The following is a 95,425-nucleotide window of genomic DNA, read 5'->3' on the forward strand; positions in this document are numbered from 1 at the left end:
AGCTACGGAACCACCAATATATCGAGGTGGCGTCATGGGGCGCTTCTTTTTTCAATGCTCTATTTCGCGGCAAAAAAAATGAAATTCACCTGAACTTCCGGTAAAAAAGCATGAGTTTCAAGCTCGATATTCAGAGAACGATAGAAAACCGTCAAAAACTGTTGAACAACAGGAATCTCCTCTATTGGTATCAGATTCTCTTTGAAACTCAATTCAAAGCGATAATGAATTTCAGCAATCTGAATGTCATTGAAATCGGCAGCGGAACATCTCCCGTTAAAAACTTTTATCCATCTGTTATCACGACGGATATATTACCTATGGATCATCTCGACCATGTATTCGATTGCCATGACATCGATCGATTCGAAAAGATACAGGATGAAAGTATCGATATTATCACCATGACAAATGTGATGCATCACCTGGGAAAACCCGTTGATTTTCTGCTAAAAGCCTCAAAAAAGCTTAAAAATGACGGGGTAATATTCATCACCGAGCCCTATATGTCGTTTTTTTCGTATATTCTTTACAAACTCCTGCACCGTGAGCCCATTGACTATTCGATCACCAAGCCCGAATTATCCGGAATCCGAGGCCCCCTTTCAAGCGCAAATATCGCCCTCTCATACAAATTGTTTTTTTCACGGAAAGACTGGATACTGCCTCTCCATGAAAAGTACAGTATCGATTCACGGGAAATTCGGTATTATACGTTCCTTTCATATTTCCTGACCGGTGGAATTTCCAGCAGGGTTCCGATACCATATGGGATATATAAGCTTCTGTTTAAAATAGATTTGTATATTTCACACCTGTTGCCGCGTGTGTGCGCCTCTTTTTTCACGATTAAACTGAAAAAGAATGCCGATGAAACCCGATAAAACACGCCGATTGAATAATGAAATGAGGCATGGGGAATATCTTGTTAAACACGATCCCGGAAATATCTGGAACTGGGAATCTCCGGCCGGGAAGGTACGCTGGAATCGCAGAGTACGAATGCTTATATCACACATCACCGCGGAAATGAACGTTCTCGAGATCGGATGCGGCACCGGCTGCCTGACCCTTGAACTGGAAAGAACCGGCGCCGCAATAACCGCAGTCGATATTTCACGGGACCTTCTCGAACGAGCCCGGCTCCGGATAACCTCGCCGCGTGTCACTTTCCTCGAAGAGGATTGCTGCCATTCCCGTTTCCCGGACGATACATTCGATACCATCATCGGGAGCTCCGTTCTTCACCACCTCGATATCGATGCTGCATTACACGAGATATACCGGCTCCTGAAGCCGGGGGGCAGCATTTTTTTTACCGAGCCGAATATGCTGAATCCGCAGATAGCCCTTCAGAAAAACATACCATACCTGAAACGAAAATTAGGTGATTCTCCCGATGAGACCGCTTTCATACGATGGTCGTTGAAGAATAAAATGCTCAAAGAAGGTTTCAGCGCTATAAAAATAGTGCCGTTCGACTTTTTGCATCCGGGAATTCCACGGTCGCTCATATCCATTGTTCAGCCGTTGTGCTCATGGGCCGAAAAGATACCCATGGTGTCCGAAATAGCCGGCTCTCTCTATATCCGTGCGGTGAAAGCGGGGGATGAATGAGCCGGATTCAATCGATAAAGATCAAAACATCGGACGATTGCCTGTTTTAACTTTTTATACTGCTTTGTGGGTCCACGATGACGCGAAACACAAAAAAAATGATTGTCAGTATAGTGCTTGTCATGCTGACGATGTGTGTTTACCTGCAGGTTCGGGGTCATGAATTCCTCCAGCTCGATGACGATACCTATATATACGAGAACCATCATGTCCAGCGAGGATTGTCATTGGAAGGATTGAAATGGGCGTTCAGTTTCAATGAAATCGCTTACTGGCATCCGCTGACATGGCTGTCGCTCATGCTCGATGCTCAATTCTTCGGTAAAAATCCCGCCGGTTATCACCTCGAAAACATGATAATTCATATTCTCAATGCGCTTCTTGTATTCTTTGTTTTCGAACGCATGACGAAATCGCTCTGGTCAAGCGCTTTTATTGCAGCGCTTTTTGCCCTTCATCCCATCAATATCGAATCCGTTGCCTGGGCGACAGAGCGTAAAAGTGTGCTCAGCACCCTTTTCTGGATGGCGACGATGTTCGTTTATGTGCTCTATACTGAACGACCGTCTGTCAAACGGTATCTTCCCGTTCTTCTCTTTTTGATCATGGGTCTCCTGTCAAAACCCGTTCTGGCAACACTGCCGGCTGTTTTATGCCTCGTCGATTTCTGGCCTCTCGAACGGTTCGCCAGTCTTGGGGTCAAACAACGCCGGAAAAACAAGCCATCGCGCGGAAATGCTCATGGATATGGCAACCGCCTGCTCTTTTATGAAAAAATCCCCCTGTTTTTATTATCCGCATCTGCCGTTTTCATATCGTTTCTCTCGTCCCGCGCTTTTCCGAGTTTTACGAGATCGATTCCGCTGGCCCAGAAAATCTCCACATCGCTTATCGGTTATGCGTTATACATAAAGAAATTTCTGTGGCCCGACAGTTTCGCTGTGTATTATCCCTATCCTTCCTCTGTGTCGCCTTTGCATATTGCGGTTTCTGTCGCGCTGCTTGCCGTAATAACCGTATTCGTCATCAGATATGTCCGCTCAGCACCGTATCTCATAACCGGCTGGCTGTGGTATCTCATTACGCTTTTCCCGGTAATCGGTATCGTACAGGCGGGATTATGGCCTCTGATCGCCGACAGGTTTGCGTATGTGCCGTTTATCGGTCTTTTCGTCATGGCATCATGGGGATTGCCACAAGTATTCAGGGCGTGGAGCATTAAGAGAGAAATTCTCGTCGTGATGGCGGCAGCTTCGATTCTTGCGTGCGCGGTCATTGCCCGGATCAACGTACGGTACTGGAAAGACAGCGTTACACTGTATCGGCATGCCCTTGCGGTAACCGATAACAATGCCGAGATACAGTGGAGGCTCGGGCTCGTTTTCCTACAGCTGGACAAATATGACGAGGCATACGCGGCGTGCGGGCAGTCGCTGAAGATGTATCCGTATATACCGCAGGCATATAATATCATGGGATTGTCTCTGGTCAAGAGAAACAGGTATGATGAAGCCATCGCACATTATAAAAAAGCATTGCAGATGAAAGCCGATTATGTTGAGGTATATGATAATCTGGGATCGGCGCTTGCTGACAGGAATATGCCGGATGAGGCGATCAGACAGTATAATGAAGCGCTGCGGATAGATCCGGATTTTGCGAAGGCCCATAACAACCTGGGATCGGTTCTTGCCGAGCTTGGCAGAACCGACGAGGCCATCGGGCATTACAAAAAGGCGCTCGCGATAAATCCCGATTATGCCGAAGCGCACAACAATCTGGGGGTCGAGCTCGAAGGAATCGGGAAAATAGACGAGGCATTCAGGGAGTATTCCGAAGCGATCCGCTTGAAACCAGATTATGCCGATGCGCATGTCAATCTTGGAAATGTGTACTTTCACAAGGGTGATTACGCCAGAGCCGAAGAACAGTATCGACAGGCGCTGCTCATCAATGCGCACCATGCGGTTGCGGAACAGAATCTGGCAATCATCCGGTCACTGCGGAAACAGTAACGACTGAAAGGCGATTCGGATACCATGTCAATTAATGTTATCGACATTTCCGTTATTCTGGTGTATTTCGCCGCACTCATGGCAATAGGATTTTTGAAAGGGCGGGGGAAACGGGTCAATTCCGGTGAATATTTCATTTCAAAGGGAACACTGCCATGGTGGGTAATTGCCATGGCGTTCGTTGCCACCGGCATGAATACCGAACAGTTGATCGGTCAGAATGGTATGGGATACACCATTGGCCTCACCATGGTCAACTGGTACATAATAGTGTTTTTTGTCTATTCGATGCTGGTTCTTGTTTTCCTTCCCGTATACCTCCGTAACGGCATCGTGACCATGCCTGAATTTCTGGGAAAACGGTTCGACGAGCGAAGCCGGAACGTATTCACCGTGCTCCTTCTGGTGAGTTATGTCCTCCTGAATCTCGCTGTAGTGTTCTATGGCGGCGCGAAGCTGCTCGAAGTCGTCATGGGCCTCAATATATGGTGGGGAGTTTTCATCCTGGGCGCTGTAGCAGGTATCTACACCATGTACGGCGGAATGGCATCGGCATCGTATACGGCGGTTCTCCAGTTCGCCCTTATTTTCATATCCGGTTTTTTTGTGTTTTTTATCGGATATGCCAAGCTTCCGCACGGATGGAGCGATGTCGTTGCACATGCTCCCGGTGGTTTTCACCTTATCCAGCCGATGAATTATCCTGTTATCCCCTGGCACGCAATACCCCTGACCATTCTGGGTCTGCACCTATACTATTCCTGCATCAACCAGGCTCTGGTCCAGAAAAGCTTCGGCGCAAAAACGGAGTGGGACGCCCGTATGGCGATCGTTGTCGCCGGTATGTTCGTGTTTCTCAGGCCGTTTGTTGAGATTTTCCCCGGTATGATCTGCAGGGCGCTCGCCGTTTTCGATCCGCGTTTCGATCTCGGCGATCAGCCGGTCGATAACGTTTTTCCGCTCCTGATACGCGAGCTCATCCCTCAGGGACTTCGCGGACTCATACTGGTCGGTATTCTCTCGTCGGTCATGTCGACCATTTCGGCGTTTCTCAATTCAATTTCCACACTCTTCACTCTCGATGTCTATAAAAAATGGATCGAACCCGGTGCTGACGAGAAAAAACTCGTTCGCGTTGGAATTATCGCCACCCTGTTTCTCATGATTTTCAGCGTTGTATATTCTCCTTTTATCGGTATAATAGGCGGCGGCATCTTTCATTATTTTCAGATGATTGCATCATATCTTGCTGTCCCCATAGCGACAGTATTTCTTGTCGGGATACTCTGGAAACGGGCCACACCTGATTCAGCATTTGTTGTACTCATTGCCGGTATCCCCATTGGTCTTTGTATCAACTGGCTTATCCCTCATCTCTTTCGACCGGAGACAGTTGCGGCATACAGTTTAAGTAATTTCTTCATCATCAGCGGAATGACCCAGGCGGTCTGTGTGCTTCTCATGCTCGCCATCAGCATGTTCACACAACCGAAGCCCGTCGAATCCATTTCCTCGCTGCTTTTTACGAAAGAATCACTCATGCTCCCCGCAAACGAGCCGAAACGTCCCTTTTATCAATCGTTCTGGGTCTGGTGGTTTTTGTTTGTGGCGATGTACGTAATTCTGTATATAATGTTCTGGTAGGATGTATGGTGGTTAAAGGGATTACCTGAGAACACGGAAGGTTTTGCGCATATGAATGTTATCGGATCGGACCTCGGCGGAACGAAACTCTCATCGGCTCTTTTTGCTCCCGAGGGGACGATACTGTATAAAATTTCGGACATCCTCGATGGGAGAGAAGGAAAGGATGTCTGCCGCCTGATACATGATCACATACGGAATCTGCTCTCGGAAAGCGATACTCCGGTCAGTTCGATCGGTATTTCCGTGCCCGGCATATACCGTGAAAAAACCGGGAGCGTATGGGCGCCGAATATTCCCGGTTGGACCGATTATCCGCTCCGTGACGATCTGATCGACCTTATCGGAGATACATCGATACGGATAACCATCGACAGCGACAGGTCATGTTATATACTCGGCGAAACATGGAAGGGCGCGGCACGCGGCTGCTCCGATGTCGTTTTTATTGCTGTCGGCACCGGTATCGGCGCGGGAGTGATGGTCAACGGCGCTGTCGTGCGGGGAAATTCCGGGTGCGCCGGCTCGATCGGATGGTTTGCCCTCGACCGGCCGTATAAAAACGACTATGAAAGAAGCGGTTCATTCGAATACCATACCTCCGGCGAAGGGATAGCCGGGAAAGTACGATCCCTCCTTTCAAGCGATACCGCATATACGGGAATCCTCCGGGAAAAAGACTATGCCGCGATAACGACCCGTGACGTTTTCGACGCCTACGCTAGTCACGATCCCCTGGCGGTTATGGTTCTCGATGAAAGCGTGGAATTATGGGGAATGGCCGCGGCGAACATGATAAGCCTGCTGAATCCGGAAATGATCGTTTTCGGCGGCGGTGTTTTCGGGCCTGCGGGGCAGTTTATCGATAGAATCAGGGATGAGGCCCGGAAATGGGCACAGCCGGTAGGATGCTGCGATGTCAGATTTACCGTTTCGAAGCTCGGACCCGATGCCGGTCTTTATGGCGCCGGAAGGCTGGCACTTTTGAAGGAGGGAGAATACTAAAAATTTTTTCAATCATACCTTAACTGAACGAAACACACGAAAGGAAAAAAGATGTTAGCGAAAGAATGGCTCAATAACGCCCGTGACGTCATGGACAAGATCGAAAAAACACAAATGAAGTCGATACAGAAGGCAGCGGAGATCATGGCGGAGAGTATCGCCGCCGGAAGGTGGGTTCACACGTTTGGCTGCGGTCATGCGACGCTGCCTATCGAGGAGATGTACCCGCGCATCGGAGGATTTGTGGGTTTCCATCCGATGATCGAGCTTCCTCTTTCATTTTTCACCCATATCGTCGGCGAGATGGGGGTTCATCAATTCGTGTTTCTCGAACGCGTGGAAGGGTACGGGAATGAAATTATGAAGAGTTATACCTTCGATCCCCGTGATACCATGTGGTTTTTTTCACATTCGGGAATCAACAACGTCAACATAGATGTCGCGCTCGAAGCGAAACGTCTCGGCATGAAAATTGTTGTTACAGGCTCGGCCGAGGCATATAAAGACATCCCGACCCGTCACTCCTCGGGAAAAAAGCTGTTTGAAATCGCTGATGTCGTCGTGGATTCGTGTGCTACCGCCCAGGATGCATCGGTCGCGCTGAAAAATCACAAGGACAAGATAGGGCCCGTTTCCACAATCTCTTTTGTCACATGCGTCTGGATGATGATAACGACAGTCGCGGAAATTCTTGCGGATAAGGGAGTCAAGGTCTATATACATCCATCGCATAATGTTCCCGGCGACACAACCGCAAAAGACCGTCTCACTGAAGCGCTGAATGAATACAAGAGAAGAATTGCCGGAGTATAACAAAAAGAGTATTTATTTGCCCGGAATTCATCATTAATGGTATTGTCGCGTAAGCTTACAGCATAAGATAATCTTGCGCTATACGGAAAATCGCATATAAAAACAGCCCCTGGTTCACAAGGGGCTGTTTTTATATGATTAACATGGATTATGGTTAGCGGTATAATCCTGCATTCATCAGCGTTTGACCGCTTCCAGGCAGTCCGGCAGATAGTGACACATGAATGTTCTTCCCCAGCGCTGCGATGGTTTGAACGCTTCGGCCATTCTTACTCCGGCCTGGAGACCGCGGAATTGCGCCGGGATTTCAAGAAACGCATCGAGCTCGTAACCGAACAGATCCTTCATCCATGCGTTCTGGCTGGCGTGTTTTTTAACCATTTCGACTTTCGTCTGGAACGTACCGGTAATATCGACATAGATTTCCGGCTCGAAATTCACCCCGGCGGGAGTATCCATGTGGTATACATGGGGAATTTTACCGTTCGTCGGCGGCATGGTGGTTTTAATATTCGGTACGCCCGCCATATGGATACATTCGTCCACGATATATCCCGAAAGCGAGTGATCCGGGTTGTAATCCTGGCGCCAGTGACAGAACACCACATCGGGATCGGCGATTCTGAACGCATTGATGAACGCAAGCCGTGTCTCACGGGTGTCGAAGAGGAACTCATCATCGAAACCGAGCCAGATAAGCTCTGCGCCGAGCACCGAAGCGCCGTTGAGGGCTTCCTCGTGACGGATTGCCGCGATCTTTTCCGGCGGGATGGTCGATGAACCGACATTGCCGTTCGTGGCAACACAGAAAAACAGCTTGTCGCCTCTCGCTTTATAGCGCGCCGCGGTTCCCCCGCAGAATGTTTCGATATCGTCCGGATGGGCGCCGACAAAAAGGACATTCATAGTACCTCCTGCATACATTTACAGCCCGATCTGCTAAAAAAATAAATAGAACGCGGATTTACGCTGATTGGGCGGATAAACGCGGATTTGAAATTGTATACATATCTCTATTCAGATGTGAACGATTAATAATTTTACTAAAGATAAGATAAACAATCGATTATGGATTATATCAAGAATTCCAGATGCGTATGGTGGAGAGAGTTCAATCAGCTCATGAACACGAATGTATTATAGACGGTTGTCATTCCCAAGAACGAAGTGAATTGGGAATCCAGTATTCTTCTCATTATGTCATGAGCATGAAATACTGGATTCCCACCTCGATTTCTGTAACCGGAGAATACTATCTACTTTTTGAGATTCTCAAGGTAATTGATGAATGTCTCCATATTTCTGATATACGTTGCCGTATTGATCCCCATGAATTCCTTGCGCGGGTTGTGGATAAGATCGATGAAATCGGGCTCGTTCAGTTTTTCGACCCATGCTCCGCGGGCATCCATCGATGATATAAGTTTGCCAACCGTTGCGGGATCGATCTTCCTGACTCTCGGGGGCGCCTGACGTTTCGCCTGGTATTCTGCCTGAGCCTCGGCGGGTGTCAGGGCATTGACACGATCGTATTCTTTCCTGACAGCATCGACATCTATCCGTGTCTGCGCGCCGTAATGTTCGAGGAAATCTTTCGGCTCGTAATCGATCCAGTAACTGCCCTGTTCGATGCTCGTTCCCTTACGGTGGGCATAGAGGGGCTTGTTCGTTCCCAGTTCATAGAATATGGCATGGGTGACCCTGTCGTTCATCCTGTTATGATTCGCCGGTAGAACTGAATTTGCAAGCCACTCGATGGCATCGGGTATTCCCCTGAGATACTTCTTATCCCCGGTGATCATGTAGTATTCTTCCAGATCCTCGATGCATGTCACTGTCTGGCCGGGCATGACCGATGCCGGCTCATATGACCGCGCGGCGGCGGATTTCATGTCCATGTCGTACTGCTGGCCCCAGCCGGCCTGCGGCTTTGCAAGCTGGGATATGATGACAAAATCCATGCCGCGATATGCCGCTTTACGGTATTCTTCGTTCCCGAGTTTTTCAAAAGCTTCGATAAGGAGATGAATATTCCCCTGAATGACATCGTCATTGAACGTGTAGTACGGCGTATAATCGGGATGCCCGTCATGAGGGAAATCGTCCCGTATCGGGTAACGCTGCGGCCATGCGCCGTTCGGATACTGGGATTGAAGCACAAAATCGAGCGCCTTGAGCAAGGGAACACGGTATTTCGGATCGAGCGTCGTCATGTAGAGGTTCATGAGAAACCGGGTCGCGCCCGATGTGACATCGTCATCGTACGTGCAGTTGCCGTAATAATGGTAGTATTCTTCCCATCCCCAGCACTTCGATGCAACATCATCATACCATTTCCGTATGCCGGGCATATCGAAATCGATGAGATAATGCCAGCCGCCGGATGGATGCTGACCCCAGATAAGCGCGTCCGCCACCCGTTCGGCATACCGGAGGTACTGCGTGTCTCCGGTCGCTTTATACGCATCGAGAAGCATTTCGCCGACCCCTACAGTCCCGGGGTCCTGTACCCATATCATGGATTTACGGGCGGGAATCTCACCCCATTGATCGGAAAGGTCCGAGGTGTATTTCCAGACAAATCCTCCGTGGTTGGAAACGGTGTTCATCATGAAGTCCGTGGCTTTCTGCATACTGTCGAGAACATCTTTCTCACGGGACTGAGCAGCTGCAGGACAGGAGATTCCGAAACAGAGACCTGCCAGCATGATGAGAACACGCGTGTGAAGAAGAAAACGCCGCATTGTAAACCTCCGTCAATAAAAAGGGTTATGGAGTTGCATCGATGAGTTCCTGACATTCTGAATAAAATACACCCCGGAAGGCAAATCACCAAGCGAAACATGGAAGTTATGACAGTAAAACGTGAAGGAAGTATGGTTTTTACTGCAAAACAACTTTACAAAAAATAAAATACTGTATTATAATCCGAAACTGTTTGAATCCTGTTCATACGCATTATATTACAAAGAGAAAACCTTTACAACCAGGAAACACGCAGGGAGATTCGCATATGTATGTACTGGGATATGATGTCGGGAGCTCCTCGATAAAGGCTTCGCTGCTCGATACCGGGACCGGGGATATCGTTGCATCGGCTTCTTCACCTGACAAGGAACTCGATATATTGGCCATTAAACCCGGCTGGGCCGAACAGCATCCCGAAACATGGTGGGAGCACCTGAAAAACGCAACTGCCCGGATGCTTTCGAGAGTGCATGTAAACACCCGTGATATCCGCGCTGTCGGAATATCATATCAGATGCACGGCCTCGTCGTGGTCGATAAAAATCACCGTGTGCTCCGGCCCTCGATAATATGGTGTGACAGCCGGGCGGTCGAAACAGGGGAGAGGGCATTCGAGGATATCGGAAAGGAAACCTGCCTCAGGCATTTTCTCAATTCACCCGGGAATTTTACCGCATCGAAGCTCAAATGGGTAAAGGAAAACGAACCGGAGATATATTCCCGGATACACAAGGCAATGCTTCCGGGAGACTACATTGCCATGAAAATGTCCGGGGAGATAAAAACGACGCCATCCGGCCTTTCCGAAGGCATCATGTGGGACTTCGTAAAGGAAGGCCCGGCTGATATCGTTCTTGATTATTATGGCATCTCAAAGGAGATTATCTCCGATCCGGTTCCGACATTTTCCATGCAGGGTGAGATGACATCAGACGCCGCATCAGAACTGGGGCTACATCCCGGAACGGTTATTTCATACAGAGCTGGAGATCAGCCGAATAACGCATTGTCGCTCAATGTGTTAAATCCTGGAGAAGTTGCCGCGACCGCAGGCACTTCCGGTGTCGTATACGGTGTTACCGACAAGGCCCGTTACGATCCCCGCTCGCGGGTCAATACGTTCGTACATGTCAATTATGCGCCCGAGACTCCCCGTTACGGCGTTCTCCTGTGTATAAACGGCACGGGGATTCTCAACAGCTGGCTCAGGCATAATGTCATGGGAGAATCATCCTATGAGGAGATGAACGATCTCGCATCGCAGGCCGAACCGGGCGCTACGGGCCTGTTCATTCTCCCGTACGGCAACGGCGCAGAGCGGACGCTCGAAAACAGGGACATCGGCGCTGTTTTCACGGGGCTTAAGTTCAATACGCACAACCGCAGCCACTATCTCCGCGCGGCGCAGGAGGGGATTGTGTTTGCCATGCGGTACGGTCTCGATATCACCCGCACCATGGGTGTCGAGGTGAACAAGGTCAGGGCAGGTCATGCCAACATGTTTCTGAGCCCTCTTTTCCGGGAAGTTTTTGCCGCGGTCACCGAATCGACGGTCGAGCTGTACAATACGGACGGTTCCCAGGGCGCGGCTCGTGGCGCCGGGATCGGAGCGGGAATTTTCAGGAATCCGTCCGATGCCTTTGCCGGTCTGAAAACAGCCGAAGTGATCGAGCCCCGCAGCGAGCTGATCGAACGGTACCGCGATATATATCAACAATGGCGTTCCTGTCTGGAAAGATATATTCACAAGATTTAACAGAACACGGATTTTCGCGTTTTTATCTTTTTTTGATCCGGATGGTTTATTCTTACTGAATGTACTATTAATGGCGATATATTTATACCGGAGTAATTCCGGTGGATGGGCAACAACAGGAGGTTGCCCCAACGTACGCGAACGATCATTTCGTCATGAATAATATTCTTTGTGATTTTGTGCCGTCGTGGTGAATTATTTTCATGAATAACCATCATGACCATATATGATCACATCGAAGGATGAAAACGTAATTTCAGATATAACATATTATTACATGAATTATCTTTCTCCGTGTCTCCTTGGTGAAATTTGTTATGATATTTTCAGATAAATCCGGGGCAATGACTGTTCGTGCATGTTTTCTAAATGTTGGGGCAACCCCCCGTGGTTGCCCACTGTAAGTAATCCCCGGGGATTACCCCGGTATAAAATATTTCGTCATGTATACTATTCTTTGTGTCTTTGTGACTTCTTGGTTAAATATTTTCATAAATGATCCATACCAGCAAGGAGGTAATTATAATGTCCGAACATACATCGTTCCACAGTATCTGCCGGTGGACATTCAATCCGGGAAAGGGAGGCTTTGTTCCCGCAGACATGCGGCCAGAATGGGCTTCTGACAAATTCGGCACGGTGGACATGATTCGCCTTGTCAAAGGCAGAATAAAGCCGCGGCTTCCGGAGTATATCGGGCTCGGCCTGGAGGTTCATTACGACAACGAGATCAACGAAAACACCGTGAAGGAAATTTCCGACGCCCTCGTGGATACGGGTATGTACCTTGCCATGATCACACCCGGCGCCCACGGCCACTGGGGATACGGCGGTATTGCCTCGCTCGACCCGAAAGAACGGTCGACCGCCGAGGAATTCGGGCAGAGAACGGTAGATCTCGCTTACGGAGTCCTGAAAAAGGCATGGCACCCCGAGGCGGGTAAAGCGCCCTCGCTCATTCTCTGGAACGGCTCGTTCGGGTATGATTTAGCCACCATCGGCATCCGGTCCATGTACCGTAATCTCAAGGAGAGCGTAGCGAAACTCTGCGCCTACGAAGCCCGTAAAGGCGGGGAACTGTACATCGGATTCGAGCCCAAACCGAATGAGGGACATCCGGCCATGCTCATTCCCACCGTGGCGAGCGCACTCGTTTTCTGGAATCGGCTTGCGGTTGAATATGGCGTCTCCACGGCGAAAAAGGGAGTCAACAAGGAATTCGGTCACTCGGAGATGATCGGCCTCGATCATGTGTACGATACGGTCGAGGAGCTCGACAACAATGCGATGGTTCACATGCACCTCAACAGCCAGGGGTATAACGACGGCATCATTCTCGGCGGACCGGGGAAATTCGACATCGATCACGGCGCCCGTGTGAACGGCATGAATATCGCCATAGCGGGTCTCATACAGGAAGCGGGATTCAACCGCTGGAAAGGCCATGACATGCAGACACGCGCTTATGACAACACGGAGCAGGGGATCGACCGTGTCATCAGGAGTGTCCTGAGCTGGGAGGCATGCGAACAGACTGCCCGTAATCTTGATACGACCGGTCTGCTCCGTTTTCTTTCACAGCGCGAAACCGCGAAAGCCGAGGATATGATGAGAGCCGCCCTTGTCGATGCGCAGAAATTCTTCGATGAGATGTATGGAGGATAATCCGACAGTTACGTTGGAAAAATTTAAATCGACCGCGGATTTACACGGATTGGGCGGATTTTAAGGGATTTGTTTTTATTATAACTTTTTTAATATTAACGATTGATAATTGGTATAGTTAATATAAATAATGTGTTATGTCTATTTGTGCCTTTGTGTCTTTGTGGTAAAATATTTTCATGAATAATCCAGATTAAATACATAAAAAATCCTTTATATATCAAAAAAAGGCGCAACCGGTATTTCGTGGCTGCGCCTTTTCATTTCATGGTACGTTATTATTCTTATAGATCGTAGTACATGGCAAATTCCCACGGATGGGGACGGAGCCGCAGGGCATTGACCTCGTGTTCCATCTTGTACCATATCCACGTTTTGATGACATCCTCGGTAAATACATCGCCTTTGAGCAGGAACTCGTAATCGTTTTCGAGCTCTTTCAGCGCCTCTTCGAGCGATCCGGGCATGACCGGCACACCGACAAGCTCTTCCGGCGAAAGGTCATAGATATCCTTGTCGAGTGGGTCTCCGGGATCGATCCTGTTCTGGATGCCGTCGAGACCGGCCATGAGGAGCGCCGAAAAGGCGAGATAGGGATTGCAGCTGCAGTCGGGATACCTGATCTCGGCGCGTTTCGCTTTCGGGCTCATCGAATACATGGGGAACCTTATCGAGGCCGAACGGTTGCGCTGTGAATAGGCGAGGTTCACCGGCGCTTCGAAGCCCGGCACGAGCCTCCGGTACGAATTGGTCGTCGGGTTGGTGATACCCGCAAGCGCCCGTGAATGTTTGAGAATGCCGCCGACAAAATACATCGCCATCTCGCTCATGCCGGCATAACCGGAGCCAGCGAACAGCGGCGTGGAACCCTTCCAGAGCGACAGGTGGGTATGCATACCCGTCCCGTTGTCACCGAATATCGGTTTGGGCATGAATGTGAGCGTTTTGCCGTTTCTGTGCGCGACATTTTTCAGTATATACTTGTAAAGATTGGTGCTGTCGCCCATACGGACGAGGCTGTCGAAGCGGAGGTCGATTTCGCCCTGGCCGCCGGTCGCAACCTCGTGGTGCTGGGCTTCGACCTCGAGACCGCATGCGGTAAGAACCTGCACCATCTCCTCGCGGAGGTCCTGCTGAGAGTCGGTCGGCGGAACGGGGAAGTAGCCTTCCTTGTACCGCGGCTTGTAGCCGAGGTTGGGGGATTCCTCACGGCCGGTGTTCCAGTGTCCCTCGATGCTGTCCACATAGTAATATCCGGCATGGGAATTCTGGTCGAAACGGATATCGTCGAAAATGAAAAACTCAAGCTCCGGGCCGACAAAAGCGGTGTCTGCAATACCGGTGGACTTGAGATACAGCTCCGCCTTTTTTGCGACATTCCTCGGGCACCGTGTGTAACGCTCACGGGTGATGGGATCGACAATATCACAGATCATGCTGATGGTTTTATATTTCGTAAAAGGATCGATGAAGACAGTTGTCGGGTCCGGCACAACGAGCATATCGGATTCATTGATCGACCGCCATCCGCGTATGGAAGAACCATCGAAGCCGAAGCCGTTCTCGAACGAATCGAGATCGAGCTGTTTGACCGGCACCGAAAAGTGCTGCCACATTCCCGGAAAATCCATGAATTTGAGGTCAACGGAAAGAACGTTCTCTTTTTTTACCATATCGAGAACATCATGGGGAGTATGACTCATTATTGCCTCCTGAAAATTACGGTGAATTTTATTTTTTCTTTGCTGAACAGTACCAAGAGAAAGCTATTACGGTGCCAAAAGCGTAAATAATGCTTAATAATTTGATAATATTATACTTATGCTGATATATATACAAACGGGAAAAAGTGTGTTTTGTTCAAATAATGCAATTGATGTTCAATTTCTGATCATTATCATGACACCCTCATTGACACACAGGTGTAATTCTTTTATATTACATACTTAATTAATTTTACACGCATATCAGATGGCTGTTCAGGGAATCCCTTTTGAAACCACTCATATACCAAGTGCAAGACAGGAGAAATTACGGTCATGTTACGGAAACATAAAAAACTGACGAAAAAAGAACTCAAGCAGGATCCGCTCGTGATATTTACCGCACAGTTCCTCGATTATATCCAGGGAGAATGGATGAAAATCGGGGGTACAATTCTTGCTGTTTTACTTATTATATTTGTTTCGATGTTTATTGTCAAAGGGAAACATGCATCCGAGAACAAGGCCTATGATGCGGCATTGATCGCGCTCCAGACCAATGCTCCCGAAGCTCCCGATCTTTTGAAAACCGTTGTTGAAAAGCATGGCGGTTCCCAGAGCGCGGCAATGGCATTGATTCAACTGGGCAACATGTATTTTCAGAAGAAGGATTACGACCAGGCAGAAAAATATTTTACACGGTATATCGATAAATTTTCAGGTGATGTTCTTACCGATTTTAATGCATATAACGGGCTGGGGTCTGTTCTTGAAGAGAAAAACGAGCCGGCCAAGGCAGCCGCGATATATGAGAAATTTATTTCAAAACATGCTAACAGCCCGTTCACATCCATGATGTGTATTAATACCGCCAAAGCTTTCTGGCTTGCCGGTAATAAAGAACAGGCGAAAACATATTTTTTAAAGGTTGTGGATAATCCTTACGATTCAAATGAAAAGCAGGAAGCTCAATACTATCTTGAAACCTTGCAGATTCAATGATTAAAGGCTGTGTAATGAATCCGGGATATGTTGATTTATCGGAGCAGGGTATACTTGATAAAAGAGTCAGCATCCTTGCCGAATATTACAGAGAATGCACGCTGTGTCCTCACATGTGCAAAGCAAACCGAATCAGGAGTAACAAAGGGGTATGCCGGTCCGGGAGCCATGCCGTCGTCGCCAGCCACAACACGCATAACGGTGAGGAACCGCCCATTAGCGGATATGCAGGTTCGGGAACGATTTTTTTCTCAGGTTGCAGCGGACGGTGCCTTTTCTGCCAGAATTATCCCATCAGCCAGCTAAATACCGGAACCCCCGTGAGCGATAAGCGTTTGGCATTCATGATGCTCGATCTCCAGAAGCGGGGATGCCACAATATCAATCTGGTAACGCCGACACATTTTCTTCCATCCATTGTCCATGCGATTTCAATTGCGGTAAAATCGGGATTGCGGCTCCCGATTGTATATAATACAAGCGGATATGAGCGTGTTGAGATTCTGGAACTCCTGAACGGTATCGTCGATATCTATCTTCCGGATTGCAAATATGCCGATGATAATGCCGCATCAGTTTTATCCGGTTTCGATGACTATGTCGCCCACAATCGATCGGCGCTCAAAGAAATGTTCAGACAGGTGGGGAATCTTCGCATTGTCAACGGCATAGCTACCAAAGGCCTGTTAGTCCGTCACCTGATTCTCCCCGACAACCTGTCGGGCACTGAAACAGTGCTGAAATTTCTTGCCCGGGAAATATCGCGGAATCTGTATGTCAGCCTTATGGATCAGTATTTTCCCGCATACCGTGCGACGAATCATGCTGTTTTATCACGGCGTATCAATACCGAGGAATATAACGAGTCACTGGAATTCTTTACTGCATGCGGTCTGCATAACGGCTGGATACAGGAGCATCTGATTAATTGAGATTTTTTTCAATATTTATATAGAAAACATCGTTCGTATTGTATATACTTTATACGGAGGCAACAAGGAGGCGATTGAAACACATATTTAAAAATTTATAATCGGTATTTCACATATAATTTTTTGTTTTTTTAATTTAAGGAGGCGTACATGGCAGTTGAACAAAAACCACAATTGACTGAAGAAGAAAAAATCGCAAAGAAAGCCAGATTATTTCGTATAATCTCGAATATTCTTATCGGTGTAGCAGTAGTTGTTATTACCATTTTTATCATTTTTGCCGTCGGCACAAAAAAGAACATTAATACCCAGACAGCCATGGATACGCAGGAACTCAGAAGCAAGCTAAAACAAATTGTAGCGCTCGAGAAAAAATATCATGAAGAACATGGCGAATATGTAAAAATCAACTTTCTTCAATTGAGTAAAGACCTTCCGATTTTCGATCCAAACCCGATGGGTAACTTCAGATATAAATTCGATCCTGAAACGGCGACTGCAACCGGTATGGAAAAAGACGCATCGAGTGATGTCAATGGTGATAGCGATGGGAAAGACGGGTTGACTCTCAACGTCAAATGGGAACCGGGCAAGACAGATGGAAGCGATTTCTTCTGGACCGATGAGGATATTGCGGATTTCCAAAAACGCGCTGCGGAAAAATGATGACGATCATCTGTGTGTGATTGGCAACGGGGTTTTTTCTCAAGTAAAGAAAAACCCCGTTTTTTATTGTTTTTTATCATCAGTCGTTCCTGAAAATTAATGTAATAAATTGTTAATAAAGTAATTGTAATATATTTATTAGGTAGTAAACGCCATGTACATGGAGTCATTTCATGAACTCATCAGTTCGCATCCATGTATTTCTTTCGCTTTTACTGCTCGCGTTTCTGCTTGCCTGCAGTAATAGTGAAGACAGCCCGATCGGACCCGGTGAAGTAAATGTCATTTCCGGCATGACGTTTGTTTCGATCCCTAGCGGGACTTTCCGGATGGGGGATGAGGATGGCTATCTTTCGGATGAGTGTCGCCCTGTCCATACCGTGACGGTATCGTCATTCGAGATGAGTGTATATGAAGTGACGAACGCCCAGTATGCGTCATACCTGAATGAGGCGCTGTCGTCGGGCATTATCAAGGTATCGGAGAATGTTGTCTTGGGCAAAGGTGGTGAGTACGATGATCAGCCGTATATTGACATGTATTATCCGTACGATGCGGACAATACATGTTGGATCGGTTATAGTTCCGGCGTATTCGGTGTGTCGAGTGGTAAAGAGAACTGGCCGGTAGTGAACGTGACGTGGTATGGAGCGAAAGCTTTTGCACAGTACTTAGGTTTTGTGTGTGTCCTGCCCGGGAGTATCGAGGCATCTAATACCCGGTGCAACAGATTTCGTGTAGGGCGGTACTCCTGAAGGTTGATCTGGCTGCTAATGCTAAAGACTTTTTCAGGGACAACTCATTAAGATGCAGGACAGATCATTTGCTGAAAGACTTTTATGAGAGAACTGCTGAAATATCTCATAATCGCCCTGATAGTCGGGGGAGCGGTTCCGTTGATATTATCATATCTGACCAGAAAACCGCCATCGAAAGGGAAGTAAGTCAACGATCCTTTGCGGCTGATTTGACCGCTGAAACGAGTTCAGGATTCAACTGAATCCGACGCGCTTCTGCTTCTTTAACATACCTGAGCGCCGCCTCATAATCCCCATCCATGAATGTTGCCACGGCCAGGTTGTTCAGGATCATATATATATTTCCCTTTTTTTCCATTGCAATTAAAAGATAGTGAATGGCCTCCTTGTACTCCTGCTTGGCAATTTTGACCGTTCCCAGTTCCTGGAAAGGCAGGGGAGTATTCGGATTGAGCCTGATCGAGGTCTTCAGCTCATCTTCCGCTTCGTTATATCTTCCCAGCTTTTCCAGTACGGTGCCATAGTCATAACGTGCGCGTGAATTATCCGGACTGAACTGTGCAGCCTGTGCATAGAAGCGTGAAGACTCCTCATAACGTTTTTGATCATAGAGGCTTCTTCCGAGACCAAGCAGTGCTCCATCATATTTTGGGTATATTTCAAGAGCCTTTCGGTAATAATCCTCTGGCGTACCCATGTTATCGCGAAATCCCGACAGATACCCCATGTTACAGAGCACTTTCGCGCTTTTCGACCCGTTGCGGAGCTCGGCGCCAAACAAACTGAAATCATCGTGCCATTCGCGGTTTCGGGAAACGGTCCTGTACGCGTAAACGCCTGTAACAAGAATAAAAAGGATGGTGGCGGGATAACGCCATCGCCGTATCAAACGTAAAAATACAAGACCTCCGCAAAGCGCAATACCAACTGATGGGAGATACATGAGTCGTTCTCCCATGATTGTTCCTATGGGAAAGATAATATTTGAAATAAGCAGATACGGAATAAAGAAAAAGAGAAAACCGACCAGGTACAGGAGATCATATTTGCGGCAATAAAGGGCAGAAGCCGTACTGCCCACAATGAACAGTAAACCGGTTATGGGAATTAGGTGAAGCATCGATGTGTAGAGCGGCAGCTGGTTGTATGAATAATCCGCATATAATTTTACGGGAAACACCAGTACGAGAACATACCGTACGAGCACACCAAGCGCTGTGGCAATTCTTTCAACCATTGGTGCGACGGCGATGGGATTGTCCACAAATCCTGGTTGGAATCCCAGTAAAACGTTTTTAAGCACCGCCCAGCGTATAAAAACATAAACGATGACACAGAGAGTCAAAACAGCATATTCGATAATCTTCTTTTTTGTGGTGAACGGTCTTTTAAGAGCAATGTCCAATACAAGTACCAGTACAGGGAAAACAACCGCGGTTTCCTTTGAAAGGAGCGCGCAAAAAAGAAATAACGCAGCTGCGGCCAATCCGAGTATGCCTTTCATGCTGTATTCAATACATAACCACGATAAAAGCATGAAAAATACACAGAGTATTTCCGGTCTGCCGGCATTATTTGCCACAGCTTCGGTATGAACAGGAGCTACAGAGAAAAGGAGCACACTCAGAAAAGAAAGCGGTATCGAATCCGTCAGAGACTTCAACAGTAAAAAAAGGCATAGCGCGTTACATGCATTGAGCGTAACATTAACCGCATGATAATAGAAAGGATTCAGTTTATCGCCGAACTTGTTCAACACGAATGAAAGGACAGTGAGCGGCCGATATAAGCTGTCTCCGGTAAATCCGGAACCTGCGCGGTAATTGGAGACGAATATATCTTTGAGGGAATAAGAATCGGTGACCATTTTGTTTTCGACAATCAGGCTTTTATCATCAAATGCAAATTTGCCAACGAGTGTATTTGCATAGATAAGAAAATTGGCGCAGAGAAGAACAATCGATAAGATGATGATATTCTTGGTATTAGCTTTAAAATAGGTCATAAGTGCCGCCGCAATGTTTACGCATAATATATCTTATGTAAACTTATATATCTGCCGTTAGTATGTATTCCCCGTTTATCGAGCTGTTATGGACACATCCTGTCCCTGGGCCGTGGAAACGATATTTTCCCTCATATATGTCTTATCCCTCATAGTCATTCAACTGTTCTTTCTATTTGGAGACAAAAAACTTAAACCATCATAAATAAAGATACCATCGAAAAGTATCGGAATCAAGATTATGATGCTGTACTTTTTTAAAAATGATTCACATAATCATCATCACTTTATCCTCCACCGATTACTTCTCAATATCCTTCCGTGTCACGGCATAATACTCACCATCCGGACATTTGTGATTTAAAAGACTTACATTTTGAATGATAACGATAAAAATTAAATGATAACATCGTCTCTCATTGACAAAAAATCATTCTCTCTTTATAAGCAAAATAATGTATTTCTAAAAAATCAATAGCGTCATCATAGAGATTTACGGAAATAATACGGTTATTATTTTCAATTAGTTTTAAATATCTCTATCAAGAAATTCAACTTCTAATGTGAATGATCTTATGAATTCTGTAACTATCTGAATCCCATATGATTAAGAATACTCTGCATTATATTGTACAGTCTCAGACGCTACTATCCAGATTTCCGTCATATGACGTCTTATTTATTGACTTTTTTAAACATAACATCGGACAAAATGAATAAACCTCCCCGTACGCTATTGATCTAAGATCGTCATATAATTGACTTATTTGCGTCAGTTAAGCATATATTAAAAGTATTCAATTTCCAATAGTGTCGTGTTTATGTCGTACGATATTGAAAAAAGTAGCTGAGATACTATTTACATAAATCTCATAAATAACAACAATATTACATTTATTCTATTGAAAATCACTCAGTCTTAATAATAGCGACATGTCGTAATAAATGCAACAATATATGACGATTGTCGAGTAGTGATAAAACGCCATGTCCCTTTGGTGATACAGGGCAATTATCCTCATATTCATGTAAGATACAGAGATCACTTATACCAATATCGTAAGCATATTGATCCGATTATAGCGTCATACGACGCCAACAAATATTACGGATGATTCAAGAGTAATTTTATTTGTAAATGTAAATATATCACCGGTAACGTCGCCTTTGAATACAACCCATTGAATAACACCTGTACCGGATCGCACTTCAACGAAAATGATTTTACCGCTTTAACAGACATTCGTAACCCTTTCTTTTATACCGACAGCTTCGCCGTCACTTGATGTAATATCTCGAATGCAACCATGCGGTATTTGAGAACGATAGTGTTGTCAGACAACCTGTGTTATCGTAAAGTATTATTGTTACCATATTAACGATTAATATATTGTCAGAAAAGGAGTTATTGCAATGACAGGGAAATTCCTCGCATGTATGAAACAAAATTATAATTCATTATATATATTATAAACAACATACTAATATATCGTGCGTCATATTGTATCATATATTATATAGCACTAAAATAAATATGATATATAATATAATCATACTACAACAATATTATTCCAAAATTACGAATGTGAAAAACCTTTAGTAACGACACGAACTTTCGCTTTAACGCTTCATTGTAACGCATCCGAAAAAAACATAATCAAAATATATTTGTCACTTTATTTATTCTGATATACTTAATGCTCTATTTTATAAAACGACATGTCGCAATATCGGCAAAATTACGCTTATGATTTTTCAGTATCAGGGGCAGCGTTCGTCTCTTACGTTTCACCGATACGAAATATAAAATAATCCGTTTATTAAGTGGGGCATGGCGAAGCCGAGGGGGATCAATCATATCAGTTGATTTAACTGGATATCCTGATAAAAATTCAAGCTTTTCTGACGAATAAAAAAAGGAGCGATAAAAAATCTTCGCTCCCCTGCTCCATTATACTGATGTCATACAGTTTATTTATACGGGTTGTTTTTCCTTGAGAACGGCCTTACGGCTGCATTTGATTTTTCCCTGGTCATCAATACCGATAACTTTAACTTCGACTACATCTCCAAGGTTAACGATATCTTCGACTTTTTTAACCCGCTTTTCATCAAGCTCCGAGATATGGACAAGACCTTCCTTTCCGGGAAGGATTTCGACAAAGGCACCAAAAGTAGCGATCCTCTTGACCGTTCCTTTATAGTTCTTGCCTATTTCCGGATCCTCGACAATTGCAAAAACCATGTCGTATGCAGCCTGACCCGCAGCCATATCGACAGCGGCGATAATTACCGTGCCGTCATCTTCGATATTGATCGTTGCGCCGGTCTGCTCCTGGATGCCTTTGATAATTTTGCCTCCGGGTCCGATTACCGCGCCGATCTTATCGACTTTGATTTTCATGGTAATGATGCTCGGAGCATATTTTGAAAGACTTTCACGCGGTGCTGAAATCGTCTCGTTCATGATTTTCAGAATATGCTCACGGCCGTCTCGTGCCTGTGCGAGGGCTTTCGACATGATCTCTGTGGTTATACCGTCGATTTTTATATCCATCTGTATTCCGGTAATACCCACGGAGGTTCCTGCAACCTTGAAATCCATATCGCCGAGATGGTCTTCATCCCCGAGAATGTCGGACAATACCACATACCTGTCACCATCGGATATCAGACCCATTGCAATGCCCGCAACAGCGGTTTTTACCGGTACACCGGCATCCATGAGACATAATGACCCCGAACATACCGTAGCCATGGACGATGATCCGTTTGATTCGAGAATATCGGATACGATCCGTATGGTGTACGGAAATATCTCTTCCTGTGGAATAACCGGAGCAATCGATGTTTCGGCAAGATGACCGTGCCCGGTCTCACGGCGCGAGGTGCCGCGCATCTGCTTGACCTCGCCGGTACTGAACGGCAGGAAATTGTAATCGAGCATATAGCTCTTGTAACTGGTTCCTTCAAGATCGTCGATCATTCTTTCATCGAGCTTCGTGCCCAATGTCAGCACACCGAGAGATTGGGTCTGTCCGCGGGTAAACAGCGCTGAACCGTGTGAGCGGGGTAATACGCCGACTTCGCATGTAATGGGGCGAATTTCCGTATATGAGCGTCCATCAAGACGAATCTGGTCATCAAGTATCATGGAACGCATCAACTGTTTTTCGATTTCGCCGAACGCAAGTTTAAGGAGCAATTCGCTTTCAGGATATTTCTCGCTGAAGTGCTCCAGCACTTTTTCCTTCAGTTTATCGAGCGCGTTATTACGTTCCGATCTCTCTTTCATTCTGGTTATGGTTCGGAATTCTTCGAGAAATTCGTTTTTCATATCGGCGATCATTTCTTCTGTCGGAGCAACCGCCGTATAGTCCATGACAGGAGCGGAAATACCCTCGATAAATTCGCGCTGAAGGTCGCAAATCTCTTTTATATACTTCTTTGAAAACTCAATTGCCCCGGCCAGGACTTCTTCGGTAACTTCGAAACAACTGCCTTCAACCATGAGAATATCGTTATCGGAACCCGCAACAACGATGTTCAGGTCACTTTCCTCAAGCTGCGTATAAGTCGGATTTACGATGTATTCGTTTCCAATATGACCGACATGGACCGCGCCGAGTATCTTCTGAAGCGGTACAGGCGACAGCATGCAGGAGGCAGAAGCTCCAATCAGCCCCAGAACATCGATTTCATTCTCCTGGTCTGATGACAGCACGGTGACAATAATCTGGATTTCATTGCAGAAACCCTTGGGGAAAAGAGGCCTCAGCGGTCGATCGATCTGACGGGCGCTCAGAATTTCATTGGTGTTCGGCCGTCCCTCGCGGCGGAAGAAATTTCCGGGAATTTTACCTATGGCATAGGATTTTTCCCTGTATTCCACGGTGAGCGGTAAAAAATCTTTGTCGCCGCTCGGTTTTTTGTCAACGCATACCGTCGCCAGCAGCATTGACTCCCCATAAGTAACCAGAACAGCGCCGTCTGCCTGTTTGGCTAAACGTCCTGTTTCCAGTCCGAGGATGTTGTTTCCTATTTGCTTTGTCGTTTTTCTGTACATGAATAAATAAACTCCGATTTTTAAATTATTTACGAATGCTCAGGTCTTTGATAAGCGAACGGTATGAATTGATATCCGTACGCTCGAGATAATCGAGGAGCTGACGTCTCTTTCCGACCAGTTTCATGAGTCCGCGCCGGGTATGATGGTCTTTTGTGTTGACCTTGAGATGTCCGGTCAGATCATTGATTCGATGAGTCAGAATTGCAATCTGCACTTTTGCATTGCCGGTATCCTGAGCGGTTTTACCAAATTTTGTCGCATACTCCAGTTTGTGTTCCTTTGTGATTGCCATTTTGTTTTTCTCTCCTTTTGTCATGACAATATATTTTTTTAGTTGTCTCAATGTCGCTGTTGATTTGCCGTAGAAGGTCCTGCTGATCATTGAATTTTACTATGTTTCTCAGTTTTTGTGTAAACCCTATTCGTATGTCTTTACCGTATAAATCACCTTGAAAATCGATGATATGTGTCTCGATGGCGTCACAGTGAATATTGAAGGTCGGTCGGCTCCCCATATTGATAACGGCGGTTTTTCGTATTCCGTCTATTTCCGCCCAGCCGGCATATGCTCCCTTTCCCGGTAAAATCTTGTCGGAACTCCCGGGCTCGATGTTAGCGGTCGGAATTCCGATTTTTTTCCCCCGTCCGTCACCCCGGATTACTTTCCCCTGTAATGAATAATCCTCACCGATGAGCTCAGCCGCCTTTTCAACGTTTCCTTTGGCCAGAAGCGTCCGAATCAATGAGCTTTTAACCGTTAAACCATCAAATTCTACAGAATTAACCGTCCTGAGGGTAAAATTGAGCGCCTCGGCTAATTTCTGAAATGTCTCCGGTGATTTTTCACTCCGTTTTCCAAACCCGTGATCATATCCTATAAACAATGTATTCATTTTGAGGCGTTTTATCAGATAATCCCTCGTAAACTGTTCAGTGGTCAGATTGGCAATATCCCGTGTAAATGTCAGTACACAGGTTATATCGATCCCCAGTTTTTCAAACAGAAAAAGTTTTTCTTCCTGCGTTGTCAACAGTTTCGGCGTGGAATCCGGTTTCAGCACCGACATCGGGTGACGGTCAAAGGTGACGACAAGAGCTTTATCACCGGTCGCCCGTGAGTTTTTGATAAGCTCCTGCAGGATATACCGGTGCCCGATATGAACCCCGTCGAATGTACCAACAGTTATCGATGTGTTATAGTCCCAGTCCGGTGCTGCATCAAGAATATCTTCCAACAGTATCATGGTATCTTTGGCATAAGAGGAACAGGCCTGACCAAACGCAGTATTTCGTCACGACCATGAAATTGTGTAATCGCAAGAAAATCAACGGCATCATCAATAGTATAACGCCCCGATGCGATTCGCTTCAGCGCCGACAGGTGGGACGGACACCCGGATTTTTCTCCGATTTGATGTGCAATAACCCGGATATAAGTCCCTTTTGAACACACGATATCGAGCACTATCTTCGGGTAGAGCGACATATCCGTTTGAATCGATTCTATATTGATTGTCCGCGGTTTCCGCTCGACCGTTTCACCTTTGCGGGCAATCTGATACAGTTTTTTGCCGTTTACTTTTACCGCTGAATACATGGGGGGTATCTGTTCCGATTCGCCCGTAAAACCCGCGATGATTTCTGCCAGATTTTTTCGATCGACCTTTTCTGGATTCCCGGTCGCCGTGGTTACACCGTCACAGTCATGGGTATCGGTGGCCAGTCCGAATGTTATCTCTGCGCGATATCGTTTCCGGTCATCGGCAAAGAGATATGCGCTTTTTGTTGCCGCACCGATAAGAAGCACAAGAACGCCGGTCGCATTCGGATCAAGAGTGCCGGTATGTCCTACTTTCACGCCTCCCAGTAAATTACGGGTTTTTTGTACAACATCATGCGAAGTCCAGCCTTGCGGCTTGTCTACAACAAGTATTCCATTTATATCAATCACTGTTTGTTTTTGGCCTGCTCGATAAGTTTATCCATCTTCATTCCGTCTATCAGCGATGAATCATACCGGAATGTCAGCTCGGGAAGATATTTTAAAATTACCCGTGTTCCGAGAGACATACGGATAAATCCCGCAGCATCGTTAAGGGCATCGAGAGACGACTGTACGGCTTCGGTATCACCGAGAACGCTCACATATACGTTCGCATGCCTGAGGTCCTTGCTGACATCCACACTCGTTACCGTCACCATTCCGATACGGTGATCTTTCATTTCACGGTCGATAATGATGGATACTTCACGGTGAATGAGCTGCGATACTCTGTCGGTTCTGTTAAATCGTTTCACAGGGAACGTCTGCTTTCAATAATAATCGATTCGTGAATCAATAACCTCGACCCGGTGATCGCCGTATACGAGATCAAGGGCCTTTCTCAGAACACTCTCGGTAAATGTCGCATCGTTCGATACCGCGGCAACACCAATGGAAGCCCGCTGCCATTTATCGGTATTATCTACTTCAGCTACCGAAATATTGTACCGGCTCCGCAACCTGTCCTTGATGCTTTTAATGGCAAATCGCTTCGTTTTCAGGGAGCCGCTTTCCGGTATAAAGAGTTCGATTCGTAAAACGCCGATGACCACGGAGCATTATTCCCCTATATTTTTCTCGACTCTTCGAGAATCTCGATTATCTCGAGGTTATCACCGACCTTAAGGTCATTGTAACCGTCGATGCCGATGCCGCATTCATAACCCTGGGAAACCTCGGACACATCGTCCTTGAAGCGCTTGAGCGAAGATATGGATCCTTTAAAGATTTCGATACTGTCGCGGATAAGCCGTACTTTTGCATTGCGTTTGATAATCCCGTTGGTAACATAACAGCCGGCAATATATCCTACGCGGGGCAGTTTGAATACATCGCGAATTTCCGCGCTTCCCGTAATCTTTTCCGTAATGGTGGGTTTTAAAAGCCCGCTCAGCGCTTTCCTGACATCATCGATAACCTCATAAATGATCTCATAGAGTTTGATTTCAACATCTTCGCTCTCGGCGAGTGAGCGTGCAGCTGCCGAGGGACGGACATGGAAACCGATGATGATCGCTCCCGAAGCGGCGGCAAGCAGCACGTCATTTTCGTTGATTCCGCCTACAGCCTGATGAATTACCCTTACACGAACCTCGGGATGGGAAATCTGTGTAAGCGAATCTGAAAGCGCTTCCATCGATCCATCGACATCCGCCTTGATAATGAGATTGAGCTCACCCATCTCCCCGTCTTTGATCTTATCATATATATCCGACAGGGTCACACGTTTGAGACGTCTGAAATCCTGCTCGCGTTTCATCATGCGGCGTTTCTGGGCGATGTTTTTTGCCTCGATTTCGTTGTCGAAGGTATACAATTTATCGCCTGCCCGCGGAACGCCATCCATTCCGAATATCTGGACCGGGATTGATGGGCTGACGCTGGTGAGACGTTCCCCATACTCGTCGAGCATTGCCCGGACACGGCCGGTAACCATACCGGCAATAAACGGTTCGCCGATCCTCAGGGTGCCGGATTGAATAAGCACTGTTGCAAGAGGCCCTCTTCCGCGATCGAGCTTCGAGTCTATCACGACACCGGTTGCTCTCTTCGACGCAACGGCTTTCAGCTCGAGCATCTCGGCTTCGAGCAATACTTTATCAAGCAGTTTATCGATATTTTTACCTTTTTTCGCCGAAATTTCCTGGCATTGAAATTTTCCGCCCCAATCCTCGACAAGGATATTTTGACGGGAAAGATCGGACCTGATTTTTTCCGGATCCGCATTTGGCAGATCGATTTTATTGATGGCGATCACAATGGGAACACCGGCCGCCTTTGCATGATCGATTGCTTCTATCGTCTGCGGCATGACACTGTCATCGGCCGCCACAACGAGAATGACTATGTCGGTAACCTGCGCACCACGGGCGCGCATGGCGGTAAATGCATGATGGCCGGGTGTATCGATAAACGTGATCTTCTGCCCGCTGGGAATTATAACGGAGTAAGCGCCAATATGCTGGGTAATCCCTCCGGATTCACCTGCGGCAACATTCGATTTCCGTATATAATCGAGCAGCGATGTTTTGCCGTGGTCAACATGACCCATAACCGTAACAACAGGCGGTCTCGGTACTTTCTTGCTTTTCTTCGATTCCTCGATTTCACGGGCTTTGAGTATATCTTCGGCATATTCCCCGAGCTGTTGAACGACAAAACCGAATTCTTCCGCCAGGAGCTCGATCGTATCCATATCGATTCGCTGGTTGAGCGAAACCATCATCCCCATCTCCATGCACTTCGAGATGAGCGCGCTCACGGGTATCCCCATTTGCGTCGCAAGCTCGGAAATCGATACAAATTCGCTCACCTTTACCGTATTACGGTCTTCCTGGATTTCTTCCTTGGTGGCCTGTTTGGAACGGGGCTTCTTGGATTTTGACCGTGTATCGGTGCTCATGCTCGCCATTGTTTTCTTGAAACTGTCCTGTACGGCGGCCATGTCGACTTTTTTACGGCGTTTTCGGGCTTTACGTGATTTCTTTTCCTCGGTACGCTCTTTTTTCTTTTCAGCTGATTTTTCTGCAGAGGGAGTTTCGGGAGTTTTCTTCTGTTCGGTTTTATGCGGTTTTTTTCTCTTTTTCCTGCGTCGCGGTGCAACGGGAGCTTCTTCTTCACCTGGTGCTTTTTTCGTTATCGCCTCACTTATTTCCTGCTTCTTCTGGATATCTTTCAATGCAGCATCATGTTGTTTTTCAAATTGTTTCTTTATATTTTCATACATTTTTTCTTCAATAATACTCATATGGCTCTTTATTTCGAATTTCATATCACGAAGCATCATCATGAGGGCTTCGGAGGAGATATGAAATTCCTTTGCAACCTGATACACTCGTTTTTTCTCCATATTCTCCTCCCAGTATATTTAAAAGGTAATTCTTAACATGTTTCCGCCGGATTTGTCATGATTACAGCATGGTTTGACTCCGCTCCGGTTCGTAACAGATATCCGGTTTATTCTCCGTCTTCTTTCGCGGCTTCAACATTTTTCATTTTCCCGTCACGATTGACAAAATACTCTTTCGCCAGTGCAATAAGTTTTTCGGCGGTTTTTGGACCCACACCGGGAATCTGAACAATAAAGTTTACATCCGCATCCGCGAGATCCCTGACAGTATTGATATTATGACCGTTCAGTTTATAGACCAGTTTTTCTCCGATACCTTTCAAATCGATAAGAAGTCCCGCTGCCCGTGTCTTGTCGGCTTCGCTCTGGACAAATTCCGACTGGCTGATAATATCCACATTCAAACCAGTCAGGTTACTCGCGAGCTCGGCATTTAAACCGTTCTTTCCTATCGCAAGGGAAAGCTGATCGTCATTAACGATCGCCGTCAGTTTGCCCTGCGCCCTGTCGATATCGACCCTGAGCACGGGTGCCGGGCTCAGCGCCCTGGCCAGATACGATGCTATATCATCACTGTACTGGATGATATCGATACGCTCATTGTTCAATTCTTTGACGATTCCCTGGACACGGGACCCTTTGATTCCAACACAGGCGCCTACGGCATCGATACGGGGGTCGGATGACATGACTGCGATTTTGGAACGTTCACCCGGCCTGCGCGCTACACCTTTTATTTCGACGATCCCTTCATAGATTTCAGGAACCTCTATCTCAAAGAGCCGCGCAAGGAACTTGGGATCGGTACGGGATAAAATAATCTGAGGACCTTTTGCATCCCGTTTTACATCAATAATCAGCGCCCTGATGGTGTTTCCCTGGTGGTAACGCTCTCTCCGTATCTGATTCTTATGGGGTAGAATCGCTTCCGCTCTGCCCAGGTTGATATAAATGTCGCCGTGCAAAACCTGTTGAACGGAGCCGGTCACAATTTCATTGATCCGCTGACGGTAATCGTCATAAACCTTATCGCGCTCCGCCTCGCGAACTTTCTGAATAAGGCTCTGTTTTGCCGAATGTATCGCGTGACGTCCAAAATCCTCGAATTTCAACGGTTCACGGACTTTTGCGCCGATTTTCACTTTCGGCTGAATCTCGCGTGCCCGTTCGAGGTCAATTTCATTCAACGGATTCTCAACTTCTTTTACAACATTCCATTCTGCTTCCATGGTGATAACTCCCGTGTTCAAATCGACATCCACGGTAATATTATCGGTATCACCAAAACGTTTTTTGGCAGCACTTAACAGACCGGCCTTTATTGTTTCAACAACCAGTTCGCGGTTGACATTCTTCTCCCGGGCTATCTGGTTGATGGCCTCAAGAATATCGTATCGTTGAGTTATTCCGGTGTCACTCATATAATGATCTCCGACTACCTGTTTTTTTGCAAAACAGTAATTTATTAACCAGATTCACAACAGAAAATGAAGTATATAATTAAAAGAGTGAGCCACCGATACAGCCCACTCTGCCCTAGAAAATATAATATATATCATTTAAGTAATGATATGCAACGATTTTTTGCTAAATTCTGGAAAATATTCTTTATATGTCATCAGTTGGAACTATAAACCGTTATATCTTTTGTTCATGTCTCCCCGATAAATCATGCAGTGAAATTTTCAGAGAGCAGTCTTCATTATGCTTTTGCGGTATATCAGCGTTTTTTCAGCTTTTTTATATTGTCAATAATTTCTTTTATAGACCCGGCGCTCAGTTTAAAGACAATGCCGCGGATACCCTGTATTGCGGGAATTTCCATCGTTTCATCGGGATTTTCGGAATAGACGAGAACCGGTATGCGGACACGATACACGAATTGCTGTATTAATTCATTTTTTTTATCGTAATTCTGTTTCTCACGGGAAACGTATTTAACAAGTGCATAATCCGCTTCATCATGAATTATATAATTATCGGTGGAATCGAACGTTTCTGTATACCCGATCAGCATTCCCGGGCCGGCAACCGTACGATATCTGTCGGGCGATATATCCGAAGTATCGATGTGAATTCCGTCCGCATCGAGCATTAACGCGCAATCGAGACGATCGCATATCAGTACCGGGATGTTATTTTCTTTACAGAGTACCACGAGGGGTGACGCATGCTCCATAAATACTCCGTCACTGGAGTTATTGTCGCTGTATGCTATGATATCCACGCCTGCATCAATCGTTGCCAATGCGCATTCAGCCGCGTCATTATCATATAGAGCATCGTGGTCAATAACGACAAATACTTTAAGATTGTCGTTATTGAATACACGGATTTTATGGATATGGATTGCGAAGGTCTGTTCGATGTCATACATGCGGAACCGGATGGTTTTAAAGTGATGAGACAGGTGCGGGAAAAGAAGTTTGCTGTACTCCTCGAGCGTTCGGAGCGCCTCCTCAGTCCTGCCGGCATTTGCCTTCACGATGGAAAGGATATCGTCGCGCGTGCGTTCCGACCGGGTTTCTCCGCTCCGTAAAACATCTGAGTCCGACCCGCGGGATGCAAGGAGAAGGCTGTCGAGGCTCTTTTCGGATTTTACCACCTGGGCGAGTTCGTGCCGTATATCCTTGACGGCTCGTGTCAATGCCTCATCGTCGAACAGCATACGGGCGGTATCTTCAAGCACTCGTATGCCTTCCGCAGCCCGGTTAAGGCTGGCATCGATCAGGCGCAGTATGCTTTTTTGCAAAGGTTTCATGGCCTGTTTCAATCGGGTAATTTGGAGGGATTTTCCTGTTTCAGAAGTTAAAAAAAGCTCCCGGGTGAAGGAGCTTATGATTCATTCGTTTGAAAGGTCTTTGTAATTGAGTTTCACATGACCTTCGCCCTGCTCCTGAACGATTTTAACTATCCACCCCTTTACTTCTTCACCGTTGATTTTAATTACCTTCGGTTTTTTTTCAAGCACTTTTGTTTTCGGATTCAGTCCAGAACATTTGCCTTTGATATCACGGCAAAAAATCCACTCTGTTCCCGGGTCGGTATTCTTTTGAGACATCATGACACCCCATATATAAAGTATCTTGTTGTGTAACAGAGAAATAATAAGGACATATTAACGGTTTTCGAAAAACCTGTTGTAACGTCTTTCCACCTTCTTTCTGCTCATATATCCTTTTACCAGTTCCATATAAATGCCGATATCCCTGTCCATGTCGACGTTCACGCCATCATAATAGAATACCCTGCAGGGGATATTGTTGTGATCCTTTGAGAAGGACGGATAAACCGCTTCGGTAACAATGCCGTTCATACAGGAAAAGGGGCTGATATCGACAATTCCGTCAACGCCCTTTGCATAATAATACCCTGATTTCCCTATACTTATCGCCATCTCGCCAAGAGCCCCCGAAGGCGGGAGATAGGATTCCGCCAGATTCATCACTTCCGAAACATCCGATGGCTCCTCATATCCGACGAAATCATCATGGAAAAGTTCGAGAAGTTTATGTTCATCCTTTTTCATCACACTCTTTTTTATCTGGACAAGCGCCATATCGACCGAAAACCGTTTGTTCTGTTTTATCAGATTATCCATACGGGTCCAGTCAGTATAGAATACCCATTCACTGAGGTCGGCGATCCATGTCTCGGCGCCGTTTTCTTCAAGTTTTCTGATCATGTTGTCATTGGCAAACCTGTTGTGACGGCAGTATATTTCGCCGACTATGGCCAGAAGCGGCTTCCCCTTTTTATAATCGGCGTCGATTGCCCTGAATCTGTCTCTTGCCCTGACGAGAGTTTCCTTTACCAGCGCGACAGAACGGCTGTACGACAAATCGGTTCTCTCCAGCGCCTTTTCCTGTTCCACAAGCGATCGTTCGTAGACATCATCGGCAGTTCCTTTGGTTTTTTCATACGGTCTTGTCTTAAAAAGCATTTTCCGCAGAATATCCGAGGCAACCACCGCTATCCAGGCTTTCTTGAAAAATGTAATACTCCCGATGCCGCCATATCCATTTGAGGAAGTTGGAGATAAAACGATGACATCGTTCAGGTTGAGGTCTGCCAATACTTTTTCAAGCAGATGACAGTACTGGCCGAAACGGCAGGGACCATTGGCAGTCAGCATCATGAATGCCGTTTTTTTAGGATCGAATCCTTCCGCTTCAGTAATTTTTAAAAAGTCGCCGAGTGTTATCTTTTCGGGGAAACATTCTTCACCCGATGAATACATCGCTCCGAGTTCGAGGGTCCGTGCATCGGAAGGCGGGGTGATACGGGCTTCGATTCCCTGTGAGCGGAAAACGGCGGCAAGCAGTCTGGCGCCTGCCTGTGTCATCGGGGGAATATAGACTGTTCTTCCCTTGAGTGTCTGCGCGCCATCGACTTTCATGTTTTTGTTCCCTCCCAGGTGCTGAGAAAGCCTTTGGAATCGAGATAGGCCTCGCACCGTGTCATCATCCCGGCATCATTGGAATGGCCGTCGAACTGGAGCACCAGATATGGACGTCCCAGCGCCTTCCTGATATACTGCTTGATAAATGAATCCGGACCGCATTTGAAGTTGGTGATATAGATTATATCGAACTGCTTTTCCTGCGAAAGCTTGATTGCCGTCTGTATAATCTTTTTACCGTAATTCCAGTACATGTTCCGGTGATATCCGGAAATATCGGTTCCCTCGAAATCGAGGAAATCCATGGGAATGACATTAATCCCGTATATTCCCGCGAGTTTGGCGGCGACAGAGAGATTAATCGCCCGGTCATAAATGTTATACGGTCGCCCGACCAGTACGATAGCTTTTTCTCCGGCTGTCTTTACCTGTTCGACCGCATGACGTCCCGCTTTTTTGAGGCTGCTCCTGAATTCCTGTTGCGCTTTGACCGCCTTATCGAATGCCCGTTCGGAAACAGCCCGTGATATGCCGTACTTTTTGAAATACTCCGTCAGCTCATTCCTGACCATCTTATCGCCGTCGCGGAAATGGAGGGTCGGCTTGAGGATTTTATCACGGTGCGGATGAAAAACCGGAGCATGTTCGGCCACAAACGGGAGTGTCATCCCCCAGACACAGACAAAGGATTCATATTCGGGGGTTTCCGTTTCGGCATTGATGATATTCGGGAGCCAGACATAATCCACACCTTTATCAAAAAGATGCCGTATATGCCCATGCGCGACAATCAGGGGATAACACGGTTCGGCCACAACGCTTTCTATGCCCATGTTTGAAATGGTTGTATTTGTCGCATCCGAAAGAACCGTGCAGAAGCCGCATTCGGAAAGATAGACGTTGTAGAAGGGCAGCCTGTCATACGTATACATCGTCAGGGGTATGCCGACCTTGGGGCCGATCATTCCATTTTCAATATAACTGCCGAACAGCAGTTCCTCGCGTTTTTTATAGAGATCCTCGATTACCGCCGACTTCGAGACTTTTTTACGTTTCCTGTAGCGTTCGGAGCACTTGTCACCCCAGTAGGTTTTTTCTCCGTCCACCGTGAATTCCTGCACGGTGCAGAAATTACTGCATCCCTTGCAGGTAAACTCACGTAATTCAAAGTGGACTTTGGTCAGATCGAATCCCTTGAATGTCGAGTCGAGGTTGATCGCTTCCATTTTACGTTTTGCAAGCAGGGCCGCCCCTATTGCGCCCATCACGCCGTTATGGGGAGGCACGATGATCTCTTTTCCGGTGACCCGAGCAAAAGCAGCGGCCACAGCATCGTTGTATGCCGTTCCGCCCTGGAAGAATATGGTGTTGCCGATTTTCCTGTCCCGCACCACCCTGTTGAGGTAGTTATAGACCACCGAATAGGCCAGACCGGCGATTAAATCCGCCTTTGGCGCTCCGCGCTGGAGGTATGAATAGAGGTCTCTGCCCATGAAAACCGTGCATCGCTCACCGAGCCGTATCGGGTGTTCCGAGGAAAGCGCGATTCTCGCGAACTCGTTGATAATGCTGATGCTGAGGTCCTCTGCCTGTTCTTCGAGAAACGATCCGGTTCCCGCGGCGCATGCATCGTTCATGGTGAAATCGACCACGATGCCGTCTTCGATGGATATGTATTTCGAGTCCTGGCCCCCGATTTCAAATATGGTATCGACTTCTTTCCCGAGCATTTTTCTGCTGATATGGAGAGCGCCGGTCTTGTGAGCGGTTATCTCGTCATTGATCGTGTCGGCGCCGATGAGAATACCGATGAGCTCACGGCCCGACCCGGTTGTGGCGACGCCTTTTATTTGTATCCGGTCGCCGATTTCACGGCCGATTTCATTGAGGCCTTCGCTGACAACCTCGATGGGACGGGCTTTTGTCTGGGTATAGATTTCCTTGATGACATTGCCATGAGCATCGATTACAACGAGATTGGTACTGACCGAACCGATATCGACGCCAAGGTATGCGGGAATGGGTTCCTTCGTATCAGGGAAAGTAAAGGGTATTACGTGTTCGCGGAGTAATCTGACATGATCGAGGGTCAGTTTATCATATGAAGGGAATACGGAACTCTTGGTTTGAGTCCTCGCAGACTGAATCATCACCGGCGCCTGGTCGAGCGACTTGATCGCGCATCCGAGGGCTCCGAGCCAGTTCATGGTCTGCGGAGTATATATATCGTTATCGTCAAGGTCGAAAATCTGCCGTATCGACTGGAGCATCCCCGAATTCATAGCCACACCGCCGATAAACAGTACCGGCGGCGTTACTTTCTTGCTGCGGCAGATTACGCTCTTGAAATTACGTGAAACGGCATTGCAGAGACCCTTGAGCACTTCATCGGGCTGATACCCGCGCTGCTGGGCGTGTATCATGTCCGATTTTGCAAAAACCGAGCACCTTCCCGCAATCTGAGCGGCTTTGGATGCCTTTTCCACAACCGTGCCGATTTCCTCTATGCGGAACTTGAGCCTCGATGCCTGCTGGTCTACAAACGCTCCCGTTCCCGCCGCACAGTCGCCGTTGTTGCCGTAATCGATAATGTTGAGAGTACCGTTGGAGGTATCTTTCCCTAGAAGGATATACCGTGATGTTTCTCCCCCCATTTCGAAAATGGTCCGGACATCCGGGTGGAAATGGTTCACAGCTTCGACAATGGCGGCAAATTCATTGATAACGGGGACATTGTAATATGTTCCCGCAAGCTTGCCGCCTGAGCCGGTTACCGTGAGATGCAGTTCGCCGCCGTCCAGAAATTCCATGATGGAATCAAGAATAGTCTGGGCCGCAACAAGGGGCTGTCCCTTGATCCGCTGGTATCGTGACAGAACGACTGCAAACGCTGCATTATCCTGTTCCGTGTCGAAGGAGAAAAACTCTTTGTGAGACGCCATTTTCCGTAATACGGCTTTATCCTCTTTATTCACGATAACCGCAGCTTTTATACTTACCGAACCGATATCGATGCCTATTCCGACCTTCATAATGACCTTTACTCACAGTGTGATTGACGTAATAATCAAGAACTTATGATGTGCTGTCGATTTTCGATATGGTGATATTCTGTTGAGCCTGATATTTCCCCTTCTTGTCTGCGTACGAGATATCACATGGACCATCTCCGCCCAAAAAGAGCACCTGGGCTATACCTTCATGCGCATAAATCCGGACGGGATGACTGTTGGTGTTGATAATCGAGATGGTGACAAATCCCTCCCATTCCGGCTCGAAGGGTGTGACATTGACAACAACTCCGCAGCGGGCGTATGTCGATTTCCCGAACGTAATGGTGATCACATCGCGCGGAATCCTGAAATACTCAACCGACTGGCCGAGCGCGGTCGACCCGGGCTCCATTTCGAGAATGTCACAGATAATGTCGCTGAACATCGCGTGTGTCAATATTTTCGGATCGATGGCGCCGGTGCCGGAAAATATCTTGAATGTATCGGAAACACGCATATCGTATCCGTATGAGGAGAGCCCGTACGAGATTTTCCCCGGCCGTGTTTCACCCTCCGCAAATGGTTCGATCATGCCGTGTTCCAGCGACATCCTGCGTATCCATGAATCGGGTTTTACCATGTTATGAATCCCTTTTATTGAGAACCGATGCCGAAGCGTCCAGAACACGGGTAACGACTGCATCGAGCGTACCGTTCATGCTTGCCCCGGCAGCTTTGGGATGTCCGCCTCCTCCGAGGAGAGACGCGATTTCGTTTGCCGGAATCGAATCGGCCGTACGGAAGCTCGCTTTAAACAGGTCGGTCCCTTCCTGGATTACGAGAAAAGCTATCTTGATATCCCGGATGATACGCAACTGTTCGATTATACCTTCCGTATGCTCGCGGCTGGCGCCTGCCTGTTCGAACATTTCACGGGTAATTACCGAGTATACTATTCTCCTGCATGGTGTTATGCGAATCTCTGAAAGTGTCAGTCCAAGCAGTTTCTGACGGCAGAACAGTTGTCCCGATTCCATATGCCGTCGTATATTCGGAACGTTTATGTTATATTCGTAGAGCTCCGATGCTATCCGGTGAGTCGTTGCCGTGGTATTGCTGTACCGGAAAAATCCGGTGTCGCTTACGATCGCAGTAATGAGCGCTTCTGCTATCTGCTTGTTTATAATCGATCTGTCAATATGACACAGCAGATCGTAGACAAGGGAGCCGGTCGAACACGCACGGGTATTGAGGGCGAGAATGTCAGCCTCGATCTGTTCGGGCTGATGATGGTCAATTACTGCTTTTATCGCGTCATTGTCGATAAGGAATTCTCTGATATGCCCCAGCCGCGCGTAATTTCCGAGATCGAGAACAACGACAAGGTCGCCTTTAACCGGGCTGTTTTCCGGTAATCTGGTCAGTCCGTATGATTCGATGATGCCATGAGGGTCGAGAAACCGGTACAGATCGGGTGTGGATGATTCGTTGATAATCCGGATTTTTTTTCCCATTCCTTTCAGGAAAACGGCAAACGCCATCACGCTGCCGACCGCATCACCGTCAGGATTGACATGGGTTGAAAGAAATATCCTGTCCGAATCATGTATCGCTGTGGCGATTGCCGTCCATTGGTTTTCGTTTTCAGGGTAAAATGCGGACATGGTCATAGTTTCTCATACCAGTTTTTCATCAGTAAGGCATCTTTTTCGAGCGACGGGCTCTCACACACAAGAAATCCACACACGCCGTTGTCTTTCAATACTCTGAGCAGATCGCGATAATTCAGGTCCGACTCATCGAGGTTGAGGTGTTTCTTCTCCCCTTTTGCGCCGAATTCGATGCCCGAAATATGCATATGCATACGTTTGAGCTCGTGATCGCCGAGCACAGATCGGATAGTGTCGATCACCGTTTGAAATTCCCGCGCGGTATTGAATTCACCGCTCCGGGCAAAAAGATGCGCCCAGTCGATACAGGGATGTATTCCATCGAGCTCTTTCGAAAGAGACAGAATCTCATCGAGAGAACCGAATTGTGTCGGTTTACCGGTCAATTCGGGACGAATATCTATCGATTCATCAAAGGAGCGGACAGCATCACAAAGCCCTTCGAGCTCCTTTCGTATCGTTCCATACACCGTTTCAGGCGTCTGTTTGAGCATGAAGCCCGCATGAAACGTAATACTCTCTGCGCCGCTCAACCCGCCGAAGCGGGCTGTGTTGATGATACGTCTCCTCGATGCTTCGAGCTTTTCCGGCTCGACTGCGTTGAGGTTGATAAAATAAGGGCCGTGCGCGGAAAGACGTATGCCGTTCTCACGGGCGGCGGCGGCAATTTCACGGGCTTTGTCTTCACCCGGAAAGGTTCCGCGAACGTACTCGAGCTCCATGCAGTCGAGTCCGAGTTCACGCAGACGCTTACAGGCAGTCACCGAATCACGGGGTTGTGCCGATTCCGGTGTTCCCGCTGTTCCGAACAACAGACGGTCGACCGGTCTCATCGGGCACCTTTCCGGATATACACGCTGATTTCGCCGTTTTTCTCGGACATGCCGAGAAATTCATTACCGGTCATCGCACACCAGCTCGGCATATCGTTTTTTATGCCTTCGTCATCGGAGATAACGGTCAGGGTCTCCCCTGCCATCATTTCCTTGAGCCTGTTGGATGTTTCGATGATCGGCACCGGGCAGAATTTACCGACAGTATCGATGGTATAATCGGTTTCCATGAAACATTCTCCTGTAAGATATATAATATGGTTAAGAAATCATTCAAAATCAACGATTTTGTTGAAATGCTCACCGGTTTGCCGTATTATATAAAATGGACAATTTTTAATAATACCATACGAAAACGTAAAGTTTTGAAAAATTATAAGATATTATTTATATTGTTTTTATAAATTTACAATAATTCATATTACCTGGCCCGGTGAAAAGGTTCTCCATGGAATTTTTCGATATTCTCGATGATGAAGGAAATATAACCGGCTGCGCTTCCCGTCAGGAATGTCACAGCGGAACACGCTATCTGCACCGGGTCGTTCATGTGCTCGTATTCGACACATGCGGGAGGCTGTACCTTCAGAAACGCTCGCAGGACAAGGATATAGAGCCCGGGAAATGGGATACATCGGTCGGAGGCCATATCATGTCCGGGGAGATGCCCGAAGACGCTCTCATTCGTGAAGCCGAAGAGGAACTGGGAATCACCGGAACCGCTTTTGAGTGCCTGTACACATATATAATGGAGACCGATATCGAACGTGAGCTTGTCTTTACCTTCCGGTGTACATGGGAAGGGACGGTCAGATTCCACGGACAGGAAATCGAGGAAGTGTGCCCGTTTGATGTAGCCACCATCGGGTCATTGCTCGGCAGCGGCTGTTTCACGCCTCATTTCGAGGAGGAATGGAGGCGATACAGTCAATGGACGGATCAAAACGGGGAATAGCAGGCATTACACGATTTTTTCCGTATCGACAACCATCACGATACGGTTGGTATCCTGCAGAGGAGCATAACCCGCGACCGGAGGCTGTTCCGTCGCGGATGTGATGGTGCCGTGCGGGAGTACTCTGATACCGATAACACTATCGACACGGGTGCCGGTGATGCGATTCTTCCCCGTGAGCACGATTATGCGCTCTTTCAGCGGTTCCCGTGGGCGTTTCGCGGCGCGTGATCCCGGTTTTTTCGCGATATCGACAAGGTGAATGACTGTCTCGCCGTACCGGAGGACGTTTGCGGGAAGCTTGTCCGTGCCCTGCATGCCCGGCAGAAGCGACGAATGAAGAATCTCCTTTACCGTATCAGCCGGAAAGCCGTAATACACATCGTCAACCACGGCGATAACGTATCTCCTGTCATCCCGGGATTCACGGGTGTCAGCCTTCTCTGCTGTTCCCGCAGCAATATCACTGAAATACTTCGTGTTGACACAGTACAGCGGTTCCGTACCGCCGTCAATTTCAACCGCGTGCCCCAAAATCGGCTCTTTTCCGGAGGATTGTGCGTTCTCCGATACCGTCGCGGAAAGAAACCGTGAGACGGAGCTCACGAGCAGTCCGGTTCTGGTGTTGGCCCCTTTCAGGACGAGGATACGGGATTGAGGAGTAATGGCGAGTTTCCCGGAACCGAGGAGCACTCCCATATCAAAAACAGGGAGATTTTTGTCCGTTATATGAGATATTCCCCCGGGATAAGCCGTTTCAGACGAAACCGGGGATATGCCCGAAGAATCAGTAATCGAATCGAGTTCGTCCGCAGCGATTCCATATGATTCTTTTCCGGCCTGAAACATGAGTATTTTCATCGTCCCGGTTTGAGGGAAAGAGGGACGTGTAACCGCAGTTTTCGGCGCCGGCGCGGGTTTTTCGCGTTCCCGTGGCTTTTCTTTTTCTGCCGGAACAGCGATAATTTCAGGTTTTACGGTTTTTTCCGCTATAATTTCCTGTGCAGGGGATTTCTTTTCGATACGGGTTTCGGGTACTGTTTGTTTCACGGCGGCGGGAGTTATTCCGGCCGTGCCCGACATTTCCTTGATGAATGCATCGAAAGTTTCGCGCGGAGTACGCTCGATGTTCAGCAGAGCGGCAGGCTGATCCTTGATCATTTTTCCGACAGCATTGACGAATACACGGCGCTGGAACAGGAGCGATTCCCCCTGAAGCGGAAGAGCCACAAAGACATCGCCTGATTCAGCGGGCGCCGTATCGAGACCGAATCCGAAAATGTTTCTGCCGAATGTTCCTAGTGCATGGGCGGCAGATCGCCCATCCACCGGTTCAGTGTAGAATATCCAGAGATGATATTCACCCTTGCCGCCTTCGGTTACCTCGATGAGGGACGGAATATTTTTCCCCTGTAATTCCCCGGCAAACTGTTTTGCCTTGGTAAACGGATGATCGAGCTGGTCGGAAAGAATGAATTTGACCACACTCCACGAGGTTTTACCGGATTTGGAAAGCGGATTGACTCTGACCGTGATATCTCCGGCGCAATGCTGAGCGACAGCCTCGTCCAGGGAGATTTCAGTCCGCTCGAAACGGCCTTCTCCCTCGATCTCGAACGTATCGACCGTCCGGCAGAACACATCAATCATGATATCCGCAGGAATGGAGGATTCGGATGCGCCCTTGTGCTTCTTTTGGGGCTTTTTTTCGATTATTGTCCGGGCTAAATCCGACCGCTTCGTAAAGTAGTCATCCCTGCTTTTAAACCGTCCCGGGGTCATACAAGCTCCTCGACAAGATTCCGGAAATCCTGCGCGCCGATACTGTCAGGATCGTATTCCATGATACTCTGACCCATTGCGGAGCTTTCACCTATTTTGACGTTCCGCCGTATCTTCGTTTTTGCAAGCGTGTCACCGAAAAAGGAGTGAAGCTGTTTCACCATTTCGCCCGCAAGCACCGTATTGGAATACATGGTCGGTATCACACGGCCGATTTGAAGCCGTGCATTGTAATTATCACGAACCGCATCGATGGTTTCGAGCAGCTTGTTGGTTCCGATGACGCTCAGGTGTTCGCAGGCCACTGTTATATAGACCTCGTCGCTTGCCACAAGGCCGTTCACCGTGAGCGCGCCGAGGGAAGGCGGGCAATCGATGAGAATGTGGTTAAACCGTTCGGTCACGGGTTCAAGCGCTTTTTTCAGTCGGCGTTCATATCCGATAGCCGCAAAAATCTCGCGTTCGATGGAAGCGAGCAGGATATTGGATGGCACGAGCCAAACATTTTTGTGAATAGGCGCGATAACATCCTCGATCACCGCGGTCCCTCTGATGACATCATATACGGTCCGCTCGAACGAATCGGGATCGCTTCCGCACCATGATGTCAGGTTACCCTGGGGATCGAGGTCTATAAGGAGAACAGAACGGCCTTTCCGGGCAAGCTCGAATCCTATATTAACCGTACAGGTGGTTTTACCTACTCCACCTTTCTGGTTGGCAAATACTGCAATTCTTTTCATGCAACCTCCGCGCCGGTATCTGTCATCCGGCAATATCGCACAATATATCGGACAAATGAAAGCCGTCAGATATGCTGAGCGTTCATAACGACATTACCCACATGTATGGGATGAAAACAGTATGAATGGCCGGCGTCCGAACAGCAATTTCATCATTAACCCTGTACCGCATCGATCATACTGAACATCGGCATGTACATAGCGATGAGCACGCCGCCCATAATAACCGCAAGAATGACGATGATTATAGGTTCCATGAGACCTGTCAGAGTCTCGACCGCCGCATTCACTTCTTCGTCATAAAAGTCGGCAATTTTGTTGAGCATCTGATCCAGACCACCCGATTCCTCCCCCACTGCAACCATCTGGATAACCATGGGCGGGAAAACATTGGTTTCCTTCATCGGCTCGGTAATGGTTTTTCCTTCGGAAATCGCCGTAATCATGCTCTGCAATGCCCGGCGAATAACCATGTTCGAGGCTGTTTTTGCGGTAATTTCGAGGGCTTCGAGAATTGATACACCACTCGAGAGAAGGGTTCCGAGTGTCCGTGAAAACTGGGCAACTGCGCTTTTTTTAGCCAGGTCTCCGAGGGCAGGGATTTTCAGTACCATTTTATCGGTATTGAAACGGCCTTTCGGGGTTTTCCGGTATTTGATGAACGCTGTGAAAGCGGCGACTATTACCGCGACAATGGGAAGTATTTTTTTCGGTGTTTTCATGAAATTTGACATATTGACAACTATCTGGGTAGGTGCGGGAAGTTTCGCGCCTGCATCGAGGAACATCTTCGTAAATACCGGGATGACAAAAATCAGAAGTGCTGCTACGGCGCCGACTGCTACAATCGAAATAATGATGGGATACATCATTGCGCCTTTGATTTTACGGTTGAGAGCCGCCGCTTTTTCGAGAAACGAAGCGAGACGCAGCAGGATTGTATCGAGGATACCGCCGATTTCGCCGGCAGCGATCATATTGACAAATAATTCGGGAAATACTTTCGGATGTTTTGCCAGGCTGTCGGCAAGTGAATTCCCTGACTCGACGCTTTCGGTTACGGAAATGAGAACCTTTTTAAAGTTCGGGTTTTCCGACTGTTCGGAAAGAATGTTCAGACACTGTATAAGCGGAAGACCCGCGGAGATCATCGCGGAAAACTGACGGGCAAAATTGGTGATGTCCTCGGCTTGTACTCCGGTGCCGATCTGTAAACTGAATCCACCTGATTTTTTCTTGACTTTTGTAACGATAATGCCCTTTGACCGGAGTAATTTGTAGACTTCCTCCTGGCTGGCGGCGGAAATTTCCCCCTTTACTCCTTTACCGCCTCTTGCTTTACCTTCGTATAAGAAATCCGGCATTTCGGTTTATCCCGCCCGGTGAGTGTTGTCGTTCCGATCCGATTTTCCCTGTTTATGCGGTCATTGTCTCACGAATCACTTCTTCATAATCGACTATTCCCTGTTTCATCTTGAGAATCGCATCCATACGAAGCGTAAGCATACCGTCCTTGATAGCCTGATCCCTGATGTCGGCTGTCGAACCGCCATCCAGAACAACCTGTCTGAGCGTGGGGGTCATCAGCATGACTTCATAGGCGCCGATTCTTCCTTTTTTGCCGGTCCCGTTGCATTTCGGACAGCCGACAGGTCCGTATATGACGTCATCTTTAGTTATATTCAGTTCTTTGTGAAGCTCTTCGGGCACTTTAATGGGTTTTTTACATTCCTTGCAGAGACGGCGTAAAAGCCGCTGCGCCTGAATGAGGTTTACCGCCGATGCTATCTGGAATGGCGCTATTCCCATATCGATCATACGGGTAACCGTGCTCGGCGCGTCGTTGGTATGGAGAGTGGAAAGCACAAGGTGTCCGGTCAGGGCTGCTTTCACTGCGATACTGCCGGTATCGATATCACGAATCTCGCCGATCATGATGATATTGGGGTCCTGGCGGAGAAACGCCTTGAGCGCCGCGGCAAAAGTCATGCCCACCTCGGTACGGACAAGAACCTGATTGATACCGTAAAGATTATATTCCACAGGGTCTTCCGCTGTCATAATGTTGACACCAATCTGATTGATATGGCTCAGCGCCGAATAAAGCGTGGTGGTTTTTCCCGAACCGGTCGGCCCCGTTACCAGAACCATACCGTACGGCGATTCGATAGCATGCAAAAAATCGTGTAATGCTTTCTCAGTGAAACCGAATGTTGTGAGGTCAAGGGTAAGATTGCCCTGGTCGAGAATACGCATGACGATCTTTTCACCAAACAGCGTCGGGAGTGTCGATACACGGAACTCGACAGATTTTGAGGGCATACGGATTTTAATACGGCCGTCCTGGGGAACGCGGCGCTCGGATATATCGAGATCGCTCATAATCTTGACTCTCGATATAACCGCGGCTTTGAGTTTATTGGGAAGTGGAGGCATTTCCTGCAAAACACCATCGAGACGGAATCTGACACGGACCTCTTTTTCGAAAGGCTCGATGTGGATGTCCGATACACCCTTCTTGACCGCATCGACGAGGATGGAGTTTACGAGACGTACCAACGGCGCGTCGTCGGCATGGACACCCTCGACCTCCTCCTCGGTTTCCTCGACGACCTCGAGATCCGAGCCCTCGAAATCACTGAGAATGCTCGACATTTCCTCGGTTGTTTTATATATCTTGTCAATAATAGTACGAATCGAGCTTTCGGTTGCTATAAACGGTTCAATTTTATATCCGGTGATGAGCTTTATCGAATCAAGGGCGAACATATTGGTGGGATCGGATATTGCCACCTTGAGTGTTTTCCCGTCACGGGAAAAGGCAATGACCTGAAATTTGATCGCTACTTCAGCGGGTATGATATTGACAACATCCTCGTCGATCTCATCGAGCTTCAGCTCGACGATTTTTATGCCCAGCTGCTTGGCAAGCGCGCTGTAAAGATCATGTTCGTTAACATATCCGAGCTCAATCAGGTTACCGCCAAGGTTTCCGCCCTTTTCCCGCTGCCGCTTGAGTGCATCCTCAAGCTGCTGCACCGATATTTTCTTGTCCTTGACAAGAAGATTGCCGATTCGCGCCTCAGCCATAGGAAATATTCACCCCCTGATTCAGAAAAAATCCGGTTTCCGTTATCTTGAACCTGTATTGATAAAATATATAAAAAACGTCAAAAAGCAAAAAAATAATATTTTATGAGTTTTAATAGTTTTTTTTATAACGCACAGTCAGGAAACGTAATAATTCATTATTTAACAATTTGATAGCACTATCAATAATACGATGTGCCGTTCATGCCAGAATTTATTTATCCGTGAAACAGTTCGGCATATTCAACAGATACATGCTTTATTCCCCGGTTCGCACGGATAATCCTGACTGATTATCAGACAAGTACCTCAAACAGTTTATGCCTTCCGGTGAATCCTTTTAAATCGAAAAAGCCGATACACCGGGTTTTTATCTGGGTATCGTTCGAAATCATTTTTTGCACCGTTTCCGCGATGAAGATACGGTCCGATCTTGGCATGTCGTCCTTTTTAATACCCATAACCGTTTGATGCATATCGTCGATTTTAACCGATTCGACGCGAAAAGCCATATCGACAGCCATACCCCGGCGGTCACCATCGGGAAGCTTGAAAGTCTCGCCGTAATTGATACCGATCCGGACACGGATTCCGGCGGATGATTTCTGTTCCTTCAGGTCGGTTAAAAAGCCGATAGCCAGATTGACCGCGGGTTTAACCTTGCTGAAAACGAGCATGAAACCGTCACCGGTATTTTTTATGAATTCCGCGGGATTTTCCTTGAGATTTTTTTTCAGACAGAGCAGCAGAGTATTTTTCACTTTACTGGCGATACGGTCACCGACAAGCTGGGCGATATTCGAGGAACCGACCATATCGATAACGACGATTGCTTCGGGTGTTGTTTCCATCGCGGAATCGGGTTCGGCAAACCGCTCTTCGGTGCGCCGCGACACTTTCAGAAACGTATGCCCGAGTCTGAAAATATCTCCCGGATTGACCACTACGGGAGCGGTGACCGGATCGCCAAGAAGAAACGTGCCGTTCTTGCTTTTACTGTCCTGAAGGGTAATCACCCCGTCTTCAGCTACCTCCAGCACGGCGTGGGTACCCGATATATATTTATCATCGGGTAAAACAATATTTGATTCGGAGGAACGGCCGATGCTGTATGTGCCGGGTATCAGGGTTGTCCGTGTACCCTCTTTTTCGCCATTCAGAATAAATAAATACATGACTGCCTGTACCGTTTTTTAAGAAATTGACGTTAAAAAAGATATTTCAATATATCCGTTTATTTGTGAAATTGTCAACCGGTATGTGTTGTTAAAAGAACGCCGAAACCACCTTTTCACGAGAGCGATGTAAAAAATGCTTTGATTTATTGCCATTACGGGCATGTATAACGTCGCTTCAGGATGTCGGCTGACAGCATTACGGAATATTTAAGGGATTTATTATCAGGATTTTCAGACTGTTTCTAATATAAAGCATAAAGAAAAAGCTTGACAAGCATAAATATAAAAAATATAGTTCCATATGAAAAAGTACGCTAATAAATTCATTTATTTTTGGAGTAACCACTATGGAAGAAGACTGGCGTATCACACTGAGTTGCCTTGAATCGCCCGATCCGTCATTTGTCGGAACCCAGAAAGTATTCACACAATCTCCAATCAACATCGGACGCGCCGAAAACAGCGATATGGTAATACCGGATCTGGCTGTGTCGCGAAACCACGCAATACTCAGGATCACGGCGGATTATACACGTGTTTTTATTACCGATATGAGCACCCATGGGACAGAAGTTTCCGGGAAAGTCGTTCCAAAAGGCAGGGGCAGCGGTTTCACCCTCGAGAATGGCGATACGATCAAGCTGGGAGAAACCGTGTTACAATACGAGTTGAAACTGAAAACGAGTGTTCAATCCACCATGGTCGGTAAAATTGACCGGAGTTTCCTTGATAAGCCCCCCGAGCCGGTTGTTGCCGAAAAAATCGAAGAACCGGTAATACCGTTAAAAACCGTCGCACCCGCTGCCGCCCAAAAGAATTTTAACCCGATTTATCTCGGCATAATCATTATCAGCCTCGCGCTTATCATATACCTGTTAATAAAAGGCTGATATTCACGAAATTGAGCACGATTTCCTTTTCAGGAGAAACCATAGAATGGTTACCATGACAACCGCGGGTTTGACAGACACCGGCATGTCCAGAACAAATAATGAAGATACGTATTTAACTGATAAATCATTGCTTATCGTGGCGGATGGTATGGGCGGAGCCGCGGCGGGTGAAGTTGCAAGCCAGCTTGCGGTAGAAGAGATATCAAAAAAACTCAGGGGAACAGTGTATGTTTCGGACGACCAGATACGGAAAGCATTTAACGACGCCATCTGGAATGCCGATGCAACAATAAAAGAACGTACCCGTAAAAATCCCGATCTCAGAGGGATGGGAACGACCATAATGGCCGCTCTCCATCTCGGCGACCGTCTTCTTATAGGATTTGTGGGTGACTCACGCGCGTATATCGTCACTCAGAAAAATCAGGATTCTCCTGCCTCGTCACGGCCCGATGTTCCGAAAGTCGATACAAATGCCGCAACCGCAATCTTACAGAAAATCACCGATGACTTTCAGCCTTCATCTAAGGAAAAAGGAAGCATCCAGCGTATAACGAACGATCATTCTGTTGTCATGGAACTTGTCAATTCCGGTGTCATACAGGAAGATGATATCCGCACCCATCCCATGAGAAACCGAATCACACGGTGTGTGGGGAATCTGACCGATAAGGGTCCCGACTTTGTCTGGCATACCATAGCCAATGACGATACGCTTATTTTGTGTTCGGACGGATTATGGGAAATGATTCACGAAGACCTGATTTTCGCCATCGTGAAATCGTCGAAAACTGTCGAAGAAATGTGCAAGCGGCTTATCAATGCGGCAAATGATGCCGGCGGAGCCGATAACATCACCGTCATCACGGCTCAATTCAAAAAGCAGTAATCATCGCTGTTTCCCACCCCGCGCCAGACGGAATCCCGTGTGCGGTCCCGTGTAATCGGGAGGATGCGGTCCCCGTATCGAGTTCCTGATAAGCTTGGCATTCGAATTCCATCCGCCTCCCCGAACAACACGCCCTGGTCCCTGCGAAGCTCCCGCGGGATTCACCACAAGCCCGGATTGATACGGTCCGAACCAGTCGGCGCACCATTCCCACACATTTCCCGCCATATCGTTCAGACCGAACTGATTGGGAGGAAATGTGCCTGCTCTGGTCAGTGATGTCCGCCAGCCTGTCCCGTTATTCCAGTCGTTCCCGAAATTGGCGCGTTTTTCGGGAGATTCGTCGCCCCATGGGTACAGTTTACCCTCCAGCCCGCCGCGCGCGGCATATTCCCATTCGGCCTCGGTCGGGAGACGGGCGCCGGCCCATTGTGCGAATGCGGCCGCATCGGACCACGATACGAATACAACGGGACGGTCGGGACGAGCCTGCTGGCTTCCCCATGATGGAGGCTCCGCGTGACCGGTTGCCTTGAGAAATGCCGCATACTGCACCACGGTTATCTCATCACGGGACATTTCGAAAGCCGATACGGTTACCCTGTGTACCGGCCGGACCTGCAGCTGCTCCTCGATATCGCCCTGGGAATCACCCATCATGAACGTACCGGCAGGAATCCGTATCCAGACAAGCGCGACCGTTTCCTTCGGTTTTGTTTCCTGTTTTTCGGGCTTGATTTCCGGTTTCACGAGAACCGCAACGGGCTGATCCGTCGCTTGATTCCTGGTTTTTGCTGGCGGTGCAGTGGTTTTTTGAGGAGCCTTATCTTCCGGTTTTTCCACGGGTTTTTTCTCATCGGTGCGCACAGGGGATGACGATGAAGCCGGGCGTGATTCAGCCGGAGATTTTTCCTCGGTCCGGGTCGATAAAGTTTCCGGTTTTTTCTCCGGGGTTTTTTGTGCCGGTGAAGCGGAAACGGGCGGCTGTTGCTGCGTTTTTACCGTTTCCTGCTGTTTTTCCGCGGAAGGCAACATGCGTTCCGGTTTTTTTTCGCTGTCCTTTTTTACCTGAGGCGAACTATCCGATGACGGTTTCGTCTGTTCCCCGGCGGGAGTTTCACCGGTTTTTTGCAGTGGTTCCGTCTGAGATTTGGTACCGCCCGAAGATGCCGTTACCGGCGGCGATGATTTCTTCCCCTGCGGAATAACATAGTAGAGCGCCCCCAGAACAACTCCGATCATGCCCAGCGACAGGAGAGCATACATCAGCATGGAAGCGCGTTTCTTCTCTTTCTGTGGTTTTCCTGCCGCTTTCCCCGCGCTGGATTGAACCGGTCCCGTGAGGGTATCTCCAAGCTTTCCGGAAGCCTCGGGGGAATCCTTGCCCGGCTTTTCCACTGTCTTTCCGGCGGATACCGCTTCAGCCGGAAGTATTACCGTTTCGGCAAGAGGTGTTTTATCCTCTTCCGGGACAGGTTGTCCGTATACGGGTTGAGGAGAAGCGATGGTTTCGGACGACTCGGACTGTTCCGGCTGGTTTTCGAGGATTTGCTCATGGAGCGCCTTGCCAAGCTCGGCTGCCGATTGATACCTGTCTGCAGGACTCTTGGCAATAGCTTTCATGATAATAGCGGAAAGTTCTTTCGGTACTTCCCTGTTGATGGTTTCCGGCAGCGGCGGGAGCACGTTCACCTGATTGTAGAGAAGCGCGGTATGATCGAGACCGAAGAACGGCGATTTCCCGACCGCCATCTGGTACAGGACGCATCCCAGACTGTAGATATCCGACCTGCCGTCAACCTCTTCCCCCTTTATCTGCTCGGGGCTCATGTACATGGGAGTGCCGATGAACATGCCCGTCTGCGAAAGCTTCGCGCTGCGCTGGGCTTTTGCTATCCCGAAATCGACGACGATCGGCTGCCGTTTTTTATTGACGATGATATTTTCGGGTTTGATATCACGGTGGATCACTCCCTTCTCGTGGGCATGCTGGAGCGCGAAACTGACCATGACCGCAAGACGGGCAAGCACCCGGGGTTTGAGCGCCCCGCTCTTTTTGATGATCTGGTCGAGGGGTACTCCCTCGATAAAAGCCATCGAATAATAGTAAAATCCGCCGCTTGTATCGACATCGTGAATCTGTATAATGTTCGGATGGAGAAGCTTGGCTGCAATTTTTGCTTCACGCAGGAAACGTTTGGCAAAGTTTTCATCGTATGACATCTCCTGCGGGAGCAGTTTAAGTGCGACAAGGCGTTCGAGACGGCTGTCCTCGGCAAGAAAAACAATTGCCATGCCTCCCCTGCCTAGTTCACGGATAATTCTGTACCGGTGCGAGACCGCGGCCTTGAACCGCTCGATGTAATCCCCTTCCCCGTTCTGTGAGGTTTTTTCCTGAGCCCCCGACGGTTTTCCGGGAGTGATCTCCCTGGGGAGTTTTTCGCCGCAGTTGGTACAAAACTCTGCTTCATCCCTGTTTTCTGTTCCGCATTTATCGCAAAACATACGACCCCGCTATTTCAGGGAACAGTAGATTCGGATTATACATTTATTGAGAAAGATACAGGCTCTGAAAAAATATTGAATTATAAACCATCGATGTCAATGTTTTTCTTTCAAAAACTTGATACGTAAGTATTTTCAAGTCAGAAAGGGGTGCAATATTTTCCCAGTCATAACGGAATTTCAAATACAAATGGAATTATCATATGTATCATAATCAATGTATCTTCTTGCTTAATAATGTGTTATAGATATACTTCAAATTTCTGTGCACCGTGGCAGGTTTTTTGCTTAATTTATTACTGACTTACTATACTTCCATTATAACAGTACCAGCCGCGGGGAGTTTTGATTGTGTCAGTGTTTCGGGTTCTGACATATGTTTTGACTGTCATCGTCCTCTTGATACCTGCTGCCGTGAGCGCGCAGGATGACAGCGAATACGGCCGTATCCTTTCCATCACCGACAAAACGGTCAATGTAAGTTTTGCAAATAAAACCGTGGGTGTGGGTGAAGAAGTGGAATTCTGGCGGTTCACGAAAATTGTCGATCCGGTGACCGGCGATATCCGCGGCGGGAAAAAAACTATTGTCGCATATGGTGTTGTCGATGATATCGGCGTCGGAAAAGTCCAGGTTACGGTAACCGGGATGGTGCTCAATGGCAGAATTGCCATGCTCGACAGGGTTCTTGCCACCGGCAAGGGGAAACAGATCGTACGGACGCAGAAAATCGGTACGATACAGGAGCTCAAGGATGACGGCGCGATAGTTATCGATCTCGGAACAGAAGACGAAATCAGCGAAGGCGACGAATTTCTCATTCAGCGCACGGAAACGGTTGTCGATCCCGAGACGAAAGAGGTGACCGTAAAAAACCAGGTCGATGTGGGAAGAGGACGGGTTCAGACGGCGGATAAAAAGACAAGTGTCGCTTCCCTTGTCCAGTTATTACCGGGAATGGAGATTCAGAAAACAGATAATGTCGTCTTCGACAAGCTGAAAACAGAAGATGAAATCCCACTGTCCGGGAGTCCCGTGACGATCGACAGCCTCCAGAAAGAAATCGTCGAATTACAGCGCGAGGTTACGGTTTTGAAAGCCGCTGTGGACAGTCTCGGCCAGGAACACCTGATCTTCAAGGATGAAATAGAAACGGTGCTTTCGCAGCTCATGGCGGGCGATATAAAAGGTACGCGGATTATCCTCAAAAACGACGAGCCGATAACACGCGCCGATTCGCCGGAAGTGTTCGCGTCGTATAAAAGAGCCCTCGATACCTGTCTCGACCGTAAATTCAGGCAATCCATAGAACTGTTTCATGCATTCATGAAACAATATCCCGCATCGAAACTGACCGAGAACTGCCGTTACTGGATAGCCCAGTCGTATTTCAGCATGGGAAATTTCGAGACGGCAATCGAAGGATTCAGGGATGTCATCGACGAAAAGCGGTACACGCACAAGGATGACGATGCGGCAATAATGATCGCGATAACCTATTACAAGCTCGGGAAACGTGACGAGGCATTGCAGGCTTTCAATAACTTCGTCAAACTTTACCCGTCGAGCGAGTACCGGAAAATAGTCGAAAACTGGATTAAAAAATTATCCGCATAAGCGGAACAAGATTTAATTGAACACGGATTTTTAGCGGATTTTCATATCTTTTAAATACGAACAATTACGCGTTACTAAATATAGTATAAATAATTTTTTATATCTATTTGTGTCTTGGTATCTCAGTGGTGAAATATTTTTATTCATAATCCAGGATCGCTTATGAGACGGTTAACAGTATTTATCGTTATTCTTGTTTTTTTAGCGGGCTGCGCTTCCGAAGTGACCTACTACAAACGGGGCGTCGGCTATGAAAAAGCGGGAAAATACACAAAAGCGCTGAATTCGTATAAAAAATCACTGAAGCGCGATCCCAATTATGCCCTCTCCTTTTATGGCATCGGAAGCGTGTATGTCAAAACAAAACGCTGGGATGAAGCGCTCCAGAACCTGCTCAGGGCAAACGATCTCGGGATAGACGATCAGGATATTCACATGCTGCTCGGCTCCGTGTATGAATCACTCAACCAGATCGACCTCGCGGGAGAAGAATACGGCAAGGCGATAAAAGCCCGTCCCGATGATGTGCTCACCCATATGACACTCGGCGCGATGCTCGAAAAAAACGGCGATTACACGGGAGCGCTTACGGAATACAACAGCGCCATCGAGATCGCTCCCGATTTTCACGAGGCGTATTTCCACAGCGCGCGCATGCTTTTTACCCTCGGCAACTACGTAAAAGCCGAAGAAGCCTACATTCAGGCGCTCGAATTCAGGCGTAAATATCCCCAGGCGCAGAATAACCTCACTGTCCTCTACCTGAGAACCAACCAGATCATGAAAGCGCTCGAATCAGCCACTAAAACACTCGATATCGATTCGGGATATGCGCCGGGGATTGTGAATATGGGTGTGGTTCATGAGGTCATGGGGAATAAAGTACTGGCGGAAGAATTTTACCGTAAGGCAATCGCTCAGGCGAACGATTACGACATGGGCCACTACCGTCTGGCGCTCTTTCTGCTCAAGGAAGGTAAAAACGAAGAGGGCCGCTATCAGCTTGAAACATCGCTCCAGTATAATCCGAATCTTGCTCCGGCGTATAACGAGCTGGCGATACTCGAACTCGATGGCGGGAATTACCAGAATGCGCTCGAACTCCTGAAAAACGCCGTCCGGGTCGATTCCACCTATGCCTCAGCTTTTTACAACATGGCGGGGATATACGCCAACACCGGTAAGTACGACCGTGCGGCCAAAGCATATACGGACTATCTGGCTAAAGCGAAGTCGCCGGAGGATTCGCTCGAAGTTATTTCCCAGATACGGATTCTTCTGTCACGCACTGGCACAAGCCGGTAATACACGAACATATCGAAACGTCTTATAGACTGTTTTGCCCGATAAAATCACCCGTAGCACAGGCTCGCCCCGGCAAGCACATACATCTCGTCATCCGCTTGCATGAACACAACCTCCCACCCGCCTTCATCCGATACGCCCCGTGTGAGCGATGTGCAGATCGCGTTTTTTATGATGTCGTGAGCGTCCGATATGTCCTCGTTGAGCTGGTGAATGATCACCACATTGTGGATTGGCTCGTCAATCGTGGTCGCAAGCGAATATATTCCCGACCCGAGCGCTTTTCCCGTCTTCTCGAACACCGCGGTGGCATGTTCCGCTTCCTCCGGGGCGCCGTGCAGGGCATTGAGGATATCCTTTACCGTCAGCTCAAAGTTGAAAGTCGTATTTTCATAGGTGTAAGGGTCGCGTTCGAGGGCTTTCACCATCTTCCTGATTTTTTCCTTCCGGAAGAAGATTTTCCCGGCTTTTCGTTCCTCCTCACGGGCATAATGAATAAGACCGCCCCGTGAAACGAGCGCTTCAAGGTGGAGATCGGGGTATTCGTCATCGCATGTCCGCATGAGGGCAAGCTCCCCTTTCGCGACGAGAAGATTGATGAGGTATGTCTGGTGCAGGAGCGTGGGAAGACCGTTGTGTACATTGTTGATTGCCTCCCGAAGATGAATGTAGTAATCGGGAGCGATATCCTCGATGCACGAGATCGCTTTACGGTCGACAATTACACCGGTGCCGAGACCGCGGCCGATCTTGACAAATACGAAATTCTCACCGCTCTTCAAACCTGCCCTGGCGCGGAGGCGTCGGGTGCGCGCGATGGCGAGCGCCATCGCGTTGGCGCTGTTTTCTACAGCGATATGAATATTCTGAGGAAAGGTGCTGTCTATCTCAACAATACGTTTAAGCAGTTCCCTGGCGATATCGAAATCTTTCCAGCCCGGGAGATTCATGGCCATGACCGCACGGGTGCCATCGACAAGACCCGATGTCGCTATGCCGAGAGCAGTCAGCGTTATCTGTTTTTTCCGCAGTTTCTGCCATACATCCGCGATTACTTCCGCGGCCGAATCGAGTATCGCCTCGCGACCGGTGAATCCCTGCTTGAACCTGGGATTGCCGTTGATATTCCTGGTTGTTATATGAACCGTTTCATCCTCGGTCACATATCCGCACCAAATGCCGGTGGCGCTGATGCGCAAACCGATGACTGCTTCGTTTTTTACGGGTTTTGCGATACAACCGTTCGAGGGGATGGTAATACTGCCGGATTTTGAATCACTGCTGTCTGCATTCGCATCATAGGCGATTTCGCCGTTCACTACGGTATACAGCAGGTTGTAATCCTTGTCCAGAACGACAAAATCAGCGCGACGGCCCTTTTCTATTTTCCCGGTGTCTTCGAGCCCCAGGATAGCCGCCGGATTGGTAGCGGTAATCTCGAAAGCGCGGACAATATCGGGATTATCGCCATTGAGAAGAAGCAGGTTTCGAAATGTCTGGAGCATGGTCATCACGCTCCCCGAAAGACGGCCGTCCGTAACGAGCCTGACAGCGCCATCGGATATTGTCACCCTCTGCCCCGCAAACTCAAACGTACCATCGCCCATATCGGGGTTGGCCACAGCGTCGCTTACACCGGCGACGAGGTGGTGCTGATTCATTGCAAGAGCGAGTATCGCCGGATTGATATGAATGAAATCGCAGATTATTTCAAGGCTGAGCTCATCGGCATTCTCGTCGTATATCCGCGGATCGATGAGACCGGTTGCCACTATACCGGGATTCCGGTGAGACATGGGTATCATGGCATTGAAGAAGTGCGTGAGATGACGGGCGCCGGTTCGGATTGCCGCCACGGTCTGTTCGAGTGATGCCGCGGAATGCCCGAGGCTCACCACAATCCCGCGGTCAAGAATCGCGCGGGTAAAATTGAAATGACTCGCAAAATCCATTTCAGGAGCGATTGTCATCATCCGTACGCCGTGGCTGTCGCGGGCGAGCATGTCTTCGTCGAGTATCCTCGGTATGTCACGGACAGTGGCGTCCCAGATGGCACTTTGTGGTATCGCGCCGGATACTTCAGGATTTATCTTCGGACCCTCGAGATGCATTCCCAAAAGACGGGCGCGTGGTTTTCCCGGCTCGCCATCGGTCAGTGCAAGCTCGGCGAGCTGTGACCTCAGCATTTTGAATCGCGCATCGAGATCAACGCCGAAAAATCTACGCGATTGTGCCGGTACTATCAGGGTCGCAAGACACCCGGTTGTGCCGTATGAGGAAATTTTTTCCAGAATCCGGAGAGGATTCTGAAAACTCCCTATTTCCGAATATCGTGACGAGGTCTGATCGCCGTACCCGTGAAAATGAAGGTCGATAAAGCCCGGCCCGATTATACAGTTTTGCGCCCCTATCTGTTTTTCGGCGTTGACCGCGGAGTCTCTGTCCCACCCTACTATACGGCCGTCATGACCGATGTGTAACTTTGACGGTTTATTGCCGATGGAGCCGAAAATACCGTCCTCCGCCGCCGGAGTGACGATCTGCCCGGCCTCTATGGTCATTTTATATTTGAATTTCGTTTTCACCTTGCTCTCCCCGTAACAATTACCTGATGCTTTTTATAAACGGACTCACATACAATGACGATACGACCATGAAAGGTTACACACGGAACATTGTGTCGTCATGCAGAACGATGTGCAGCACGGGTGAATGACGATAACGACGACTTTTTCATGTCGTTGTGAGTAACCCCATATGTTCCGGCAAAAAAAAGAGGCCGGCAAAAACTGCGAGCCTTTTAATATGTATTAACTATTCGACATATTAATTTACTAATAAGCATTATATAATATTCGTGCTGTCAATCAGACCTGAGATGCATAAATTCCTGGTATACTGAATAATTATATAATCGTCGATTATCCAATAATTTCGGTAATTTTTGCATTCAGTGTTTTTGCATCAAACGGCTTTACGATATAGCCATTTACACCCGATTTTATTGCGCTGACGATATCTTCTTTCATATTCCGCGTTGTAACCATGAGAATCGGAATACTTTTAATTTTAGGATCTGCCCTCACTGCTTCGGTAAGCTCGAGTCCGTTCATATTTGGCATGTTCCAGTCGGTCATGAGCAGATTGAAATCACCTGCCAGTAATTTTGCCAGGGCGTCCTTACCATCCTCGGCTTCTTTGACCTGAGAGTATCCCGCTTTAATAACTGTGTTGACCAGAATACGTCGCATTGTAGGCGAATCGTCGACAATCAATATTTTAAGATCGGGCAATTTTCTATCTCCTTTTAAGGGTTAAAGCATATATTATCAGTTATTTCGAAAGACGAGCAACACTGCCGTCAATCAATCTGAATTGAGACGGCCCCAGGGTGTCCTCGACGGTGAGCCACTGGTGGCCGATATAAACCTGTAATTTGGGAAACGCACTGACAGCGGCAGAGACAAAAACCTTATCGAGATCTTTCTGGTCATCGAGGAGTTTTTGTTTGTATTTTTCCAGGGATTCAATTTTTTCCGGCAATGATTTCCGTGTCTCTTCAAGTTTTTCAAGGAGTTGAGCTTTGTCAGGCGGAAGATGGCCTTTACCATCTATTTTAATTTTATAGAGATAAATAATACTTTTTTCTAATTTCTCATCGGATTCCCGTACTTTTGCCAGTTCTTCATCCGTATTTTTCATACGGTCGGCTAATTTTGGATCGATGCCGACCTTTATTACAGTAGGAGTACATGCAACCGAGCCGAGCCGAGCCGTTTCGACTGATGTTTTTGCCTCGCATACACCACCGACAATGGTACTTTTAGCGCCTTTCGCCATAATCGATCCTCCCGCAAACAGCCTGGCATGGTATGAATCACCAAGAATGATAATATCGCGGTCGGCTCTAAGGCACTGGTTTTCAACAAATTTGACTGTTATATCCCTGCCAGCCTGAATCAATGAATTACCGCTTCCGGCACAACCGCCGGCAATTATGACATCATTACCACTGATTACAATCGCATCCTCTACATTTTCCCGTATTTCAACATCACCCTCGGCTTCAACCCTGAATCCGGACCTGACAGAACCGTTTATTTTTACTGTTCCCTTAAATACAACATTACCTGTTTCATAATCGACATCACCCTTGACTTCATGAACCGGGGCTATCTGTACGACACCTTTTATAAACTGAACCTCACCATCAATGGCCGCGATTATCAGATTGGGATCGTTATCGGCAAAGGCAGTTCCCTTTCCCAGAACAATCTGAAAATCTTTTCCGGTCAATCCGGGAATCTGGTTTCCCATGACATCAAAGCCGGCTTCTCCGATTGTCGGGGGAATTTTTCTGAAAAGTTTCTGCCCCTTGACAGCCGACACCACTTCTCCCAGATTACGGAAATCCATACTTCCGTTTTCGCGTTCGATAGCTTTTGTTTTTTTGTTAAAATCAATATATGCTTCGATTTTGGCTTTCTGGCCGTATTGCGGTTGTACCGCTTCGGCTATGACAACGGAGGGCATGGGTATTTTCGATTCGCACATTCTCTGGATGATATCTTCCTTAATTCCTGCCTTTATTCCTTCTGCTTTCAGTTTAAGATTAACATCATTAACCGAAAGAATTTTACCTTCTCCATACGGGGGAGTGTAATTTGCCACCACTTTCATTTTATTGTCGGCAATTTTTATTTTAATTGCGGCATCAATATCAGCCATTACAGCCCCCTGAGTTTCACCGTATTAAATTTTCAAAAAGTATCACTCCGGTGTTGAAACAGTGACATCGTTTGATCTCATGCCGAACATGTCTCGGAATCAGTTCCGAAGTGTGGCACCGGCTGGTATATGCCGGGTACCAAACTGTAGTAAATATCGATAATACAGCATGATGGTTATACTACGCATCTTTATTTTTATCTGATTCGTTCAATTTATTGAGCAGTGCATTTATATCCGGCTGACCATCCGCTCCATAAACTATTTCATCTTTCATATCAGCAGTTCCTCCGGTATCACCGGGCTGGTCGGCGGATTCTGTATCGTCTATATTTTGCGTGGTCTTTATCATTTGTGCTTTTTCCAGGTATTCGTCGGCTATTCGCTGTGATTTTGCAGACCGGTCAAAATCGAACTCCGCATTACTGTCAAACGCAGCCCCAGTTTCCTTCAGCCGTCTGATTCCCTCTTCATCGAACCCCTGGAGCAGGTCACCCAGTTTATTCTGAACTCTTCCCATTACCTGCGCAATGCTGTTTATCTGCTGCGTGGTGATATCCTGGAACTGGAGAGCATTCATGATAGAAAACAGATCATCCTGACTTCCCTCGACTTCTCCCCGAATCACCGCTGTTTTTTCTTTCATTACATCCGGATTACACGATTCGGCGGCATAGAGCGTTTCAATTTCATCGAGCGCGGTAGTCATTGTATTCAAGCGATTAATGACATTATCGACTTTATCCATCACTTCCGTTGTGGCCATTTCGGTTGCGCTCGTAACTTTACTGAGTTTTTCCGAGGCGGAGGGAATCATTTCCGATGATTGATGCAGATCCGAGTGTATCGAATTCAATAAGGGGACGACTTCTTCGATAAAATAGACCAGTTTAGCGATCTGCGGCATGTATTTTTTTGTGGTATCAAAGTAGCCTTTAATCGCGTTGAAGCTGTTAATCAGCCTGGTTATTTCAGCTTTTTCCATAATAATAAATCTCCATAATGATGAAGTATCATTGTAATCGATTTTATTTCCAATTGGTTACAGCACAACTAACAAATAGATGCACGATAAATACATACCGTATGAAATATGTTTTTTATTTGCATAAAAGTCAACAAATTTCAATAGGTATGCTTATTATACTATCATTATAAAAATGTTATTTTTTTGTTATTAAAATCGCGGAGCAATAAAATAAACTGAAGAATGTGCTCTTTTATATATACGATCGTGTCACAGGATTATCCGCTCATTTAATTACCCGGATCTCAGCATAAAACACCATATTCTCAGTTTAAACAATATATTATCGACACCATCAAAGAGATTGACCCGGAAATATAACCACGCATCCTCATTTCGCGTTATGTTTTTTTTCTATGGTTATTAAACAAATGATAAAGATAACGTCACATTATGGAGAAATATTAATTTAAATATTTTATTTATATTATTATCAATCTATTATAGATATTTATACGCTGTATATGAAAGCGACATTCCTTTCGAATATTTTCGTCAGACGTATAAATACACCAATATTTGTATCTAATGCATAGAGAGTTCAATCAATGATATACACAGCGACATCTTAATTATTTCAATTTGTTCGTATTATATTATATCATACTGTTATTACAGGTTATATATAAAATATAAATTTAGAAGTAAAAACGACCTGACATGGATAATCTATCATATAAATGTAATATATTACACATAACAGTTAATGTTAAAGTGTAACATATTACACTTTACCGTATTAAAAAGTTAAAAATTATATCATATGCTGTATTAATAAGATATTATGTATACTATATCATACTCGGTTCAATCTTCAGGGTCAGGCATGAATCCATAAGAATGAATCGTTAACATGTCATTATAATAATTATACAATATGATATTTCCCTCAAAAGAGTGCGTGCCGCTTTTCGCGGCGCCCATTTCACTTCCCCGATACCTCATTCGAGGATGGACGCTGCTTTACAGTGCCCGAGAGGACGGATAAAGGATATTACCGTATAAATGGTGTTCTCATAAAACGAGGATCGCCATGTCGTTATATAGTATTGACCGATAAAGAAATTTTATGTATATTTATCGTGTCATATTTGTTACAGTTTCCAATGATATCCGCCTGCTGTTTATACAGTACATATATAACTGTAAAATATTCAATTAGAATGGAGGTACAATGATTCGTCTTACGGGTACTTTTACTGCAATGGTTACCCCTTTCAAAAATGCAGATGTTAACGAATCCATGTTAATGCGGATGGTAGATTTTCAGATAGAGAATGGCATATCCGGCCTCGTGCCATGCGGTACAACCGGCGAATCACCGACACTGAGCCACAAGGAACACCGGCTCGTTATCGACATTGTCATTAAAGCGGCTGCCGGACGGGTTCCCGTAATCGCCGGAACAGGCTCCAACAGCACCGAAGAAGCCATAAGCCTTACCCGGCATGCTCAGGAGGTCGGTGCCGATGCTGCGCTCCTTATAACGCCGTATTATAACAAACCAACCCAGAAGGGGCTTATCGAGCACTATAAAGCTGTTGCCGGTTCATGCGATATTCCGCTGATCATCTATAATTGCCCCGGGCGGACCGCGATAAATACAACCGCCGATACCATCGTCGAGCTTTCCGCGCTGCCCACCATTATCGGGATTAAGGAAGCGTCCGGCAATATGGATCAGATATGTGAAATCATCGGACGAACACCGGAGAATTTCACCATCCTTTCCGGTGATGATTCCATGACTGTGCCCATGATGTCGGTTGGTGCAAAAGGTGTTATCAGCGTCATCTCCAATATTCTGCCGCGAAAAATGTCCGATATGACCGCAGCCGCCCTGAATGGCGATTATACGGTCGCGTCCGCCATACATGCCGAGCTCTTTCCCCTCATGAGAACACTCATGAAGACAGAGACGAATCCTTCTCCGATTAAAACCGCTATGAATATGTCGGGGATGGATGTCGGAACGGTAAGGCTTCCCCTGACCGAGCCGGACGATAACGGGAAAGCCCTGATCGGAAAATACCTGAAAGATGTCGGGCTGATCTGAATTCGTAACGATTACATGAGGTTGATATGAAGCTTGTCATGAATGGCGCCCTGGGACGGATGGGGCGCAGAATCATCACCATTGCGTCCGAAGACACGGAAATAATGGTATCAGGCGCAGTCGAGTTCGGTCATGATGAAGACCTGGGCCGTGATGTCGGCGAGATAATCGGTATCGGGCATCTCGATGTACCGCTGACAAACGACCTGTTAAAAGCGGTAAAAAATGCCGATGTCGTCATCGATTTCACATGGCCTGATAACATCCTGATCACCGCCGCCATTTGCGGACAATCGAAAACACCCCTCGTGATCGGCACCACCGGACTCGCTTCCGGCAAACGGGGTGAACTGGAGCGGCTTGTTTCGCCGATTCCCTGTGTTATGGCGCCCAATATGAGTGTCGGCGTAAATCTCCTCTTCAAGCTTGCCGCCGAAGCCGCAGCGATTCTCGGCGAAGACTATGATGTCGAGATAACCGAAGCGCACCACCGTTTCAAAAAAGATGCGCCCTCCGGTACCGCTGTCAGACTTGCCGAAATTGTTGCCGGCGTCCTCGACCGTAACCTCGAACAGGAGGCCCGTTACGGCAGAAAAGGCATTTCCGGCGAACGTACCCGGAGCGAAATCGGCATTCATGCGCTTCGAATCGGCGATGTCGTCGGAGAGCATACGGTCAGTTTCGGAACTGTCGGCGAAAGGGTCGAGCTCACACACAAGGCCCAGTCACGGGATGCTTTGGCCCAGGGTGCGCTCCGTGCAGCACGATTCGTGCTTGCCAACCCGCCGGGACTCTATGACATGCAGGATGTACTTGGATTTAAATAATTTATTAACCTTGCGCAAAACACTGCCTGCCCGGGACACAGGCTGTCAGGGGTCCTGTCCCCGATTACTAATTCGGGAACCATGTTTACATACTTTCGACAGCAGCAAAACAATACATTTCAGTATCGGGCGCGTGAAGAAGATACTTTTTCACCGCCCTTTAACGGAGGATCATATGTCGCGGACAATCGATAGAATCGCAGAATTACATGAAAAGCTCTCCAATCTCAGGAGGCTTCTTTGACATCGATACAAAAAAGAATGAATTAGTAGAACTCCAGCGTAAGCGTGAAGCCTCCGATTTCTGGAACGACCAGAGAGAAGCCCAAAAAGTCATCGATCAGATTACCGTACGAGAAAAACCCATAAAAGCACTGGAAGACCTCCAGGTATCGTTCAACGACATTAAAGTCCTCAATGAGCTTGCCGAAGAAGAGCATGATGACGCGACACTGAACGAAGTATCCTCTGAAATCGATACCCTTGAAAAGAATATCGGCAGCCTGGAGTTTCAGACCATGCTCGGCGGCACCGATGACCTCAAGAACGCCTTCCTTTCCATAAATTCCGGTGCAGGCGGCACCGAAAGCCAGGATTGGGCTCAGATGCTTCTCCGGATGTATATCCGGTGGATCGAGCGAAGAGGATTCGAATACGACGAAATCGACATGCAATCCGGCCAGGAAGCGGGCATAAAAAGCGTGACTATCCTCGTTAAGGGTGATTATGCATACGGTTACCTGAAAGCCGAATCAGGCGTTCACCGTCTCGTACGGATCAGTCCGTTCGATTCCAACGCCCGGCGGCACACCTCCTTCGCCTCGGTTACCGTCCTGCCCGAAGTGGATGACAATACCGACATTGAGATCGATGAAAAAGACCTGAAAATCGATGTCTATCGCTCTTCCGGCGCTGGCGGCCAGCATGTCAATAAAACCTCCTCGGCAGTCCGTATTACCCATCTTCCCACTGGTATCGTCGTGCAGTGCCAGAATGAGCGGAGCCAGTTCAAGAACAAAGCTTTTGCACTGAAGGTGCTCAGATCGAGGCTCTATCAGCTGCACAAGGAGGAAGAGGAAAAGAAGCTGGCGGAATTTACCAAGGATCAAAAAAAGATTGAATGGGGCAGCCAGATACGTTCCTACGTTTTTCACCCCTATAATCTTGTCAAGGACCTGAGAACGGATGTGGAAACATCGAACATCCAAACTGTAATGGATGGCGACATTGACGAGTTCATCATGGCATATCTGAGCATGTAATACATTTATAATTAATGAGATAGACGATAGAATAATTATTCTGACAGCGTCACCACAACACCGTTACATAATTAATCGTGACAATCGAAAAGCCCCCGGAGGGACTAAAAAATCCCCTCTCTGATCATCAGAGAGGGGATTTTGCCTAACTTTTTCACCTATGCCTTGCGCCTTCATTTTCAGATTTTATAATCCCTGACAAACCGGCGGGTGATGTCTATCATGTGTTCGATACGCTCGGGCTCTGCCGCAAGGCCGAAATGCGCGATACGGAATGTGAGGGCATTACCGTCCTTATCCTTGTATGCAAAGCCGGCACCGACCATGGTGTTGTGTTTTTCGAGATAGTAATTTCTCACCACATTGCCCAGAATACCCTTTGGTGGATAAAAATCCGTCACCACGGGTGACGCGGCGACCGGATCGGCGCTCATACGGAATCCCAGTTCGGCGAGCCCTTCCCTGAGATGTCTTCCCGCAGCGCGGAACCGTTCCTGGCGGTTGTATATCCCCTCTTCAATGATACGGTCGACCGACCAGTCGAGTGCGTAAAGGTAGTTGGTATTCCCCGTTACCGGCTGCGGATGTTCATCGTGCATTTTTATCGATGCATCTCGCCACGACTTGAAATCGAGGTAGAACGGCACACGGCGGTTTTTCGCGGAATCCATGTAATCCCATGCACGTTTCCCGACTCCGACCGGTGCAAGTCCCGGAGGCAGCTCAAAGCATTTCTGGCTCGCCCCTGCCACCACATCGGCTCCATGCTCTCCCATATCGACCACGACGCCGCCGACGCCGGATACGGAATCGACGATGAGGAGCGCATCGAACTCGCGGGCGACTTCTCCAATGGGAGTAATCGGATTTACAACAGCGGTCGAGCTCTCGTTATGCGTCATATAAATAAACGGGCGACGTTTTTTCTTCATGGCGCTGCGAACTTTTTCAGGATCGGCGGCTTTACCATATTCGTCATTGACAAACGAATAGGGAACGCCAAGCGCTTTCAGGTTTTTCTCGCCATATTCACCGAGATTGCCGTTGGAGATGATGAGAACTTCCGTATCGGGCGTACAGAGACTCGCAAGCGCCATGTTGACTGCAAGCGTACCACTCCCGCTCGGAACGAACACCTGACCGTCCTCGAGCCCAAAAACAGTCTTCAGCTTTTCTACGAGCTGGTTATGAAAAGCGGGAAATCCGGTTCCGGAATCGTAATGCGGGAATACCTTGTGGCCGCATCTCCTGAGAACCTCGTCCGGCGCGTCCATGGGGCCGGGAATCATGAGCATGGGACTTTTCAAAATTCCTGACATAGAATTCACTGACCTCTTTCATCGAGAAACTGCTTGGTGATATGAATCATGTGATCGATTCGTTCATGCTCGGCGGCAATACCGAAGTGGGCGATTCTGAATGAATACCGTTCGCCCGATCCGGTTTTTCTGAAACCGTAACCGACCATGGTATTATGCTTTTTCATATAGTATGTTCTGACATCCTCCCCTATAATTCCCTCGGGAGGAATGAATTCCGTGACCACGGGCGATGCGTAGCGGGGATCGGCTCCGGATTTGAATCCGAGTTTCGCCATGCCTTCCTTGAGGCGTTGACCGGCTTTACGGAAACGTTCCTGACGATTTTCGATTCCCTCATCGATAATGGTATCGATAACCCAGTCGAGCGCATAGAGCATGGTGGTCGCTCCGGTGACCGGCTGAGGATGAAAATCGTACTGGTCGATATAAGCCGTCCTCCATGCCATGAAATCGAGAATGTACGGTACACGGCGGTTTTTCATGGATTCCATGTAATCCCACGCGCGCTGTCCGACTGCTACCGGCGCAAGCCCGGGAGGAAGTTCAAGACATTTCTGGCTCGCTCCGGCAACCACATCCGCTCCGGCAGCATCCATGTCGATTACGACACCGCCGACGCCTGATACCGAGTCGACGAGCACGAACGCATCGAATTCGCGGGCGATCTCACCAATGGGTGGAATCGGATTGACCACCGCGGTAGAGCTCTCGTTATGGGTCATGTAAATGAATTTATGATGCTTCCGTTTCATCTCGTCGCGAATCTTCTGCGGATCGATGATTGTGCCGATCTCCCCGGTGACGAGGGTGTAAGGGATACCGAGGTTTTTCATGTTCTTTTCGGCATACCCGCCGAAACCGCCGTTCGACATGACAAGCACATCATCCTCCGGCGTGCAGAGGCTTGCTATCATCATATTGACCGCAATCGTCCCGCTTCCGTTGGGAATGAATACATATCCCTTCTTGAGGCCGAACACATATTTCGCTTTTTCGACGAGTTGATGATAGAACGGGCAGAAATCGGTGAGCTCATCATAATGAGGAAAAACCTGATGACCGCACCGTCTCAATACTTCGTCGGGCACATCCATCGGCCCAGGAATCATGAGCAAAGGCTTTTTCATTATAAAAGACATACGGTATTACTCTCCTTTAACCTGATGATTCATTAAATTCGATGGAACACGGATTTCCGCAACTTATAGCGAAACAAATAATATACTAAATTCAGCAGCGTCTTTGCCAGAATTATTTTATCGCTTAAAGCCCGGTGAAAACCCGGATTTTTCATCACAAAGACACAAAGGAACAAAAAAATAATAGATTAATACTATCTTTTATGACAATTAATCGTTAACATCAAAAATGCTATATAATTAACAATTCCGCGTAAATCCGCGTTCTATTTTAAATTCATCGATAGATCGGATTAACAAGGCGGATCAGATGTCATCCAACGGAAACATCGGGCGTTTTATTTTCGTAAACGTAAAATTCCTTAGATTCGATGATGAATACCCCGGAGTATCGCTCTGGATATAGCTTTTAATAATCGGGGGTTTGTATGCTTCGCGAAACGCCAGCCCGCCCTTGCAGATACTCATGCGGTAATCTTCGGGATAGACGCCGAGCGCATTTGCATGCATGATATTATTGGGGCTCGTGCTGATGGAATTGAGCACGATGGTTATACCACCGGCATCGATCCTCACCGACAGTCCCATGTTGTCGATGACGCCAGCCTTGTATCCGCCTCCTTCACGGTTCATAAAGACACCGTCGGTGACAGTCCGGACCACGCCGGTTATCCGTACGGGCGGGCCGTATATGGGATCGGATTTCCCCCCCACTTCGAGAGTCACTGTCGAGCCGACTCCCTTTTCGGCGGCATATTCCGCAGCTTCGGGGTCCCAGAGCGGTACGAATGCGCTGTCGACACCCTGCTTCAGTATCTCATGGAGAAGCGCGGTACCATCACCGGGAGTACCTCCTCCGATGTTGTCTCCCGAATCGGCTATTGCAATCGGGTAATCATCAGACTGCTTCGCCATCCTGATCGTTTCGGCTGGATCGGGCAGATCGACAAGATAGTCATGCCGGTGCGCGAACATCATATCGCCGAGCTCGTCCGCGCATTTCTGCGCCAGTTCAAGGTCATCATGAGCCGTGACCACCACACCGGTTCCCGCAAAGGGCACATCCTGCTGCATGAAACCCTGCGCCGGGCAGGCGGCAATTATCTTTCCGTGCAGTTCGCGTTCCATTTCGCGGGCGCGATCCATGATCTTTTTCATGGGCATATCGTGCGGCAGTACGTTATGAGGAGGGCCGATCATAAGCGCCTGTTTGGAAAGGGCGATCACCGGATGAATTTTACCGTCCAAGATACGGAGCATGATATCCGCCGCTTCACGTCCCCGGTCGGCCATGTCCATGTGGGGATATGTCCTGTAAATGGTTATCGCGTCAGCTAATGACGCCATCATAGGTGTCAAAGTTGCGTGAAAATCGAGAGTTATGACAATAGGAGTTTTTGTTCCGACTTTATCACGGATTTTTTTGAGGATGTATCCCTCGCCGTCATCGTGCTCCGTTCCGACCATCGCCCCATGGAGCGACAGCAGGATACCGTCCGCGGGTTTACGGTCGAGCGTGTCGAGGAATAACCCGACAAATTCATTAAAAGCGTCCTCGGTCACCGAGCCTGAGGGCATTGCAGCGCCGAGTATCGACGGGGCCATTTCGATTCCGGATTTTTCGAGTACATCGATGAAGCCGCCCACCTCGGTGTTGGTATTACGGCGTCCGCCGATCATTTCTTCCCCGTAGAATATTTGCCGTAATCTGAACGCTTCAAGGTCGGTAAGCACGGGGCTGAACATGTTGGATTCATGTAACATACCGCCGATCATTATTCTTTTCATAACTTCCTCGATTTGTGCCTGTGTGTCTTTGTGGTGAAAATTTTCATGTATAATCCATGTTACATATCGTCGATGGGAAACATGGGCCGTTTGATCTTCGTATAGGTAAAGTTCTTCAGATTCGACGATGTATAACCCGGCGTATCGCTCTGGATATACCGGCGTATCAGCGGCGGTTTGTAGGCCTCGCGGAACGCCAGGCCTCCCTTGCAGACAATCATGCGGTAATCCTCGGGATAAACACCGATAGCTTTCGCATGCATACTGTTGTCCGGGGTTATGGAATGCGAAGTAACGACAACGGTGATGCCTCCCGAATCGATACGCGCCGACAGCCCCATGTTACTCTCGACACCCGCCCAGTATCCACCCCATGCACGGTTGAGATACCGGCCGTCCGTGATCGTTCTCACCTTCCCGGTTATTGTTACCGGCGGACCGTACAGGGAATCCGATTTACCACCGGCATCGAGTGTCACCATAGCGCCGACACCGGCATGAGCCGCCTTTTGCGCCGATTCGGGATCATACAATTGAACGAAAGCACTGTCCACGCCCTGACGGATAATTTCACGGAGCAGTGCGGTGCCGTCTCCGGGCCCTCCCCCGCCGATATTATCGCCCGAATCGGCTATGGCGACCGGATAGAGCTCACTCGCCCGCGCAATCCTGATGGTTTCCGCGGCATCAGGCAGATCGACAAGGTATTCACGACGGTGTGCGAACATCATTTCGCCGAGCTCGTCCGCGCATTTCTGTGCCAGCTCACGGTCGTTATCGGCAGTTACTGCAACACCGATACCCGCGTGCGGTACATCCTGCTGCATGAATCCCTGTGCAGGGCAGGCGGCGATGATCCCCGGAATAGTACGCTCCATTTCACGGGCGCGATCCATGATGAGCTTCATCGGGTAATCGGTCGGAAGCACATTCTGCGGTGGCCCGATCATAACCGGCGGTTTCGATATGGCAATGACAGGATGCATCCTGCCGTCAAGTATATCCAGCATGATCGATGCAGCTTCACAACCCCGATCGAACATGTCAATGTGCGGGTATGTGCGGTATATCGTTACGGCGTTTGCATTCACCGCCATTCGCGGCGTCAATGTGGCATGTAGATCGAGGGTGTGAACGACAGGTATATCGTTTCCGACTTTCGCGCGGATTTTTTCCAGAATATATCCCTCGCCATCATCGCATGTCTCGGTTACCATGGCGCCATGGAGAGCAAGCAGAACGCCGTCCGCCTGGTGCCTGTCGAGTGTGTCGAGTATCGATTCGAGAAATGTCCCGGCAGCTTCGTCGGTGACCGGTCCGGCCGGCATCGCAAATGCACAGACAGTCGGAATGATTTCCGCGCCATTTTTTCCGAGCACATCGATGAAACCACCGAGCTCCGTTGCTGTTCCGCGTCTTTTGGTTAAAACATCATTCCCCGTGAACAGACCCTGAATCCCGAACTCCCTGATTCCGGTCAGTTGCGGATTGAACATGTTCGTTTCATGAAGCACCGCACCGATGATTACTCGTTTCACCGCCAGCCCTCCATATTTTATGATTCATGGCTCATCAGGCAGGCTTGTGAAAAAATACTTTTTCAGTTATCCAGTTTGATAATCATAGGAAACCTTTAATCAGAATTGATAATTTCTTCCGATAGTATGTGATCCCCCTGCCTTCGGCATCCCCCCTTTTTAAGAGGGGAGCGGCTTTTAGGGCACTTTCATCCCCCTTTCTTTTATAAGGGGGACACGGCGAAGCCGAGGGGGATCAATCATGGTAGCTGATTGAACTGGATAACCGGATATACTTTTTCACCGCCCTCTTACAGAATACCATATTTCTGGAATGTTTTTACAACGCTTGCGCCTGCACGCAATTCCTCACGGACCGTATTCTCTCCCATGACCTTTTCCCATGCCCTCGAAATCACCTCGTCGGCAATTTCCTGGGGAACCACAACGACGCCGTCCACATCGCCGAACACGAGATCGCCGGGAGCCACACGGATTCCGCCGCAGATGATTGGGATATCACGATCCTTGCCATCCATCCGGCCGCAGGAATCATACGGCGTAAGTCCTTTACAGAATGTCGGAAAATCGAGGCTGACAATTTCCATATAATCACGCGCGCCGTTATCGGATATCACTCCGGCCGCTTTACGGCCTACCGCGGCATTACTCAGCAGTCCGCCCCAGAATGCCGACATGGTTTCGGCATTACACTGAGTGACAATAACCTGGCCTTCTTTTACATCGTCGAGCACTTCCATCTCGAGCTGGAACGGCTTTTCCGGCACTTCGGTAACCGTTTCAAAATACATGGTTACCGCCTCACCCCATGTTCTCATGGTCGGTACGAGGGGTTTGATGGAATGATGCATGCACTGAACACGGTGATTCATCTGGTCCATGACATCCATCAGCACCGCGGAATAGCATTTGCTCAGCTTGTCATTGTACTTGAGATACTTCATGTTTTTTTCCTTTCCTGTGAAATATGGTTCAGAAGATATTCCTTATCGTTAAAATGTTTCTGTAAACAGTTCCGTATATTTTCCTCATCACCGGCAACAATAAATTCGATAATGAGCCTGTGCTGTGAAGTAAACTCTTTTAAATTATCAGGATTCATGGGGTATACAATCGGACTGTATCCTTCGAGCATTCCCCAGAAAACCGCAAGCAGCTTATCGAGCAGCCTGCATCCCGATGCCTCGTAAAGGGTTTGATGAAATTGCGCATCGAGTGAAAAATACCGCTTCCAGTCATCGAGGGACTGCTCCATTGCGGCGACGATTTCACGGAGCTTGTCGAGCCGTTCCGCCGTCATGTTACGGATGACATCGGAGACAAATCCCATTTCGAGAACACACCGCACACGGGTGAGATCGCTCATGTCGGCGCCCTCGATCATGTACCCGATCGAGAGGTTCGAAAGCGTCGCCCCGTAATCGAAAAACCTCAGATACGATCCCTGTCCGTGCCGGATTTCAAGAAGCCCCATCGCCTGGAGAGCCTTGAGCGCCTCACGGACGCTGTTTCTGCCCACACCGAGGGTCGCGGCGATTTCTTCCTCGGTCGGAAGCTTCTCGCCGGGACGGAGATGGTTATCACGGATATGAGCGGTTATCGAATTGATTACCTGCTCGAATATATTTATTTTCTTGAGTTTACGCATGATTGTATACTTATCACCGGTTAATATGTAGGATGTAGGATATGGGGTGATAATATATCATGCACTTTTCGTTGTCCACAAGACTTTTTTTCATTCTTCATACCATTATTATTCAATGAGACACGGCAATTCCCTGATGAAAATCATTCATAACTTTCATCGATGCCGGGAAAACGCCGCGAGCGGACATCGTCTTTGTAGGCTTTGAGAGAGGATAGGATACGTTCCGCGAGCTCGTCGTACCGGCGGACGAACTTCGGTTTAAACTGTGGATTCAGGCCAAGGATATCGTTCGTGACCAGAACCTGGCCGTCACAGTCGGGTCCGGCGCCGATTCCTATGGTCGGTATGGCGAGCGCGCGGGTGATCTCGGCGGCGAGACCGCGCGGGATTTTTTCGATAACGATGGCAAATGCTCCGGCTTCCTGTACCGCGAGCGCCGCTTCGATGAGCGCCTGGCCGTTGTCCTTCCCGCGCAGGCCATAGCCTCCCAGCGCATGGACAGACTGCGGGGTCAATCCGATATGACCGATAACGGGTATTCCGGCCTGTACGATACGCCGTATTGTTTCCTTTGCAGGTACGCCGCCCTCGAGTTTCACCGCCTTGCAGCCGGTCTTCTTCATGACGGTACCCGCATTGCGGAGCGCTTCCTCGGGGCTGACCTGAAAACTCATGAACGGCATATCCGCTGCCACAAACGCACGCTTCACCGAGCGAACCACGATTTCGGTGTGATATATCATTTCCTCGATTGTCACCGGAATCGTCGTTTCACGGCCCTGGAATACATTGGCGAGCGAGTCGCCGACAAGAATCAAATCAACGCCCGCCTGGTCGATTAATGACGCCATGACAGCGTCATAAGCGGTTAGAACACTTATCGGAACACCTTCATTTTTAAGGCGCTTAAAGTCATTTACAGTAACAGGTTTTGCTGTCGTCATCTTCCTGCCGGATTATAAAATGTGATTCCCTTGTGGGGCTGTATGATGTTGAGCGCAAGATCGTTGAAGTGCTCGGGGCTTTCCACAAAATCAATTTCATCGGTGTTGACAATAAACAGCGGCGAAAGTGTATAATGGAAAAAGAAATCGTTATATGCCGTATTGAGCGCTTCGAGATACTGAACCGACATATTCTTTTCGTACTCTCTCCCCCGCTTTTTTATCCTGTCGAGCAGACGGCCGGTCGAAGCCTGGAGGTAGACAACCAGTTCGGGACTGCGAAGCTTCGGTTCGAGCACATTACATACCGTATTATACAATTCGAGCTCGTTATCATCAAGGTTAATCGTTGCGAATATCCGGTCTTTCTGAAAAATATAGTCGACGATGAGCGGCGATTGAAAGAGATCGGGCGGCGGCATCTCGAGATACTGTTTGAACCGTGAAATCAGGTAAAAAAGCTGTGTTTTGAACGCGTATTCACGGGGAGACCGGTAAAAATCCCGGATGAACGGATTCGATTCGAAATCCTCCAGAAAACACCGTCCCCCGAACCGTTTCGCAAGCAGCCTGCAGAGGCTCGTTTTACCGACGCCGATAACTCCTTCGACTGCGACATAATTATGAGGGCATTTTATCAACGGTTCATTCATGTGATGCTCGTATCCGGCCGTATCGTGGGGTTATCTGTTCATTCTTTAATCTTCAGCTTCATGTTCTCCATTTTTCTGATCCCTGATGCACCGGCTCTGCCGAGAAGCTCTCCGACAGTGAGACCCGTGGGCGGATGCACTGCATCCGGCGCAATATCGGCAAGCGGCTGCAGGACAAACGCCCGTTCGTGCATTCGCGGATGCGGTACCGTCAAACGATCAGTCGATATTCGCGCTCCGCCGTACAGGAGGATATCGATGTCGATGGTACGGGGCCCCCAGCGCTCGCCGCGGATACGTCCCATGTCATCCTCGATGGCCGAACAGGCACCGAGCAGGAGGACGGCATCGAGGGATGTCCCGATTTCAACGGCGGCATTCAGATAATCGGGCTGTTCCGGCCCTCCCTCCGGAAGAGTTTCATACACGGGAGAAATCTTCTGTATAACGACGCCGTGAACCATTGCCAGCCGGTCGACAGCTTCCCGAAGGTTCGCCAGACGGTTACCGAGGTTCGATCCAAGCCCGAGATACGCAATCACGGCGTAAACTCGCGACACAATTCAACCTCGATATACTCGAATGTCACGGATAGCGGTGCGCGCGGTTTACGGACACGGACGGTTACCCTGCCCTCCGTAACGATTTCGCCGAAACGATCGAGTATCCGCCCCGCAAGCTTTTCGAGGAGATCGCAGTGCTCACCGCTCACAACCGATTGTACGATATCCGCCGCCCGTGAATAATCGATGGTATCCTCGAGCCTGTCGGTCTGCGACGGCGCCGTGAGATCGCACTCGATTTCGACATCGACCTCAAACGGCTGATACAGGGTCTTCTCCTCCGGACGAACGCCATGCTTTCCGGCGAACTTCATACCGTTCAAACGAATCGCGCCCTTCAAAACTCTCTCCCGGCCTTCTGTGGTTCAACACTCATCATAATATGCATACTTACACCGGTAAATATCGTGTTTATCCACGGTTATGTCAAGCATACTTTGGAAGTATATCCGCCACAAGGCCGAGACCGGTAAGCACAAGGAACTGATGGTATTCAACGGTGAACGGGAGGTATTTCATCACCGGTTCGGCGCCCCCGCCAGTAATGACGACATGGTCGGTTCCTCCGATGCTGTCCATACAGACTTTCACGAGACGGGTTATTGCGCCGGCAAGACCGAGCGCGGCGCCGTACGAGATGCACTGCCCGGTGCTTTGCCCGATGCTCTCGTGCTCAAAATCGGGAATTGTAAACGGTAAATCGGTTAACGACGCGAGACCATGAACAAGCGACGGGGCTCCGGGGAATATAAACCCTCCCGCAACAGTCCCATCGTTCGCAACGGCATCCACCGTAACGGCAGTACCCACATCGATAACGATACACGACGTTTTACAGATTTCAAATGCCGCATACGCTTCGAGGGCACGGTCGATTCCGTACATGGCGGGATTTTCGTAATTAACCACGAGGTTGAAATCGGATGCTTTACGGGCTACGCTGAGTCCACCGCCGGTGAAGTCGCCGACAGTGGAAAAAAGCCGCTCACGCCATCGTGAATTGACAGAACATGCAACCGCTTTCGCGAATTGCCGGTCGTTCAGAAGGTCCGATACAAGATTCGTGAGCTCGACCTGTGAGGATGGATACGGCACACTGACAGGATCAAGTACAATCCGGCCATCCCACCACCCGAAATGAAGGTGCGTATTACCGCTGTCAAACAGGGCGATCATAGCGAAAGCCTTTACGTGAATTGACTATTCGGAAACAATTTCCCGTAATCCGGTTCGGGGATTCCCGATTCATACCATTTTTTCATATACGATATAAATGTCGCGATAAAGTGTTCACGGTCCGGCGCATATCCTGCTTCAATAAAGAGGGATGTCGCATCGGGAAGCTCGTCCTTGATAAAGTCATCCCGTGTCTGCCAGAAATTGACTCCCATGCCCAAAATGACTGTTTTGACAGCGTCATCACATGTCGCGGATTCAATCATAAGTCCTGCTATTTTATGGTTGTTGACAACGACATCATTGGGATATTTTATCAGGAACATGCAATCGGCATAGACATCGAGTGTTTTCACAAGGGAGCCTGCTGCTATAATAGAGAGGCCGGTCAGATTATCGACATTTTCCGGCGGCGGGAGTAAAAGCGACAGCCAGAGGCCCTTGTCGGTCTGAGACGACCACAATCTGCCGTGAGTACCGCGACCTTCTGTCTGGTGCCGGGCGGTTATGACTGTCCAGGGATGGTATGCGTTACGGACAAGAGAGTGTGCCATATCCATCGTAGATGTAGTAATAACAAAATCATACCATGGACATTCCTGGCTTCTGACGCATATGTTTCGTCTGTTCGCTTTACATGATTCGGGATCGATATATGTGTAAGACATAGTGTAATATTCACCATAAGCAGTAATAATACAGCATATGCAGTACGGCAACGTGATTATGTATAATTAATTCAGCATATGTATTATAATTCGGCAAAAAGGAGGGAAAAATCATGGTTTTTCACCGAATGCGTTAGCGCTCCAATCGAAATATAGTCCACTCCGGTTTCCGCAATGATGCGAACATTGTTTCCGTTCACATTACCCGATGCTTCCACACGGATCATCCTGCCGGTTTCCACCGAGATAGTCCTGATGGTATTGACCGACTTCTCGATTTCCGGAATTTCCATGTTGTCGAGCATTATTATATCTATCGGGGTATAAACGGCTTCGAGGACTTCTTCGTACGACTTGCACTCAACCTCGATTTTTGTCTGGATATTTCTCTCCTTGAGATACGAAATCACGCGCTCGGTGGCAATCCTGATTCCGCCTGATATCGCTATATGATTATCCTTGATGAGCACCATATCAAAAAGCCCGAAACGGTGATTCGAACCTCCCCCGACACGCACGGCGTATTTATCGAGATGACGCATGGTCGGCGCCGTCTTGCGGGTATCGAGAATTTTTGCATGACAGCCCTCGACCTGTTTGACGAGCGCGGCTGTTTTCGTGGCAATCCCCGTCATCCGGCCCACAAAATTGAGGGCTGTCCGTTCGGCTTTCATTATGGATGATGCAAAACCTTTGATCTCGGCTATCCGCTGGCCGTGCTGTATCTGATCCCCGTCCTTGAAATACGCATTTATCTCAAGCCCCGGATCGACCCGTCGAAACACTTTTATCGCCACATCGATACCCGCCAGAACACCATCTTCTCTCGTGAAAAGAAACGCCGTGGAAACCAGGTCGGGGGGGACAGTCGATTCCGTCGTGATATCACCGGTATCGATATCCTCTTCAAGCGCTTTTTCAATCAGTTCTTCGGTTCTTTTTGCCCATGTCCGCTCCATCAGGACTTCCACTCCTCAGCTATTTTGTTTATTGTTTTTGGAAGTATTATATGTTCAAGCGCCAGCACCCGTTTCTGCAAAGTCTCCGGAGTATCATCCGCCATGACCGGAATTCTGTCCTGGGCGAGAATCGTTCCATGATCATACAGATTATCGACAAGATGTACGGTCGGGCCGCTTTCCTTTTCGCCTGCGGCTATCACGGCATCGTGAACACGCATGCCGTACATCCCTTTTCCGCCGAATTTCGGCAAAAGCGCCGGATGAATATTGATAATTCTATTTGAATACGTTGCGAGCAGCAGGGGGCCGATTTTCTTCATATAGCCCGCCAGAACGACAAGATCGACATTCCGTGCACACATTTCGTCCGTTATCCGCCTGTCGGCATCCCCGGGTGAACCCTCGGTAACGGGGCTGATATGGAGCGCATCGATACCATGCCTGCGCGCACGTTCGAGCGCGAATGCATCGGAATTGTTCGATACGACAAGGACGACATCACCCGAAAGCGATCCGTCAAGGCTCCTGTCGATTATGCTCTGGAGATTTGTTCCTCCGCCGGATGCAAGCACTCCGATTTTCAGCCTTTTCATGAAACACCGCCCTTTCCTCTGATGTCCCGGGCAGAGTATACAGGATGTAATATTTACGTGTTTCTATTTTTGAAACAAACGCCGAAACGAATTCGGCATGACCGTTATCCTGAACCCGCTTCAGAATCTGATCAGTTATAACATACGTAATTATTCATGTCGTCATGTATATATACCGGCATGTCGCCCGATGTATTTACTTTGCCAGAACAGCGCCAAGCGAATAATTGTCGCCCAGGTATTTCTTTCCCACATTCCGCACATCCGAAACGGTTATCTTCTCGATCGCTTCGTTATACCGGTCGCCGAAATCATAACCGACGCCGAGAATCTCGTTGAGCGCATACTGGGATGCCTGCCCCGTATTCGATTCCATTCCCATGATATTCATGCCCTTGAGATAACTCTTGGCGTTTTTCAGTTCCTCCGCCGTAACATTCTCCCTGCCCATGCGCCACACTTCCTCGAGCAGCACCTTTTTGGCCTCTTCATAGGTCGATGGTTTCGTCCCGATGTATGCGACAAAGATACCGGCCTCCATGCGGGCGTTCACGAATGACGATACCTGATAGGCAAGCCCCCGTTTTTCGCGGATCGCCACAAACAGCCGCGAATTCATGGAGCCGCCGGTTATGGAATCGAGAACTTCCATGGCATAGTAATCGGGAGCATCCATTTTCGGGGATTCCCAGCCGAGAGCGAACCAGCTTGCGGCTGTCTCGCGGGTTTCGGTCTTTTCAACGGGTGCGGTATGTCTGATCAGCTCGCCCGGAATTTTCGACGGTTTGACCGATTTGGGAAGTGCGCCCAGTTTTTCGGTAATACCCGCAATAAACCGGCTTTCGTCAAAATTACCAACCACACATATGACCATATTGTCGGGCACATAGATTTTTTTATACAGGTCGAGCAGATCATTACGGCTGAGGGTCTGCACTGTTTCCGGGTAGCCCATTCGCGGTTTATGGAAAGGGTGGCTGCCGAAATGAGCTTCGACCATGAGCTCTATCGCCTGATATATCGCCTGGTCACGGCGCATGAGGATATTCCGTATCTGCAATTTTTTCTGAAGATCGACCGCATCATCGGGAAATGTCGGATTCAGGAGGATATCATAGAGGATATCGAGGCTCCTGTCGAGGCTTTCGGCGGTTGACTGGAATGACAGAGTCCCGTACTCACGGTCGGAGGAAGAGGATATCCGTGTACCGAGGCTTTCGAGTTCAAGAGCGATCTGTTCCGAGGTGCGCGTCGTGGTGCCCTTGAGTATGGTATCCTGCATGAGGGTGCAGAGCCCGGCTTTTTCGTCCGTTTCGTACAGGCTCCCCATTTTGAGAGCGACTATCACCGATACGATACTGTTGGTTGTCACCGGTTTTGTGAGTATAACAAGTCCATTTGAAAGCTCGGTTCGTTTCACTGCCTGAACCTCCGCAGGATAAAGTATGGTTATCATGATAAGAACAGCACCTGTCAATGATATGATCTTATTCACCGCGCACCTCCCGGTCCGTAGGAATTCGCTGATTTATGATACCGATGGCGTATGATTTTGTATCGAGCACCGTTGACGCATATGTTGTTACGTCGCCGGCTGTCACAGCGTCGATAGTGCGTTCATATTCTGTCACCTGTTCGAGGATACCGAGGGTGTTGAAATGTCCCAGTGTCTGCCCGATATCGGCATTGGTTTCATTACCAAACTGGAAATCGGCCTTGAGCATGGTTTTCACTTTTTTAAGCTCATCGCCGCCGATGGGATTTCCCCGGAGTTTTTCGATCTCTTCAAGAACCGCCTTCTTGAAAGGCTCGACGTTCTGGCGGTCCATCGTACCGAATATTATGAACATCCCCGACCGTCTCATGGGATAGATAAACGCCTGGACTGATGAGGCTATCTGTTCCTGCTCGACGATTCTCCGGTAAAGCCGTGAGCTTTTCCCTTCGCCGAGCACTGAGCTGGCGATATCGAGCGCGGTGCTCTCCTTCTGATTGGTGTATCCCGATGTGCGGAAAGCCATCATGACATACGACATGTTGACGTCTTTTTCCAGGGTAAAACCGCAGATTCCTTCACGTTTCGGCACATCGAACGATTTCACACGGCTGCTGACTTCCGGATCGGGTTTCCAGTCGGCGGTCAGTTTCCTCATCTCGTCGATTGCGTCTTTGCTTTTTACATCGCCCACTATTACGGCGGTCATGTTATTAGGAACATAAAACGTGGAAAGATACTTTTTGAAATCATCGCGAGTGATTCCGGAAATACTCTCCTTCGTACCCAGAACAGCATGCTCATAGGGCGTTCCCGGATACAGAACCGCGAAGATTTCCTCATAAAGCTTCCCTGACGGGTCATCTTCTTTACGGTTGATTTCTTCCTTGATAACGCCGAGCTCCTTCTGTATCTCTTCCTCGGGGAAACTCGAATTCCGGATTGCATCGACAAGCACATCAGCCGCAAACGTGAAATTCTCGGATGGAAGAACCACATAATAAGCGGTATACTCTTTCGATGTAAACGCGTTGTTATACCCGCCAAGACTCTTTATCGCACGGTCGATCTCACCCACTCCGCGTTTTTCGGTCCCCTTGAAAAACATATGCTCGTAGAAGTGCGAAATACCGTATATCTTCTCATCCTCATTACAGCTTCCCGTATTGCACCAGAGGTAAACCGCCACAATCGGCGCCGAATGAACCTCTTTGACAATAACATCGAGACCGTTTTCGAGCCGTACTTTCGTAAATGCCGCCAGTGGCGATTCGCCCGGTTTCGGCTGAATACTTACAGCGGCGCGTTTCCCTGCGCACGACAGTACTACCAGGGCAAACACCGCCAGAACGGAAAAAGGTATCATCGTAATTTTCATTGCCGCCTCCATGGAATATCTCATTTCGCGATAATGTTCACAGTATTAGCGTGGCTGTCTTTAATCAAGATAAATCACAAAACATGAGAGGGTCAAGTACGTAATCGTATATTGTGCAGTTATTCGAGAAATTTCTGTTAGTTAAATAATATCATTATATTGATTAATAATACCAGTCAACACGATGCGCCGCCGGATTCAGTTCATGCCTGCGGTATACGGCGTAATAATCCGCGAAAATCTCCTCACCGGTTCAATCCCGTGTTCGGATTCGCCCCTGACGGGTTGAGCGCATAACTTTCGGAATCTTATGCGGATATACGGTATTATAATACATTGCGGAAGGCAGTGCCAGAATTAAACGTTGATTTTCACCGTGCTCATGTAATAAGAATAAAGGTGCCCTCTCCCCCCTGTTCGTCCGGCGCTGCCCGGAATGTCCTGATATATTTTGAGCCTTCACGGTCACAATAGTAACGCACCGCGTCACGTATGGAATCCGTATCATGCTCATTCACAGTTACGGGGCCGGTTAAAACCAGGATGTGCCGGTCTTTCCCATGAGCTTTTTTCAATACATTTTCGAGAGTCTGTACCGCTTCGGCTTTTTTCATACCGGTGAGATCGAGGGTGATATCAAACGCACCGTTATGAGCGTATGCGTGTTTGTCTTCCGTGCCCGACCCGTTGAATTTGGCGCTGTGTATGTCCTCGGGCATGTTGTTGAGAGCGTTGAGGAATATGTCCATGTCATTCATCGCGAAAACCGTCCGTGTATCATTTGTCTGATTCTGCTGATTTCTTCGGGTTTGAGAAATCCGCTGTACCAGTACACGACAGGGGGCAGAATAAAGAGAATTCCATTCCCAAACATGCGGATCATCCACGGAGCGGAATGAAATGAGAACGAGATTCCGACAAGAACCGCGGTCAGAAGGAACACAGCCCCGAGCCGTGGAAATTCATAGCGGACATGGTAAACATTACGGGAAATCGCGAACAGAATCACAACCATCACCAGATACGCGAAAATGGTGGTATATGCTGCCCCGATGATCCCGAACCGGGGAATGAAAACAATATTGAGGCCGATATTCAATACAGCTCCGGTAATCGGCGCTATAGGCAGATATTTTGTTTTCTCACGGATAAACACTCCGGCCAGCATGATGAAATAAAAACCGTAGAGAACATATGCAAGCGCCACAAAAGGTATGATATTCGAAAGCGGTGTCGGCTGTTTCCCCGATGTATACAGGAAAAAAATCTCTTCACGGAAGAGCGTCATCCCGAGAAACACAATCGCGATAAACACAGCATAATATGTTGCAATCTTCGAGAACAGTACTTTTACATCGGGATTGTCTTTGACCGAAATGAAAAAGGGCTGCCATGCAAGCCGGAATGAATTGACAAAAACCATGATTCCGACCATGCCGAGGGTATAGACAGGGGCATAAAACCCTACCTGGTCGGTGCCGAGAAAGTATTCTATGAGATAATTATCCGAAAAGTCGATAATACGGAGGAAAAACAACGTAACAATCGTGGGAACTCCGAACATGAGGAGTTTTTTCAGAACACGGTACGAAATACGGGTGGTAAAATTCGATTTTATGACAGGAAACAGGATTATGGTAATGATAATGACCGCCACGAGATTCGCTTCGAAAACACCGGGCAATCCTCGCTTGAAAATCCATAAGAATACAATGTTCAGGCCAATCAAAAGGATAAAACGCGCCATCGAAATGAGCGAGAAATAGCCGAGCCTGCTTTCCGCGCGGAGAACAAGCGTCGGATATATGACAATCGTGTCGAACACGAGGATAAGGAACATGAGATTTATAAGGTACGTGTGGGAAGAATTTGTGATCAGGAGGCTTGACAGTGAACCGCCGAAAAAATAACCCGATGCAAAAAAAAGCAGCCCGATCAGTGTTGTGAATACGAGCGATGTAGAGAAGATCGAATCTTTTTCATGGTCATAATCCTTGTCCATGAAATAACGGAGAAATGCGTTATCGAGACCGAGGGTGTATAACAGGACGATAAAACCGGCAGCGGTATATACCAGCCGTCTGATTCCGATATCGTATTCATTGAGAATCCGGAGGTACATGAAAAGGAGGATAAAACCCGTGCCGCGGGAAATGGTCTCCGACATCCCGTAAACCACGGAATGCTTGAAAAGCTGTTTCAGGTGTGCAAACACCCTTACCTCCTTATGACAGCCATCTTATCTTTGAACAGCCTGCCGTTCGTGGTAATACCGGTAAAGAAGTAGATTCCCGAGCCTACGGTTTCATCCTTGAAATTCTTTCCATACCAGAGGGTGTATGCGCTGCCGGAGTTTCCGCTCTGATCGGCGACGAGCTCATCGACAAGCTCGCCGTTGAACGAATAAATCCTGATATTGCTCATTAGCTTGAGGTTGGTGAATGTGACAAAGGAGTTCGTTCCCCATATTTCGAATGGATTGGGGAAAACATGTATTTCGGTATCGCTCTTTTCGGGGGTCGTTCCGAGAGCGTAAAATTTATTGAGACCGGTATCGGTCCCGACCCAGAGAACATCATGCGTATTGTCATACTTAAGAGACAGGATCATATCCGAAAACAATCCGCTGTTCTGTGTTGTGTAATGACCTGCCGCTTCATTTTTCGCATCGATTTTAAACAGTCCGCCCACACTGGTACCGATCCACTTGTTGTCGTATTTATCTACCTCGATCGAGGTGACTTCTACCGATCCTCCTTCCAGAAGCGTGGACAGGTCTTCGACTTTGAGCCGCTTATCCGGAAGTTTTTTTATCCGGTTGAGACCGCCCTTCGTTCCGACCCATATATCGCCGTAGAGATCGTGATTGATAGTGGTTATCAGCATACCGAGAAGCCCGTTGTCGAGATTGAGATTAACCGTATAGGTATCGAATTTGTCAAAGGGATCGTCGCCGACATACACTCCGGTCAGTCCTGACTGGTATGTTCCGAGCCATATCCATCCGTCATTGTCGGCATCCATGCACATGATTTCGGCAGACGCGATACCGTCCTCATCGGGTGAATATGTCTGGTGCTTCGTGAACGGATACCCGTCGAACACGACAGCTCCCGAATTGGTTTCCTGCGCCTGATGGTTTGCGACCCAGATATTGCCGTATTTGTCTTTCACCAGATCGGAACATACGATGAAATTCTTACCGATGGTATATTTTATGATATCTCCCGCGGGATCGACCTTTTCAACATGGACCGTGCTCTTGTCGGGGATACCGATATCGGTCATCACATACAATCCCTTCCCCCAGGACGGAAGCCAGTAATTGCCATTGTTGTCTCCGGTAATATCCACTGTGGTGTGGAGAATGCCCTCTTCTTCACGGTATTCGGTCCAGATCACATTGTCATATCGCAGAACCAGCGCATCGTAGTTTTCCCCCTTGCGGGAAGTCGTCGTCCAGAGCACATTGTCATTATCGGATAAATAAAAATTATAAAATGTCGAGTTTCTCGGGCCTCCGACCGAAGGAATCTCGGTATACCCATCGGATGTATAACATTTCAGGCCGGCCTGAGATGTCCCGACCCATAGATTTCCGTCGCTGCCAAAGACTATTGATTTCAATCCGAGGTAGGTGGCATCGTAGGAATACCATGATCTGATGAATTTTTTATACAGGCCATTGTTCGAGGCGGCGCAGGGAGTATCGAATGCCTTTGTTATAGAATAAAAATTGCCGCTTGTAATACCTGAGGGTTGAATCGCATTTATGTCCTCATTAAAGAACAGTATCCCGTCCCCGGTAGTGCCGATCCAGATGGTATCGTCGTATTCATCAACGACCCGTTCGATACAATTAAAACGTGAGCTGCCGTAGGTATAGTTTTTCCAGTTTCCGTAAAACTCCAGGTCGGGATTGCTCTCATCCGCAACGGCAAGACCGAATTCGGTACAGACATAAATCTTCCCCTTTATTACCTTGACATCGGAAACGGGCGAATTTTCGGATATATATTTTCCGAGCTTCGAAAATGTTCTCAGTTCCTTCGTATAAACATTGATCTTGTCCACCCCTTTCGAGTGGCCGATATAGAGGACGCTGTCGTTCATGGCGAAGATTTTTGTAACATTGATCTTGTTCCTGTTCGCCGTATACTCCGGAAACAGAATCTGCTCATACTGCTCCGTAACCGGATCGAACCGCACCAGGCCGGCATTCGTAAATCCAAGGTAGAGGTAGTTCAACGTTGCGGCGACAGCAAGTATATCGTTGCTCAGCAATCCGTGATTTTTGTAATAGAGCGTATATTCCCGTGTCTGGGGATTATACCGGAACAAGCCTCCCTTGCAGGCGCAGAACAGGGTGCCGTTGAATTCCACCATATCCTGAATCGTGTACATGGGTGGAAACCCCTGCCAATCCGGATATTCCACAGCTCCGGCATTGACCGTGCTCAATACAGCCGTCAGCGATATCATCAAAAGTAATAAGCGTTTCATGGATTCCTCTCGCCGGAATGATATTTTATATAAAGACAGCCCGACAGGGCAATCATGGTAAACAGAAACGATGCCAGGCTGAATACATTTCCGAACCGCATATAGAATGTTCTGCCTGTACGGGGAACGATAGTCCCGATAAGCGTATCACGCGTAAAGGTGTCCGTTTGTTTCAGAATACGCCCGTACGGATCGATTATCATCGAAATACCGGTGTTTGCGCACCGTATCACCGGCCGGTGAAACTCGATCGCCCGAAACACCGATATCCTTGCATGCTGCTGCGGTGAAGGCGACGGGCCAAACCAGACATCGTTGGTGATCACAACGATAAACTCCACACCTTTCACGACAAAACTCCGGATAAGATCGGGAAATATCGATTCAAAACAGATCACAGCACAAAAGGGCGGTAATACGTCGGATGTAAAAATAACCCGCTCTTTTCCCTTATCCCAGTTTGCCTGACCAAAATCGAGTTTACGCAGTTCCGGGAAATAATCGTCGAGCGGTATCGCTTCACCGAACGGTACGAGATGTATTTTGTGATAAATCTGGGCGTGCGGGGCGTCCGGCACAAAAAAAGCCGCGGAATTCCATGTTTCCCTCGTATCGATATCTATGGAAGGGGTTCCCGTGAGAACAGGAACGCCGATGGAATCCACGAGCGACTGAACCATGCGCCGGTAGCGCGGGGTTTCGAGCAGGTATACCGGGGTTGCCGTTTCCGGCCATACGATGAGGTCAAGGGGCGAAGACGATGCCGCCTCCACGCTCATGGAACGGTACAGATTGATATTCCAGAGCTCCATTCCGTCTTCCCACTTCTCTTCGGGGATGACATTCCCCTGAACAAGGGCTACCTGCATTTTTTTACCGTCCGAACGACCGGTAAGAACGACCGCCATCGAATAGGCAATCGGAATGATGAAAAGCGCGGCAAACAATAACCAGCGCCGGGGAGTTTTTTTTCTCATAATCAGGTACGAGCTTATATTGACAAGGACTATCCATGCCGAAACACCGTACACGCTCGTAATGTCGGCAAACTGGATAAAAAACGGGTACGATGACTGCGAATTGCCGAGTATCATCCATGGGAACGCGAGGGAACCGAACGACCGTATCCACTCCATCCCGGCAACCGCGAACGGCAGAACGATAAAGCCAAGACGCGGCGAGACCTCGTAAATTATCCGCGAAACGGCGAACGGCAGGGCAAAGAAAAACGCGAGCACAATAACAGCCCCAACCATTCCCCCCCATGTTATGTGGTGAATCCAGAAAAGGGTTATTCCGAGAAAAATGACGCCTGAAACCCATGTCCACAACAGTACCCGGACGGTGGAACACTTCATGAAGACAGGGAAAAGCGGAATGAGGCTCACAAAAGCAAAAAAACCGAGTCCGAAGGTCGGATACGAGCCGGTAAGGAACAGCGCCGAAATCAGCGCATAGGAAAACGCCGCGACATTACTCACCGGATGCCCCTTTCCGGCTGCGGGTTCAGGGATTTGAAAAAGCGCTCTCTTCCCCGGAAACAGGCAACACGGTCATAACCGGCGTCACGGAGATATTCCAGCGCGCGTTCGAAATGATTCCCCACCCTTTCGGGACGGTGCGCGTCCGAGCCCAGGGTGACCGGAACATCATACGCGCGAAGAATTCGTAAAAAATCGGGCGAAGGGTACGGTTCACGGGCTGCGGAATCGATGCCGGAGGTGTTGATCTCGACCGCGCAATCCATGGCTTTGAACACGGAAGCCGCACGTTCATAATGAGCGGAAATCCCTCCGCTGGGGCGATATCCCATGCGTTTGATATTGTCGGCATGACCGGCTATATCATACAATCCTGTCCGGGCGGCATCGATGACAGCGTTAAAAAACTTCTCGTAAAGGGAGTCAAGATTTCTCTCCTCGAATATGTTTTTGTACTGTTCCTGATCGAACGGCCAGCCATCGAGGTAATGGATGGACCCGATGACGTAATCGAACTCCGAACTCTCGATGATCTGCCGGATTTCATCATTCTTTCCGGGAACCATATCCATCTCACACCCGAGCCGAATGGTGATACGCCCCTCGTAGCGGTGCTGCAATTCACGGACACGGCCGATGTACACAGGCAAATCCGCATATCCCATGCATAAGTGCGGTTCCGGCATCACCGGCATGTGATCCGAAAAACCGATTTCTTCAAGCCCCAGTTCTACCGCCCGCTCCACATAGCTTTCCATGTCGCCGACGGCATGGTTGCACAAGGTGGTATGGATATGATAATCGGGCAGCACGGAAATCGACTGATTCCTCATTTGCAGAGCCCCTTTTCAAACCGTTCACGGGTGCAGCGGGGATCGGACCATGTATGTCCTATACGTGAGGCGACACTCTGAATATAGTCGTACGCCGGTTTTATCAGATTTCTGTCGCTGATGTGCTCCAGGGAAAATGTTTTCCATGGTTCGAGCTGTGTGGACACTTTTATGAGCGCCTCATGATCGAACAGGCCTGTACCCATTTTCGCCTCGTCGATGTGCACGACGAGGAGCTTGTCCTGAACCATGACATCCTTGACATGGAACACCCCGATCCTGTCCCCGAGCGTCGCGACGGCGCACCGTACAAAACGGCCCGAATCGTAGACACGTTCGGCGTTCATGTGGTTGACCGAGTCGAAAACAACCTTCACGTACGGCGAATCGATGCGGTCGACAAACTCCTTCATCCGCTCGATATTGTTTATTATTGTCCACTGTGTCGTTTCGGGGCAGATCGTAACTCCGTTGTCTTCCGCAGCCGGGACCAGCTCCCGTGTGTTCTCGATGAACAGGTCGAGCGATTTCTGGGAAAAATTGTCGGGGTGATGCATCCACCGGTTGGCCGGATCCCAGCTCCCGCCGGAAATCCGTATGGTCGGGCATCCCAGTTTTCCGGCGATGCGCAGTACCTTTGCCAGATCGCGTTTATATTCCCGGCAGACGGCGGGATCGGGATGAAAGGTCGTTCTTCCCCCGCCGAAGGGCCCGGGCATGAGACCCGCATCATTGATAATGTTCTTCGCGCGGTCGATGTCCGCATCGGTGGCTTCGGCATCGCCCGAATTGATACCGACAACACGGAATCCCATGTCATAGTAGACTTTTGCCTCTTCGGGCTTCATATCTTTCAACGGGCCGCCAAACCCGTCATTCCAGCACAGTCTCATGTTATATCCTTTTTGAATTCATGAATCGACCGGGTTAACCGCCGCATCGCTGTCGAGTCCGGTCAGGAAATCCATTCCCTTCCGTTTCATGAGATCACGGAACATCAATGCATTTCGTACGGCATATCCCTGATGACAGTTGTTGAAAAACGCGTAGAGTTTCCAGACCGTTTTTTCGAGCTCCTCCACTTTATCGATCCATTCACCGAGCTCATCTTCCGAATAATTGTAATCGTACCGGTCACCCGAATCTCCCCACCATGTTTCCCTGTTCCTGCCATGAAACCGAACATAGGCTTTATCACCCGTCGCCACGGCAACCGGCGGCATCATGTTTCCCATCGGGGGCTCATCCACCGAGACAAAAAAGAGCCCCGACCTTCTCAGAAAGTCGAAGACTTCATCACGGTTCCAGCTGTCGTGACGGAACTCGACAAAAAGGGGTGCATCGTTGTAACGATCCGACATCTCGGCAAGATAACGCCTGTTCTCCTGCGTATTCCGGAACCGCCAGGGAAACTGAGCCAGTATTCCCGAAAGACGCCCGGACTCCCTGATCGGTGCCAGAGATTCCGCGAATGACGGGTAAATATCGGCATCCTTGAGATCGTGGGTCGTTGCCTTGTTGGTTTTCACCATGAACTCGAAGGTATCGGGAGTCGCGCCGACCATGCGTTCGAATGTTTTCGGCGATGGTATTCCATAATACGTCGTATTTATCTCGACCGCGGAAAAATAGCGGGCATAATACCCGAGCATATCGGCTGGTTTTATATCCCCGGGATAAAAAACACCCTTCCAGTCCCTGAAGCTGAAACCAGATGTTCCGATGGCAATCATACCGTGGGCACTCTCATGGTTAGCGTTTCCGGCCGGTACGGATGTTCCGGGCATTCCAGCTTTTCAGCACCGGTTCAAAGGGAGGAACCGCAATGCCTTTTTCCGAAACGATCGCGGATATATTCTCCGCCGGTGTCACATCGAAGGCGGGATTGTAAAATGATACGTCGCAAGGAGCGGTCCGGACACCGTTGATGGTATTAATCTCGGAAGCGTCACGCTCCTCTATGGGAATTCCGGCGCCGGAAGCGATGGAAAAGTCGAAACTGGTCAGCGGCGCCGCCACATAAAACGGTACGCCATGCTCACGGGCGCAGACGGAAAGGCCGTATGTTCCGATTTTATTTGCTGTATCGCCGTTAACCGCTATTCTGTCAGCCCCGACGATGACGTGATTTATCCTTCCCTCCCTGAGCACTGCCGCAGCCATGTTGTCGCAGATAACGGTAACATCCACGCCGTTTTTCGCCAGTTCCCACGCAGTGAGACGGGCCCCCTGCAGAAGAGGGCGGGTTTCATCGGCATACACACGGATGTGTTTCCCCTCCCCGATGGCGGCATACACGATACCGAGCGCGGTGCCGTAACCCGATGTCGCCAGTCCTCCGGCATTACAGTGCGTAAGTACCGTATCGCCATCGGAAAGCAATTCCGCGCCATGACAGGAAAGCTCACGGCATATCCTGTCGTCTTCCTCGTGGATGGCTCGCGCCGTATCAAGAAGCACCTTCACCGGGTCGGAGGATTCAAACGCCGTATCGATTTCCGACTCCATACGGTCGAGCGCATAAAAAAGGTTCACCGCCGTGGGACGCGTCCCCCGGAGACGTGTAATCGAAGACCGGATATAATCCCTGTCGCATTTCTCCAGAGCCGCGACAACAACTCCATAGGCCGCCGCAACACCTATTGCGGGTGCGCCACGGACAGCAAGGGTTTTGATGGCGTCGCAGACTTCCCCGGTCTTTCTGAGTAGTATCCGTACCTCGCGTACGGGAAGGAGACGCTGATCGATGATATCGAGGGCGTTGTCAGTCCAGCGGAGCGTTTCGACAGGCATACGGGATTCCTCGCTCCTCAGAAAGAGGTTATGGCGCGGAAGCGATCCATGCGCTTTTCCACATCCGCAAACGTTATATCTCTCAAGGCATCGAGACTGAAATCCTCGACACCGAACGATGCCACAAGCCCGCCGTATACAACGGCTTTTTTGAGCGCTTCGGTTGTGGTCGATCCCGTTCTGGCGCAGTATCCCATCACCGCCCCGGCAAATGTATCGCCCGCGCCGGTGGGATCGGCGACCGTTTCGACCGGATAGGCGGGAATGGTAAAAAATGTATCGTTACCAAACAGCAGCGACCCGTGTTCCCCCTTTTTGATTATTACCGAATGCGGTCCCATGGTGAGGAGTATGCGGCCAGCTTTCAGAAGATTGGATGCGCCGGTAAGAATCTGCGCTTCGGAATCGTTGATAAAGAGAAGGTCGATTCTCTTCAAAACATCGCATAGCCCGGCGGAATTACCGCTGATGTAGCATTCCATCGTGTCCAGGGCGACAAACCGCGGATTCTCGGTCTGGTCAAGCACCTGCATCTGGAGCTCGGGGCCGATATTGCCGAGGAAAACGTACGGCGCTTTACGGGCGGTATCATTGAGAACGGGATTAAAATCCTGAAACACGTTGAGCTCGAGGTTTGTAGTCCGGCGTTTATTCATATCGAGTTCATATTCTCCCGACCATCTGAACGTTTTACCGCCTCCGATTACATGCAGATTATCGAGATTCACTCCGCGCCGTTCGAGAAACTCGATCTCTTCACGGGGAAAATCGTCCCCGACAACTCCCACAAGGTGCACCGGAGCGAAGAGAGAAGCGGCAGCGGAAAAATAAAGCGCCGAACCACCGGGAGCATTGGTAACCGACCCCGCTTCGGTGACAACATCATCGAGGGCGATGGAGCCTACTGCAACGATACTCATAAAATACCCCGACAGGTAGAAATGGTTGATATGATTTATTCAATAATATTTTTCACGCAAACCTTGAGAACTGTGATGGATTCCTGTTTCCACGGGAATGACACTGTAACGGGTAAAATACATCTCATATGGAAGTTTTATACACTGACCGGATAACCGGAATAAATTATTATTCCGCGTTTGATCCGTGTAAATCCGTGTCTAATAAAATCTGATTATCCGGGTTAATAGTCCGTTTCGATTTTACGAACCCCGGCATCGTCCCAGAGCTTTTCAATGGAATAATACGTCCGTGTTCCGGCATCGAAAACATGCACGACGATATCGACATAATCAAGCAGAATCCATTTTTGTGCCTCATACCCCTCGACATGCCACGGTTTGATGCTGTAATTATTTTTCAGCTTTTCCCTGACTTCATCGGCGATTGCCTTCACATGAACGGAAGAATTGCCGGTGGCAATGATAAAAAAGTCCGAAACACTGGTAATATTCCGCAGATCGAGCACAACGATATCTTCACCCTTCTTTTCCATGATAAGATCAACGATACGGTCAACATTCTGCTCTGTATCGTGATTCAGACTCACATTCAATCTTTACCCTCCTCTTTGAAAAGACTCAGGGTATCCCAGTCACGACCTATTATAAAAACGATATCTTCAATAATATATGGATTATCGGAGTGCTGGTTTATTATTTCCCTGATACCGGTCTTGTCCGCAATCATCCGCACTTTACGGGCATCCCCTCTCCGGTCGACGATAACCGAAACATCAAAATCGAATGAATCGGCGTTTCCTCCCATTCCATTGACAACATCGAATCCCTCATCGCGAAGCCTGCGGGCGCACAATGACGCAAGGCCCTCTCTTCCGCAGCCGTTCAGCACGGCAACCCTGACAAGTGAATCGAACTTCACCGGGGGCTTGGCCTCCTGACGGCGTTGTGAGTTATTGAGAATTATAAGCGAACCGAGAGAAAGACAGAGCACTGTGGCGGACACCAGTACGGTAATTTTGGTTATCGTGGTCATGCCATCTATAGAGGAGATACCTGTTCCGCTGAAATAAAAAAAGGGATTACGCAGTTATACTACGTATCCCGTCGAATAACATCAATATGCCTGAAAAACAGAGCCCATACACTGAAAATTTTCTTAAAACCCCATATAAGGTGAATATCCGAACCTGTCATACCCATAACCGTAAGGGCTGTTATATGAATAGGGATTATTCATCGAGCTGTAATCCCTGTAGAAAAATCCTATGACAGTATTTTTAAACGGCTTGTATACAAGATCGAAGGAGGGAATATAGACCCTCCCGCCATTAAGATCGTTATAACCGGAATAGTTTTTATCGCCGAAGAGCTGCGCGTTCTGTGACTGGTAGGCCACACGGAGCCTCATGGTCAGCGGCATGTTGAACCGGTATTCCATCGTGTTCAGATACATTCCCATCATTGTACCGTTTCCGCCCACCGAGGAAAAATTCATCGAATACTGCTGTTTCATGGTAAAACGCTCGGGATCGAGCAGGCTCAGTTTTTTCAGGCTGAGATTGGGTTTCAGCGGTAACTGGAAAACGCTTTTTCCTTTGGAATCCGAAACAGCGTACGGCTGTGAATAAGCGGAAAGAGCTGTGAACATCATGGCGGTTAACACGCATCCTAAAATTACCAGTCTATTGTTTCGCATCGGCGTACCTCACAGTTGTGTTCAACTGATATACTGCATGGTAATTAACATTGTTTCGTGTGTCATGTCAAGTGTGAATTGGAATAAATTTATAACAGGCGTCCCTTCTTCCGATACACAGGTTATTTTCTCCTGGTTACGGTGTTATTGTGGTCAAGAAAAACCGTTTTTTGTCTGAAATTCATCCTTTCATTGTCATCGACAACGGCATACGAAAGAATATGCACCCGGTCGCCTTTTTGCCCGAGCCGCGCCGCCGGTCCGTTAAGACCGATTATCCCGGATTTTTTCTCCGCGCATATTACATAGGTCTCGAACCGCTCGCCATTATTGAGGTTGACAACCTGGACGCGTTCATGTTCAACGATGTCGGTCATTATCAAAAAATCTTCGTCTATCGAGATGCTGCCTTCGTATTCAAGATCAGCCTGGGTTATAGTCGCATTATGAATTTTGGATTTCAGGATTATTCTCTGCATGGCATCCTTCTGATTTTCTACTGGTTTTTCACTGAAATTCCCGACATCCGGTATCCGGTTCCAACCGTATACAGTCTTCCGGGAGCGTCCGGGTTAACGTGTGCCGCAACGATCTCGCAGGCAAAAATCACATGGTCGCCGGTTTTTATCTCCCCGGTAATCCGGCCTTCGAAATTCGCGACCGCATCGTCCATAAGGACACAGTCAACCAAGCTTGCAGGAGCGGTTCTGACATCCGAAAGCGCCAGTTTATCGGTATCCCGCCCCGATCGTGTCCCAAAAAAGAGCGCCGCTTCAGCCTGATTCTCGGACGGATAAGCGATGACACATTCCTTCGCCTCACGGAGCACATCGAGCGAATACCGTGTCACCCCCACGGAGAAAGCCATCATGGGTGGCTCATGCGAGGTAAGCATGGTCCAGCCGATTGTAATGGGATTGACCCTGCCCGAGTGCTCCTTCGCAAGAACGATCACAACCTGTTCGGGATATTTTTTCACGATCGCTTTGGTAAACGGCGTTTCGATCTGCATACGTCACCCTTTCTTTCCGTGCAGCACAATATTATCGATGAGCCGCGTCTTGCCGAACCACACCGCTACAGCAAGAAGCGCGTTTTCACCGATCCGCTCGACATGCGATATCTCATCGGGATCGACAATATAAACGTAATCGATTTTTGCGCCGTCGGTCTTTCTTATTGTGCTGCGGACTTTCCGGATAATATCGTTCGACGAGGTTACACCCGAAGCCACACTATCCGCCGCCAAACAGAGGGATCGATAAAGTACGGTTGCGCTGCTGCGCTGCTCGGGGGTCAGGTACCTGTTCCGCGAGCTCATCGCAAGGCCGTCGGGCTCGCGGACGACAGGGCTTACCTCAATTGTGACCGGTATGTTGAGATCCCTGACCATGCGTTTTACCACGGCCACCTGCTGGGCATCCTTCTGGCCGAAAACGGCCATATGCGGATTTACAATGGCAAAAAGTTTCGCAACAACCGTGGTCACCCCGCGGAAATGTGTAGGCCGGGAATGGCCGCAGAGCTCTTTGGTAAGGTTTTCGACAATTATATAGGTCGCGTATCCCCCGGGATACATGTCCCTGGATTCGGGAGCGAAAATTAGATCGGCGCCGACCGATTCAATCGCGCGGGCATCGCTTTCGAGATCGCGGGGATATTTCCTGAAATCTTCACCGGGGCTGAACTGGGTGGGATTGACAAAAATGCTTACCACAACGAAATCGGACAGTTCTCGTGCGCGCCTGACAAGGCTCAGGTGCCCCTCGTGGACGGCGCCCATTGTGGGCACGAACCCGACCGTTTTACCTTCGGCGCGCTTCCGTTCCGAAACGAGCCGCATCTCATCTATGTCTGTTACTACATCTATCATGGTACTTTTTCAACGTTTCAGCGTAAAGAATGTTCGCTGTTTTTTTCACAGCAACACTATCAGAGCAGGCTTGTCGAAAAATATCGTTCTGCTCTGTCCGGGAGCACGGTTACGACACGGCTTCCCGGCCCGAGTTTTTTCCCGACCCGAATCGCCGCCCAGACATTCGCTCCCGAGGAAGTCCCCGCAAGAATGCCCTCGATGCGCGCCAGACTGCGGGTTGTTTCAATCGCATCATCATCGGTCACCGTGACAACCTCGTCGATAAGGCTGACATCCAGAACCGGCGGAACAAATCCATCGCCAATACCCTGTATGACATGCAGACCGGGCTCATGGCCGAGGAGTGCCGCGGAGTTCGCCGGCTCCACCGCGACGATATGCACGTTTTTGAGCCGCTCCTTGAGATAACGCCCGACACCGCCGAGAGTTCCGCCGCTTCCCACACCGGCGACAAACGCATCGACGCGGCCTTCCATCTGGTCCCAGATTTCAACGGCGGTTTCTTTATAGTGGGCTTCGGGATTCCGCGGATTTTCGAACTGCCCGACCTTGAACGAATCCGGTGTTCTGGCGATAAGCTCCTCGGCTTTTTCCACGGCTCCGGTAATACTCGTCTCTTTCGGTGTAAGGATAAGTTCGGCTCCGAGCGCGACAACGATTTTCTTGCGTTCCTCGCTCATGTCCTCGGGCATGACGATTATGACACGATATCCCTTGAGCTTTCCGACCAGCGCGACGCCGATGCCGGTGTTTCCGGATGTCGCTTCGATGATTGTCGAAGACGGTTTCAGCAGCCCTTTCTGCTCGGCATCCTCGATAATCCAGCGCGCCACACGGTCTTTGATCGAACCCCCGGGATTTAAAAACTCCGCTTTCGCATACACCGTGCCCCTGTTGATCCTTTTAAGACGGAGCATGGGTGTATTGCCAATTAAATCAAGAATAGTATCTGCAACGTTCATAATTTCCTTTATCCCCTGATAATGAGGGTAACAGTAAGCGGTCGTATCGAAACGGCAGGCTCAATATCCGCGCGCCTGCTTGAGATCGAACTGCTCGTTGTTGATAAAATCCTGCACATCGTATGTGGTGACAAGCACTTCGTTTTCAAGTACTTTTACCGTTCTGATACCGGCATTGATAATAAGGCGGGTACAGATTTTACAGGGCCGGGCTCCCGAAACGATTTCACCGTTCTCGGCATCCAGACCGACAAGGTACAGGATCGAATCGAGCATATCGGTGCGGGCCGCATGAATAATGGCGTTCATTTCCGCATGAACACTCCTGCACAGTTCGTACCGCTCGCCGTGCGGTATCCCCGCCTGCTGACGGGGGCAGATGCCGAGATCGCTGCAATTCAACGTTCCGCGGGCAGCTCCGGCATATCCGGTCGAAATGATCT

At 48.4% G+C, this 95,425-nt stretch carries 83 protein-coding genes and 1 pseudogene; 21 read left to right on the plus strand and 63 right to left on the minus strand.

Annotated elements, in window-relative coordinates; all coding sequences use genetic code 11:
- Nucleotides 1-110 precede the first annotated feature (110 nt).
- The 6 genes from LLG96_10515 to LLG96_10540 all read left to right on the plus strand — a co-directional run bounded on the left by LLG96_10515 (nt 111) and on the right by LLG96_10540 (nt 7,094).
- Entirely contained in the window at nt 111-884 is a 774-nt protein-coding gene (locus LLG96_10515) for a class I SAM-dependent methyltransferase (GenBank protein MCE5250638.1), read from the plus strand.
- A 22-nt stretch (nt 885-906) separates the two neighbouring features.
- Nucleotides 907-1,617 (plus strand): class I SAM-dependent methyltransferase, encoded by a 711-nt coding sequence (locus LLG96_10520; GenBank protein ID MCE5250639.1) that lies wholly within the window; start codon nt 907-909, stop codon nt 1,615-1,617.
- A gap of 77 nt (nt 1,618-1,694) precedes the next feature.
- The gene (locus tag LLG96_10525; GenBank protein MCE5250640.1) at nt 1,695-3,632 is read left to right on the plus strand and encodes a tetratricopeptide repeat protein; all 1,938 of its coding nucleotides are present in this window, start codon (nt 1,695-1,697) and stop codon (nt 3,630-3,632) included.
- Nucleotides 3,633-3,656: 24 nt separating this feature from the next.
- The gene (locus LLG96_10530; protein MCE5250641.1) at nt 3,657-5,276 is read left to right on the plus strand and encodes a sodium/solute symporter; all 1,620 of its coding nucleotides are present in this window, start codon (nt 3,657-3,659) and stop codon (nt 5,274-5,276) included.
- 51 nt (nt 5,277-5,327) lie between these two features.
- A complete protein-coding gene (locus LLG96_10535; GenBank protein MCE5250642.1) occupies nt 5,328-6,281 on the plus strand; it encodes an ROK family protein in 954 nt (317 codons plus the stop codon).
- A 51-nt stretch (nt 6,282-6,332) separates the two neighbouring features.
- Complete coding sequence (locus LLG96_10540; GenBank protein MCE5250643.1) at nt 6,333-7,094, plus strand: sugar isomerase domain-containing protein; 762 nt, start codon at nt 6,333-6,335, stop codon at nt 7,092-7,094.
- Between the two features lie 177 nt (nt 7,095-7,271).
- Here LLG96_10540 and LLG96_10545 read toward each other — a convergent pair whose 3' ends face one another.
- Together LLG96_10545 and LLG96_10550 are read right to left on the minus strand one after the other, a co-directional pair.
- Nucleotides 7,272-8,000, minus strand: a complete 729-nt coding sequence (locus tag LLG96_10545) for a PIG-L family deacetylase (GenBank protein MCE5250644.1) — start codon at nt 7,998-8,000, stop codon at nt 7,272-7,274.
- A 350-nt stretch (nt 8,001-8,350) separates the two neighbouring features.
- Nucleotides 8,351-9,838 (minus strand): pectate lyase, encoded by a 1,488-nt coding sequence (locus tag LLG96_10550; GenBank protein ID MCE5250645.1) that lies wholly within the window; start codon nt 9,836-9,838, stop codon nt 8,351-8,353.
- A 269-nt stretch (nt 9,839-10,107) separates the two neighbouring features.
- On the opposite strand from LLG96_10550, the gene LLG96_10555 reads away from it, so the two are divergent.
- Entirely contained in the window at nt 10,108-11,598 is a 1,491-nt protein-coding gene (locus tag LLG96_10555; GenBank protein ID MCE5250646.1) for a carbohydrate kinase, read from the plus strand.
- A 525-nt stretch (nt 11,599-12,123) separates the two neighbouring features.
- Nucleotides 12,124-13,263, plus strand: a complete 1,140-nt coding sequence (locus LLG96_10560) for a xylose isomerase (protein MCE5250647.1) — start codon at nt 12,124-12,126, stop codon at nt 13,261-13,263.
- Between the two features lie 284 nt (nt 13,264-13,547).
- On the opposite strand, the gene glnA is transcribed toward LLG96_10560, so the two are convergent.
- The gene (gene glnA / locus LLG96_10565) at nt 13,548-14,966 is read right to left on the minus strand and encodes a type I glutamate--ammonia ligase (GenBank protein ID MCE5250648.1); all 1,419 of its coding nucleotides are present in this window, start codon (nt 14,964-14,966) and stop codon (nt 13,548-13,550) included.
- Between the two features lie 336 nt (nt 14,967-15,302).
- On the opposite strand from glnA, the gene LLG96_10570 reads away from it, so the two are divergent.
- The 4 genes from LLG96_10570 (at nt 15,303) to LLG96_10585 (ending at nt 18,321) form a co-directional block, all read left to right on the plus strand.
- Nucleotides 15,303-15,968 carry a tetratricopeptide repeat protein gene (locus LLG96_10570; protein MCE5250649.1) on the plus strand — a complete coding sequence of 222 codons (666 nt, stop codon included), beginning with the start codon at nt 15,303-15,305 and terminating at the stop codon, nt 15,966-15,968.
- Nucleotides 15,969-16,081: 113 nt separating this feature from the next.
- Nucleotides 16,082-16,900: a radical SAM protein gene (locus LLG96_10575; protein MCE5250650.1), complete on the plus strand. Its 819-nt coding sequence runs from the start codon at nt 16,082-16,084 to the stop codon at nt 16,898-16,900.
- A gap of 150 nt (nt 16,901-17,050) precedes the next feature.
- On the plus strand, nt 17,051-17,566 hold the full coding sequence (locus LLG96_10580) for a hypothetical protein (GenBank protein ID MCE5250651.1): 516 nt from the start codon (nt 17,051-17,053) through the stop codon (nt 17,564-17,566).
- Between the two features lie 173 nt (nt 17,567-17,739).
- A complete protein-coding gene (locus tag LLG96_10585; protein MCE5250652.1) occupies nt 17,740-18,321 on the plus strand; it encodes a formylglycine-generating enzyme family protein in 582 nt (193 codons plus the stop codon).
- A gap of 190 nt (nt 18,322-18,511) precedes the next feature.
- Here the strand turns inward: LLG96_10585 and LLG96_10590 are convergent, their stop codons facing one another.
- From LLG96_10590 to LLG96_10670, 17 genes are all read right to left on the minus strand, one after another.
- Nucleotides 18,512-20,329, minus strand: coding sequence for a tetratricopeptide repeat protein (locus LLG96_10590; GenBank protein MCE5250653.1), 1,818 nt, complete (start codon nt 20,327-20,329; stop codon nt 18,512-18,514).
- A gap of 1,975 nt (nt 20,330-22,304) precedes the next feature.
- Nucleotides 22,305-24,395 (minus strand): polyribonucleotide nucleotidyltransferase, encoded by a 2,091-nt coding sequence (locus tag LLG96_10595; GenBank protein MCE5250654.1) that lies wholly within the window; start codon nt 24,393-24,395, stop codon nt 22,305-22,307.
- Between the two features lie 25 nt (nt 24,396-24,420).
- A complete protein-coding gene (gene rpsO / locus LLG96_10600) occupies nt 24,421-24,690 on the minus strand; it encodes a 30S ribosomal protein S15 (GenBank protein MCE5250655.1) in 270 nt (89 codons plus the stop codon).
- Entirely contained in the window at nt 24,641-25,642 is a 1,002-nt protein-coding gene (locus tag LLG96_10605) for a bifunctional riboflavin kinase/FAD synthetase (protein ID MCE5250656.1), read from the minus strand. Before LLG96_10605 ends, rpsO begins: the two co-directional genes overlap by 50 nt.
- Nucleotides 25,639-26,349, minus strand: coding sequence for a tRNA pseudouridine(55) synthase TruB (gene truB / locus LLG96_10610; GenBank protein MCE5250657.1), 711 nt, complete (start codon nt 26,347-26,349; stop codon nt 25,639-25,641). Before truB ends, LLG96_10605 begins: the two co-directional genes overlap by 4 nt.
- A complete protein-coding gene (gene rbfA / locus LLG96_10615; GenBank protein MCE5250658.1) occupies nt 26,346-26,696 on the minus strand; it encodes a 30S ribosome-binding factor RbfA in 351 nt (116 codons plus the stop codon). The genes truB and rbfA overlap by 4 nt, the downstream gene beginning before the upstream one ends.
- A 15-nt stretch (nt 26,697-26,711) precedes the next feature.
- Nucleotides 26,712-26,993 carry a DUF503 domain-containing protein gene (locus LLG96_10620; protein ID MCE5250659.1) on the minus strand — a complete coding sequence of 94 codons (282 nt, stop codon included), beginning with the start codon at nt 26,991-26,993 and terminating at the stop codon, nt 26,712-26,714.
- Between the two features lie 14 nt (nt 26,994-27,007).
- Nucleotides 27,008-29,290, minus strand: a complete 2,283-nt coding sequence (infB, locus tag LLG96_10625) for a translation initiation factor IF-2 (protein ID MCE5250660.1) — start codon at nt 29,288-29,290, stop codon at nt 27,008-27,010.
- A gap of 107 nt (nt 29,291-29,397) precedes the next feature.
- On the minus strand, nt 29,398-30,711 hold the full coding sequence (nusA, locus tag LLG96_10630; GenBank protein ID MCE5250661.1) for a transcription termination factor NusA: 1,314 nt from the start codon (nt 30,709-30,711) through the stop codon (nt 29,398-29,400).
- 299 nt (nt 30,712-31,010) lie between these two features.
- The gene (locus LLG96_10635; protein MCE5250662.1) at nt 31,011-32,051 is read right to left on the minus strand and encodes a thiamine phosphate synthase; all 1,041 of its coding nucleotides are present in this window, start codon (nt 32,049-32,051) and stop codon (nt 31,011-31,013) included.
- Between the two features lie 81 nt (nt 32,052-32,132).
- Complete coding sequence (locus LLG96_10640) at nt 32,133-32,354, minus strand: hypothetical protein (GenBank protein ID MCE5250663.1); 222 nt, start codon at nt 32,352-32,354, stop codon at nt 32,133-32,135.
- Between the two features lie 54 nt (nt 32,355-32,408).
- On the minus strand, nt 32,409-33,689 hold the full coding sequence (locus LLG96_10645) for a hypothetical protein (protein ID MCE5250664.1): 1,281 nt from the start codon (nt 33,687-33,689) through the stop codon (nt 32,409-32,411).
- Nucleotides 33,686-36,724 (minus strand): acyl-CoA dehydratase activase, encoded by a 3,039-nt coding sequence (locus LLG96_10650; GenBank protein ID MCE5250665.1) that lies wholly within the window; start codon nt 36,722-36,724, stop codon nt 33,686-33,688. The genes LLG96_10645 and LLG96_10650 overlap by 4 nt, the downstream gene beginning before the upstream one ends.
- 43 nt (nt 36,725-36,767) lie before the next feature.
- Nucleotides 36,768-37,325, minus strand: a complete 558-nt coding sequence (gene dcd / locus LLG96_10655; GenBank protein ID MCE5250666.1) for a dCTP deaminase — start codon at nt 37,323-37,325, stop codon at nt 36,768-36,770.
- Between the two features lies 1 nt (nt 37,326).
- Nucleotides 37,327-38,349, minus strand: a complete 1,023-nt coding sequence (locus tag LLG96_10660; protein MCE5250667.1) for a bifunctional oligoribonuclease/PAP phosphatase NrnA — start codon at nt 38,347-38,349, stop codon at nt 37,327-37,329.
- Between the two features lie 2 nt (nt 38,350-38,351).
- On the minus strand, nt 38,352-39,188 hold the full coding sequence (locus LLG96_10665; protein ID MCE5250668.1) for a TIM barrel protein: 837 nt from the start codon (nt 39,186-39,188) through the stop codon (nt 38,352-38,354).
- Nucleotides 39,185-39,418: a sulfurtransferase TusA family protein gene (locus LLG96_10670; protein MCE5250669.1), complete on the minus strand. Its 234-nt coding sequence runs from the start codon at nt 39,416-39,418 to the stop codon at nt 39,185-39,187. Before LLG96_10670 ends, LLG96_10665 begins: the two co-directional genes overlap by 4 nt.
- A gap of 218 nt (nt 39,419-39,636) precedes the next feature.
- On the opposite strand from LLG96_10670, the gene LLG96_10675 reads away from it, so the two are divergent.
- Nucleotides 39,637-40,143 (plus strand): NUDIX domain-containing protein, encoded by a 507-nt coding sequence (locus tag LLG96_10675; GenBank protein MCE5250670.1) that lies wholly within the window; start codon nt 39,637-39,639, stop codon nt 40,141-40,143.
- Between the two features lie 6 nt (nt 40,144-40,149).
- Here LLG96_10675 and LLG96_10680 read toward each other — a convergent pair whose 3' ends face one another.
- From LLG96_10680 to LLG96_10700, 5 genes are all read right to left on the minus strand, one after another.
- On the minus strand, nt 40,150-41,925 hold the full coding sequence (locus LLG96_10680; GenBank protein MCE5250671.1) for a chemotaxis protein CheW: 1,776 nt from the start codon (nt 41,923-41,925) through the stop codon (nt 40,150-40,152).
- Nucleotides 41,922-42,668, minus strand: a complete 747-nt coding sequence (locus tag LLG96_10685; protein ID MCE5250672.1) for a ParA family protein — start codon at nt 42,666-42,668, stop codon at nt 41,922-41,924. Before LLG96_10685 ends, LLG96_10680 begins: the two co-directional genes overlap by 4 nt.
- Before the next feature lie 155 nt (nt 42,669-42,823).
- Nucleotides 42,824-44,032, minus strand: coding sequence for a type II secretion system F family protein (locus tag LLG96_10690; protein ID MCE5250673.1), 1,209 nt, complete (start codon nt 44,030-44,032; stop codon nt 42,824-42,826).
- A gap of 52 nt (nt 44,033-44,084) precedes the next feature.
- Nucleotides 44,085-45,758 carry a type IV-A pilus assembly ATPase PilB gene (pilB, locus tag LLG96_10695; GenBank protein MCE5250674.1) on the minus strand — a complete coding sequence of 558 codons (1,674 nt, stop codon included), beginning with the start codon at nt 45,756-45,758 and terminating at the stop codon, nt 44,085-44,087.
- A gap of 296 nt (nt 45,759-46,054) precedes the next feature.
- The gene (locus tag LLG96_10700) at nt 46,055-46,933 is read right to left on the minus strand and encodes an FHA domain-containing protein (protein MCE5250675.1); all 879 of its coding nucleotides are present in this window, start codon (nt 46,931-46,933) and stop codon (nt 46,055-46,057) included.
- 350 nt (nt 46,934-47,283) lie between these two features.
- Here LLG96_10700 and LLG96_10705 point away from each other — a divergent pair, with 350 nt between their 5' ends.
- Nucleotides 47,284-47,826, plus strand: coding sequence for an FHA domain-containing protein (locus LLG96_10705; protein ID MCE5250676.1), 543 nt, complete (start codon nt 47,284-47,286; stop codon nt 47,824-47,826).
- A gap of 46 nt (nt 47,827-47,872) precedes the next feature.
- Nucleotides 47,873-48,718 carry a protein phosphatase 2C domain-containing protein gene (locus tag LLG96_10710; protein ID MCE5250677.1) on the plus strand — a complete coding sequence of 282 codons (846 nt, stop codon included), beginning with the start codon at nt 47,873-47,875 and terminating at the stop codon, nt 48,716-48,718.
- On the opposite strand, the gene LLG96_10715 is transcribed toward LLG96_10710, so the two are convergent.
- Nucleotides 48,719-51,223, minus strand: a complete 2,505-nt coding sequence (locus LLG96_10715; GenBank protein ID MCE5250678.1) for an SUMF1/EgtB/PvdO family nonheme iron enzyme — start codon at nt 51,221-51,223, stop codon at nt 48,719-48,721. It lies immediately after the preceding gene.
- 351 nt (nt 51,224-51,574) lie between these two features.
- Here LLG96_10715 and LLG96_10720 point away from each other — a divergent pair, with 351 nt between their 5' ends.
- On the plus strand, nt 51,575-52,840 hold the full coding sequence (locus LLG96_10720; protein MCE5250679.1) for a tetratricopeptide repeat protein: 1,266 nt from the start codon (nt 51,575-51,577) through the stop codon (nt 52,838-52,840).
- Between the two features lie 162 nt (nt 52,841-53,002).
- Nucleotides 53,003-54,145 carry a tetratricopeptide repeat protein gene (locus tag LLG96_10725; GenBank protein MCE5250680.1) on the plus strand — a complete coding sequence of 381 codons (1,143 nt, stop codon included), beginning with the start codon at nt 53,003-53,005 and terminating at the stop codon, nt 54,143-54,145.
- Nucleotides 54,146-54,192: 47 nt separating this feature from the next.
- On the opposite strand, the gene LLG96_10730 is transcribed toward LLG96_10725, so the two are convergent.
- The 4 genes from LLG96_10730 to LLG96_10745 form a co-directional block, all read right to left on the minus strand.
- Nucleotides 54,193-56,730, minus strand: coding sequence for an ROK family protein (locus LLG96_10730; protein MCE5250681.1), 2,538 nt, complete (start codon nt 56,728-56,730; stop codon nt 54,193-54,195).
- Between the two features lie 336 nt (nt 56,731-57,066).
- Nucleotides 57,067-57,438, minus strand: coding sequence for a response regulator (locus LLG96_10735; GenBank protein ID MCE5250682.1), 372 nt, complete (start codon nt 57,436-57,438; stop codon nt 57,067-57,069).
- A 40-nt stretch (nt 57,439-57,478) separates the two neighbouring features.
- Nucleotides 57,479-58,873, minus strand: a complete 1,395-nt coding sequence (locus LLG96_10740) for a FapA family protein (GenBank protein ID MCE5250683.1) — start codon at nt 58,871-58,873, stop codon at nt 57,479-57,481.
- A 181-nt stretch (nt 58,874-59,054) separates the two neighbouring features.
- On the minus strand, nt 59,055-59,858 hold the full coding sequence (locus LLG96_10745) for a protein phosphatase CheZ (GenBank protein MCE5250684.1): 804 nt from the start codon (nt 59,856-59,858) through the stop codon (nt 59,055-59,057).
- 1,216 nt (nt 59,859-61,074) lie between these two features.
- Here LLG96_10745 and dapA point away from each other — a divergent pair.
- The 3 genes from dapA to prfB all read left to right on the plus strand — a co-directional run bounded on the left by dapA (nt 61,075) and on the right by prfB (nt 64,045).
- Nucleotides 61,075-61,956 carry a 4-hydroxy-tetrahydrodipicolinate synthase gene (gene dapA / locus LLG96_10750; protein ID MCE5250685.1) on the plus strand — a complete coding sequence of 294 codons (882 nt, stop codon included), beginning with the start codon at nt 61,075-61,077 and terminating at the stop codon, nt 61,954-61,956.
- 26 nt (nt 61,957-61,982) lie between these two features.
- Nucleotides 61,983-62,783 (plus strand): 4-hydroxy-tetrahydrodipicolinate reductase, encoded by an 801-nt coding sequence (dapB, locus tag LLG96_10755; GenBank protein ID MCE5250686.1) that lies wholly within the window; start codon nt 61,983-61,985, stop codon nt 62,781-62,783.
- 175 nt (nt 62,784-62,958) lie between these two features.
- Nucleotides 62,959-64,045 (plus strand): peptide chain release factor 2 gene (gene prfB, locus LLG96_10760; GenBank protein MCE5250687.1). Its coding sequence is split into 2 segments (ribosomal slippage): nt 62,959-63,015 and nt 63,017-64,045, totalling 1,086 coding nucleotides; the frame shifts between segments, so codons are not numbered across the junction.
- Between the two features lie 179 nt (nt 64,046-64,224).
- Here prfB and LLG96_10765 read toward each other — a convergent pair.
- The 12 genes from LLG96_10765 to LLG96_10820 all read right to left on the minus strand — a co-directional run bounded on the left by LLG96_10765 (nt 64,225) and on the right by LLG96_10820 (nt 75,379).
- On the minus strand, nt 64,225-65,364 hold the full coding sequence (locus LLG96_10765) for an aminotransferase class V-fold PLP-dependent enzyme (protein MCE5250688.1): 1,140 nt from the start codon (nt 65,362-65,364) through the stop codon (nt 64,225-64,227).
- Nucleotides 65,365-65,369: 5 nt separating this feature from the next.
- Nucleotides 65,370-66,506, minus strand: coding sequence for an aminotransferase class V-fold PLP-dependent enzyme (locus tag LLG96_10770; GenBank protein MCE5250689.1), 1,137 nt, complete (start codon nt 66,504-66,506; stop codon nt 65,370-65,372).
- A gap of 306 nt (nt 66,507-66,812) precedes the next feature.
- The gene (locus LLG96_10775; protein ID MCE5250690.1) at nt 66,813-68,294 is read right to left on the minus strand and encodes a M81 family metallopeptidase; all 1,482 of its coding nucleotides are present in this window, start codon (nt 68,292-68,294) and stop codon (nt 66,813-66,815) included.
- A gap of 59 nt (nt 68,295-68,353) precedes the next feature.
- Nucleotides 68,354-69,832, minus strand: coding sequence for a M81 family metallopeptidase (locus tag LLG96_10780; GenBank protein MCE5250691.1), 1,479 nt, complete (start codon nt 69,830-69,832; stop codon nt 68,354-68,356).
- Between the two features lie 290 nt (nt 69,833-70,122).
- Nucleotides 70,123-70,776: an RraA family protein gene (locus tag LLG96_10785; GenBank protein ID MCE5250692.1), complete on the minus strand. Its 654-nt coding sequence runs from the start codon at nt 70,774-70,776 to the stop codon at nt 70,123-70,125.
- Complete coding sequence (locus tag LLG96_10790; GenBank protein MCE5250693.1) at nt 70,773-71,480, minus strand: FadR family transcriptional regulator; 708 nt, start codon at nt 71,478-71,480, stop codon at nt 70,773-70,775. Before LLG96_10790 ends, LLG96_10785 begins: the two co-directional genes overlap by 4 nt.
- Before the next feature lie 143 nt (nt 71,481-71,623).
- Nucleotides 71,624-72,427: a 3-methyl-2-oxobutanoate hydroxymethyltransferase gene (gene panB / locus LLG96_10795; protein MCE5250694.1), complete on the minus strand. Its 804-nt coding sequence runs from the start codon at nt 72,425-72,427 to the stop codon at nt 71,624-71,626.
- Entirely contained in the window at nt 72,424-73,080 is a 657-nt protein-coding gene (locus LLG96_10800; GenBank protein ID MCE5250695.1) for a deoxynucleoside kinase, read from the minus strand. The genes panB and LLG96_10800 overlap by 4 nt, the downstream gene beginning before the upstream one ends.
- A 38-nt stretch (nt 73,081-73,118) precedes the next feature.
- A complete protein-coding gene (folK, locus tag LLG96_10805) occupies nt 73,119-73,640 on the minus strand; it encodes a 2-amino-4-hydroxy-6-hydroxymethyldihydropteridine diphosphokinase (protein MCE5250696.1) in 522 nt (173 codons plus the stop codon).
- A complete protein-coding gene (folB, locus tag LLG96_10810; protein ID MCE5250697.1) occupies nt 73,619-73,984 on the minus strand; it encodes a dihydroneopterin aldolase in 366 nt (121 codons plus the stop codon). Before folB ends, folK begins: the two co-directional genes overlap by 22 nt.
- 85 nt (nt 73,985-74,069) lie before the next feature.
- Entirely contained in the window at nt 74,070-74,819 is a 750-nt protein-coding gene (locus LLG96_10815; GenBank protein MCE5250698.1) for a type III pantothenate kinase, read from the minus strand.
- A gap of 11 nt (nt 74,820-74,830) precedes the next feature.
- Complete coding sequence (locus LLG96_10820) at nt 74,831-75,379, minus strand: biotin--[acetyl-CoA-carboxylase] ligase (GenBank protein MCE5250699.1); 549 nt, start codon at nt 75,377-75,379, stop codon at nt 74,831-74,833.
- On the opposite strand from LLG96_10820, the pseudogene LLG96_10825 reads away from it, so the two are divergent.
- Nucleotides 75,305-75,460, plus strand: a pseudogene (locus LLG96_10825) (hypothetical protein). The gene LLG96_10820 and the pseudogene LLG96_10825 sit on opposite strands and share 75 nt — an antisense overlap.
- Before the next feature lie 110 nt (nt 75,461-75,570).
- Here LLG96_10825 and nadC read toward each other — a convergent pair.
- The 21 genes from nadC to LLG96_10930 all read right to left on the minus strand — a co-directional run.
- Nucleotides 75,571-76,446, minus strand: coding sequence for a carboxylating nicotinate-nucleotide diphosphorylase (gene nadC / locus LLG96_10830; protein MCE5250700.1), 876 nt, complete (start codon nt 76,444-76,446; stop codon nt 75,571-75,573).
- Complete coding sequence (gene purN, locus LLG96_10835; protein MCE5250701.1) at nt 76,446-77,042, minus strand: phosphoribosylglycinamide formyltransferase; 597 nt, start codon at nt 77,040-77,042, stop codon at nt 76,446-76,448. The genes nadC and purN overlap by 1 nt, the downstream gene beginning before the upstream one ends.
- Before the next feature lie 196 nt (nt 77,043-77,238).
- Nucleotides 77,239-78,537 (minus strand): insulinase family protein, encoded by a 1,299-nt coding sequence (locus tag LLG96_10840; protein ID MCE5250702.1) that lies wholly within the window; start codon nt 78,535-78,537, stop codon nt 77,239-77,241.
- Complete coding sequence (locus tag LLG96_10845) at nt 78,530-79,915, minus strand: insulinase family protein (GenBank protein ID MCE5250703.1); 1,386 nt, start codon at nt 79,913-79,915, stop codon at nt 78,530-78,532. Before LLG96_10845 ends, LLG96_10840 begins: the two co-directional genes overlap by 8 nt.
- Nucleotides 79,916-80,295: 380 nt before the next feature.
- Nucleotides 80,296-80,673 (minus strand): Smr/MutS family protein, encoded by a 378-nt coding sequence (locus LLG96_10850; GenBank protein MCE5250704.1) that lies wholly within the window; start codon nt 80,671-80,673, stop codon nt 80,296-80,298.
- Entirely contained in the window at nt 80,670-82,130 is a 1,461-nt protein-coding gene (locus LLG96_10855; protein MCE5250705.1) for an oligosaccharide flippase family protein, read from the minus strand. Before LLG96_10855 ends, LLG96_10850 begins: the two co-directional genes overlap by 4 nt.
- A gap of 2 nt (nt 82,131-82,132) precedes the next feature.
- Nucleotides 82,133-84,418, minus strand: a complete 2,286-nt coding sequence (locus tag LLG96_10860) for a hypothetical protein (protein MCE5250706.1) — start codon at nt 84,416-84,418, stop codon at nt 82,133-82,135.
- The gene (gene lnt / locus LLG96_10865; protein ID MCE5250707.1) at nt 84,415-85,899 is read right to left on the minus strand and encodes an apolipoprotein N-acyltransferase; all 1,485 of its coding nucleotides are present in this window, start codon (nt 85,897-85,899) and stop codon (nt 84,415-84,417) included. The genes LLG96_10860 and lnt overlap by 4 nt, the downstream gene beginning before the upstream one ends.
- Nucleotides 85,896-86,732: a histidinol-phosphatase HisJ family protein gene (locus LLG96_10870; protein MCE5250708.1), complete on the minus strand. Its 837-nt coding sequence runs from the start codon at nt 86,730-86,732 to the stop codon at nt 85,896-85,898. The genes lnt and LLG96_10870 overlap by 4 nt, the downstream gene beginning before the upstream one ends.
- The gene (locus LLG96_10875; GenBank protein MCE5250709.1) at nt 86,729-87,625 is read right to left on the minus strand and encodes a sugar phosphate isomerase/epimerase; all 897 of its coding nucleotides are present in this window, start codon (nt 87,623-87,625) and stop codon (nt 86,729-86,731) included. Before LLG96_10875 ends, LLG96_10870 begins: the two co-directional genes overlap by 4 nt.
- 18 nt (nt 87,626-87,643) lie before the next feature.
- Nucleotides 87,644-88,519 carry a DUF72 domain-containing protein gene (locus LLG96_10880; protein ID MCE5250710.1) on the minus strand — a complete coding sequence of 292 codons (876 nt, stop codon included), beginning with the start codon at nt 88,517-88,519 and terminating at the stop codon, nt 87,644-87,646.
- Nucleotides 88,485-89,525, minus strand: a complete 1,041-nt coding sequence (gene mtnA, locus LLG96_10885; protein ID MCE5250711.1) for an S-methyl-5-thioribose-1-phosphate isomerase — start codon at nt 89,523-89,525, stop codon at nt 88,485-88,487. The genes LLG96_10880 and mtnA overlap by 35 nt, the downstream gene beginning before the upstream one ends.
- 17 nt (nt 89,526-89,542) lie before the next feature.
- Entirely contained in the window at nt 89,543-90,445 is a 903-nt protein-coding gene (locus LLG96_10890) for a PfkB family carbohydrate kinase (protein MCE5250712.1), read from the minus strand.
- Between the two features lie 224 nt (nt 90,446-90,669).
- Entirely contained in the window at nt 90,670-91,035 is a 366-nt protein-coding gene (rsfS, locus tag LLG96_10895; GenBank protein MCE5250713.1) for a ribosome silencing factor, read from the minus strand.
- Nucleotides 91,036-91,037: 2 nt separating this feature from the next.
- Nucleotides 91,038-91,481, minus strand: coding sequence for a LytR C-terminal domain-containing protein (locus LLG96_10900; protein MCE5250714.1), 444 nt, complete (start codon nt 91,479-91,481; stop codon nt 91,038-91,040).
- 123 nt (nt 91,482-91,604) lie between these two features.
- Complete coding sequence (locus tag LLG96_10905) at nt 91,605-92,099, minus strand: hypothetical protein (protein MCE5250715.1); 495 nt, start codon at nt 92,097-92,099, stop codon at nt 91,605-91,607.
- A 167-nt stretch (nt 92,100-92,266) separates the two neighbouring features.
- Nucleotides 92,267-92,623 (minus strand): aspartate 1-decarboxylase, encoded by a 357-nt coding sequence (locus LLG96_10910; protein ID MCE5250716.1) that lies wholly within the window; start codon nt 92,621-92,623, stop codon nt 92,267-92,269.
- Nucleotides 92,624-92,640: 17 nt separating this feature from the next.
- The gene (locus tag LLG96_10915) at nt 92,641-93,156 is read right to left on the minus strand and encodes a flavin reductase family protein (GenBank protein MCE5250717.1); all 516 of its coding nucleotides are present in this window, start codon (nt 93,154-93,156) and stop codon (nt 92,641-92,643) included.
- 3 nt (nt 93,157-93,159) lie between these two features.
- Complete coding sequence (gene panC, locus LLG96_10920; protein MCE5250718.1) at nt 93,160-94,014, minus strand: pantoate--beta-alanine ligase; 855 nt, start codon at nt 94,012-94,014, stop codon at nt 93,160-93,162.
- Between the two features lie 62 nt (nt 94,015-94,076).
- Entirely contained in the window at nt 94,077-94,982 is a 906-nt protein-coding gene (gene cysK, locus LLG96_10925) for a cysteine synthase A (GenBank protein MCE5250719.1), read from the minus strand.
- A 60-nt stretch (nt 94,983-95,042) separates the two neighbouring features.
- The coding region (locus LLG96_10930; GenBank protein MCE5250720.1) for a cytidine deaminase at nt 95,043-95,425 on the minus strand (383 nt) is incomplete at its 5' end.

The sequence above is a fragment of the bacterium genome (assembly GCA_021372535.1).
GTDB lineage: Bacteria > Latescibacterota > Latescibacteria > Latescibacterales > Latescibacteraceae > JAFGMP01.

Excerpts from the sequence above, each read along its gene's own strand:
- infB (MCE5250660.1), bottom strand. The coding sequence starts at position 29,290 with ATGGAGAAAAAACGAGTGTATCAGGTTGCAAAGGAATTTCATATCTCC.
- LLG96_10890 (MCE5250712.1), bottom strand. The coding sequence starts at position 90,445 with ATGAGTATCGTTGCAGTAGGCTCCATCGCCCTCGATGATGTTGTCACC.
- LLG96_10875 (MCE5250709.1), bottom strand. The coding sequence starts at position 87,625 with ATGAGACTGTGCTGGAATGACGGGTTTGGCGGCCCGTTGAAAGATATG.
- LLG96_10635 (MCE5250662.1), bottom strand. The coding sequence starts at position 32,051 with ATGAAACCTTTGCAAAAAAGCATACTGCGCCTGATCGATGCCAGCCTT.
- LLG96_10860 (MCE5250706.1), bottom strand. The coding sequence starts at position 84,418 with ATGAAACGCTTATTACTTTTGATGATATCGCTGACGGCTGTATTGAGC.
- LLG96_10595 (MCE5250654.1), bottom strand. The coding sequence starts at position 24,395 with ATGTACAGAAAAACGACAAAGCAAATAGGAAACAACATCCTCGGACTG.
- LLG96_10650 (MCE5250665.1), bottom strand. The coding sequence starts at position 36,724 with ATGAAGGTCGGAATAGGCATCGATATCGGTTCGGTAAGTATAAAAGCT.
- pilB (MCE5250674.1), bottom strand. The coding sequence starts at position 45,758 with ATGGCTGAGGCGCGAATCGGCAATCTTCTTGTCAAGGACAAGAAAATA.
- LLG96_10745 (MCE5250684.1), bottom strand. The coding sequence starts at position 59,858 with ATGGAAAAAGCTGAAATAACCAGGCTGATTAACAGCTTCAACGCGATT.
- LLG96_10555 (MCE5250646.1), top strand. The coding sequence starts at position 10,108 with ATGTATGTACTGGGATATGATGTCGGGAGCTCCTCGATAAAGGCTTCG.
- LLG96_10800 (MCE5250695.1), bottom strand. The coding sequence starts at position 73,080 with ATGAATGAACCGTTGATAAAATGCCCTCATAATTATGTCGCAGTCGAA.
- LLG96_10530 (MCE5250641.1), top strand. The coding sequence starts at position 3,657 with ATGTCAATTAATGTTATCGACATTTCCGTTATTCTGGTGTATTTCGCC.
- nadC (MCE5250700.1), bottom strand. The coding sequence starts at position 76,446 with ATGGAGCGGACATGGGCAAAAAGAACCGAAGAACTGATTGAAAAAGCG.
- LLG96_10515 (MCE5250638.1), top strand. The coding sequence starts at position 111 with ATGAGTTTCAAGCTCGATATTCAGAGAACGATAGAAAACCGTCAAAAA.
- LLG96_10785 (MCE5250692.1), bottom strand. The coding sequence starts at position 70,776 with ATGAAGTATCTCAAGTACAATGACAAGCTGAGCAAATGCTATTCCGCG.
- purN (MCE5250701.1), bottom strand. The coding sequence starts at position 77,042 with ATGAAAAGGCTGAAAATCGGAGTGCTTGCATCCGGCGGAGGAACAAAT.
- LLG96_10665 (MCE5250668.1), bottom strand. The coding sequence starts at position 39,188 with ATGAGACCGGTCGACCGTCTGTTGTTCGGAACAGCGGGAACACCGGAA.
- LLG96_10545 (MCE5250644.1), bottom strand. The coding sequence starts at position 8,000 with ATGAATGTCCTTTTTGTCGGCGCCCATCCGGACGATATCGAAACATTC.
- LLG96_10645 (MCE5250664.1), bottom strand. The coding sequence starts at position 33,689 with ATGAAAGTCGATGGCGCGCAGACACTCAAGGGAAGAACAGTCTATATT.
- LLG96_10575 (MCE5250650.1), top strand. The coding sequence starts at position 16,082 with ATGTGCAAAGCAAACCGAATCAGGAGTAACAAAGGGGTATGCCGGTCC.
- LLG96_10525 (MCE5250640.1), top strand. The coding sequence starts at position 1,695 with ATGACGCGAAACACAAAAAAAATGATTGTCAGTATAGTGCTTGTCATG.
- LLG96_10850 (MCE5250704.1), bottom strand. The coding sequence starts at position 80,673 with ATGAATGACATGGACATATTCCTCAACGCTCTCAACAACATGCCCGAG.
- LLG96_10770 (MCE5250689.1), bottom strand. The coding sequence starts at position 66,506 with ATGTCTTTTATAATGAAAAAGCCTTTGCTCATGATTCCTGGGCCGATG.
- LLG96_10740 (MCE5250683.1), bottom strand. The coding sequence starts at position 58,873 with ATGGCTGATATTGATGCCGCAATTAAAATAAAAATTGCCGACAATAAA.
- LLG96_10685 (MCE5250672.1), bottom strand. The coding sequence starts at position 42,668 with ATGAAAAGAATTGCAGTATTTGCCAACCAGAAAGGTGGAGTAGGTAAA.
- LLG96_10560 (MCE5250647.1), top strand. The coding sequence starts at position 12,124 with ATGTCCGAACATACATCGTTCCACAGTATCTGCCGGTGGACATTCAAT.
- LLG96_10710 (MCE5250677.1), top strand. The coding sequence starts at position 47,873 with ATGGTTACCATGACAACCGCGGGTTTGACAGACACCGGCATGTCCAGA.
- LLG96_10765 (MCE5250688.1), bottom strand. The coding sequence starts at position 65,364 with ATGTCAGGAATTTTGAAAAGTCCCATGCTCATGATTCCCGGCCCCATG.
- dapA (MCE5250685.1), top strand. The coding sequence starts at position 61,075 with ATGATTCGTCTTACGGGTACTTTTACTGCAATGGTTACCCCTTTCAAA.
- cysK (MCE5250719.1), bottom strand. The coding sequence starts at position 94,982 with ATGAACGTTGCAGATACTATTCTTGATTTAATTGGCAATACACCCATG.
- LLG96_10705 (MCE5250676.1), top strand. The coding sequence starts at position 47,284 with ATGGAAGAAGACTGGCGTATCACACTGAGTTGCCTTGAATCGCCCGAT.
- LLG96_10775 (MCE5250690.1), bottom strand. The coding sequence starts at position 68,294 with ATGAAAAGAATAATGATCGGCGGTATGTTACATGAATCCAACATGTTC.
- LLG96_10715 (MCE5250678.1), bottom strand. The coding sequence starts at position 51,223 with ATGTTTTGCGATAAATGCGGAACAGAAAACAGGGATGAAGCAGAGTTT.
- LLG96_10905 (MCE5250715.1), bottom strand. The coding sequence starts at position 92,099 with ATGATGTTCACAGCTCTTTCCGCTTATTCACAGCCGTACGCTGTTTCG.
- LLG96_10660 (MCE5250667.1), bottom strand. The coding sequence starts at position 38,349 with ATGTCCGCATTTTACCCTGAAAACGAAAACCAATGGACGGCAATCGCC.
- nusA (MCE5250661.1), bottom strand. The coding sequence starts at position 30,711 with ATGAGTGACACCGGAATAACTCAACGATACGATATTCTTGAGGCCATC.
- LLG96_10680 (MCE5250671.1), bottom strand. The coding sequence starts at position 41,925 with ATGACCCCGGGACGGTTTAAAAGCAGGGATGACTACTTTACGAAGCGG.
- LLG96_10550 (MCE5250645.1), bottom strand. The coding sequence starts at position 9,838 with ATGCGGCGTTTTCTTCTTCACACGCGTGTTCTCATCATGCTGGCAGGT.
- LLG96_10590 (MCE5250653.1), bottom strand. The coding sequence starts at position 20,329 with ATGACCTATTTTAAAGCTAATACCAAGAATATCATCATCTTATCGATT.
- LLG96_10535 (MCE5250642.1), top strand. The coding sequence starts at position 5,328 with ATGAATGTTATCGGATCGGACCTCGGCGGAACGAAACTCTCATCGGCT.
- dapB (MCE5250686.1), top strand. The coding sequence starts at position 61,983 with ATGAAGCTTGTCATGAATGGCGCCCTGGGACGGATGGGGCGCAGAATC.
- LLG96_10580 (MCE5250651.1), top strand. The coding sequence starts at position 17,051 with ATGGCAGTTGAACAAAAACCACAATTGACTGAAGAAGAAAAAATCGCA.
- LLG96_10880 (MCE5250710.1), bottom strand. The coding sequence starts at position 88,519 with ATGCCCGGAACATCCGTACCGGCCGGAAACGCTAACCATGAGAGTGCC.
- panB (MCE5250694.1), bottom strand. The coding sequence starts at position 72,427 with ATGACGACAGCAAAACCTGTTACTGTAAATGACTTTAAGCGCCTTAAA.
- LLG96_10690 (MCE5250673.1), bottom strand. The coding sequence starts at position 44,032 with ATGCCGGATTTCTTATACGAAGGTAAAGCAAGAGGCGGTAAAGGAGTA.
- LLG96_10915 (MCE5250717.1), bottom strand. The coding sequence starts at position 93,156 with ATGCAGATCGAAACGCCGTTTACCAAAGCGATCGTGAAAAAATATCCC.
- glnA (MCE5250648.1), bottom strand. The coding sequence starts at position 14,966 with ATGAGTCATACTCCCCATGATGTTCTCGATATGGTAAAAAAAGAGAAC.
- LLG96_10540 (MCE5250643.1), top strand. The coding sequence starts at position 6,333 with ATGTTAGCGAAAGAATGGCTCAATAACGCCCGTGACGTCATGGACAAG.
- LLG96_10520 (MCE5250639.1), top strand. The coding sequence starts at position 907 with ATGAGGCATGGGGAATATCTTGTTAAACACGATCCCGGAAATATCTGG.
- LLG96_10675 (MCE5250670.1), top strand. The coding sequence starts at position 39,637 with ATGGAATTTTTCGATATTCTCGATGATGAAGGAAATATAACCGGCTGC.
- LLG96_10640 (MCE5250663.1), bottom strand. The coding sequence starts at position 32,354 with ATGATGTCTCAAAAGAATACCGACCCGGGAACAGAGTGGATTTTTTGC.
- LLG96_10790 (MCE5250693.1), bottom strand. The coding sequence starts at position 71,480 with ATGCGTAAACTCAAGAAAATAAATATATTCGAGCAGGTAATCAATTCG.
- LLG96_10585 (MCE5250652.1), top strand. The coding sequence starts at position 17,740 with ATGAACTCATCAGTTCGCATCCATGTATTTCTTTCGCTTTTACTGCTC.
- LLG96_10570 (MCE5250649.1), top strand. The coding sequence starts at position 15,303 with ATGTTACGGAAACATAAAAAACTGACGAAAAAAGAACTCAAGCAGGAT.
- rpsO (MCE5250655.1), bottom strand. The coding sequence starts at position 24,690 with ATGGCAATCACAAAGGAACACAAACTGGAGTATGCGACAAAATTTGGT.
- LLG96_10605 (MCE5250656.1), bottom strand. The coding sequence starts at position 25,642 with ATGATACTGTTGGAAGATATTCTTGATGCAGCACCGGACTGGGACTAT.
- LLG96_10700 (MCE5250675.1), bottom strand. The coding sequence starts at position 46,933 with ATGTATTTATTTATTCTGAATGGCGAAAAAGAGGGTACACGGACAACC.
- LLG96_10900 (MCE5250714.1), bottom strand. The coding sequence starts at position 91,481 with ATGACCACGATAACCAAAATTACCGTACTGGTGTCCGCCACAGTGCTC.
- LLG96_10815 (MCE5250698.1), bottom strand. The coding sequence starts at position 74,819 with ATGATCGCCCTGTTTGACAGCGGTAATACGCACCTTCATTTCGGGTGG.
- LLG96_10820 (MCE5250699.1), bottom strand. The coding sequence starts at position 75,379 with ATGGATATGGCACACTCTCTTGTCCGTAACGCATACCATCCCTGGACA.
- LLG96_10845 (MCE5250703.1), bottom strand. The coding sequence starts at position 79,915 with ATGAAAATTACGATGATACCTTTTTCCGTTCTGGCGGTGTTTGCCCTG.
- dcd (MCE5250666.1), bottom strand. The coding sequence starts at position 37,325 with ATGGTAAAACCCGATTCATGGATACGCAGGATGTCGCTGGAACACGGC.
- LLG96_10870 (MCE5250708.1), bottom strand. The coding sequence starts at position 86,732 with ATGAGGAATCAGTCGATTTCCGTGCTGCCCGATTATCATATCCATACC.
- mtnA (MCE5250711.1), bottom strand. The coding sequence starts at position 89,525 with ATGCCTGTCGAAACGCTCCGCTGGACTGACAACGCCCTCGATATCATC.
- LLG96_10910 (MCE5250716.1), bottom strand. The coding sequence starts at position 92,623 with ATGCAGAGAATAATCCTGAAATCCAAAATTCATAATGCGACTATAACC.
- LLG96_10725 (MCE5250680.1), top strand. The coding sequence starts at position 53,003 with ATGAGACGGTTAACAGTATTTATCGTTATTCTTGTTTTTTTAGCGGGC.
- LLG96_10670 (MCE5250669.1), bottom strand. The coding sequence starts at position 39,418 with ATGGAAACCGATTATACCATCGATACTGTCGGTAAATTCTGCCCGGTG.